This window comes from Aequorivita xiaoshiensis, assembly GCF_022008395.1.
GTDB lineage: Bacteria > Bacteroidota > Bacteroidia > Flavobacteriales > Flavobacteriaceae > Aequorivita > Aequorivita xiaoshiensis.
In genome coordinates this window covers 519,042-634,384 of record NZ_JAIRBB010000001.1, presented here as the reverse complement: position 1 = coordinate 634,384, position 115,343 = coordinate 519,042, and the positions used below count along the sequence as shown (strand labels likewise).

The following is a 115,343-nucleotide window of genomic DNA, read 5'->3' as shown; positions in this document are numbered from 1 at the left end:
AGTTATAAAAAAAATTGAATTTAAACTGTAGGCTTTAACAACTCATTCAAAATCACTTCTCGAGTGGCGTTTTTCAATTCTTTACGATCGGTCATTTCTAAGCTATCAGTTTCGAATAGATCGTGAACTCTTACGCGCATTTTTCCAGGCCCTCCCTTAAAAAAAGAGTATGGAAAACGTTTCTTATTATCATGAAACGTCATAGGCGCTACTGGTATTTTATGTTCAATAGACAATCTAAAAGCCCCATCTTTAAATTCATCTAAAATAATAGACAAGTCGTCTGGCACACCACCTTCAGGGAAAATACATACACTTAACCCTTCATTTAGTCTTTTTTCTGCTCTGCGAAAAGCTTCCACCCTACTTTTGGTATTACCGCGATCAACCAAAATACAAGTGCGTTTATAAATATATCCGAACAGAGGAATTTTCGCCAACTCCTTTTTGCCAACAAATACAAACGGATTTTTAGTAGTATAAAACATTAGCATTATATCCGTCATTGAGGTATGGTTTGCAACAAACATATAGCTTCTGCCTTTTTGATATTTTACATCCCTTTTTATAACCGGATAACACCCTATTCCATAAATAATTATTATTGACCAAACACGTGCCACTTTGAAAAAGAATGGATACCAAGAGCTTTTTAAAATACTTATTAGAAGAAAAGGAAAAAGTAAAATTGTAGCAAATGCTATTATTATATAAAACCAAATACGATAGAATGTCGCAAATATCTGTTCAAATAATTTCATCGGGGTCAAAAGTACATATTTGAAGTATGCAAATTATTGAAAAAAGGTACCTTTGCTAAAATTTTTTATAACAATGTCTAGAATACTTACAGGAATCCAAAGCACAGGTACACCTCACTTAGGAAATTTATTGGGCGCTTTAATTCCCGCCATAGAAATGGCGAATGATCCAAAAAACGAATCGTTCTTGTTTATTGCAGATATGCATTCGTTAACGCAAATTAAAAATGCCGAAACGCTTCGCGCAAACACCTACAGTACGGCGGCAACTTGGCTTGCTTTAGGTCTTGATGTAAATCGTGTAATATTTTATAGACAAAGCGATGTTCCACAAACAACAGAGCTCACTTGGTATTTAAACTGCTTTTTTCCTTTTCAACGTCTTACTTTAGCACATTCATTTAAAGATAAAGCAGACCGTCTTGAAGATGTAAACGCTGGCCTTTTCACTTACCCGATGCTAATGGCGGCAGATATCTTATTATACGATGCTGAAATAGTACCCGTTGGGAAAGATCAAATGCAACACATTGAAATAACTCGCGATGTAGCCTCTCGTTTCCACACACAAATGGGTGAAACATTCGTAATGCCTAAAGGACAAGTGCGAGAAGAGACTATGTATGTTCCAGGTACCGATGGCTCAAAAATGAGTAAATCGAAAAATAACTATATCAATATCTTTTTAGCCGACAAAAAGCTGCGAAAACAGGTAATGGCTATAGAAACCGATAGCACTCCTTTAGAAAAACCTAAAAACCCAGACACTTGTAACATTTACAATATTTATAAATTACTAGCTTCTCCTGAAGAAATTGCACAAATGCGTAAAAATTACGAAGGCGGAAACTACGGGTATGGACATGCAAAACAAGCGCTATTTGAATTAATTATCGAGAAGTTCTCTGAAGAACGTAAACGCTACAACTACTTTATGGAAAATCTTGATGAAGTTGATGCAGCACTTGCAGCGGGTGCAGAAAAAGCACGTAAAGTTGCCGATGGAGTTTTGAAAAGAGTAAGAGAGAAAATTGGCTACTAAACTAACTGAAATAATTTTCCTGGCAAAGGACGTACTACGCCCTTTATTTCCATATTCATAAGAATGCTAGCTGTTTTATATGCGGGTATATTACATTCCAAAGCGATAACATCTAGCATTTCTTTTTCTTTATCTTTTAAAAATCGAAAAATAACCTTTTCCTCATCATCTAGTTCTACAAAAAGCTGAGTTTGTTTAGGTTTTTTATTTTCTTGAATTTCCCAGCCTAATAGGTAAATTATATCTGCAGCGCTTGTTACTAAATGAGCTTTTTGTGTCTTAATTAAATTATTACAACCCTTACTTTGCTTGTCTGTTGCTCTTCCTGGAATTGCAAAAACTTCACGATTATATGATTGTGCTATATCTGCAGTAACCAGGCTTCCTCCTTTTTCAGCAGATTCTATTACAACCGTCGCTTCGGAAAGGCCAGCAATTATCCTATTTCTCTTTAAGAAGTTGTTCCTATCAAATGCATCACTACTCCAAAACTCAGTTATAAAGCCACCGTTGTCTTCAATTTTCGAAGCATAACGTTTATGATCTTTAGGGTACATTTGATTCAAACCGTGAGCGAGACATGCTATATTTTGCAAATTATTATCTATTGCGGCTTTATGGGCACAAATATCAACCCCATAAGCTAAACCAGAAACAATAACAGGGTTTAGTGGAGCGAGGTCTTCAATTAACTGTTGGCAGATAGAGTTGCCATAACTAGTGATTTTTCGAGTACCTACTATACTTATTATACGTTTTCCAACTAAATCGATATTACCCTTGTGAAAAAATAATATTGGGCCGTCTATGCAGTGTTTCAGTTTCTCGGGATAAGTTTTGTCTAGAAAATAACTATACTCAATATTATTAGCCTCAATAAACTGAAGTTCGTCATCAGCTTCTTCTAATTGTTTATTCAAGTTTATTTCCCTTAATCTCGACAATCCTATACCATCAATTTTGGCGAGATTAGATTTCTTTTCTTTAAAAATTGCTTCCGCAGAGCCTATTTTTCGCAATAACTTTTTTGCAGAAATATCCCCCAAATTTGGAATTCGCTGTAAAGCAAGAGTATAACGAAGTTCATTTTTTGAAAGCATAATGGTAATTTTAAAAACCTCATAGACTCTTAAAAATACAATATTTTTTCACTTTAAGCTTATCTATCTAACTATCTGCAAGTTATTAAGGATGAATTCTAACAAAAAAAGCATTTAATAATCACCTTGTAAAAGATGTTGATAATTTTTTAACTGATAACTTGAACCTCATCATAAAATAACTAACTTTGTTTCAATGCAACTAATTACCTACATAAACGATTTATTATACCGCTACGAATGCGTTATAATCCCAGGTTTTGGCGCTTTTTTAACTCGTCAAAAATCTGCTTATATCGATAGTAATACTAACAAATTTCATCCGCCTTCTAAAATTGTTTCGTTTAACAGACAATTACAAGCTAATGATGGTTTACTTGCTAATTATGTAGCTTCGGTTGACAAGTGCAGTTATGAAACAGCACTTCAAAAAATAAGAAACTTTACTGCTGAAGTTTCTAGAGATTTGTTGGAAGGAAAAGAAGTTTCTTTCAAAAACATTGGTGAATTTTCATTGAATGAAGAAAAATCAATTCAGTTTGAGCCTGTTGAACATCAAAACTTTAGCACCTCGTCCTTTGGACTTTCTACATTTGTTTCGGAAGAAATAAATCGTGAGATCTATAAAGAGGAATCTAAATCTGAAAAAGAAATAGAGCCTAAAGTTCTAAATACCGAGCGAAAACCTTCAAAACCATATCTTAAATATGCTGCAATTGCAGTAATTGCTCTTTCTGCAGTTGGTTTAGGTAGCATGAAGATTTATGAATCTCAAGTTCAGCAGTTTAATTACGCTGAACGCCAAAAAGCAAATTCACTTATTGAAAATCAAATCCAGGAAGCAACTTTTGTAATTTCAAATCCACTTCCAGTTTTAAGTCTAAATCTTCCAAAGCATACCGGAAACTATCATATTGTAGCTGGGGCTTACAGACTTGAGGAAAATGCAGATAAAAAAATGGACGAATTACGCGAAAAAGGGTACTCTCCTTTTAAAATGCAAGCCTCTAAATACGGACTTCATCAAGTTTTATATGCAAGTTTTGAAAGTCGTTCGGAAGCTTCAAAAAAGCTCTATCAAATTCAAGCCAACGAGAATGCAGATGCTTGGATGTTAGTGCAGGAGATTAAATAACATTACAATATTCCTGTAAAACTTACCCATATTTCTCTTTTTTCTATTCTTTTACTTTGAACTTAGATATCTTTGCCAAAAAACTATCTAATGCAACCAAAAAAAGCCAAAGAATCACTTACTATTTATACAGATATGGTTTTGCCTAGTGAAACTAATCCAATTGGAAATATGTTTGGAGGAGAGCTTCTAGCTCGAATGGACAGAGCCGCTAGTATTGCCGCGCGTAGACACAGTAGAAGAATTGTCGTAACTGCTTCAGTAAATCACGTAGCTTTCAACAAAATGATTCCTTTAGGAAGTGTAGTTACCGTTGAAGCTAAAGTTTCTAGAGCTTTCAAAAGTTCGATGGAAGTTTATATGGATGTTTTTATTGAAGATCGTGAAAGTGGTGAAAAGAGTCTTTCAAATGAAGCCATTTATACCTTTGTGGCTGTAGATGAAATGGGGCATCCTGTAAGAGTTCCTGAATTAATTCCAGAAACCGAATTAGAAAAAGAGCGTTTTGCCGCTGCTTTACGCCGCAAGCAACTAAGTTTAGTCTTAGCTGGAAAAATGAAGCCTAAAGATGCTATAGAGCTTAAATCTATTTTTCAATAAACTTACACTTAGAAGGTTAAGTTTCGATTTTTTTAAAACATATTAATTGTTAAAGTAGAATATTTCTGCGAAATCTTGATTGCCTTTAAAGGTTAATAAATATATTTGGAATCTTTTAGTAGAAATCCTTATGAAATTATTATTAACTTAATTGCAATTATGAAAAAAACTACGCTTCCCCGGTTAAAACTTTTTTTGTTTTTTGCCTTAGTATTTGTCTTTTCGACTTCCTTTGGACAAAACAATTACAACATCAATTTTCAGGGCGAAAATTATGAGATGCCCGAAAATATCTCAAGCTTTAAATGGAGCCAACTTCCTGTATCAGCTAAAATGGCTGAAGGCTATGTAGGTTGGGTTCAATTTTATGAAACTCCAAAGCAATCTGTTCAAGATGCTTTTAAGCAAAACAATTTAGAATTAATTGAATACATTCCTCACAATACATACTTATTCTATTTCCCAAAAAATACTTCTGTAGATTTTTTAAGAAATAACGGAGTACGTTCAATTGTAGCTGTTAATGGAAATGCAAAACTTTCTAAGGAATTACAAAACCCTCCTTATGAGTATTGGGCTATGGATGGAGATAACATTTTAGTGACATTAGAGTTTCACAAAAATATTTCAGCAGATCAAGTTATTCAAGAGTTAGCTCAAAGACAAATTGCAGTAAAGCAACAATACAAAGGCGCTAACAATATAGAACTTTCTATTCCAAACAACTGCTTAGAAGACCTTGCAAATCTTTCATTTGTAAAATGGATTGAATTAATTCCAGCTCCCTCTGTTCCAGATGATACTCGTGGTAGAAGTCTTCACCGTTCAAGTAATTTAGATACTCAAACTACGGCAGGTAGAAACTACACAGGTGAGGGAATTGGCGTATTATGTCGTGATGATGGTATCGTAGGACCCCATATCGATTTTCAAGGAAGAATAGACAACTCACAAGCTAGTGGTACAGGACAAAACCACGGTGATGGTGTTTCAGGAATTATGTCTGGAGCAGGAAACTTAAATCCTTCGTACAGAGGTATGGCTGCTGGTTCAACACTTCACGTAGTAAACTACATCCCAAGCTTTTTGGATGGACCAACAGTTTCACTTATCAATAGCGGTGATGTAGTTATTACAAACTCTTCATATAGTAATGGTTGTAATGATGGTTATACTACAATTACACGAACTGTTGATACTCAAACAAAAGATTTCCCTAACCTTCTTCACGTATTCTCTGCAGGAAATTCCAATGGAAACAACTGTGGTTATGGAGCCGGCAACCAATGGGGAAATATTACTGGGGGTCACAAACAAGGTAAAAACGTAATCGCTACTGCAAACGTTTATTTTGACGGTTCATTGGTATCATCGAGTAGTAGAGGACCTGCACATGATGGTAGAATTAAGCCAGACATTGCTGCAAATGGTCAACATCAAATGTCTACAGATGAAAACAACACTTACCGTAGTTTCGGTGGAACTTCAGGAGCTGCTCCAGGTATTGCTGGTGTTTCGGCTCAATTATACGAAGCCTATGCGGGGTTAAATGGCGGAGATCTTCCTCAATCTGCACTTATTAAAGCGGCTTTATTAAACACAGCTAACGATGCTGGAAACGTTGGACCTGATTACAAATTTGGTTTCGGTATAGTAAACGGACTTCGTGCTGCAAAGCTTATCGAAGATGAACGTTACCTTTCTAGCACTATCTCACAAGGTGATACAAACAACCACTCAATAAATGTTCCTGCAGGTACTAAGCAAGTACGTTTTATGGTTTATTGGAGTGATGCTCCTGCATCTCCAGGTGCTAATCCAGCGTTGGTAAACGATTTAGATTTAGTGGTAAAAGATCCAAATAACACAGATTACCTACCTTATATTCTAGATCCAACTCCAAACCCAACAACATTAAACTTACCGGCTACAAATGGTGTAGATCGCCTTAATAACGTGGAGCAAGTTGTAATAAACAACCCAACATCAGGAAATTACAACATAAATGTAACAGGTTTTAATGTACCTGTTGGTCCACAGGAGTATTTTGTGGTATATGAAGTTATTTCTGAAAACATCACGGTAACTTATCCTAATGGAGGTGAAAGTGTAGTTCCGGGTGAAGCTGAATCTATTCACTGGGATGCTGTAGCTGTAAACACTACCTCAAGTTTTGAACTTGAGTACTCAATTGACAATGGAAGCAGCTGGAATAACATCGCAACTGTTCCTAGCTCGACTACTAACTACGAATGGAATGTACCAAACTCAGTGTCTGGTAAAGCATTAATTCGTGTAAGTAATGGGTCGTCGCAAGATGTAAGTGATGATACTTTTGACATTGCTCCTTTAGTAACAGGATATCTAGTTAGTCAAGTTTGCCCATCTACAGCAACCTTCACCTGGAATCCAGTTACCGATGCAGAATCTTATGATTTTTATATCTTAGGTGAAAAATATATGGAGGTTGTTGGTACTACTAATACTAACTCTATCACTATTCCTATTACAGACCCTGAGGCAACACTTTGGTATGCAGTTTTAGCAAAAAATGATACAGAAGATTGGGAAGGACGTAGAAGTGTTGCTAGAAAGCACGATGGTGGACTTCTTAACTGTACGTTAGCTAATGATGTTGCTGTTGAAGTAAATAACACTCCAAGTGATTTTAATCAGATTTGCAATCCAGGACCTGTTACTGTTTCGGCTAAGTTGACAAATACGGGTATAGATTCACAAACTAATTTTGATGTTAGTTATCAATTAGACAGTGGAAGTCTTATTACTGAAACATTTACAGAAACCCTTCCTTCTGGTCAAACTGTGATTTTTGATTTTGCAGAGCAAATTGAAATAACTACTAGTGGAACCTACACATTAACTGTTTCGATAGATTTACCGGGTGATGAAAATCCAAATAATGATGAGGATGCACTTACATTCTATTCAGAAATGGAAGCAGCTCAGTTAGATTACGAAGAGCCGTTTGATGTAAACGGAATGCCACCTGAGGGGTGGACTATCTTTAATCCAGACAATAGTATTACCTGGACACCTAGAAGTGTTACTGGAAGTACTGGTGAATCTACTTTAACCGCTTATGTTGACAACAATAGTTATAACGGCAACGGACAAGAAGATATATTACAAACTCTATTTATCGATTTAACAACAGCTAATGATGCTCACTTAAGTTTTGACATTGCCAAAGCACAATACTCATCAAGTTTCTCTGACGCATTTAGAGTAGATATATCTACAGATTGTGGAGCTACTTTTAATCAAATCTATTACAAACAAGGTCTAGATCTTTCAACTATACCTGGATATTTTACTGGATCTTGGGTTCCTAGTTCAGCAAATCAATGGCGTACAGAAACAATTGATCTTTCAGCTTATTTAGGTGAAAATGTTCAATTTAGATTTGTAAATATTACTGGTTACGGAAATAGCACTTATATAGATAATATAAATGTTAATGGTTCATTAGGTGTTAACAAAGAAATTTTCAGTAATGTATCAATGTATCCTAACCCAGCTTCAAGTGAAGTAGTTATCAATTTGAACACCACAGTTCAAAACAATGTTTCTATTGAACTGTACAACAGCTTAGGGCAAAAACTACAGACTATTACTGAAAATGAAATGAGTGGCAAGTCAAGAGGAACACTTAATGTTTCTAATTATGCTACTGGTATTTACTTTGTGAAAATAAAGTCTGGAAAAACTAGTGCTACTAAAAAGTTGATAGTGCAGTAAAAATTTCCAAAAAGTAAAATTTTAAAAACCAAAAAGAGGCTGTCTAACAAGACAGTCTCTTTTTTTGTGAATCAACTTTACTAAATCATAATGTTAATTCATAATAATCAGACGGTTAAGACTTCTACAGAATACATTATATTGTTATAACCATTTTCGATTACTAATTAGCAAGAGAGAGTACAACTGCCTAAAAATCCCAATATGCTAGATGGCCTATAATACATCGTTTGGTTTTACAACGATTTCAATTAAATGTTAATTATAAGAGAAGCTCTGGGGACAAGAGACAAGGAAAAAAGTTGTAGGAATTCATCAATTAGAAACTCTTAATCTAAACAATAACCAATCTACAAATTCTTGGGTAATCAACTAAAAACGAACTAAGAATGTAGTTATATATTCAGAAAATGAATATATAAGGTTTGTATTATAAACTTCAGCAAAGACCTCCTTTTAGGAGGAAGGTCTTAATTGCTAATATAAATTTTCTACATTCTATAAATCCAATCTGCTGGATTAATTTTCGTCTTGTTCTTATAGATATAGAACTTTAATAGCGTGCGCCCTTCTGTAGCGCTTTTTGCTACAGTACCGATATTTTGTTTGGTAGATACCTTATCGCCTTTTTTCACGGAAACTGTAGCCAAATTGCTGTAGACAGATAGATAATCTCCGTGTTGAATTATAACCACCTTATTTGCACCTTTTATCATTTGGATAGACAACACTTGTCCTTCAAAAATAGAACGCACAGCAGAATTATCACTTGTAGCAATTTCAACCCCACTATTATTGGTTGTAACATTCGGGAATTGTGGATGTCTATGCGTACCAAAACTTTTAGTTACCATCCCTTTTTCTACTGGCCAAGGTAGTTTTCCTTTGTTTTTTGTAAAACTCGCTGCCAGAGCCTTGTCCTCCGCAGTTAATGAAAACTCTTCCGACTTAGCTGGTTTTGTTATTTTATTCTTTGTTGAAGTAGCATCCGTGGTTCCTTTTGCCTTAGCTTCTGCAGCCGCTTTTTCTCTTGCAATTCTATTAGCCTCTTCAATTGCAGCTCTAATTATAGCTTCAATTTGACGGTCTATTGCATCGGCTTCTTTTTGCTTATTGCGTATTTGCGAAACAAATTTGCCCTCATCCTTCTTTAAGGCAGCCATTAGAGCTTGTTGGTTCTTTCTTTCTTCTGTAAGCTTTCGTTTTGCCTTTTCATTTTCAGCAATCAGCTTTTGTTTCTGCTTTTTCTGATCGATTAAATTTGTATTTAGCTGTTGTAATTCCTCAGTTTTTGCTTTTATTCCTTCACCTTGTTTTTTTCTAAACGCCGTATATTGCTTCATATACTGAACGCGTTTATAGGCTTGCAAAAAGTTTTCAGATGATAGCAGAAACATTATTCTACTCTGCTGGTTTTTGCTTTTATACGATTTTTGAATCATGGCAGCATAATCAGCTTTCATCACTTTCAATTCTTCTCGAAGCGCACTTATTTTATTAATATTTTCATTAATATTTCGAGTAAGCAAGTTTGCTTGCTGGTTTGTAACTCGAATTAAATTTTCTGAAGCTGCAATACGTTGATTTAAATCTTCTACCTGTGAAAGCACAGATTTTTCTTCTTTTCTAGTTTTAAAAAGAAGAGAGTTTATTTGCTTAATCTCCTTAAGTATAGCTTGCCGCTTTTCCTCTAGTTCCTTTTGTTTGTCACTTTGTGCAAAGGAAGATGTAACTGTTAGGAAACAGAAAAATAATAAAATATATGTCGAGAATTGCTTCATTTAATTAAGTTGAATTTCTTCGTAACCATCTGGAATATTAAATGGAAAACCTATGTTCACATTCAAATCGATTTTTCTAAACGTAATTTCAATCAGTGTACTCGATTCGTGTTCAGAAGTATTAATCATTATATTTTTTGGAAAATATTGTTCTTCCACTTTTTGATAGTCTCCATAACGAATAGCTAATATGCGGTTGTCATCTGGTTGCGATAATGTTTCTGAAGCTATTTTAAAATTATCAGGATTTATAAAAAGCGAATGTATGAAATTCTTAGGCTGTTGCTTTGGTTGAATTTTGAATTTATTCTGAAACACCTCAGATGTGTAATCTCCAGGGTTTAAAGTAAATATTGATTGCCCTAAAAGTAGATTTTGTGCCTGCTGAAAGTTGATTGGTGTACCTAGCCATTCACCCAACAGTGCAAAATCACCTTCAAAATAAGTTTTTCCAATTGTTTCATAATAGCTAACGCTTGTTGGAGTAATCAACACTTTTGCAATTGTAATTCCTAAGATGGAAGCTTTCACCCAAATGTTTTTATCTTTTTCCATACGCAAGCTAACGGTTATGCTTTGCGACTTCCTTTCGTCCTCATACTGCAACTGCATACGACCTGCCAAGGTTTTAAATTCGGGAGCAGCCATTTTATGGGAAGAAATAACTTCCTTAGCAGAAGCATATTTTACGGAAGTTACAGACTTAGTTCCTCCACAAGAGGTTAGTACAAGTAAAAAGATTAAATAATATGGTTTCAGCTTCATAAAATTAATTAGACATTTTGAGATTCGCAGCTTTATCTGAATAGGTTTTTGCTTTTTTTGCATCGCCTTTTTGCGAATAAGCTAAGCTAAGTTGATTGTAAAAATCACGCTCCATTTTGAGATCTTCCATTAAAAAGTCCAATCCCATCTCTAAACTGTCAATGGCGTTATCGCTCAGGTTTAAACCATTGTTTGCAACCCCATTAAGCAAATACAAAAGCGGTTGCGCCGGAAAAATCTCCAAGCCTTCCGAGCTCAATTTGGCTGCAGCTTCATATTTTTGAAAATCGATTTGCAGCAAGATGGTATTTTTTAAAAGATTAAAATTGTCTGGATTGTTAACAATCCCTTTTTCATAAGCTTTTAGGGCATCTTCTTTTCTGTTTTTTGCAGCGTAATAGTCTCCTATCTTTTCATAAACACGTCCATTTTCAACAGAAAACTGTTCTACTACTCTTGTCAATTCTGCTTCGTAATCTGGATTGGAATTTACAAACTGAATAAAATCTGCGAGAACTTTATATTTAGTTTCTTTATCTATGTCTTCAGAAGCAAACACAGTTTTCATTGAGTTTAGTGCCTCAGTAGCGTTTCCTTCATCTAAGTAAAACTTATAAAGCGCTAAATGCACTATCTCAGATTTTGGATTATTCTTCAATAAATTTTTAGCTGTTTCGAAGGCTTTTTCAGTATTTCCTTGCTCGCTATAGAGGTAAATAAGGTTAAGGTATTCTCTTTCACTTTTAGGATTTTTGTCAATCTTGCCTTCAAGGTTTTCAATTGCACCTTCGGTATTTCCGGTAGCTCGGTAAATCTGCGCTCTTAACGCATTGCGAATATCCGATTCACCCCAAGTTTCATCTAAATCGTCTAACTGCTTTAAAGCTTCGTCATACTTTTTTGTAAGCGTGTATAGATTCGCAAGATCTTCTTTATAATCCTCATCAAATTTCACTAGTTTTTTTACAAGAGGAATTGATTTTTCATACTCCTTTTGTTGATAGTACAAATCGTAAAACTGTTCGAGAACATCCAGCCTATCTCCTTGCGATTTAAGCACTTTATTGAAGTTTATTTCAGCAAGGTCATACTCTTTCAAAAAGACGTGGTTTTTACCCATCTCAAAATACACCACTGCTTTATTTTCTTCAGAATTAGCAGCTTTTTCAGCCTTTTTTAATGCAGAAAGTGCTAACTCGTAGTTTTCTATCGCCTTCTGTTTAAGACCTTCGAAAAAATTTTCCTGAAATGCATCACTTACATTCCCCAATTCATCCATCGGATTTTCAACAGAATCATTATTGTCTTTGGGTGGCGATGGATTTATTTTTTGAGCATAACTATGCTGCGGAACAATAATTCCGAAGAGAAAAATGATAGTATATAATAAACGATGTTTCAAGTTTTATGTCTGGTCAAGCGCAGGCGAGACCTCAATTGTAAATTTAAGTATTAAAGTCCCCTCGATTCCGTTCGAGGGGACATTTGTATGCTATTTCAATTCAGAATAATCTCCAATACTCACATTGGTAAATTTACCATCAAATGTAGCGTAGTTACCAATCATTGCATTGTCAAGATTAGCGTTTCTAATCTTAGAATTTGTCTGAATTATAGTATTTTTCACTGTGCTATCCTCAACTACCGTTCCTTTACCAATAGACACAAACGGACCTACAGTACTATTTTTTAAAACCACCCCTTCCCCAATAAAGCAAGGCTCGATTATATTAGAATTTTCAGTAGTAATATTTTGTGAAATTAATTGCTGATTTGCAGCTGCAAGAAAACCTAACATTCTTTGATTGGTTTCTACTGTTACTTCTTTATTACCACAGTCCATCCACTCATCTACGGTTCCGGTTTTGAATATTTTTCCCGACGACATCATTCGTTTAATTCCGTCATTAATTTGATATTCACCTCCGTTTATAATGTTGTTATCTAATACAAACTGCAACTCATTTTTAAGTAGGGCCACGTCCTTAAAGTAATAGATTCCAATCACAGCTTGGTCGCCTACGAATTCTTTTGGTTTTTCAACCAACTCAACAATTTCGTTTTTCTCATTCAAGTTAACCACTCCGTATGCTTCTGGATTTTCTACTCTTTTAGTCCAAATTACAGCATCTGCATCTTTATCTAGGTCGAAATCTGCGCGAATTAGAGTATCTGCATAAGCGATTACCGCTGGACCATTTAATGAGTCTTTAGCACACATAATTGCATGACCAGTTCCTTTAGGATCTAGCTGCCTGTAAATAGTTGGCTTTGCTCCTAAACCTTTTGCAAGTGTTTCAAGTTCGGCAATAACATCATCACCAAAAAACGCAGGATCACCAAGGATAAATGCAATTTCGTCTATTTTTTCATTTAAAACTCCAGCGATATCTTCAACCAAACGGTGTACAATTGGTTTTCCGGCTACGGGAATTAATGGTTTTGGAACTGTTAAAGTGTGTGGGCGAAGGCGGCTTCCGCGACCTGCCATTGGTACAATAATTTTCATATATCTTCCTCTGAAAACACAGAGTTTTTTTATTTTATATTCTTATAATTCAAACGATTAAAAAAATATTTAATTAAACTTTAATTTACATTTTTATTTTCGACACTTCTGTTACTCAGAAATTGCTACTTACTACCAGTGCTTCCAAATCCTCCGGATCCGCGTGAAGTATCTGAAAGTTCTTCTACTTCTTCCCACTCGGCGCGTTCGTGCTTTGCAATTACTAATTGTGCAATACGTTCAGAGTTTTCAATTGTAAAATCTTCGTTTGAAAGATTCACTAAAATCACTCCAATTTCACCACGGTAATCGGCATCTATTGTACCAGGTGAATTTAATACTGTAATTCCTTTTTTGGCTGCTAGGCCACTTCTAGGACGAACTTGAGCTTCAAAACCAACAGGTAATTCAATGAATAACCCTGTTTTAACGATTGCTCTTTCTAATGGCTTTAAAATTAATGGCTCATCAACACAAGCACGTAAATCCATTCCGGCAGAAGCTAATGTTTCATAAGACGGTAATGGATGGTTAGATTTGTTTATAATTTTTACTCTCAAAGCTTTTCTTTTTAATTGTTTACAGATTCGTCTCTATCAATAACAAAATCTACAGCGTAAACCGATTTAGGAATTGCAAACATCTTTAAGTCTGTAGAAGTAAATGATTGATTTTCTCCTTGTTTCAATTTATATTTAACTAGTAATTTGTTCTTTTTAAGCTCTGTTGCTGTAATAAGAATTTCCTTCTTAACATCACTAGGTTTAGCTATTAAAGCAACCACTTTATTTTCGTCAAAATCAATTGGTGAAATTACATTATTCATAGTTTTTGCTACTCCAAAAAATTGCTCAAAACGCACTTTATCACTAATAACCACCGTTTTTACGGGTGAATTAAATTCTATTTCATTTTTAGGAAAATAATTTTCTAATAACTCAACAGAAAAACCTGACTTTTCATTTTCAATTACTTTTTGGTTTTCCTTATTTCCGTCATTACATGACAATAACACGAACATACAGATAATAGAAAATAATATTTTCATTTTTAACTTTACTTTTTTATAATTTTTAAAAATTCATTTTTTTCAAAATAAAATAAAATAGCGATAAACAGTAATAATAACGCAGATCCTATCCAAATATTTCGGTCGAAGAGGTAAAAGGAAATTGCTGAAAAGCCTATTGCTAAAACCAAATAGCCAACTATCTTTTTCACTTCGTAAGGAACATTGTAATACTTACGTCCGTAAAGGTACGAAAGCACCATCATACTTCCATAAGCGGCAAGAGTTGCAAAAGCTGAACCTATATACCCGATGTAGGGAATTAAAACAAAGTTTAGCACTAGCGTAACTGCAGCTGCAAAAACCGAAATATAAGCCCCGTATTTGGTGCGGTCTGTAACCTTATACCACACAGAAAGGTTGTGATAAATTCCAAGAAAAAGATTTGCCAATAAAATAATGGGAACAATTTTAATCGCCTCCCAATATTGGCTGTTTGGAATTAAAATATGTTTGAAAAGATCTATATATACTATTACTCCAAGTAAGATTAAGCAACCACACAGGGTAAAATATTTTGTGATTGTGGCATAGGTGTTTTTGGCATTTGCATGCCCCGAGTGATTAAAGAAAAACGGTTCTATTCCCAAACGGAAAGCCATTACAAAGAGCGTCATAAACATTCCTAACTTATAACAAGCCGAATAAAGACCAACCTCAACTTCAGCTACATTTTTAGGTAATAAATACTTTAATAGTATTCTATCGAAGGCTTCATTAATACTAAAAGCGATTCCAGCGATAAGAACAGGAATTGCATATTTCATCATTTGTTTCCAAATAGTTTTACTGAAGCCAAAACCAATTTTAACATATAGAGGAAGCAACACCAATAGAGTTACTCCACTTGCAATTAAGTTTGCAAGAAAAACATAAGCCACTTTATTCTCTGGAAACCATAGCGAACTCCAATATGTGCTGTTTTCCGCTAGTTTAGGAAGCATTAACAAGAAAAACAGATTGAAAGCTAAGTTTATAACTACATTAAAGATTTTTACTACGGCATAGTGCAAAGGCCTTTCATTTACTCTAAACCAAACAAATGGTAATACTACCAGAGCATCCAAAGCTAAAATTAACAGTCCGTAAGTAACGTATTCAGGATTAAAATCAGCAATAACAGCAATTTGATTTCTAAAAAGCATGGTTATTCCCAAGAATATAAAAGTAGAAACTGTGAGTGATGTTAAAGTCGTGGACTGTACAATATTTTGATTGCTAGAATCTTTGGTTACAAACCTGAAAAAAGCAGTTTCCATTCCGTAGCTCAACAAGACATTTCCCAAAATAAGGTATGCCATTAAAGTTGAGTAAATTCCGTATTCTTCAGGTAGCATTACCGAAGTGTATAATGGCACTAATATCACAGCCATTACCCTTGGTAAAACCGTGGCTAAACCATAGATAAATGTTTGCTTAAATAGTTTTTTAAAAACGCTCAAAAAAGTTCGGCTTTAATTCATACAAGGTTTATTTAGTTCCTTATATAAGAAGGCAAAAGTATTGAAAATTATGGTTTTGTAAGTAGAAAGTGGGACTACTTATCTAAAGGAAAATCTTAGAAATTTCTTCAGTGATTTTAGTGGGTCTAAAAGTTTCAGCATCTAAGAAACACCACAAGGTTTGTGCTTCAACGATAACTTTATCATCTTTAGGTCTCACTATCTTATAATGCCTTTCGCTTTTCACACCTTCGTAAGATTCAATCCAGGTATGTACCTCTAACTCTTCCCCTAAAAATGAAGGAGCTTTGTACGAAATAAAATGATTAAGCACCACCCACACGTATTTTTTACGTTGTTCTTTTGAGGTTTTAGAAATCCAATGAGCTTCTGCTGCTTCTAAACACCATTGTAGGTAAATCACATTGTTAACATGATTTAGCCCATCTATCGCCGAAGCGGGCACCGTGAAACGTTGTATAAATATATCCGATTTCAAAATCCTAATATTAATTTAGCAATTAAGAAATAAGTAAGAATCCCAAAAACATCGTTGCTAGTAGTAATAAACGGTCCCGTTGCTACAGCAGGATCGATTCCTCTTTTATCTAATATAATTGGAATAAACGTACCGATTAATGCAGCTAAAAGAATTACGGTAACCAAAGCTACACCTATACTAATAGACTCTAAATAACTGGTTGAAAAGATAAAGTGGCTAATAAAAAGCACAATTAGTGCAATGGCAAGACCGTTTACTAGTGCCAATCCAGATTCTCTAAGCAACCTAGCGAAAATATTGCCTTTTATGGTATCATTTGCTAAACCTTGAACAACTATCGCACTAGATTGCACCCCTACATTTCCAGCTGTTGCTTGAATAAGCGGCACAAAAATTAAAATTCTTGGAAAGCTCTCTAATATTTCTTGAAATCCTGAAATTATACTTGCCGCACCTAAACCACCGAACATTCCAATTAAAAGCCAAGGTAATCGCGCTCGCGTTTGTTTAATAATACCATCGTCGGCTTCAACGTCGTGACTAATACCCGCAGCCAACTGGTAATCTTTCTCAGCCTCTTCTTTTATATAATCTACAATATCATCAATGGTAATTCTTCCAACAAGAATTCCATCCTCATCTACTACGGGAATTGCTTCCAAATCGTATTTCTGCATAATACGAGCAACTTCATCGGCTTCGGTGTTCACTCTTACATAATCCACCTTTGGGATATAAACCTCGCTTATATGTGCTCTTCCTGGCGCAGTAAGTAAATCTTTTAAAGAAAGTCTACCTTTTAGTCTTCCTTCCTTATCAGTAACATAAATAGAGTGAACACGAGTAACGTTTTCGGCTTGACGGCGCATTTCGCGAACACATCCTGCTACTGTCCACGTTTCTTTAACACTTACTAACTCCTTTGCCATTAACCCCCCGGCTGTATCTTCATCGTAACGCAGAAGGTCCACAATATCTGCAGCGTGTTCTTCGTCTTCGATATTCCGAATTACTTGCTTTTGTATATCGTCATCGAGTTCTGCGATAATATCGGCAGCATCATCGGTGTCCATTTCTTCAAGCTCATCTGCAATCTCTGAAGGCGAAAGATTGTCTAATATTCGCTCTCTAAAATCTTCATCAAGTTCAATTAAGATTTCACTAGTTACATCACTATCTAATAACTTTACGATATAAGTGGCTTCGTCGGTGTCTAACTCGTGAAGAAGCTCTGCTATATCAGCAAAGTGAAATTCATTTAATAATGCTTTTAGCTGCTCGCCATCGTTATTGGCAATTAGCTGTTCAACCTGCTCAATAAATTCATTAGTCAGTTGAAATTGCATCATTCTCCAGTTTTTTTGTAAGAGTTATAAATTGTGAAACAGAAAGTTGTTCTGGACGCTGGCCAAAGATAGTGTCTTCTTTTAGTTTATCAGAAATATTAAAAGATTTTAAACTATTTCGAAGCGTTTTTCTACGTTGTTGGAAAGCAGTTTTTACTACTTTATAAAGCATTTTTTCATCACATGGAAGGGAATAATCTGCTTTCCGTTTTAAGCGCAGTACACCACTATCTACCTTTGGAGGCGGATTAAACACTGTGGGCGGCACTGTAAAAAGGTATTCAGCATCATAAAATGCTTGCGTTAAAACCGAAAGTATTCCATATGCCTTACTTCCTTCTTTTTCGCAGATACGTTGTGCAACTTCCTTTTGAAACATTCCTGTAAATTCTGGAATTTGCTCTTTCCATTCCAACATTTTAAATACAATTTGTGTTGAAATGTTATACGGAAAGTTACCTGTTATGCTAAATTGTTCATCATTGAATAGCTCTGAAAGATCGTATTTCAAAAAATCTGCTTCAATAATTTTGAGATTTTTGTTTTTGTAATTTTCTTTTAAATAAACAATAGATTCGGCGTCGAGGTCCATAGCTATAATCTCAGCGTCTTTATTTACTAAGTATTTGGTGAGAACTCCCATTCCAGGACCAATTTCCAGAATGTTTTTGTAACCTTTAAGCGTAAGTGTATCGCCGATTTTTTCGGCAATGGCTTCGTCTTTTAAAAAGTGTTGGCCCAGGTGTTTTTTGGCGGGTACTGCTCCGGTTGTATTAGCTTCTTTTTGGATTTTCGATTTTTTCTTCATTCATAACCTTTAAAAGGATGTTTAACTGTAAAAAACTAAAAAGGTTTTCTTCACAAACACAACAAAATTAATTTTTTCTAAAAAGCTCATTATGCGCTTCCCCTATAACCTCAAGTTCGGTGCGGAATGAAACAACTTTTCCTTCAAAAGGTAAGCTTTTACCGCGAAGTTCTTCGGCATTTTCAGTAAAATATTTCTCAAGTGTTTCTTTACTGTCTGTAGTGTATTGAACCGAATAGGTTTTCCCTCCCATTTCTTCTTCAACAACAACTCGAGTCATAAGTGCTTTGCTAAATTTTCCAGTGGCTAGCATTGCTGGAATGTAATCAGACAGCATCCACTGCAACCAAATGTCGTGGATAATTTCTTCTACATTCATGGTAACGTTATATATATACATATTTAAATATTATAAGAGTTTAAATCCCTCTACCTTCTTAAAAAGCATTGAGATATTGATTGATATTAATTTATCGCATCACCGCGCAAAGTTCTATATTTTTTTCTAGCTTCAATAAAATAAATGCTATCGGCATAATTAAAAATTATTGCTTCGTAATGCTCTTTTGCCTTTACAGGTAGTTCTAATTTCTCTTCATAAATTTTTGCTAAGTGAAAATGAGCGTCATCGGCTAGAATATCATCGCTATAAAATTCTATTATTTTTGAGTAGTTGCTTTCTGCTCTAGAATACTCCCCTATCTTTTCAAAGATTTTACCTTGTTTAAATAGCGCTTCATCTTCAATTTTTTCACCTTTATGGTTGCTTAAAATATCGTCTAAAACTGAAATAGCTTCCGAGTTTTTTTTTTGAAAAGCCAATAGATCTGCACGAGCATATTTTTTTAGAGCAGTTTGAGTAGAGTCTTCCATAGTATTATCGCTTATCAATAAGCTAAGCTCCATAGCGTCATTAGCTATTAGTTGTGATGTCGATTTTTTTAAAACATCCAACTGCACTTGAGCCCAATCAAAATCACCTTTAAAATAACTGGTGCGCGCCACTTTAAATCTTGCTTCTTGTGCAAGAACATCGCTCTGAACTTTTTTCTGAATTTGAGAATAGTAAATCAAAGCTTCGTTGAACTTTTCGTCGAACACTAAAATATCTGCAAGTTCCATTTTTACTCTCGCTTCTTGGTAAGCAGATAGCGGCTCTTTAGCTAATGCTTTTAAGTTTTTAATTGCCTGTTCTTTTTTGTTATTCTGAAAAGCTAAAAAATTGTTGTAATCTATTTGCAATAAATACGTTTCTCGTCCTCTTCCAAACTCTTCTAACAAACTTTCAAACTTTTTCTCTATATCGGCATATCCTTTTGGAGTGGCAGTTTTGACTTCCATTTGCATTAAAATCTGATTGCCTTGTAATCTACTTTGAGGAGTAAAGGAGTTTTCGATTAAATAACTTACTATTTCTCTACCCGAAGTATAGTCTTCGTCTGCTATTGCAATATAGGCTAACTCTGTAATGCCACGTAATTCTACACCTAAACGTTTGTAGATTGCTTTTTCCTGAACGAAAGCTTTTTTATATTCTTTTTGTTGAATAAACAACCAGCTCAACAATTCGTTGTAAAGTACATCTGGGTTTTGTTGTGAGCGCTGTAGAAGAATTCTTCTAAGAATTTGGTTTGCTTCGTTGTTAGAATCTTCAGTTATATACTGACTAAAATAGCGTTGTGCTGACGACTTAAAGCTTAAATTTCTTTCAATAATCTTAATATAGCTGTCAAACATTTTTTCGAGCTGTCCTTGTTCCCCATAGATTCTCGCCAACTGCGAATGAAAATCCATTTTATCATTTAAGCTCATTCCCTTTTCATAGGTTGTAACAGCTTCATCTAATAGGCTATATTTTTGAAATGCCGCTCCCACATTATAAGCGAAGTTTGGATTTAAGTCTAATGTTTCAATGGCTTTATGGTAGTTTTCGACAGCTAATTCTGTTTTATTTTGAAGTGAATAATTATACCCTAATTCTACATAAAGCTGAGGATAGTTTCGACTTCCATTTAGCTTTTCATTTAATAGGGATTCAACTTTTGAGAAATTCTCGAGTTGTTGATTTGCTTCCACCATTCCTAAAAAGAAATCCATTCGGTAGGGGTTTTGCTCGCTTAGTTTTTCGTAGATGCGAAGTGCTTTTTCAAATTCGCCTTGTTCAAAGTAATTTTTTGCCAAAGCATCGCTCTGTGAAAAGCTCGCTGTAGTTACAACAAATAAAATTAAAATGAGAAGAAAATTACGCATGCGGTAAATATAATGAAATGACTTGAGAGCTATTGAGTTCTGAAATTTTTTATAAAAATCTTACTTCAATCAATATACTACAAAAAAAAGGCCGCGATATCACGGCCTTACATATTTAACATTAAACAATCTCCTCACTTTTGTCTAATATTCAATAATTATATAATCAAATTTATGGTAATCATTTTGAGAGGAATAACACTATTGTAACATTCGTGACAACATATGTTCCAAAACACAAAAAGGGCTGAAAATACTAATGTTTTCAGCCCTTTTTAATATTGTTTTAAGTTGTATTAACCTAAGTCGTCTATATCTAATTCATCAATAGCTTCCCAAGTTTCATCGAGATCCATATTAGTTCCAGTAGCATCTATATAGAAACGATTGCCTTCCATAAGCTGAATTTTACTTCTATTGTCTCTAGTTCTATATTCTTCAATAGCTTTAGTTCCTCTTTTAGTAGTAGTTCTTTTAAAGCCATTTTCATCTTCTTCTTCAAAATCTTGAGTCATTACCATTCTCATACCTGCTGTTGCAGCTGCACCCATTTGACCGGCTCCATCAATAATATTAAAGCTAAATTTTTTTGACTTATCTTCATTAGCATATGTAGCCTCAATAGATGCAATTCCCATCATCCCAGTTTGACCAGCTTTATAGCTAATACGCTTCATACCATCAACTTGGTCTGGAAGCCAACTCTTAAAATCTTCGTTGGTAAGTGGGGTGCTTTCTTGCAGTTCCTTAATATCGTCCTGCATTTTGGTCATTTCTTTCACAGCATTTGTAGTATTGGAAACCGATTCTTTCGTTTCCTTTACTTTTTTACTCACAGGATTGTCCTTGCACGCTATAAGTGTACCGAGTACAAAAAGTGCTACTATATATTTTTTCATAATTCTAAAATTTTAATTGTAGAAATAAGGATTTCAGAAGCTAAGTTAAACAAAGCCAATTAAATATAATTAAAATATACGAAAAATGGGGGAAACCCCTATAACTCAGAAGCCACTTTTTCTAATTCGGTATACCAATTTTCGCCAAATTTTCTAATAAGAGCATCTTTTGTAAACTTATAAACGGGTACTTGAAGTTCTTTCCCTAAAGTACATGCGTCATCACAAATTGGCCAACGGTGGTAATTTACTGCAGAAAACTCGCTGTACTCCTGAACGCGTATTGGGTATAAATGACAAGAAATAGGTTTTCGAAAATCTATTTCGCCAGCATTAAAAGCGTCTTCGATGCCGCAACTTGCAATACCTTTATCGGTAAAAGTTACATAAACACACTCCTTCCCATCTACTAGAGGAGTTTCCAGTTCGTCTAAATTGGATACTACGTGGGTGCCTTGCTTTTCTATGGAGTTAATTCCCTCAGGTCGAAGGAATGGTTTCACCTTAGGGTATATGTCTTTTAAAATTTGTACTTCTTCCTCATTTAGGGGTGCTCCCGCCTCCCCTTCAATACAGCAAGCACCTTTGCAAGCGTTGAGGTTACAGACAAAATCTTTCTTGATAATGTCTTCGGATACTATTGTTTTGCCTAGTTGAAACATTTTGCAAATATACTACTTCGATACAATTTTACACCTACCGGGATAAAATCAAACAGATGTCTCAACATTTAAGATTCACACGCTTATTTTTTTTCAGTATCACACATGTCAACAGTAGTTTAATAGAGTTTGGGAATTTCGGCAAATATAATTTTACTAACTTTACGGTTATCCTAATTTAATTATTACGCTCTAACATTCAACACCTTATAGCCTTTAAAAAACATTTTATTTTATTGATTATTTATTTTATTAGACCAAACATAAAACTTACTTTTGCCGCCTGAAAAATTTCGCTATGCTATTAAATTTTAAGGAGATACTAACAGCCACTATGGTACTTTTCGCTGTAATCGATATTATTGGAAGCATTCCAATTATTATTGGCTTACGTGATAAAGCAGGTCATATTAATTCTGCAAAAGCATCAATAATTGCAGCGGTTGTAATGATTCTATTCCTTTTTCTCGGGGAGAGTATTCTAAATCTTATTGGCGTAAATGTTAATGAATTTGCTGTTGCTGGTGCATTAATTCTCTTTTTTATTGCTCTAGAAATGATATTAGGGGTAACGCTATTTAAAGAAGGAGATACAAACCCTGATATGGCTTCAATATTTCCTTTAGCTTTTCCTTTATTAGCAGGACCTGGAAGTTTAACTACACTTCTTTCATTACGTGCGGAATATGAAATTCAAAATATTATAGTAGCTATAGTAGTAAACATAGTAATTATCTATACCGTGCTAAAAACTTCAGGAAAACTGCAACGCTTTTTGGGAAAAAACGGAATTGCTGTGATTCAAAAGGTTTTTGGTGTAATTTTGCTAGCAATTGCAATAAAACTTTTTACTTCAAACATTCAATTGTTATTCAATTAAGATTTAATTGGTATTATTGAAAAACTGAATTCAATAAAATATTACTATGAAAGTATTTATCTACATCTTGATGGCTTTATCATTCGCCTTGATAATTTTTAATGCTACAAAATTAGAGTTCGACAACCTCCTTGTTGGAGATAGCTCAGTTGCGGTATTCGGCATATTAGCTGGAATGTGCTCGTTTATCCTACTTGGTATATTACTAATATCTAAGAAGATAGCTTCTAAGGTAAAAAGATAATCTTACTCTTCTTTACTTGAAGAATTAGTTGCTGCTTCCAACTCCAATACTTTAAGCAGCATAGGATCTGCTTCATTGAGAATAAGCTCAAATTCATTAGGACCATACAACTGTTGCGCAATATTTGCTTTTAGTAATCGTTTTAACTCTTCGGTATAATTAGACAAATCTATCTGCGCTTCGTTAAGTCGAGCGTATTCAATAAATTCAGTAGATAAACTATCATCAGCCTGATAATTATTTCTGAATTCTTCAAAGTTCATTCTTTCAAATTGAGCTCTGTTCTTTTCGAGATATTCAAAAATAAAATAGCTCATAAATCCGCTTTTAGAAACGTATTGTAGGGTTTCATTTTCAACACTTGTATCTTTAGGAACAAACACATCTGGTATTATTCCCCCTCCACCATAGACAACCTTTCCTTTGGGAGTCGTATATTTTAAAGAATCGGCAACTTTAATACTGTCTAAATGGATCAACTCACCATTTCGGTAGCGTTTTTCATAATCGCTATAGTAATTATCATTCCCATTGCCATAAGGACGTTGTATGGAGCGGCCAGTTGGAGTGTAATAGCGTGCAATTGTTAATCGTACAGCACTTCCATCGCCTAACGACATTTCGCGTTGTACCAAGCCTTTTCCAAACGACCTTCTCCCCACAATAATACCTTTATCATTATCTTGGAGTGCACCAGCTACAATTTCACTTGCCGAAGCTGAGTTTTCATTAATTAAAACATAAATTTTTGCATGATGAAACTCGCCACGACGGGAAGCGTAGGTTTTATTTATATCACCACTTTTATTTTTTGTGATAAGAATAAGTTTGTTATTTTCCAAGAACTCGTCTACAACTCTTTCTGCCGTAGAAATATACCCACCAGGGTTATCACGAAGGTCTAAAACCAATTTAGACACACCGTCTCGTTTTAATTTTTTTAAAGCCCCTTCAAACTCTTTGTAGGTAGTTTCAGAAAAACGGTTGAGTTTTATGTAACCTAAATCCTCTGTTATTTTATACGAAGCATCAACACTAATAAGCGGCACTTTATTTCTTCGTACAGTTATATCAAGTGTTTTCTTTTCGCTTGGACGATAAACATCTAACGTGACTTTGCTATTTATTTCTCCTTTTAAATAACTAGAGATACTGTCGCGATTAATTAATTCGCCAAAGAGTTTTTTACCATCGGCAAACAGAATACGATCACCACCTTTGATACCCGCTTTTTCGGCCGGCCCTCCTGTAATTGATCTTATAACAGCTATAGTGTCTTTATAAATATAAAAACTAACACCAATCCCTGTAAAGGCTCCACGCATATCATCGGCAGTGTGTGCATAGCTTTTCTTCGGAATATAAACCGAGTGAGGGTCAAGGTTTTCAAGAATTCCATTTACAGTAACATCAACAATACTGTCTGTATTTACATTATCTACATATTCGTAATCGATGTAGTCTATAAGCCTGTTAAGTTTATCTTTTTTTGAACTAGTTGCGAATATTTTTTCAGTTTTGTCTCCAAAATTGAATTTTGAACCAATAAATACACCTATAGCAAGTGCCAATCCAACCCACAGTGGTAAGTATTTTTTGTGTTTACTAAAATTTGTGGGATTATTTTTTGTCATTATTCTGTTTCCAAATCTGAAATATGTTGAATGCTAATTCCAGCCTTCTCTAAAAAAGCTATACCAGCATTATCTTTATACTCATTTAAATATACTACTCTCGTTATACCTGCTTGGTGAACTAATTTACTACATTCCTTACATGGCGACATAGTAATATACAGTGTTGCGCCTTCACACGACTGTGTACTTGAAGCTACTTTTAAAATTGCATTAGCTTCGGCGTGTAATACATACCACTTTGTTAAGCCTTCATCATCTTCACAACAATTTTCAAAACCTGTTGGAGTACCATTGTAGCCATCGCTAATAATCATCTTATCCTTAACAATAAGCGCACCAACTTGTTTACGCTTACAATAAGATAACTTACTCCACTCTCTTGCCATCCTTAAATAGGCAATATCGTATTTACGTTGTTTACTGTCTTTCATACGTTTAAATAGATAGCGAAATTAGTAGGAAGTTACACTACTACCAAAAAAATTAATGTTAAGTTGTTGCAAAAAGAAGCGTAGAGCGAGAAGGATATCAATTAAGACGCATTCCCATTAAATAGGAGTCTACTTTACACTTGAATTTGAATACGTAAAGATTTTCTTTTACTGTATCCTGTATCTTTATAATCTAACGTCCCGTCTATTAAAAAATCCAATTATCAACCAGCATCGGGATTACCATTCCTATTACAATTGAAGATAAAACCAAAATCCAATCTCGTTTGTTGAAGCGAAGGATACTTTGAAAAATAAACGCGAAAATCAACAAAACTATTACAACTATTATTTGAGCCGCCTCAATACCTAAAGCAAATTGTAATAATGGAAGTAGTTTTCCTTCACTTTCTAATGCAGTAAAGAATGTTGCGAAACCCAATCCGTGTATTAATCCGAAAAACAAGGTAAGCACATAAAAAACAGTCATTTTATCGTTTTTCTTATGCTTTTTGGCAGTAATCAAATTATAAACAGCCGCCATCAAAATAGTTATCGGTATTAAAAATTCAATAACACTACTTGAAACACTTATCACGTTATAATTTACTAATACTAACGATAGCGTGTGGCCTATGGTGAATAGAGTAACTAGAATTAGCAGCCTTTTCCAAGATGAAAATGTATAAGCGGCACTAAGCACAACTAAAAATAAAACGTGGTCGTACGCTCTCCAATCTAAAACATGGTTTAGACCTAGATTAAAATAAAGCCAAAAATCTGACATTGGGGATAATGATTATGGTATTACGCCAAATATAGATATAATGTAGAAGAATTCGCTTATATTTTCAACTCAAATATTTAGATATATTTACTAATTCTAGGTGTTTAACAATTGATTTGATAAATTATTTAAAAAAAAGACCTTTATTTTTCATTTATATCATTCTACACAATACACTTAAATTTTGATACTACTAATTACTATATTAACATTTTTCCTATTGAAAGTATTTTTTATTCATTAAAAAGGTAATAAAGCACATGGTATCGCTTATCATTACAGCTTTTTAAAAGTATTTGAGTTTGTCATTTTTATAATAGATTTGCGGAAAACCCTATAATTAAAATGATGAAAAAATTACAAATCTTTTTAGTATTATTTTTGGCATTCACAACCTTCGCCAAAGCACAAACTTACCCTACAACATCTTGGAGCGACCTTGCTGATACAAGTTGGTACGATTCTGCTCAAGATGAATTTACACTTGCTACTGCAGAAGAATTAGCTGGTTTAGCTCAATTGGTTGCAGACGGAAACTCTTTTGAAAATAAGACAATTATAATTGGTGCAGACATCGATTTGGATGGGAACTTATGGACTCCAATTGGTGTTGAATTTGAAATTCCTTTTTCTGCAACTGTAGAAGGAAACAACCACATTATAAGCAATTTGTGGGTTAATATGCCAGAAGTGGAAATGGCAGGACTTTTTGGACATACTCAAAGTGCTTCTTTTTCAAATATTCATATTGACACTGCAAATGTAATTGGCGATGATAATACAGGGACTTTAGTAGCGAACCTTTTCGACAATGGATCAATAACTAATTGTAGCGCTATTAATGTAAACGTAACTGGTAAATATACAACTGGTGGATTGGTAGGTGGATTTTTAACGAACTCTACTATTACTAAAAGTCACGCAATTGGTAATGTTACAGGTACGCTTCAAGTAGGTGGTCTTGCTGGAACAGGTTTTGACACTTCTGCTGTAATTGAATGCTACTCTGAAGGTACGGTAACAGCAGATCTTCTATCAGGTGGATTAGTTGGTTCTTATCCTTTTGGATTTTCAGGAACTAGCACAATAGATAACAGTTATTCAAGATCTAATGTGGTTGCTAACGTAGAACGCGCAGGTGGTCTAATTGGTGGTGGAGACAATTTTTTAATAGTTAAAAATTCATATTCTACTGGAACAGTAACTGCGCCTGATTATGCAGGTGGATCAATTGGATTATTTGGTCAAATAGAAGTTGAAAACTTGTATTTCGACACAGAGTCTTCTGGAATGACAGAGGGCGTTGGTGGAATACAAGGTCCTCCTGTTACTCCAGACATTACTGCACTTACTACAGCCGAAATGAAGTCTGCTGAAACAGTAGATTTATTAAACGCAGGTTCTCCTGAAGCACCTTGGGCTATCGATTCAAGCGTTAATGAAGGCTACCCTGTTCTAAATTTTGTTTTAGGTGTTCAAAACAATAATCTTGATGCAACTGCAGTAAGCGTTTATCCTACTGTTTTTGACACTGAATTTACAGTTTCTTCTACTCTAGAGTTGGATTCATACCAAATTTATAATATATCTGGAGCTTTGATTTCTAGTGGAAAATTAAACGGAAAATCAACAAAAGTTTTAGCAAGTAATCTTTCAACAGGAAACTATATCGTAGTAATTCGTTCTACTGAAGGAATGGTAACTAAAAGAATAATCAAAAAATAGATTGAATTTTTAGCAATTCTTTATTAACATAATTAAAATCCTCAGGCACGTTCTGAGGATTTTTTTATTCTAATAGTTAGAATAATAGTTTACATAAAAAAATTGTTTAAGTGTTTTTGCCCACCTATTAATCCCTACCACTGTTTAATTATAAGAGCACATCTAGTCACAATATATAATTGGCTATTAACAAAATTCTGATTATCAATAGCCCAACGTTCTATTATGCCTTAAGTATTTTTAAAAGCATAAATTCAGTTACCGTGATACAGTTGTTTTAATATGAATACAGGTGAAAAACTCTAGCGTAAAATCTGTAAAATTTTTAAGCAGAAATCAATCTGTATAGATTAATTTAGCCAAAAAATAACTTTTGAAATGAGTACATCACCTAATTCCATTCAAGATCAAATAAAAGACGCTCGAGAAGAAGGAAAACAAGCTTTAAAATTTAAAAGAAAACCAGCTTGGTTAAAAGTGAAATTTCCTTCTGGAGAAAATTTCACCAAAGTTCGAGGTGTTGTAAACGACAATAAACTACATACCATTTGTCAAAGTGGAGGTTGTCCGAATATTGGAGAATGCTGGAACGCGGGTACAGCGAGTTTTATGATTCTTGGAAACACCTGTACACGAGCATGTAAATTTTGCAATGTTAACACTGGTCGTCCCGATGCTGTAGATATTGGAGAACCCAAACGCGTGGCAGAAGCCATTTTAAAAATGAAAATAAAACACGCTGTAATTACTTCAGTTGATAGGGATGAATTAGCAGATTGCGGATCAACAGCTTGGGCAAATACTATTCGTGTTGTTAAAAAAATGAACCCCAATCTAACCTTGGAAACTTTGATTCCGGATTTTAAAGGTGTTGAGGAAAATATTCAAAGAATTGTAGATGAAGCACCTACTGTGGTGTCTCATAATCAAGAAACCGTTCGACGGTTATCTCCGAGTGTTCGTCCTCAATCCAAATACGACCGAAGCCTTTTTGTACTTAAATATCTGAAAGAAAATGGAATGCGTACCAAAACTGGAATTATGCTGGGCTTGGGTGAAGAATTTGATGAAATTTTAGAAACTATGCACGATCTTAGATCAGTGGGATGTGATATTATTACTATTGGTCAATACTTAAGACCATCACAAAAACACTTACCTGTTCAACGATTTGTTACGCCTCAAGAGTTTCTTCAGCTTCGAGATGAAGGATATAAAATGGGGTTTGATTATGTGGAAAGCGGACCGATGATTCGATCTTCTTACCATAGTGAAAAGCAAACAATTCCTGGTTACGGGATTAATACCTGGAAAGCGGCTCAGGCCAAAAAAGCTTAATATTTTTAAATTCTTCAATGTCGTTTAACAAATAAGGCTATGAATCAAGTTAAATTAAAAAATCTGGGGACGATTCCATATAAGGATGCGTGGGATCTTCAGGAAGAATTATTAAAAAACGCGATTTCGAAGAAGAAAGACCCAAATAAGTCTGAAGAAGTTGAAAACACTTTACTGATTTGTAGGCATCCACATGTTTATACCCTTGGGAAAAGCGGGCATGCAGAGAATCTATTATTCCGAAAAGAAGAACTCGAAAAAAACGGAATTGAATTTTATAACACAAATCGCGGGGGCGATATTACCTATCATGGGCCAGGACAACTTGTAGCCTATCCAATATTGGATTTAGAAAAATTTGGAAGCAGTATTCATCTCTATCTTAGAAATCTAGAAGAGGTTGTTATTCAAACGCTTCAGGAATACGGAATTCAAGGGGAAAGACTTAAGGGTTACACAGGAGTTTGGATAGAACCTGAAACGTATCGAGCGCGTAAAATTTGTGCAATCGGCGTTCGATGTAGTCGATGGGTGAGCATTCACGGACTCGCTTTAAATGTTAACACCGATTTATCTTATTTTAAAAACATCGTACCCTGTGGCATTACCGACAAGGGTGTAACTTCAATAAGTATTGAATTAAACAGAGAAATAGACGAAGACCAACTGAATGAAGTTTTTATTCAGAATTTTAAAGAGGTTTTTAATGTTGGAATAACAAAGGCTCAAAAACTATCAACGGCTATAAAATAAATTTATATAAGCCACTACTATATTAAAAATCAATTTATTGTTTTTTTAAAAAAACTGTTTGCAAAATTATTGAGGCTCTCTTAATATTGATTTTTAAAGCATGAAAATTTTAGCAACAGAAAGTTTTATTTTCCAACTAACGTAAATAGTATTGTATTCTAGGCATCCGAACGCTGTTGAAAACCTACATTCTATTCAAAAACAACCGAAATAAAAAAAGCTCCAACATTGCTGTTGGAGCTTTTACAGTACTCGAGGCGGGAATCGAACCCGCACGTCTTGCGACATTGGATTTTGAATCCAACGCGTCTACCAATTCCGCCACTCGAGCAATTGGGGATGCAAAAATAAGTAAATAATTGTAAAATATTCATTATTTATTCTGCGTATTTAAAATAAATTTTCTGTCTTAATTTACTTGTCTTCAATACAAAATTCACAGCAAGCTTATATTTCTCATTTTAGATAAATTTTAGTTCTTCTCAGCACATTATTTTGAGTGAATCTGAATTGATTTTTTTTGTTTCGATAAAGGGCAAATTATCAAAGTGACTATCGATTAATTTTTACCTTTGCATCAAAACCAATAATCTGCCTTATGCCAAATATTGCTCCAACCCCGAAAATTTTTGCCTGTAAACAAAGTGAAGAACTTGGAAAAAAAATCGCCGATGCTTTTGGTATCCCACTAGGAAATGTAATTACCTCTCATTATTCAGATGGTGAATTCCAACCTTCTTTCGAGGAATCTGTCCGTGGAAGCCGAGTGTTCTTGATTGGATCAACCTTTCCAAATAGCGACCATTTAATGGAGCTATTATTAATGATAGATGCTGCTAAACGCGCTTCTGCTAGACATATTACTGCCGTTTTACCTTATTTTGGGTGGGCACGACAAGATAGAAAAGACAAACCTCGTGTTCCTATTGCTGCAAAACTTGTAGCTAAAATGCTCGAAACTGCTGGTGCAACTCGAATTATCACAATGGACTTGCACGCAGATCAAATTCAAGGATTTTTTGAAAAACCTGTAGATCACCTTTTTGCTTCAACTATTTTCCTACCGTATTTAAGAAGTTTAGAGTTAGATAATCTTACAATTGCATCTCCAGATATGGGAGGCTCAAAAAGAGCTTATGCATATTCTAAGTTTTTAGAAAGCGATGTAGTTATTTGCTACAAACAACGCGAAAAAGCCAATGTAATTTCTTACATGGAATTAATTGGGGATGTAAAAGGAAAGAATGTAGTGCTTGTTGACGATATGGTAGATACTGCTGGAACCCTAACTGCAGCTGCAGACCTTATGATGGAACGCGGTGCGCTAAGCGTTAGAGCTGTATGTACTCACCCACTACTTTCTGGAAACGCATACGAACGAATTGAAAAATCTCAAATGTTAGAACTAATCGTTTCAGATTCAATTCCTACAAAACCTCATAGCAAAATACGCGTGATTAGCTGTGCAAATCTCTTTGCAGATGTTATGTTAAGCGTTAATGCTAATAAATCAATTAGCAGTAAATTTTTAATGTAACATCATTTTAATTTCGAAGTTTTATAAGCTAAGATTTCGGCTTATAAAACTTTATAAAATTGAAAATAGAGGTTCAACATTGAGAATAACCCTCTAGCCATCAAGGATTTTACCTTAATTTCCATTAGTTTAGGACACTACTTCAAAAAATCCTAATTCCTAAATCGGAAATCCAAAATAAACTATATCTTTGCACTCCCTAAAAAACAGCTTTTTAGGGAGTTTTTATTAATAAACAAATTTCAAAAGAAATGAAATCTATTACAATTAAAGGATCAAAAAGAGAAAGCGTGGGCAAAAAGGCAACTAAAGCCCTACGTAATGCTGGAATGGTTCCTTGCGTAGTTTACGGAGGGGAAGAACCAATTAGTTTTTCAGCAGAAGAAATTGCATTTAAAAACTTGGTTTACACTCCAGACGTACACACAGTTGTAATCGACCTAGGAGGAGAAACAGTTAAAGCTATCCTTCAGGATATCCAATTTCACCCTGTGACAGACCGTATTCTGCACATCGATTTTTACCAAATTTTCGATGATAAAGAAGTTACTATGGAAATTCCAGTTCGTACAACAGGAAACTCTCGTGGTGTTCGTAGTGGTGGTACTTTACGTATTGTTACTCGTAAATTAAGAGTAAAAGCTTTACCAGAAAATCTTCCAGATTTTATTGAAGCAGACATTACTGATATGCGTATCGGTAACAAAATGTACACTAAATCTCTTAAAACAGATAATTACAAAATCATGCACCCAGATAATACAGTTATCTGTCAAGTTAGAACTTCTCGTACTGCAATTGCAGATGATGGTGATGATGATGAAACTGCTGAAGGTGCTGAAGGAGAAGAAGTTCCTGCTACAGAAACAGATGATGTTGCTGCAGTAAAAGGATAATTTCTTTTTAAAGTTATAACTAAAGCATCCTGTTAAATCAGGGTGCTTTTTTTATTTTTACCAAAGATTTTTAAAAAAGATGCTTTCTATTATTAAAAAGTTCTTTTCAAGTAGAGAACACAATACTATTTCAGAAGAAACAGATCCTATGAAAAAATTCCTTATTGTAGGCCTAGGAAATATTGGTCCAAAATATGCAAATACTCGTCATAATATCGGGTTTAAATTACTCGATTTTTATGCAGAGAAAAACTCCCTTACTTGGGAAACAGCAAAATTGGGAGATATTACTTCACACAAATTAAAGGGACGAACATTTATTTTTCTGAAACCTAGCACTTTTATGAATCTTAGTGGAAAAGCTGTAAATTACTGGCTTCATCATGAAAAGATTCCCTTAGAAAATATGCTGGTAATTACCGACGACCTAAATTTAGCTTTCGGTACAATTCGAATTAAAACGAAAGGTAGTGATGGTGGGCATAATGGATTGAAAGACATACAAAACACCCTACAAACAACCAATTACAACCGTTTCCGATTTGGAATTAGCGATGCATTCTCGAAAGGAAAACAAATAGACTACGTCTTAGGAGAATGGGATGAAGAAGAAAAAAAATCACTACCGGAACGATTAGAAATAGGTTGTAAAGCAATTGAGTCTTTTGCACTTGCTGGAATGAATATAACTATGAATACCTTTAACGGAAAATAATTTTGAAGAAATACACCTCTGCTTCAACTTTTAAGAGCGACCGCCATAGTGTGGTAACAATAGGCACCTTTGATGGTGTTCATATCGGGCATTCGGCTATTCTAAAACGATTGGTGGAAACTGGCAAAAAAGAAGATTTAGACTCGGTGGTTCTTACATTTTTCCCGCATCCTCGAATGGTACTTCAACAACATTCAGAAATAAGCTTGTTAAATACAATTGAAGAACGCGCTCAATTACTCGAAAAAACAGGTCTTGAACATTTGGTAATCCATCAATTTACCCATGCGTTTTCACGGTTAACTGCCTTAGAATATGTTAGAGATATTTTGGTTAACGGACTGAAAGCCAAAAAAATAATCATAGGCTACGATCATCGTTTCGGAAGAAATAGAACAGCAAATATTGAAAACCTAAAGGAATTTGGATTAACTTACGGATTTGAAGTTGAAGAGATCTCTGCAAAAGAATTAGATGATGTAACCATCAGCTCTACAAAAATAAGAAATGCTTTAAATGCGGGAGATATTGAAACTGCCAACAGCTATTTAGGATATAATTATTTGCTTACTGGTGATATTGAAAAAGGTAAAGCCTTAGGTCGAACTATAAACTACCCTACAGCCAACCTAAAATTAAAAGAAAAATATAAGCTCATTCCCAAAAATGGAGTTTATGTAGTAGCGTCTATAATTGAAGGCAAAAAAATATATGGAATAACCAGTATTGGCACAAATCCTACGGTTGGCGGAAAAAAAAGAACGATAGAAACACATTTCTTAAACTTCAACAAAGACTTATACGGGGAAGAAATTACTATCGAATTTTTAAAACACATTCGAGACGAAGAAACTTTCGATTCAATTGAAGAATTAAGGCAAGAGATAGAAAAAGATGAAAAAAAAGCAATTCAATTTTTAAACCAACGTGAATAAACTTCTGTTCAAACAAATAGACAACATAAGTCTTGTTCTATTTAGAGCAGTGTTTGGCTTTTTAATTACCGTTGAGGCTTTCGGAGCTATTGCTACAGGTTGGGTTCGTCGTACTTTGGTAGAACCTCCATTTACTTTCAATTTTATAGGTTTTGATTTTCTGCAATACCTGCAAGGAGATTTTATGTACTTCTACTTCGTGGTAATGGGTATTTTCGGCATTGGGGTAATGCTTGGGTACAAATACCGCGTGAGTATGTTAGCTTATGCTATAATGTGGACTGCAGTTTATTTGATGCAAAAGTCTAACTACAATAATCACTACTATTTAATGATGTTGTTGTGTTGGATTATGGCCTTTCTGCCAGCGAACCGATGGTTTTCATTAGATGCAGAAAGAAACCTTTCCCAAAAGTCTCCTTCAATGCCTCGTTGGGTATTATTAGTGTTAATTCTTCAAGTTTGGATAGTTTACACTTTCGCTTCCGTTGCAAAACTTTATCCCGATTGGCTTGACGCTTCATTGGCATCTCTTTTAATGAATAGTAAAAGTGATTATTGGCTCATTGGCGACTTTTTACAGCAAGACTGGGTGCATTGGGCAATTACGTACACAGGTATATTATTCGATTTGCTTATCGTTCCGTTAATGCTATGGAAACGCACACGGTTATTAGGGTTTGCAATATCTGTGTTTTTTCATCTATTTAATTCAATCGTATTTCAGATTGGAATTTTCCCTTATATGTCGATTTCCTTTGCTTTGTTTTTCTTCTCTAAAGAAACACTTCATAGAATATTTCTTCCGAATAAAAAATTATACCCTGCCAACGAGGTGATTATTCCTAAAAACAAACATCTAATTGTTGGTGCATTCTCTGTTTATTTCCTTTTCCAACTTGGGCTACCATTGCGTCATTGGTTTTTTAAAGACGATGTGCTTTGGACAGAAGAAGGGCACCGGTTAAGTTGGAGAATGATGTTACGCTCAAAAGGTGGAATGTTGAAGGTATATGTGAAAGACAAAGAAAATGGAAAAAGAGAGCTTTATGACCATCAAAGCCTTTTAGGGCTTAAGCAACAGGCTTCAGTTGCCACAAAACCTGATATCATGTGGCAGTTAGCGCAAAAAATTAAGCAGGTTGAAGCCGAAAAGGGAAGGGACGTAGCGGTTTATCTAGATGCTAAAGTGCGGGTGAATTATGGTCCATTTCACCAATTTACAGACCCAAGTATCGACATTGCAGCTGAAAAATGGCAGCCATTTAAGCATAGTGAATGGATTTTACCTTCTCCCGAAGGATTTACTAAACGTAAAACTCCTTAGGTTATTTACTTATTGAAATCTAACCTTAGCAAGTGAAGCTTTTAATTCCATTCTAAATCACAGTTAAATCTTCATTTTTATAAATAAAGACCACAAAGCATTTGAAAACCTTTTGAGTCTGTTGTAACTTAGCCAATTCAAAATATATTAAAGAATATGCTACAAGTAACCGACATTCGCGAAAACAAAGAAAAGTATATCCAAGCACTTGCTAAACGTGGCATTGATGCAACTTCAACATTAGAAGAGGTATTGACCTATGATGAAGAGCGCCGTGCTACACAAGCGCAGTTAGATGATGTTTTGGCACAGAGCAACTCCTATTCTAAAGAGATTGGAAAACTTTTTCAAAGCGGAGAAGTTCAAAAAGCAAATGAGTTAAAAGCAAAAACAGTTGCTTTAAAAGAATCGTCTAAGCAATTGAATGAGAAAATGCTTATTGCTGCCGAAAAGTTGCAAGAGTTATTATTTACACTTCCAAATATTCCAAACGATTTGGTTCCCGCTGGAACTGATGAAAATGACAACGAAGAAATTTTTAAAGAAGGTGAGGTTCCAACTCTTCATGAAGGTGCCTTACCCCATTGGGAGTTGGCAAAAAAATACGATTTAATAGACTTCGAACTTGGCGTGAAAGTAACCGGAGCAGGCTTCCCTGTGTATAAAGGAAAAGGCGCTCGTTTACAACGTGCTCTTATTACTTACTTCCTTGATAAGAACACTAAAGCTGGTTACACCGAATACCAAGTACCACTTTTAGTAAATGAGGCATCTGGGTACGGAACTGGGCAATTACCAGACAAAGAAGGGCAAATGTATCATGTAGGGGTTGATGATCTTTATTTAATTCCTACATCCGAAGTTCCGATTACAAATCTCTTTAGAGGAGATTTATTAAACAATTCAGATTTACCAATTACTTGTACAAGCTACACCCCTTGTTTCCGAAGAGAAGCTGGAAGTTATGGTGCTCACGTTCGCGGACTAAATCGCCTACACCAATTTGACAAGGTAGAGCTTGTACGCGTTGAACATCCAGATAATTCTTATAAGGCTTTAGATGGTATGGTAGAACACGTGCAAGATATTCTTCGCGAACTAAAATTACCGTATAGAATCCTTAGATTATGTGGTGGTGACTTAGGTTTCACTTCTGCCCTTACCTATGATTTTGAAGTGTTTTCAACGGCACAAGATAGATGGTTGGAGATCTCTTCAGTATCAAACTTTGAAACATTCCAAGCAAATAGATTAAAGCTTCGATTTAAAGATTCTGATGGTAAAAACAAACTTGTACACACATTAAATGGAAGCTCTTTAGCCCTTCCTCGCGTACTGGCAGGTATTCTTGAAAACTACCAAACAGCAGATGGAATTAGAATTCCAGAAGTTTTAGTTCCTTATTGTGGGTTTGACATGATTGACTAAAAAGACTTCAACAATCTAATTTATAAGTGTAGCTGCGATAGGTGAATGTATCGCAGCTACATTTGTTTTATAGTGAAAGATTTTAATTTTTTGTAGCTTTAAAGAAGGATTAGAGATAAACCTCCGGATTATGATAAAGCGCATTAATTTAGAAAACATCCTGTTTTTGGATATTGAAACCGTACCTCAGCATCAATATTATGATGAGCTTGATGATACTACAAAATTACTGTGGGATCTTAAAAGCAAATATCAACGAAAAGATGAAATTTCAGCCGAAGAATTTTATGATCGAGCAGGCATTTGGGCTGAATTTGGTAAAATAGTCTGTATTTCAGTTGGATATTTTGTGCTTAAAGGTGACACTAGAAATTTTCGAGTTACCAGTTTTCATGGAGATGAATTAAAGATTTTAAAAGACTTTAAAAACCTTCTAAACACACATTTTAACAAACCTAATCATCTACTTTGTGCTCATAATGGAAAAGAATTCGACTTCCCGTATATTGCTAGACGAATGATAATTAACGGAATTGAAATTCCATATAAACTTGACCTTTTTGGGAAAAAGCCCTGGGAAGTTCCTCACCTAGATACGCTAGAACTATGGAAGTTTGGGGATTATAAAACTTTTACTTCACTAAAATTAATGACGCACGTATTGGGAATACCTTCACCCAAAGACGACATCGACGGCAGCCAAGTGGGTAGTGTATATTATGAAGAAAAAGACATTGACAGAATAATCGTTTACTGTGAAAAAGATACTATTGCAGTTGCTCAAATTTTTTTAAAACTCAGAAATGAAGAGATTTTAACTAAGGATGAAATACTCTCCGTATAGCTTTAAAAATTGATCTGTAATCTACTACGAGTGATTCTATGTAATTTTTTGTAGTTTTAGCGGTCATAAATTAAACAAGAAGAGAAGTATGTTATTTTCAAAAATTAAATCAAAATCATTTCTAACCTTATTCGCTGCTTCAGCATTATTATTTGTTTCTTGTAATGATAAAGAAACTAAGACTGAGAGTACAACACAAACTCCACAAGAAGTTACACTTGAACAAAAGAAGCAAGCCCTACAGAATGTAGCTCCCAAGCAAACTCAGGGATCAACAAATACAGGCGGGAATTTAGCTGTTAATCCACCTCACGGACAACCAGGGCATGATTGTACAATTCCTGTTGGCGCACCTTTAAACGGCACTGGATCTAGTACAATAAAAGCTAAGCCAATGAACACAAACTCTACAAGCCCTATTCAGGCATCTGGTGAAGGGAAAATAAACCCTCCTCACGGACAACCAGGCCATAGATGTGATATACAAGTGGGAGCACCACTATAAGTATTAAAATACATAATAAATAGAGGCCCGATTCAAGTTTGAACCGGGCCTCTTTGTTAATGAAAAAAATACTTACTCCTTGACAAATCGTTTCATCATTTTTGAGTTTTCGGTGTTTATTTCTAACATATAAACTCCGTTTTGTAAGGAAGAAACATCTAAGTTTTCAGTAAATGCTCCCTTACCTACTACTTGCCCCATAACATTATAGATTACATAATCTTTACCTACTGCGTCTAATAATGCAATGTTTAGATAGTGTTTAACTGGGTTTGGATATAGCGCTATATTAGAGGAAACAGAGTCACCACCATTAAACCCTTGCGGTGCTACACCATTTGCTCCAATTACCACAGTATAATCTTCCACCTCACCATAACTAAATGTTTCACAAGCAGTTTGTGAGCTATTGTATTTCATAGAAACACGCATTCTTGTTGGTCCTGCAAGCGCTGTAGACGGCACATTAAAAGTTCCGCTTAAGGTTCCGCTACTTCTAGATGAACCGCTTACCGCAAGTTCATTAGAATCGAAAGTTCCATTCTGGTTGTAATCAATCCAAATTTTCCAATATTCAGTATAACCTCTACTAGAGAACCCTGCACTTATTTGAATTGTATTTGAGCCATAGGGCACATTTGCAGACATATTCGTGTTGTCTTTGTAACCACCATCATTTCCTGACGGATTGTTTAAATTATTCAGTTTCACAAGGTCAATCCACTCATAATTAGAGTTGTTTCCTTTAGAATTACAATATTCTACAGTACCATTAGCAAGCGTTGTTACATTTACAGTATTGCTATAACCAGAGTTATTTCCAGCAGCATCGAATGAACGTACTTTAAATGAATAAGCCGTATCTGGTGATAATCCAGTAATATTTGCTGAAGTTCCAGTTACCGTACCCAAACTTGAGCTACCTTGAAAAACTTCATATCCTGTAACACCCACATTATCCGTAGATGCACTCCAAGAAAGTGAAAGTGTAGTTTGCGCTACATTTGAAGCTGCTAAACTTGTAGGTGCTGTTGGAGCTTGTGTATCTGGGCCAGCTGAACCTAAATTAATGGTATAATCCTCAACTTCACCGTAGCTAAATGTTTCACAAGATGTTGGTATCCCGTTGTATTTCATAGAAACACGCATTCTAGTTTCGCCTCCTACAGTTCCAGAAGGCACTGTAAATGTTCCGCTATTAGGTGTATTTTTTGATGCTGCCTTAGACCAAACAAGTTCTCCTGCATCGTTAAAATCCTTATCTCCATTATAGTCAATCCACACAGCATACCCTTCGTTATATGTAGTTCCCGTCCAAGTTGGTGTAACAGTAATAGTGTAGGTTGCCCCTTCTTGTAAGTTTGTAGAGATGCTTGTAAAATCTGAATACTTTTGAGCTCCAGAGGCATTGTCAATAGTGTTTAATTGAACTCTACTGATATACTCATCATTTACATTATTTCCTTGGGACGCACAGTAGTCGCTACCACCTCCGCCGCCACCGCCGTAAGCTGCACCAACTCCAACTGCATACCACGCATTTGTAGTTGCAATTTCTTCTGCACTTCCAGCGCCATAAAGATCTTTCGCCGCTTGAATTGCTCCGCTTCTTGCGTCGCTATATTGCGAGTTAGAATTTAGATAAACAGTAAGGTTTCTATATGCAATTGCTGCTGCCTTATCCATTCCAATTCCTGTAACATTATAGCTGTCTCCTTTATCATTAGTTCCGCTTTTACCTACGCTCAACACATAAAACCAAAAGTTCTGTACTCCAGAATTTATATGAACTCCTCCATTATCACTTGATGCTGTATGCCAATAGGTTCCTTGATAGGTATCAGGATCATTAAAAGCATTTGGATTACTCATAGAGCGCAAGGCTCCACCGCTTCCACCTGCTCCTATATCGTCTCCCATCAACCAATCGTTTGTTCCCGAAGCATATTTTTCAATAGATTCTCCAAAAATATCTGAAAACGATTCATTTAAAGCTCCAGATTGGTAGCTATAAACAAGGTTCGCTGAATATTCTGTAACACCGTGAGTTATTTCGTGACCGCAAATATCTAATGACACTAATGGACCATAGTTGGTTCCATCTCCATCTCCGTACGTCATTCGGCTACCATCCCAAAAAGCGTTTACATAATTACTAGAATAGCTTACATAAGATTTTATAACTGCACCTGCATTGTTATAAGAGTTTCTTCCATGCTTTTGATTGAAATAATTCCAAGTGCTTTCGGCACCCCAATGAGCTTGCACACCAGTAGCATTTCCAGTAAAGTTTGTAGAATTACTCGTTACATCTGAAGCATTGTTATAATTGGTGCCATTATTTAAATCAAAAGTTTGAATACCTCCACCACTAGCTGTTTGACGCAAACGATAAGGTCCAGATGCGTTATCCGCAGTAAAAGATACATTGCCGTTGTAAAGACTAGTTCCCGTTGCAGGTACGTTTGCATGGTGAATTCGCTTATTTTCCATTATAAACTGACCTGTATTTGCATCTATATAAACATCTGCTCTGTATAGAGGAGCCGTTGCGTAAATGTCGAATTTATAAGCTAAGCGATTTGCATTGTTAATATTCTCAAGAGCTGGTAAAATCACCAATTCTCCTGTAGGTTTCGAATAATTAGATAAAGCCGCTTCTGTTGGATTTTGCCACAAATAGGAACTAGCACCCACATGACTCATTGCTCTAGTTAAAGCTTGATTACTGCTAATTGATGGGCTGGTGTTTAAGTCATCTTCTATAGGGAAATAAGCAGAACTTAATGTTTGAATCTTACCATTTTTACTACTTAATGTAACTGTTGCAAATTCAACTTTTATACCCTTGTGGTATTGTTGCATTTTTTTATGAGTAAAACCTAAATGATCTTGCTCTTGTCTTAATGTAGTAAAGGAAGTTTGTGGGGAGGGATTTAAAACATCCTTAAAAACTGTAGTCGAATTTTGTAGGGAATACGAGTGAGAAGCATCGAATACTACTAATCCTTGTTGTTGATTATTGCTTTTCTTTATATCATCTTTTTCTTGCGCGGAAACATGTCCAGGTAAGAAAAGTAATGATAAGGACATTGAAAAAACAATTTTGTAAATGTTTTTCATGATTACTTTGATTTAGTGAATAATTCAGTTAATGTTTGATTTATCTATACAAAATAAAACTAAAATTCACTCAAATAAAAGATATAAAACAAATTTTTTAACAATTAAAATGTGATTTTATCAGCAAAAATACATCAGCTCAATAAAATCAGTATTTTCCAAAGGAAGTAGAAAAAAACTTTAACATTATTAGCAATGTTTGAATCAGTTAGTTTTAAATATCACAATATAAAAGACATATTGATAATTTAAATTAAAAAATATTTACACTTCTATAAATTAAACTCAATGCTCTAAATATTCTTTATACTTATTAATCGGACTGGTTTCACGGTTTATAAATGCGTGGTAGCTACTACTTATAAATAGTATTATCCCTACTAATAACGATACATAAACAACAATTTTGTTTTCATCCCAATTTGCAACAGCTACAGCTACTAAGGCCCAAGTTCCAACCAAAGCAAACTCACGCATATTTCTTTTCCAGGTAACTATTAAATTTATTATTCCCGCAATAACGATCATTATAACTGTCCAAGTAACTTCACTTATTCCCCATCCACCCCAGTTTAAAGATTTTAAATAAGCAGCTACATTTACGATACTGGCAATTGTAACCCATCCGCTATAAAATACAAATGGCCACCAAACAAATGCGATTACAGAAATTGGAGCATCCCAAAGTTCCATGCGGTTATTCACTACAATTTTCAAAATTGAAAAGAGAAGTATAAAAATTGCAATTACTGAATAACTTATATATCCGTAAATCCATAAGGTAATCCACAAACAATTGGCGAGACACGATACTACAAACCACCAACCTGTATCTAATATAAATTGATCATCTCTCACTTTAGTAAAAAGACTTCTACCCTGGTAAACCACAAAGCCCAACAACATTAAATAAATAATCCCCCAAATTGAAAACGCATAGCTTGCAGGCGTTAACAGGGAATTAATATTATTTGATATCTCTCCTACTGTAGTTCCATTCATTTTTCCAGTATTGGCAAAATAGTTAATAAAAATGGTTGCTAAAAAAGCAATGATATTGGCTATTTGTAAAGTTTTTTTCATAATTATTTGATTTACCGTGAAACACAAATTACTTCTCCTTCTACAATTACAAACACCTCATCCTTACGAGTAGGTGTTAATATATATTTCCCTGTGAAGTTCCCGAATGCCGGCAAAATTAGCTGGTTTTCAGTTTTATAAAAACATGGGAGTTTTACAAATTGTCTCCCCATCCCTTTCATTCTTATCCCAGGATGTACGTGACCACAAAAATTAAAACCTTTATTAATTTCGGAGGGATGATGGGTTAAATGGAACCCGTCCAGTACTAATTCATCCATAACTTCTACTCCCAAATCCTTGTATAAATATTGGGGAATAACATCGTGATTCCCTGATACTAAAATCACTTTTGCATTGCAATATTCTACCCATTTTTCAAATTCTCTCCACTCCTTATTCAATGTACTATGAAACAAATCGCCTAGAAAACAAACTGTATTTGGCTCAAAATGATTTACAACCTCTGTGAGTGTCTCAAAGTTTTTATAAGCAGCACTTGCCGGAATAGCCGCACCATATTTTCTAAAGTGAAGCACCTTCCCCAAATGTACATCTGCGATAAGCAACATTTTATTAGCTACCCAATAAATAGAACCACTTGGATGTAGTTGAAAAATATTATTATTTATTTTGACAGTTTGAATCATTTCTCTAGTTGCAAAGTCATTCTTTTAATTCTATCAGCCAGTTTTTCTGAAGATAGCTTTTCTCGGAGTCTATCGGTAATTATCGGAAAGCTGAATGGAGTCGCTTTTTCGCATTGTTTCCAAACAATTTCTTGAGAGTTGATACGCTCTAATGCTTTGCGCAATCGACCTTCTTCCAGTTGATGCTCAAAGGTTTCACGATAAGCCTGAAGATATAACAAATTGTCCGGTTCATAATCTCTAAACACATCAAATAACAACTGACTATTGCTTTGTAGATGTTTAGTTTTAATCGCTTTATTTGGATAACCTTGAAAGACCATTCCACTTATAACCGCAATATCACGAAACTTTCGGCGAGCCAACTCCGTGGAATTTAAACTTTTATAGAGATCGTCGTAGAGATATTCATCTGTAAAAAGATTATTATCTATTATATTCTGAATATCTAAAAACTGGTCGCTCAACAGTTCAAACCCATAATCATTGTACGCCAATGAAAAGGTAATGGGAGACAACAAGCTTATTCGATACGCCAATAAACTACTCATTGCTTCATGAACAAATCGCCCTTCAAAGGGATAAAAGAGCGAATGGTAACCTTCACGTGTTTTAAACGTTTCTATCAAAAATTCATTTTCACCTGGGACTATACTTTCACGTTCTTGTCTTTCAAAAATATGATTTAAGGCCTTTAATTCAGGTATGCTTGGTTTACGATTTGCTTCAGGCAAACGAGCGCTCTGCATTTCTTCTCGAAGAATTTTACTCATCTGTGAGGAAAGTGGTAGACGGCCACCCATAAAACTCACAATATTATTAGTGCGTTTATTACTTCTACGTACTTGCGCCTGCATTTGCCTAATACGAACTAATTCTAAAGTCCTTCCTGCAAAAACGAAGGTGTCCCCAGGTTTCATTTTACTTAAAAACCACTCCTCTATTGTTCCGATAAACCCTCCCGAAACGTATTTTACCAGCATCATGGAATCACTTACAATAGTACCAATGCTTAGTCGATGCATCATTGCTATTCTACGACTCTCTACTTTAAAGAGCCCTTCGGGAGTGACTTCCACTTTTTTGTATTCGTCGTAGGCTTGTAAACTTTGAGTTCCTACTGTTATAAAATTAAGACACCAATTCCATTGCTCCTCTGTAATTCCTTGAAAACAAAACGTTTTTGTTATTTCTGAGTAAATATCTTTTGGAAAAAATCCATCACTTACGGCCAGGGTAACTAAATACTGAATCAAAACGTCAAAACTTAGTAAATATGGAGTCCTGTCTTCCACAATTTCATCTTTAACCGCTTTTTTCAGCGCCGATGCTTCTAAAAGTTCAAGTGCGTGAGTAGGTAGAAAATATATTACCGAAGGTTCTCCTGGTCGGTGGTTACTTCTACCCGCACGTTGAAGAAATTTAGCAACCCCTTTAGGGCCACCAATTTGAATAACGGTTTCCACTGGTGCAAAATCTACTCCCAAGTCTAAGCTAGAAGTAGCAACTACCGCTAGTAGCGATTCATTGCGTATCGCTTGTTCTACCCAAAGACGGGTATCTTTTCCTATACTACCGTGATGCATGGCAATTTCCCCAGCAAATTCTGGATGATTTTCTAATAATTTCTGAAACCAAATTTCACATTGTCTACGGGTGTTTGTAAAAATTATCGTGGTTTTACTGCTTTTAATGATAGGAATAATTTCTTCTAATAGGTGTAAACCCAAATGTCCACTCCAAGGAAAAGTTTCCATTTTTTTAGGAATTATAGAACGGACCTGAATCTTAGATTTTTCTTTTGCTTTAATCAATACTGAGTTCTTTCTGAAATCAGAATCCATTCCTAACAATACATCTTGTGCCTCTTCTAAATTTCCAATAGTTGCCGAAATCCCCCAAATTCTTAAGTTTGGTGATACTGTTTTCAACCTCGAAAGTGCGAGCTCCATTTGCACTCCACGCTTACTACCTAGTAGTTCGTGCCATTCGTCCACCACCACAGCAGTGAGCGTTTTAAACATTTTTTCGTACCCTTTTGAAGCCAATAGGAGCATTAAACTCTCAGGAGTAGTAATTAATAAATCTGGCATCTGGCGTTTTTGCCTTGCACGTTCGCTTTGAGAAGTGTCGCCAGTTCTAATTCCAACGGTCATACCGGTTCCTAGGTCATCAGCAAATTGTTGTGCTGATTGTTGAATTTCTACTGAAAGCGCGCGTAATGGTGTAATCCAAATAGCTTTAATTCCTTTGGTGTGTTTTGTTTTATAATCTGGGTTTTCTTTTAAATACTGAAGCACTATAGGAACCCATAAGGCATAGGTTTTTCCGCTTCCGGTGGGAGCGTTTAACAACCCGTGTTTCCCATCCAAAAATGCCTTCCAGGTTTGTTTTTGAAATGGGAAGGGGGTCCAGGATTTGGATTGGAACCATGAGGTTGTTAATGATATGAGTTGCTTGTTATTCAAATTATTTAGTTTGTTAGTAATTAGGATTCAACCACCCGTTGCGCAAAGCTGACACTCCTATTTGAAAATGAGGGAGATCTTACTTTGTTTAAAGTATAGCTTTGATGGATTATTTTGGAATTAAAGCTTTTAAATCATCTAGCGTATTAGCTTCTTCTATGGGTTTATCTTTTCGCCATCTTAAAATCCTTGGAAAACGTGTTGCAACTCCGCTTTTATGGCGGCTACTTTCTGCTATTCCTTCAAACGCAATTTCAAAAACGTGATGAGGAGTTACACTTCTTACTGGGCCAAAACGCTCCAAGGTATTTCGTTTAATCCACGCGTCCACTTGTCTAAATTCTGCATCTGTTAACCCTGAGTAGGCTTTAGCAAAAGTCACTAACTCACCTTCATGCCAAAGTCCGAATGTGTAATCGGTATACAAATTAGCTCTGCGCCCATGTCCACGCATGGCATAGGTTAAAACCGCATCAATAGTAAAAGGATCTATTTTCCACTTCCACCAATCTCCTTTTTTTCTCCCGACTAAATACGGGGAATCTTTTCTTTTCAACATTAGACCTTCGCTGCGCTTCTCTAATGATAACTCTCGTTCTGCCGCAGCTTCTTCCCAAGTATTAAAACTCATAGTTTCACTTAAATATACTCCAATTTCTAAGCTATTTATTCCTTGAATAAGCCTATCTAGAATTTTTCTTCGTTCTATAAAAGGCAGCTGCCGTATATCTTCTCCATTCCATTCCAATAAATCATAAGCATTCAAAATAACTGGGGTTTTCTCTAAAAGCGCTTTGGATAAATTTTTCCGTCCAATTCTTGTTTGTAGCGCATTAAAATTTCCAATTTCGCCATTTCCAAAAGGTAGAATTTCACCATCAATTACAGTTCCATTGGGAATTACAGAGAGAAATTTTTGAAATTCAGGATATTTATCGGTTACTAATTCCTCTCCTCTGGACCAAACAAAAACCTCGTTATTTCTTATGATTACCTGACTTCTAATGCCATCCCATTTATGTTCAAAACTCCAATCGGTAATTGAGCCTAAATCTTCTTGAAAATTATCTTCAACCGCGTAAGCCAAATAGAAAGGGTAAGGTTTGCTAAGGTAATCCTCTTCGTTGTGTTCTAAAATTAACTTTTTGAAAGTAGTTTTCTGTGGCGTCCAATCTCCCATTAGCTTATAAGCGAGAATATCTTCGTCAATTTCTGTAGCTTTTGAAAGTGCCCTTGTCATCAACTTTTGGCTCACACCTATCCTAAAACTTCCCGTAATGATTTTATTAAAAACGAAACGTTCAAAATAATTTAATGCAAGCCAATTTTCGTGTAAGTAATTCTTCTTTTCCTCCTCAGGAAGCGTTCGAAGCTCTATAATTTCAAGTATAAATTGCGATAGGGACTTTGTTGTTTCTTCTGAATATTCTTTACTTGGTAAAATGAGAGCGATTGTTTCGGCAAGATCGCCAACTATATGATAACTTTCTTCAAAAAGCCATAGAGGTATTCCACTAATTTCGGTAGCCCATATTCGCAATAATGAAGTATTTACAGGTCGCTTTGGCCGTCGATGCGATAATATTGCGATAGTCCACAATTTATCTTCATCATTCGCCATTTGAAAGTAAGCCGTAAGCGCCGCCACCTTTTCGGTAGTTTTATTGGTGCTGTCTAGTTTTTTTATGAGTTTGGCGAAATCTTTCATTTTTCGTCTTCATTAATTTTAGTTTGTTGGGGATCACTAAGTCCAGGCGAAATGTCATTCTCTTCTTTATTTGAGGTTTCGCTACCTTCCTCTTCGTATTGCGTTTTTTCGGTACGTGCATCTAACCCCATTTCTTCACGTAGATAACGAGAGAAAATTTCGGTATAACCATGGGTGGCAATTACTTTTTCGGCACCTGTTTCTTTAACTGTAGTAAGCAGTCCATCCCAATCTGCATGGTCACTTAACACAAATCCTCTATCTATTGCCCTTCGTCTTCTCGCGCCCCTAAAAGTCATCCACCCACTAGCACTAGCAGTAACAAAAGGCACCATTTTTCTAATCCAAGTGCCCCCGTGTGCGCTTGGCGGAGCTAAAACTATATTTCCTAACAGTTCATCCTTTTTGGTATCTCGGGTAACTCGAGTTGTTTGGTGAAATTCATAATTTTCTCGTAAAACTTGAGTCATATTTTCTATGGCTCCGTGAGTGTAGATTTTTCCTATATTAGGGTCTAGATGCTTAAGTAATCGCTGCGCTTTTCCCAATGAATACCCAAAGAGAACAGAAGTTTTTCTTTCAGCCCTATTTGCCGCCCACCAATTATTGATATCCGAAAAAACTTCCTCTTGAGGGGTCCATTTAAAGGCGGGAATTCCAAATGTACACTCGGTAATAAATGTATTGCACTTTACGAGTTCGAAAGGCTCTGCTATACCGTCATTTTCAGTTTTAAAATCTCCAGTAAACACCCATACTTCTCCTTTGTACTCTACTCTTACTTGTGACGATGCTACAATATGCCCCGCAGGATGAAGCGAAAATTTAACGCCATTTATTGTAAAAGATTCGTTCCATTCTTTGCCTGAAACTACAATTTCACCTAAACGGTGTTTAATAATTGGTACGTTATTTTTATGAGTGATATATTTTTTGTGTCCCCACCGACTATGATCGGCATGTCCATGGGTAATTATACACTTATCCACAGGTTTCCATGCATCTATATACACATCGGCTTGTTGACAGTATATGCCCTTTTCATTAAAAACTAACAACGGTTGGTCCACTTTCTTTTTTTTATCTGTTTAAAATTAAAGAAAGTCTTACCCTATGGGAAGTAAATTAAGAAAAGTTTATATCAAATCAAGTATATAATGAAAAAGTCAAAAAATAGATTGCTTTATTTTTAGCGTAAATTTCATCAACAAGTTTTATCTTTGTGAGATATTTAAAACTAAATTATGTCATTTACAGATTTATTCGAGAGCGGGGAGCATTCCCGAAATTTAGGTCATTTTGCTTCAATAGTTAATATGGCTGCGGTTGATGGTGAAATCAACATTGAGGAAGAGAAAATGCTTAAGCGATTGGCGCGTAAATTAGATATTGTAGAATCTGAATATGCCGAAATCATAAAGAATCCTTTAAAATATCCTATAAACCCTCCTAACTCGGCTGAAAGACGTTTAGAGCGCATGCACGATTTGTTTCAAATTATTTTTGCAGACAATGTAATTGACGATCACGAACGTTTCTTAATTGAAAAATATGCTATCGGTCTTGGGTACACTACAGAACTTGCAAGAGATTTGATTAAAAGATCCATTGCAATTTACTCTGGAGGATTAAGTCTTGAGGATTACAGATACCTATTAAATAGAGAAGACTAAATATCTATTTTAAGATATAATAAAGCCCGAAACTATTGTTTCGGGCTTTTTATTTTAATTAGAGTCTTTCATAAACTCTTCTGCTTTTTCAACCATATCGGTGTTTCCACAAATAAATGGAACGCGTTGATGTAAACTCTTTGGCTCTATTTCTAATATACGTCGAAAACCATCACTAGCTTTACCACCAGCTTGTTCGGCAATCATAGCAATTGGATTACACTCATATAATAACCTGAGTTTTCCTTTCGGGTCCTTTGAGGTGCTTGGATAAATATAGATACCTCCTTTAATCATATTTCTATGAATATCTGACACTAAAGATCCTATATAACGAGAGGTATACGGGCGATCTTCTTCTTCCTTTTGACAATATTTTATATAGTCTTTAATTCCCTGTGGAAAGTGTACGTAATTACCTTCATTTACAGAATATATATGTCCCTCTTTCGGAAACTTCATATTTGGGTGAGATAAGTAATATGTTCCGATGGCTGGGTTTAAAGTAAAACCATTTACACCGTGACCTGTTGTATATACAATCATAGTAGAAGTTCCGTAAACGATATATCCAGCGGCAACTTGATTGATTCCCGGTTGAAGAAAGTCTTCAATAGTTACAGGAGTTCCCGTAGGAGTTACTCTTCTAAAAATTGAGAAGATAGTTCCAACCGAAACGTTTACATCAATATTTGAAGAACCATCTAAGGGATCCATCAAAACAACGTATTTATTGTCGTTTTTTTCGTTTCTGCCTTTAATTGTAATAAAGTCGTCTTCTTCTTCGCTTGCAATCCCGCAAACTATTTCGCGATTTGTAAGTGTGTTTATAAAAACTTCGTTTGCATAAACATCTAATTTCTGCTGGTCTTCACCTTGTATATTATGATTTCCTGCAGTACCTAATATGTCTACTAATCCGGCCTTATTAACTTTGTGGTTTACCACTTTTGCCGCCAAACGGATTGAATTTATGAGTCGTGAAAGCTCACCTGAGGAATACTTGAATTCTTCTTGATTTTCAATTATAAATTCACCAAGAGATTGATTTATTTTTGCCATTGTGATGTAGGGGTTCCTGAATTTCACGCAAATATCGGGATTTTTAAGAAATTGAACCGATATTTGCAAGAAGAAACTTAGCTCGATATTGAAAACGAGTAAAATAACGTGAATGGAGGTTAGAAAAGCGAATAAAATGGATATGCCACAGGTTCTAGATCTTATAAAAGAACTTGCGGTTTTTGAAAATGAACCTGATGCTGTTGAAATTTCGGTTGAAGTTTTAGAGTCTAATGGTTTTGGCAAAAATCCACTGTTTACTTGTTTTGTTGCCGAAATTGAAAATGTAGTGGTTGGGGCAGCGTTAATTTATTACCGTTTTTCCACTTGGAAAGGACGCACGCTTCACCTAGAAGATTTAATTGTAAAGGAAGAACATCGCGGCAAAGGTATTGGGGAAGCTCTTTATACTGAAGTTATGAAATTTGCCTACAATCATGGATTAAAAAGGGTTGCATGGGATGTGCTGGATTGGAATACTGGAGCAATTCGATTTTACGAACGCAGTGGTGCAAATATTATGAAAGAATGGCGCGTAGTACATATGGATGAAAAAGGACTAAAAGCCTTTATTGAAAAATAATATTTTTAGTATTCATTTGTGTTAAAGAGATTGATATAAAAAATTTATGAGAATATTCAAGTTTGGAGGAGCATCTGTAAAAGACGCAGATAGTGTAAAAAATGTTGCTGAAATACTTAAAGCTACAGAAGACAAGAATATAGTAGTTGTGGTTTCAGCAATGGGAAAAACTACCAATTTACTTGAAAATGTAATAGCTGAATATCTAAAAAATAACACTGCTACATGTAACGAATTTGTTACTACATTTAAAGAATATCACCTAGAGATAGTTAATGAATTATTTGAGAATACTAACCACCTTATATATCAAAAAACAGCTAAGTTATTTGATAAGATGGTTTCTTTTTTAAAAGTAAACAAGTCTAAAAATCACGCTTTCGTTTATGATCAAGTAGTAGGATACGGAGAATTAGTTTCAAGCACTATAGTTTCTGAATATCTTACAGAATTTGGATTAAAAAACGAATTATTGGATGTTCGCAAATGCATAATTACTGACGACAACCATCGAGATGCCAGTGTAGATTGGAAAATAACGCAGCAGAAAATTTCAGAAAAAGTAAATACCTCGGGACTTAGTGTAACTCAAGGTTTTTTAGGTTCAGAAAACACAAACAACTTCACCACTACTCTAGGTCGAGAAGGGAGTGATTACACTGCTGCAATTTTTGCCTATTGCTTAAATGCAGAAAGTGTTACTATTTGGAAGGATGTTCCAGGAGTTTTAAATGCAGACCCGCGATATTTTACAAAAACATTACTCTTAAATCGCATTAGTTATCGTGAAGCTATAGAGCTCGCATTTTATGGGGCATCGGTAATACACCCCAAAACCTTACAGCCACTACAGCGCAAGGAAATTCCACTTTTTGTAAAGTCCTTTCTCAATCCTACAGCTTCGGGAACTTGTGTTGGTAAGGGAGACCGAATAGATCCAGAAACATCTTGCTTTATACTAAAGAAGGATTTAGTGCTAATTTCCTTATCATCGTTAGATTTTTCATTTATGATGGAAGACAACATTGGCGATGTGTTTAAATGGCTTTATACCTATAAAATGAAAGTAGAGCTAATTCAAAATTCTGCTATAAGTTTTTCGGTTTGTGTGAACGATAAATTCGGAAATTTAGAAAGGCTATTGGCAAAATTGCGAGAAAAATTCCGTGTAAAATGGAATGAGAACGTCACACTATACACAATTAGGCATTTTAACCCAACTGAGGTTAAGGCACTTGCTGAAAATAAAAATGTACTTTTAAAACAAGAAAGCAAAGAAACGGTGCAATTAGTTATTAAGGAGTAGTATCAATCGGTTTCGCTATATTTGTTGGATATAAACAGCTAAAATATTTCATGGGATTAGTCAACGCAAAGGAAGTTGCTAAAGCAATAAACGTAGATAAATTCGGCTTTCTAGGCACATTTATGGGCTGGTCTTTAATGAAGATTTTAAACATCACTACGCTGAATAAAATTTACGATAGAAACAAGCATCTTCAAGATCTTGAATTTGTAAATGCACTGCTCGAAGAATTTGAAATAAAATTCGAAATTCCCGAAGAAGATCTTCGTAGAATTCCCAAAACAGGGGCTTTTATAACCATTTCAAACCATCCATTAGGTGGAATCGACGGGATTCTTCTGTTAAAATTACTGTTAGAACACCGCCCTGATTTTAAAATTATTGCCAACTTTCTTTTGCATAGAATCGAGCCTCTAAAGCCCTATGTAATGCCTGTAAATCCTTTTGAAGATAGAAAGGATGTAAAATCTAGTGTTGCAGGCTTTAAGGCAGCTATTACACATCTACGAGAAGGTAATCCGCTAGGAATTTTTCCTGCCGGAGAAGTTTCCACCTATAGAGAAGAGAAACTTTTGGTTGATAAGCCTTGGGAAGAAGCCGCGATGAAATTGGTTAAAAAAGCCGAGGTGCCGGTTGTCCCAATCTATTTTCACGCAAAAAACAGCAAGTTGTTCTACCGTATGGCTAAGATTAGTGACACCTTACGTACAGCCAAACTCCCATCAGAACTTCTTACCCAAAGGGAGCGATTAATAAAAGTTCGAATTGGAAATCCAATTTCAGTTAACGACCAAAAAGAACACAAATCATTATCAGATTTTACCGAGTTTCTTAGGAAGAAAACCTATATGCTTTCTAATCCTTTTGAAAAGAAAAAGTTGTTGGACAGCATCCCAAAAACATTAAAATTCCCAAAACCACCTAAAAAAATTGCTGGACCAATTCCGCTGCAAGCAATAGAAGCCGAAATTGAAAAACTTCGTAAGGCAGATAAACGTCTTTTAGTAAGTAAAAATTATGAGGTGTTCTTAGCGCAGGCAGATTCTATTCCTTATATCTTACAGGAAATTGGGCGGTTGCGCGAAATTACCTTTCGCGAAGTAGGTGAAGGAACAAATAATAGCACTGACCTCGATAAGTTTGACAGCTATTATCACCATATGTTTTTATGGGATAATGACGCTCGTAAAATGGCTGGAGCCTATAGAATGGGACTAGGTTCAGAAATATTTGCACGCTTTGGAATTGACGGATTCTACCTACAAGATCTCTTCCGTTTTGAGCCGGAATTATATGAAATGATGAGCAAATCCATTGAAATGGGCCGTGCTTTTGTTATTAAGGAATACCAATTGCGGCCAATGCCATTGTTTTTACTTTGGAAGGGAATTGTTCATACCACCCTGCGCTATCCAGAACACAGTTACTTGATTGGAGGGGTAAGTATTAGCAATAAGTTTTCAGAGTTTTCAAAAGGCTTGATGATAGAGTTTATGAAATCGAACTATTACGATCCGTATGTTGCGCAATACATCAAACCGAAGAAGGAATATAAAGTAAAATTGAAGGATGCCGATAAAGACTTCATTTTTGATGAAAGTGCGGCAGACCTCAATAAATTTGATAAAATAATTGACGAGGTAGAACCTGGGAGTTTGCGTTTGCCAGTTCTTATTAAAAAATATATTAAGCAAAACGCCAAGGTTGTTGCCTTTAACGTAGATCCTTTGTTTAACAATGCTGTAGATGGTCTAATGTACATTCGTATTGCAGATTTGCCCGAAAGTACTGTAAAACCTGTAATGGAGGAATTTCAAGAGGAGTTGGAAAGAAAATATTCAGGAAAAAATGATCATAACCTAGATCCTGAAACTTCTAAAGAAGAAAAAGCAACCGACTAATTTATTTACAAGAAAGCCTTGTCAACAGGTTCCCAATGCTCAATTTTATTTCCTTCAGGATCTAAAATCCAACCAAATTTACCGTACTCGAATTCTTGCATTTCACCTACAATAGTAACCCCTTCTGCTTTTAATACTTTTAAAAGTTCTTCTAAATTTTCCACGCGATAATTGAACATAAAGTCTTTTTCGCTTGGAGAAAAATATTCGGTATCGGCTTTAAATGGGCTCCATTGGGTAGAGCATTTGTTGCCCTTTTCATCTTTCCACCAAAAGGTACACCCGTAATTATCTGTGTTTAATCCCAAGTGGTTTTTGTACCATTCCTTCGTTTTATCTGGGTCTTTTGACTTAAAAAATACTCCTCCAATTCCTGTTACTCTATTCTTCATCTCAAATTTTTAAAAGTTCTAATAATTTTTTCAGCAATTACCGTAGCGAGTTTCTCCTTGCTTTCCACCGTCCAACCCGCAATATGCGGACTTAAAATTACATTGTCCATTTCAAAAAGCTCTTTCAATGAATCGGGTAGATTATCTGAATCAAAAAGTGTTTCAAAAGAGAGTTTTTCGAATTCTAAAACATCCAGTCCTGCTCCTAAAACTTTTCCCGATTTTAATGCTGAAACTAAATCTGCAGTAACTACACTTTTTCCGCGTGCGGTGTTTATGAGCCAAAAGGGTTTTGAGAAGGCATTTATAAACTCAGCATCAATCATTTTATTAGTTAAAGGGGTCCATGGCGTGTGAAGGCTCAATACGTTTGCTTTTTGTTGAAGTTCTTTTAAAGAAACTTGTTTTGCCTTATCATCCCCTACATTTTCTTTTATATCATAACAAAGTACTTCGCAATCAAAACCGCTTAGTTTTTTGGAAAACGCTTTCCCCATATTGCCATAACCAATGATACCAACAGTTTTTCCGTCTAGTTCTATTCCGCGATTGGCTTCTCGATTCCAAAGACCGTTTTTAACCTCCTTATCGGCCTTGTTTAAGTTATTGAATAGCGAAAGAAGCATCCCGAGTGAATGTTCGCCTACAGCGTTTCTATTGCCTTCTGGGGCGGCAATTAGCTTTACGCCGAGCTTTTCTGCGTAATCGATGTCGATACTCTCAAGTCCAGCGCCAACTCGAGCTATAAATTTCAGGTTTTTGGCAGCATCGAGAAACTGCTTGTCAATGTTGAAACGGCTGCGGATTACAATACCATCATATTCTGAAATAATTTCCTCTGTATCAGCTTTAGAAATTGTATAGTTTTCTTCGTTCGTAAATCCGGCATCCTTCAACATTTTTAAGAGTAAAAGGTGATTGTTATCTAAGTGAAGGATTTTCATATTAGGAAGATATTATAATTTGAAGAAGATTTCTTTTCAGGTTGTTTCAATATTGAATACAAATGGGGCGTGTCTAGATAAGACGTAAAACTCACTTCTTAGCAGGAAATTGCTTTCTATTCATGTTGATTTGGATTTGCTTGTGGATACGGAATCATATCTCTTTCCGAAATATTTCCGATTTTATAATAATTCTTTTTTCCACCATACCAATATTCAACTACCGCCTCGTTATCTTTCAACTGAAATGGAAATTCTTCTGAAATAGTGTTTTTAGCTTCTTTCATTGGGTCGGCATCCATAATTACGTTGCGTTTAGTGTTATTGTTGAGATACCCTACAAACTTATTAGGCGCGTTTATGTTTCCTTTGGCTTCTAGGATAGCATTTCTGAAGTAGATACTTTGAATCAATACATCGGTATCTTTTTCACTAAAAGTAAGGTGGATATTTACTCCCGAACCGCCTTCTTCTACTCCAGCTACCCAATTTTGGTAGAAGGCTTCAATTACTCTAAAAGGAGGGTCCTGAACAAGTTTTTTGCTGTTCGTATTCTTCATTCCTCCGCAGCTAGAAAGGCTAAAGAGCATGATTGGAAGAGTCAGTATTATAGTTATTTGCTTTATCATATTGGAAAATTACGAATTTTATTGAACAAAAAACCTACCAACATAATATTACATAGATGGGTTTAGGAAAAAATTAATATTTATGGAATAAAAAAGCCTTCCGATTACGAAAGGCTTTAAAATAATTTATAATAACAAAGTTAGCTGAGTTTCCCGAATTAATACGGGATAAACCGAGGCTCGGTAACTGAACGGAGCCAAACTTATCCTGCCAATGCCTCTGCACCCCCAACAATCTCGAGGATCTCATTGGTAATAGCGGCTTGACGTGCTTTGTTGTATTTAAGTTTTAAATCGTCGCGAAGCTCGGTTGCGTTGTCGGTTGCTTTGTGCATCGCAGTCATACGCGCACCGTGCTCACTAGCAACACTATCACGAAGTGCTTTAAACAACTGAGTTTTTAAGCTTTTCGGAATTAAAGACTCAACAATTTCTTCTTTTGAAGGTTCAAAAATGTAAGCTGTTTCAGTTGTGCTTACTGCTTCACCTTCAATTGCTTTTGGAGGTAAAATAGGTAAGAATTGCTCAGTCATTACTAACTGTGTAGCCGCATTTTTGAAATGATTATAAACCACTACAATTTTATCGTACTTGCCTTCAGAGAATAAATCCATTAGGTTTTGAGCAATTTCTGAAGAGTTTTCGAAGGTTAAGTCATCAAAAATATTGTTGTTGTTTTCGATTACCGTTCCGAATTTTTTCAGAATGTCATTCCCTTTTTTTCCAATAGTCATAAAATCTACTTGCTTTCCAGCATAAGTTTCAGCTACCAAGTTTTTAGCTTGTTTTATGATATTTGAGTTAAAAGCTCCCGCCAAACCACGATTACTGGTAATGGCAACCACCAAAACTTTATTTACCTCGCGTTGGTCTGAATATTTGCTTCCGCTGTCTTCTCCAAGCGTTGCACTTAAATTTTGTAAAAGTTCAGTAAGTTTTTCAGAATAAGGACGCATTGCTGTAATTGCATCCTGAGCCTTCTTCAATTTTGCAGCCGATACCATTTTCATGGCACTGGTAATCTGCATCGTTGAACTAACGGATGATATTCTGTTACGTATTTCTTTTAAATTCGCCATTTCTCTAGTTATGAGTTATGAGTTATGAGTGCAGAGTCTAAGAGTTTTTAATTATCGAAACCAAAATTCGAATTAACTCTTCACACTTGTTCTTCATATCTATAGGTACTTCTCTACCAGTTGCCTCTAAAATCTCTAACCAAAACATTGTTTCGTCAGCCTCTTTGAGAGCTATACCAAATTTATTTTTAAAATCTTTTGTACTTACACCTCGTTGAGCTTCTCTAGTATTTGCGCCAATACTTGTTCCACTCCTAAGTAATTAGGATGCCAATTCAAAATCCTTATTAGCTTTTTAAAACGTCACAGTATTCTACTATATCGCAAGCGAATTCAAAGGTTTTAATTCTAATTGGACTATCATCTAACCCCATTTTTCAAGTTCAGAGTTTAGAATTATGAGTTTAGAGTACTTTCATAACTCTTAACTCATAACTCATAACTTCTATTTTTTATATTTCGCAGACACGTCGTTAGCAACAGACACCATTACGTCGATTGCTTCGTCTGTAAGCTTACCAGCTTTTAATGTATCAAGAGTATCTCTGTGCTTCAGGTTAAGCATTTCTAGATAATCTCTTTCAAATTCTTTTACCTTTTCTACTGGTACGTTACGCATCAAGTTTTTAGAACCTGCATAGATAATTGCAATTTGATCTTCTACAGTGTAAGGATCGTTTTCAGATTGCTTTAATATCTCTACGTTACGTTTACCTTTTTCAATTACATTTAAAGTTGCAGCATCTAAGTCTGAACCGAATTTTGCGAAAGCTTCCAATTCACGGAAAGCTGCTTGATCCAGTTTTAAGGTACCTGCTACTTTTTTCATCGATTTAATCTGAGCGTTACCTCCTACACGAGATACTGAAATACCTACGTTAATAGCTGGACGAACCCCAGAGTTAAACAAATCACCATCAAGGAAAATCTGTCCATCTGTAATCGAAATAACGTTTGTTGGGATATAAGCAGAAACATCACCTGCTTGTGTTTCAATAATTGGAAGTGCCGTTAAAGAACCACCACCTTTTACGATTCCTTTTAATGAATCTGGAAGATCGTTCATTTCTTTTGCAATATCGTCATCAGCAATAACTTTTGCTGCACGCTCAAGTAATCTTGAGTGCAAGAAGAAAACGTCTCCAGGGTAAGCCTCACGTCCCGGTGGACGACGAAGAAGAAGCGACACCTCACGGTATGCTACTGCTTGTTTAGATAAATCATCAAATACAATCAATGCTGGACGACCAGTATCGCGGAAGTACTCACCAATTGCCGCACCTGCGAAAGGAGCATACACCTGCATTGGAGCAGGATCTGATGCGTTTGCCGCAACAATAGTTGTATAAGCCATTGCACCTTTTTCTTCTAGTACGTTTGCAATGTTTGCAACAGTAGAAGCTTTTTGTCCAACAGCAACATATATACAGTATACAGGCTCACCTGCATCGTAAAATTCTTTTTGATTCAAAATAGTATCAATACATACTGTAGATTTACCAGTTTGACGGTCACCAATTACAAGCTCACGTTGACCACGACCTACAGGAATCATTGCGTCAATAGACTTAATACCTGTTTGAAGTGGCTCAGTTACCGGCTGGCGGTAGATAACTCCTGGTGCTTTACGCTCCAAAGGCATTTCATAAGTTTCACCAGTGATAGGACCTTTACCATCAATAGGCTGACCCAATGTATTTACTACACGACCAACGATACCTTCACCTACATTAAGCGATGCGATACGTTGAGTACGTTTTACTGTTGAACCCTCTTTTACTTCTTTTGAAGGACCTAAAAGTACGATACCTACGTTGTCCTCTTCAAGGTTCAATACAATACCTTCAAGACCACTTTCAAAAGCCACCAATTCACCATACTCGGCGTTTGAAAGTCCGTATGCGCGAACAATACCGTCACCTACGGTTAAAACAGTTCCTACTTCATCCAGGGAAGCAGTTGCTTCGTAACCTGTAAGTTGTTGCTTTAAAATTGCTGATACTTCAGCTGGTTTTACTTCTGCCATTTTTATCTAGGTTTTAGGTGGTAGTTTTCAGGAATTTGGCCTTAAAAACCTGCACCAGTAAATTTTAATTATATTGATTTTGAAAATTCTCTTTTTAAATTTCCTAATTGGTTTGAGATACTCGCGTTGTACTGAATATCCCCTACCTTAAGGATAAACCCACCTATTATTGTAGGATCAACCTCATTCTTAAGTGTTACTTTATCACTACCTGTTAACTCCTTTACCTTAGCCATTACATTAGCTTCAAGTTCAGAGGTAAGTGGCACGGCGGTTATAACAGTTGCGGCTTTTACACCTTGATGGTCGTTATAAATATCGATGTAGCTTTTTGCCACTGCTCTTAATAATGGTGCACGTTTATTATCCACCAATACATTAATTAGAATGTGTGTAGCTTCTGATTGACCACTGAATATTTTTAGCAAAGCTTCCTTTTTATCGTTGGCTTTTATAACAGGACTTTGAAGTACTGTTTGCAATTCGCGACTGCCTTCAATGGTTTTATACACAGATTGCATATCGCCAAAAACAACAGCCTCGGTGTTGTTCTGGTTTGCCTTCTGCAAAATTGCTTTCGCGTATCGTATAGCTGCTCTGCTCATTGAATATTAGTTTAATTTTGCGTCACTTAACATTTCATTTACAAGCTTCATTTGCTTGCCATTGTCTGAAAGTTCGCTTTTTACTACTTTTTCAGCAATTTCTAAAGATAGTGTTGCTACGGTTGCTTTCATTTCAGCAATTGCAGCTTTTTTCTCACTCTCAATAGCTCCTTGAGCTTGAGTAATCATTTTATCTGCTTCTTCTTTAGCCTCCTCTTTAGCATCTGAGATCATTTTTGTTTTAATCTCACGAGCTTCTTTTAGCATAGCTTCACGCTCTGTACGCGCCTCCTGCAACAATCTTTCATTGTCCGCCTGAAGGTTTGCCATTTCAAGTTTTGCTTTTTCAGCAGCATCTAATGCCCCTTGAATCCCTTCTTCTCTTTCATTCAATGAATTTAAAATGGGTTTCCAAGCAAATTTTACCATTAGTAAAATAAGCACTATTAATAAGACTGTCTGCATCACAAACAGTCCTGGAGAAAAATCGTTTAATAATGTTTCCATAATATTATTACCCCGGGGTAAAGATTTTTGTTATTAATTTTTTCTTTTAAAATTCACTTCCTGCAACCAACCGTTACAGGAAAGTGAACTTTGGTTTTTTGGGATTACTTTCCTAAGAAAAGTGCACCGAATGCTAAACCTTCTAAAAGTGCAGCAATAATAATCATCGCTGTTTGAATTTTGTTGGCAGCTTCTGGCTGACGTGCAATAGCTTCCATTGCGCTTCCACCAATCTTACCTAAACCAAAACCAGCACCAAATACGATAATACCAGCACCTACTAAATTTGGAATCATTGTTTCCATAAAAAAATGTATATAAATTAATTAAACAAAAAAATACGCTACTATACTACTATATAAAATTCTCTCTAATATCTTCTGCATCTGGAACTTCATTTCCATGTGCATCGTGCTCATGTTCGTGATCGTGTTCCGCAACAGCCATACCGATAAACAACGCCGAAAGCATCGTAAAAATATAGGCCTGTAAGAACGCTACTAAGAGCTCGATAACAGAGATGAATAACGACAAAACAAAAGATAGTGCTGTTGAACCAACTGGAGTTAAATCTGCTTTTAAGTTTATCATAATCGCGATTAAACTCATAAGGATAATATGTCCCGCCGAAATGTTAGCAAACAAACGCACTAAAAGTGAGAATGGTTTAATAATTAATGTTCCAACCAATTCGATTACCGCTAAAATTGGACGAATTAAAATTGGCACACCTGGCATCCAAAAAATATGACCCCAGAAATCTTTATTACCACTAAATACGTAAATGATTAACGTTAGCACAGCTAGCGCTGCAGTTACTGCAATCTGCCCTGTAACGTTAAACCCTAGAGGTGTTAACCCTAATAAATTCAAAATCCAAATAAAAAAGAAAACAGTTAAAAGGTATCCAGTGAATTTTCTGTATTTCGTTTCGCCGATGTTTGGTCTAGCAATTTCGTCTCTTACATAAATTACCAGCGGTTCTAGTACACGACCAAATCCTTTAGGAATACTTCTCTTTTTATATTGTCTAGCCAATGATGAAAACCACCATAACATTAACAACCCTACCACCAAAATACCAAATACACTTTTTGTAATCGATAAGTCTAAAGGTTTTGAAGCATTAACAGGATGATGCGCTTCGTCAAACACAAGCTCAGTTGCACCTTCCTCCAACTCGTAAATTTTACTGTGGTAGTTTACAAAACGGCTTCCATTTTTCTCTACAATCACCTCGCCTTCAGTGTCGTGGTGAAATTCTGAAGACATAAATGTAGTGAAGCCATCGTTTCCATAAACGATAACCGGAAGTGGAAATCCAACATGCACGCGTTCACCTGCATCATTAGTAAAAGATACTAAATGAAAACCATGTGAGTCTTTTAAGTGATGAAGAATATATTCTTCGATTTCACTTGGAGTACTTACTCTTCCGTCGTCTTGTTGCGCTTGTTCATTGCTCTGATTAGCAAAAACATTGATAGTCAACAAACAAGTAAGTAGTAATCCGAAAAATTTAATTGAATAAATTGATATTTTCATTGCTTCTCTTGAAAAAATAATGCCTGTCTAATTCGGCGGCAAAAGTAGGGAATTTCTATTTAAAATACCCACAACAAATGCAAATTTATATTTTAGTTGTTTCTATTCAGAATTTTAACAATTATTAGAACCTCTAAAAATAGAAACAGAAATACTGGAATTAACAGCGAAAGACTGTCTGTTTTTGACAATACTAACGATGAAAAAAGAATATCTTTAAAGAATAAACTAAATAATCCAACTTTAACGGCCATTGCTGCTAAATAAAAAAAGCCTAACTGGTCTTTTAATTGCTGCATTTTCTGCGAAATAAATTCAAAGTTAATACAAAGAATAAGCGTTGCTATGCCTTGAAAAAGGTATATATGCCATAAGTTAAACGGATGTTCTATATTTAATTGTTCAAGAATGAAGTTATGAATAGCATAACCAGCAATTAAAACCAACCCACATAATAAGGTGTAATGAAGTATTTTTTTCTGAAGCATTTATTTGTTTAATTTATTTACACCTCTAATGACACTAAAAATCGACAAAAATATTGCTGCGATAGTGAGGGTTGGTTCCAAAAAATTTAATTCGAAAGTGCTGGCTAGCCACCTACCTAATAGGTTTCCAAGGAATATTGTAAGTCCCATTTGAATTCCAATACCCGAAAGAGCAATCCATCGATTATTATTTTTATTATCGGCAGACATTTTTATACATTATATTTAGTCTGATTTTGTGAGTGTAGAGGTTTCCTTAACCTTTTGTTTCTTATTAAAAAGTCGAGGTTGCGAATCTCCAGGTAACTTTGGAGCGTTTAGTCCAGCTTTAGGCTTACCGTCTTGCATAATACAAGACGCATTTAATACTGCTCCGGGTTCAACAGATAGCTTTCCTACAACAATTTCACCCTCTACTAAAGCCGTAGATCGCAGCGTTAGCGTTCCGGTAACTTGAAGACTTCCTTCAAATTTTCCTTCTAAATCGGCATTTTCACAACTTAACGTTCCTTTAATTTCTCCAGTTTTCCCTAAAACAACTTTTGAGGGGGTATTCACATTCCCTTCTATGGAACCATCAATTCTAAAAAAACCTGAAGAAGATATATCTCCTTTAAGAGTTGTACCTTCACTTATTCTGTTTTGAGCCGTGCTTGGTTCAACATTATTTTTCTTGGCTTTTTTTTCTGGAAACATGGATTTAGATTTTAATATTATTATGCTATAGAATTTCAGGTTCTAATTACCTATTGTGCGGATGCTTCTTGATTTAAATAATCATCCAAGTTTTTATGAATTTGAACGATTTTATAATTATCGCTAGAAATTTCAAAATACGGGTGCTTCACCTTGTACTCTTTATTTTCTTCTAATAATTCGGCAAATCCTTTCGCACCACCTTTAGTGTTTAATCCGTGAACGATTACAAATTTACTTTTCGGATTGTAGTAGTCAATAGAAGTAGTCATATTAATATAACGGTGATTTTCTATCGCTTTATCTAACTTTTCTTTTAATTTTTCGGCAGCTTCGCCCTCAGTATTTTCAAACTTATAAACTAGCTTCCAAGATTTAGCATCTTCATCTTTTCCGAAGTTTTTAAATTCTAATTGCGGTAGCACATTGCTATAGATTTGCTGAGCTTGTTTCCCTTCTGCTGTACTTGGATAGTTAAGCGCAATAAAGTTTAAAGCTTTTTTATACACTTCAAAACCCTGTTGACGTCCGAGCGCGGTAGCTTTAAGCAATTCAAATTTTGGCACAATGTCATTACCATTATATACCATCATATACTCATCGCATTTTTCAATTACCTCAGCGTATTTTGCAGCTTCAAATTCTTTATACAATTGTTTGTACTTAAATTCTGGGCTAGATTCGTCTGTTGGTAATTGCGAATTTGGATTGCGTAATATTTCCGCATAACGCGTATCAGCATGATTTGTAAGAATATCATTCTTATACTTTTCAGCAGCTGAAGCGTTATCTAGCTCTTCATAAATTTTAACCAAGTTATATTTAGAAGGAACCACTAACCTATGTTCAGGATTGTTGGTAAGCAATGTCTCTAATCTATTTGCTGCAAGATTGTACTCCTTGAATTTCTCTTTATAAATAAGCCCTAATTGGTAGTAAGCAAAGTTTCTATCTTTTGCTAAACTATCGATTACCTTTTCATCGGTCGGGATTAAAGCAATATAAGTTTCTGGCTTAAACTTTTCGTTTTCAGAAATTGGAATAACCTCAGCTTCAATGTCTTCATCAGAAATTAACGAAGAATTCTTACTAGAAAGTCTCCAGTTATCTTCAAGCTTTCTGTCACCCCAAATTTTTCTAAACTCTCCTTTTCCGTATGCTATAGTTGAAGTGTTGTAGAAATAGAAAGTGCTACCTTTATTTGGACCGGCGGCTGTATTTTCTTTTTTATAAAATTCGTTATTGGCAATTCTCTGTTCTGTTTTTACAGCTTCAATTGAATCTAGTCGAGCTTGTTCTTTTAAAGCAGTAGTATACGAAACGAAAAACGCTTCTTGTTCTGCTGGGCTCATTTTCACTAGCCTCAAAACACTGTCGTTTACCGAAGCGATGTCTTCATACTTAATTACATCGTCAAGATTTTCACGCTTTTTTGTAATTCTACGCCATTGACGACTATTTTGTTCAAGGAAAGTTAGGGTACTATCGTAATACGCTCCTGCTTTTTTGTACTCGGCATCATCAAAATTAATTTCAGCTAAAGTTTGATAGTTTACTGCCTGTAGTACTCTATCCTGATTAAACGCCTGTATCGATTTGTTGTAATACGCAACAGCTCTTTCGATACTATCGCTATTGCGGTAATAATCTCCAAACTGATTGTAAATCTTGTCTAAAAACGGACGGTTTTCACGGTTTTCTGCTAGGTCGTTTAACAGTGTTAAGAATGCAGTACGGTCTCCACTTGCGTAATCAAAATTCTTTCCTTTTTCAAGATAAGCGTTAATCATATAAACGCGAGAAGTTTTACGATTCATTGCAATCACCTCATCGAAAGCCATATTTGCGCTATCTTTTTCTTGCAAACGGTTGTAAAGCTGACCTTTTATAAAAGTGTATCTTCCTTTTAGCTCGTTATCCTGAACGTTATCTACAGCCATCTTCATATACTCTAGCGCTGGCTCTAATGAATCAAGATTGATAAATGCTTGCGCCATCATTGCGGCACCATCTGCTAATTCTTCTTCATTAAGATCGTCATCTCGGAACATTCTTTTTAGGTTCTCGATTGCGTACTCTTCGTTATTTAAACGAATATTTGTTTTTGCCTTCCAAACTTTAGCAATATTTATGCTATTACTAGTAGGGTAACGGTCTAAAATAAAGTTGAAAGCATCTAGTGCAGGAACAAAACGTCCGTCGTAGTAACGTGCTTTTCCTAAAAGAATATAAGCCTCATCTATCTGTGGGTTATGCTCACGGCCATCGATATACATCGAGTGTTTTTGGATTGCCTTGGCAGCTTTTTCTTCTGCTCTATTAAAGTCGCCACTGTTATTTTTCCCTGGCGCTTTAATTTCAGCTTCCTTAATTTCGATACGTTCTACAGGCAAGATCTCCCAAAAGTTATCGCGATAACCTGCTGCAAGTCTGTTCTTACCATCGGTAAAGGCTAAATTTCCATTGTACAAGGTGTTGAACTCAGCAGTTACCGCGTGAACATTACGGTTTATAAAAGTATTCTTTTTACGTGAACAAGCCGCAAAAAATATTACAGCTAGAGTGAATAATGTAATTTTATAAGTGCCCTTCAAAATGATTTCAGTTTTTATGGTATTCTAACTTAAAAGGTTCTTTTTTAGTATGTAGAATCGCTAAAGAGCGGTAAAAATACGTTTCTTTTTATTATCTGCTTAATGAAACTCTGAAAAAATACATCACTTTAAAGTGGTTGAAACTTTATTTAACTGATATCATTTGTACTTTTGCAAAAAAAATTACGATTATGAGCGAATTTCATACGCTTACCGTTTCTGAGGTAAAAAAAGAAACTCCAAATTCAGTTTCAATTAGTTTTCAAATTCCAGATAATTTGAAAGGTACATTTTCTTTTAAAGCTGGACAATATATTACAATAAAATACCTAGCCGATGACAAAGAGATACGCCGCGCTTATTCTATATGTTCTTCCCCGAAAAGTGGGACGCTAAAGGTTGGGGTTAAAAAAGTTGAAAACGGATTATTTTCACAATATGCGAATTCAGTTTTAAAAGCTGGCGACACTTTGCAAGTAATGCCACCAACAGGTAAATTTACTTTGGAGCCAAATATTAAAAACTATGTTGCATTTGCAGCTGGAAGTGGGATAACCCCAGTGTTATCGCTTATAAAATCTACTATGGAAGAAATGCCTCAAAGCACATTCTTACTAATTTATGGCAATAAAACCGTAGAAGAAACAATGTTTTACGATGAAATAGTAGCGCTTAAAGACCAATATCCAGATAGATTTTATGTCGAATTTGTTTTCAGCAGAAAAGAAGAAGAAGGTGCTAGATTTGGTAGAATAGATCGATCTATCACAAATTATTTCTTAAAAAATAAATATGGGGAAGATATACACGAAGCCTATTATTTGTGTGGTCCTGAAGAAATGATTGACGAGGTTTCGGCTACATTGAAACACAACGGAGTAAATTCAAAACAAATCCACCACGAACTGTTTTCAACTGCAGAAAAAGGACTTTTAGTTGAAGCACACGACGGTGATACTAGCGTGGTAGTTATGCTTGATGATGAGGAAGAAACCTTTGTTATGCCACAAACGAAATCTATTCTTGAAGCGGCATTAGACGAAGGCTTAGATCCCCCATATTCTTGTCAAGGAGGAATTTGCAGTACCTGTATCGCTCGCTTAAGAGAAGGAAAAGCCGAAATGCGCAAAAATCAAATCCTTACCGATTCTGAAATTGCAGAAGGTTTAATCTTAACTTGCCAAGCACATCCTACAACAGCTAAGATTGTTGTAGATTATGATGATGTTTAAAGCTTGAAATCCCAAATTTTGAAATCCCAAATTCCAAAAAAAAAGCGAGAAGATAGGGCTAAAGACTTTATTTTTTAAAATCAAAAGATCACTGAAACTTAAATCTTCATCAAGTTTTAACCAATGGATTCCAAAAGGGGAGAGTTCGTAGTTGTTTTTCTCTACCTCGCTTGCATTTTTCTACTTTGAAAACCAGGATAATAGATGGCTTAGCTTCTGCCCATCGAGGGTTTCGATACATATTTTTGAGTCTGTAAACCAAAGTCTTTTAATTTCTATATTATTTTCTAAAGTGTTCATTATTAAAAGAAAAATCTAAGACCGAAAACGATAAATGAGGTCGGCATACCTATTTGCATTAGTGCAAGTTAGTGAATTTATCCAAAAATATCTTTGAAGAAATAAAAGACCCCAAAGGTTTTAAAAACCTTTGGGATCTTTTCATTGATGTAATTAAAGTTATTCCAGCACCTCAAATTCAATCCTGCTGTCTGCGTTGGCTCCGGCAATGTTTGTATCAAAATTATAAGTGTTGCAGCCTTCGCCAATTATATCGATTAGATAAGAAGAATGAAAGTTATACGTTCCTGTACGATTTAAGGTGATATTTACTTCAAACTCATATTTATCACCTATTTCGCTATATGGCATGTTGTACCAATTAGATGCACCTTCCCTTTTTGAGCCTTTTATATAATTTATAGAATTATCGTCAAATAATGCCGTCGCACCTCCTATAAGCCATGCAGTATCAACACCCGTAACCTCTAAAAGATTGACGTTTGGTTCTGCGAAATAAGGAGATATGTTTGCGATACTTCCTTTAAGGGTAACCACATCCCCCTTATGGTATGTGTCCTGTAGCGGTTCCAAGATAAATATGTCCGAAACTCTGGCGAAGGTGCCCATATCGTCACAAAACTCTCTTGGCGGGTCACAAGATAAAACGCCAAAAAAGAGTATGGCTATTGCCAAATAATGAATTTTAATACCCATAGCTCGTGAATAATTCATTGATTTTAACAGCAGTGGCAGCACTTCCAGAACCCGTCCCTATTAAACTGTTTTTCAAAGCGGCAGCAGAGTTAATGCTGCCCGTAAGCTTGTTGAAAATTGGCTGTAGACTCGTGCCAGTACTTATGGAGTATTTGTGTGTGGCCGTAACCTGCTTGCCCTGAAATGGTGAATTTGGCAAATAATTATTGTAATATGCAAAAGCGGAATCCATTGTTGCAACCGAATAAGCATTGGTCCTTTGGCCGCCAAGAACAATTTGTTTTTGTTCAAACCATTCTTCATTTTCAGTACCTCTTTGGGCCGCTGAGGAAACGCTCTCCATCAGTGTTAAGGTTTCATTTTTGAATTCCTCTCTTTCGCAACTGCTAAAGAAGAGAGAGAGAGAATAAGTGTAGGTGTTAAAAATCTCTTTTTCATGGGTCAAAAAATATATTTCGTTTAAGCAGGCAAATCAAGCACAAAAAAAGACACAAATATTTTTTTAATTGTTAAATTTTAATAACCTCATTTTTTCCAAGAATTGAATTGTAATAAAGTGTGACAAAATTCCCTGCCTGAAAGCCTCAACTACTGTCAAAAAATCATTGCACAGTGAAGAAATACACAAGCCGAAGTAAAGGAACCATTCGTGGAATTTAAATAAAATAAGCTATTCCAGTACCTCAACAATTTTAATGACAACAGTTTGCGGTGCAATAGTCTTTATTGCATCTTCATACCCTTTCGGAAATTTATTTCCGTAAATAGAAGTTGGAATTAAAGGAAATTTTTTTCGGTCGGCAAGTAATTGGTTGCTTTCTGGCTGGCCAAAAGGTACAAAACCAGCATACGGATGTGTAACGCCCCAAAGCGTAATTACTGAAATGCCATACATTGCCGCCAAATGACCATTACCACTGTCCATAGAAAGCATTAAGTCTAAATTTGAAATTAGAGCTAACTCTTCTTCAAAGCTTAATTTTCCAGCTACGTTGGTTACATTTGCGAAAGGATTTTCAAGTTTTTTAAGTTGCTCAATTTCCTTCTTTCCTCCGCCAAAAAGAAAGATACGGTATTTATTGGTTTCATCTAGCTCTTGAATAACTTCAGTCATTAAGCTTAAAGGATACATTTTTCCGTCGTGAGCCGCGAAAGGTGCAATGCCAATCAGTTTTTTTTGCTCTACACCAATTAAGCCGTTGAGCTTAGGGGTTAGTTGCTTTTTAGGTGGCGCTACAAACTGACTTAAATCTAACGGAAAGCCAAGTTTTTCAAAAACATCGGCATAACGTTGATGCGTTGTTTTTAATTGCGAAATACTTTTCCCTTTAGCGTTAACCAATGCTTTTTTCTCTGCTCTGCCCTTATCAATCTTAACCGATTTAATCCATTTAAAAATCAGATACTTAGTGATTATTTTAGAGCGTATAACATTGTGTAAATCTGCCACAACCTCAACCCCATTGGCTTTTGCTTTTTTAGCAAGCTTAATTAATCCCAAGTTTTTATGTTCGCCGTAAACATCTGCCTCAAGAAAATCTAAATTTGGTATCCCATCAAAAAAAGGTTTAAAATGCGGTCGTGATGCTACTGTAAGCTTTATGTCGGGATAGGTTTGACTGAAAACCCGAAGGACAGGCACCGTCATAGCCACATCGCCCATTGCAGATAGGCGAATTACTAATATATGTTTTGGGTTTTTAGCCATGGGAATAAAGAAACCCTAACAAGTTATTAAAACCTATTAGGGCTGATTGTTAAATTATTTCTTTCCTCGAAGAACTGGATTTAGTTCATCGTCGTTGTACATTTTCATTTGTTTGTACACTTTCATATACTTTCTACCATTAGCAATATCGTCTAGCAATTGGTTAATTGCAGTGCTTAAATCCACACGCTGCTCCAACAGCACATTCAATTTTGCTTTACAAGCCATTTGATGTTCTTGTGATGCATCTTCACGCTCAGCTTCTTCATTCATATGGTAAACTTTCAATGCTAAAATTGAAAGACGATCGACACCCCAAGCAGGACTTTCGGTGTTAATAGTAGCATCGTCGTTTACCTTTACGTCCTTATATTTTTCTAGAAAATAGCTGTCGATATATTCAACCATATCGGTTCTATCCTGATTAGAAGCATCTATCTGACGCTTTAATTTAAGCGCAGCAACAGGATCAATATTTGGATCACGGATGATATCTTCATAGTGCCATTGAACGGTGTCTATCCAGCATTTGCGATATAATAGATGTTCCAGTAACTGACTTTCTTTATCGTAAGGATTACTGAAAGGTTGATCTACAGTATTTACTTCGTGGTATTTATTTATAACTTCTGCGAAGATTTGATTGGCTTTGTCTGAAAACATATTTTTTTATTTATCTAAGGTTTTCCAACCTTGTAGGTTTAATATTGGTGCTTTATTTGTTATTCCCTAAAAGGCTTGATAATCCTTGAAGGAATAGGTGGTAAAAACCGCTGCCAGCAAAAGATATACTATCATCTTCTATGCTCAGACACCGAGTATATTGGGCGTAGCCGAGATTTATACCATCACAGGTTTTTACCTAAAATACAAATGTATCAAATTTTGCCTTAGGATTTAGAAAATGAGCCTTAGCATCCTATCATGCTTTTAGGTATAAATTAATTTAACATCCAGTCGTTGTTGTATAGCTAGCCATCATAAAAACATAAATACGAAGGGTAATAAAACAACCATCCAAAGCAGGGTTTCCTTAAATCTATATTCGATAACATCTTCTTTCACAAAACCTTTTGCGCCAAAGTTTTCGATATAATTGGCTGCTATTATAGCGAGTGGAGCCATAATAAATAAAACTTCAGCTCCTGTTTTTTCTGGACCTAAAAGTGCTACCCCAATACTCACCAAACTCACGTAAAACAGTAACAGATAATTCGGTTTACTTTTAGAAGGTATGCTCGCAATTTTAACTATTCTAGAAATCCCTGCCCATATATAGAAAGCTAATAATACCGTTACTGGTACTAGTATAGATGCCGAATTGTAATTTGAAAAGTCTAAGCTTATATCATCCCTCCAGCTAAAAAACCAAGCAAATGAATCGTTTATTAGCAATTGATAGGTAGTATTCAAAACTACGACAGCAAAAAAGCCAACAAAAGGTATCAGCATTTGCTTATAATTAATGTTTGGCTTCTGGATAAGACCTATATACAAAGGAACCATAAACAAAAGGCTCCAAAAATAATACAAAGATGCTACGGTAATCCAAAAACTTGAGTCTAGAATTTTCTTTTCAGAATTAGTATCACTTCGAAGACTCATAATCCTGCGTAATGCTAATAAGTTAAACAAATTAGCAAGGAGTATTTCGTGATTAAGAAAAACAACAGGAAGCATCACCATAAAGCACGAGAAAAATAAAATCGCAAAAGTGTTGGTTTTTGTGAGGTGATTTTTTCGGATGATAAAATCAAACAATAACATGCTAAACACACTTAATGCTATAAATAAGAAATGCCGAAATAGCGAAGTAGAGCTTAAGTCTATCTTCGATTCAGAAAATAAACCCAATAAATATCCAAATACAATAAACACAGAGAGTATTAAATAGTTTATAGGATTAGATTTCCCGAAAAAGCTTGTTAACATAGGGTTTTTTTATATTTTTGCTTTCTAAAAGTTTAAAGATATGGCCTTGAAAGATATTTGGGAAGGAATTGCTTCCTTTTTTGAAACCGTTTTATTGAATCCACTAGATGGTATGCGCGACTTTGAATTACAAACTTGGTGGGGCGCTAATATTATGTCTTGGATATTTCTTGCAATTGGTTCGGTAGCTTTTGTATACTGGCTAATTCAATTGAAAAAATACGACGAAAACACTGACGACACACATACTTACGAAGAAACAGTATAATTGAGGTTTATTTTTAATCCAATATTTTTAGAGATATTGGATTAAAGATCAAACCCAATATCTCTACGATAATTCATCCTATCGAAACTTAGTTTAGCTATGTTTTGATAGGATTTTTTTAGCGCTTTTCTGAAGTCATTATCCATGGAAGTAATTGCTATTACACGTCCTCCATTAGTAAGTACTTTTCCTGCATCAGATTTAGTTCCAGCGTGAAATACGATTGAGTCTTCTATATTTTCCAATCCTGAAATTTCCTTTCCTTTATCGTAAGCCTCAGGATATCCACCCGAAACAAGCATCACAGTCGTAGCCGCTCTTTTATCTATTTCAATATCTATAGTATCAAGCTTTTGACGATATGTAGCTTCCAATATATCTATAAGATCTGTTTTAATTCGCGGAAGAACAACTTCAGTTTCAGGGTCTCCCATTCTAACGTTGTATTCTATTACATACGGTTCGTTATTTACCTTAATTAACCCGATAAAAACAAAGCCTTTATAGTCTATGTTTTCTTCGCTTAGACCATTAACCGTTGGTTTTACAATGCGATCTTCTATCTTGTTCATCAATTCCTCATCTACAAATGGCACTGGAGAGATTGCTCCCATTCCACCAGTATTTAAGCCTGTATCCCCTTCGCCTATACGTTTGTAATCTTTAGCAGTAGGCAAAACTTTATAATTTTTGCCATCTGTTAATACAAAAACGCTTAGTTCAATTCCATCTAAAAACTCTTCAATAACAACTTTAGAGCTAGCTTCACCAAACTTACTATGGGTAAGCATATTTTCAAGCTCTTGCTTTGCTTCGTCTAAATCGTTAAGAATTAAAACACCTTTTCCTGCTGCCAATCCATCGGCTTTTAAAACATAAGGAGGGTTTAATTGTTCTAAAAATATTTTTCCAGCCTCTAGGGATTCTACAGTAAAGCTCTCGTAAGCTGCCGTAGGGATGTTATGCTGCATCATAAACTCTTTTGCGCGCTGTTTACTTCCTTCCAACAAAGCGCCGCGCTTAGAAGGCCCTATAAGCATAACGTCCTTCAATTCTGAAGTTTCAGCAAAGTAATCGGCTATTCCTTGTACTAACGGATCTTCTGGACCCACCACAACCATTTCAATATTGTTTTCAACAACACAATTTTTTATGGCTTCAAAATCGTTTACATTTATTGCTAAATTTGTTGCAATTGACTCTGTACCTGCATTTCCAGGTGCAACAAATAGATTTGAACAACGAGAGCTTTGTGCTATTTTATAAGCAAATGTATGTTCGCGACCGCCAGAACCAAGGATTAGAATATTCATAGATATATTTTTTATACCTACAAGGTTTTCAAAACCTTGCAGTAAGTTTTAATTTTAGTTGATTTAGTTATTTTAAAACTCTTTTTGGTTTAAATTGTACCTAAATCCAGCTGTCAAAAATAATTGTTTGTACCTTGAACCACTAATTTATTTAAAACGAATTTTGAGTTTTCATAATTTGTTTTTGATTTAAACTGAAAGTAATCATTTGAGACTTTTTGATATTTCACTTTTTCTTAAACGTTTTCCTATAAAGAAAGCCAAGGAGGAATTGGTTCAAACTTCTAAAATAGAAGAAGCAAACTACGAGCGTTTTTTGAACAACAAAAAAACTGAAATCGTAAAGCATCACTTATTGCACAATAATTTTTATCGAGATTTGGTGAATGGAGATTTTAAAAATTGGGAATCACTTCCAATTATGAAAAAAACTGATTTTCAAATTCCTTTACAACAGAGGCTTTCCAAAGGTTTTTCAGAAAAAAACATTTATACAAACAAAACTTCAGGTTCGAGTGGTAATCCGATGCGCTTTGCAAAAGACAAATATAGCCACGCTATTACATGGGCTTACCACATGGAACGGTTTGGATGGTACGGAATAGACTTCAACACGTCGCTGCAAGCACGGTATTACGGAATTCCCTTAGATACCATTGAAAATAAAACGGTTCAACTAAAAGACTTTCTAGCCAAGCGCCATCGATTTTCAGTTCTTGACCTTTCTGAAAAAGCTTTAGATAAAATGCTAGAAGTATATACGCAGAAACCTTTTGATTATATAAATGGTTACACTAGTAGCATTGTTCTATTTGCAAAATATTTAAAGGCTCAAAACATAATATTAAAAGATGTTTGCCCAACTTTAAAAGTCTGTATTGTTACGTCTGAAATGCTTTTTGAGGCCGATAAAACATTACTTCAAACTCAGTTAGGCATTCCCGTTGTTAATGAATACGGCTGTTCAGAAGTGGGCGTAATAGCTTTCACCAATATAGATGATGAGTGGGAAGTAGATTCCAAAACACTTTTTATGGAGATTTTGGATAACAATAACAACCCCGTACCTTTAGGTGAAGAGGGAAAAATTGTTATCACTTCATTACATAATAAAGCGCATCCTTTTATAAGATATGAAATTGGCGACTATGGAGCATTAAGTGAGAAAAGCACTCCGAAAAAGCCCATTTTAAAAAAGTTGTTGGGGAGAACTAATGATTTTGCGATACTTCCAAGTGGGAAAAAAGCAGCTGGCATGACTTTTTACGTAATCACCAAGAAGATTATGGAAGAAAGTGGAAACATAAAAGAATTTAAAGTGACCCAATTAAAGAAAGATACTTTTGAAATAAATTATGTGAGCGATGATACTTTAACCCCCAAAAAAATTCAGATAATAACAAAAACCCTTGAGCAGTATTTAGAAAAAGGATTGAGTTTTCATTTTAATAGAAGAGAGCAATTAGATAGAACGGCAAGTGGAAAACTGAAGCAATTCGTTTCTATGGTTAACCAATAATTATTCGGTAGTGTGCAAAAAGAAATTCTCTTAATAACAAACTATTTTCCACCCGAAAAAGGAGCTGCGGCAAACCGCATGCATAGCATTGCAGAGAACTTAGGAAAAGCAGGATATAAGGTTAAAGTAATTTGTCCTTTACCTAACTATCCCAGCGGAGAAATTTTTGAAGGTTATCGCGGGAAATTGTCAATATCAGAAAAAACCACCTTCGGGGAAGTTTCACGTTTGTGGACTTGGCCAAGTAATTCTACGAATAAGTTTATTCGGTTGCTTTCAATGCTTTCATTTTCATTGAGCCTAGCGGTGTTTTTTATTTTTAGAAAAACTCCAAAAACAATTTTTATTCAATATTCTCCAGTATTTATTGGGTTTACAGCAGTTTGTTTGGGGAAAATATTTTCAAAAAAGATCATTCTAAACGTATCAGACCTCTGGCCATTGGCAGGTTTGGAAATGGGTATTTTAAACAAGGGGTTTTATTATACGATACTTTTAAAAATGGAGCGTTATTGTTACAAAAAATCCGACTTAATTGTAGGTCAGTCTGAAGAAATCCTCCACCATATTTCAAAACTGGAAGATAAAAAGCCACTTTTTCTATATCGAAATATTCCAAATTTTAAAGTGCCGAAAATCAATGATCGAGCTAGTTCTAAGGAGGTGAAAATTGTATATGCCGGTTTGTTAGGCGTGGCTCAAGGAATTTTTGAAATCTGTGAAAAAATCACTTTTCCACAAAATGTAAGTTTTCATATCTATGGAGCAGGACCCGATGCAGAAAGGCTGAAATCGTTACAATCTAAAAACGTTTACTTCTATGGGGAAGTCGATAGAGCGGTGCTACATACAGAGCTAAAAAAATACGACCTAGCCTTTGTTCCGTTGGTAAATAGAATATATGGGTCTGTACCTTCAAAAATATTTGAATATACACGCTTAGGACTTCCTATACTTTATTTTGCAGGAGGTGAAGGAGGAAAAATTATAGCAAAAGAATCTTTGGGATGGGTAATTCCTGTGAATAACACAAAGAAACTTCAGGAGTTTATCAATACTGTTTCAGAAAACGAATTATATACATATCCAAAAGAAAAAGTTCAGAATATTGCAGTTTCAGTATTTAATTTTGAAAAACAATTCAAGGCATTTATAAGTGCTATTGAAACTGTTTAATATGCTTTTTCTTCTCCTTTTAGGGCATTGTAAACTGTTTGAAATACAATTTTTATATCCAAGAATAAGCTCCAATTTTCAAGGTAAAAAATATCGTATTTCACACGATTTACAATATCACTTTCAGTCTCTACCTCTCCTCTAAATCCGCTTACCTGTGCTAAGCCTGTAATTCCTGGTTTAATAAAATGGCGAACCATAAATTTGTCAATACGCTCTGCATACATATGTGTATGGCTCACCATATGCGGTCTTGGCCCCACAACAGACATTTCACCTTTTAAAACATTGATAAACTGTGGCAGTTCATCCACACTCGTTTTTCTAATTATTCGCCCTACTCGCGTAACTCTCTCATCCCCTTTTTTAATTTGGTGTAAATCGGCCATGGGGTTTGGTTTCATCGAGCGGAACTTATAACAGTAAAATTCTTTGTAATCCAAACCGTTTCTTTTCTGTTTAAAAAACACCGGCCCCTTCGACTCCAGTTTTATAAACAAGCCTAAAAGTGGTGTAAGCCACGAAAGAATTCCTACAATTACCAAAATTGAGAGTACTATATCAAAACCTCGTTTTATAAACTTATTAAACGGTTCATCCATCGGGATTTTTCGCATAGAAAGTATTGGAAGCACTCCGTAATACGTAAAGTCAAGTTTTTTAGTATAAATCTCCTTATTATCGGGAAGAAACTTTAAGATTTTAAGGTTGTTATCTACAAAATCTATTAGCTTTATTAAATCCTTATTCCCTATTTCTGCAACCGAAGAATACACCTCGTCGATATTTTCTTTAAGAATGTAATCCATACATTCTTCTATAGAAGTTTTATTGGGTCCTTTTAAATCAAATGTTTTAACTAGTTGATACCCGTATACTGGATTTTCGTTAAAAAACTTTCTCAGCTGATCTGTTTTTTGGTTAAGACCGATAATCACCACCTTTCGAACGTTTCCGCCTAAATAAAGTCGGTATTTTTTTAGAAGAAAATATATTCCAAACTTCACTGTTGATATGCTTAGCATTACAACAACTATATATTTGAAAATAAGCGATGCTGAAACTTCTATATCATTATAAAACCCAAAGAAGGAAAATACGATTAACGCCAAAATTATCCCTTGCTTACCTAGCAAAGACATAATTTTTGACATATGAGTAAAACGATAGATCTCATAAAATCCTGATCGTAGCGAAAGTAAAATCCAAGCGAAGGTTAGGTAAATAATAAAATTAAATAGCGGAATGCTATTATTGAAAAACTCGAAAGCCAAAAAATAGAGTAACACAAGATCTAGTCCGTATGAAATAGGCCTTATAAATCCAGAATATCGTCCGCTTTTAAACATACTTACCCTCTATTGTGTTTTGAAAAATCTTTGTGTTCGCTTTTAAAGAGTTCCTCTGGTGATAAATTTTTAAAATATTCAAATGTTATTCGCATACCTTCTGCCCGTGAGACTTTTGGTTCCCACGCTAGCACTTCTTTCGCTTTAGAAATATTTGGCTCACGCTGTAAAGGATCGTCTTGAGGCAAAGGTTTAAACACAATCTTTTGACTTGTGTTCGTCAGTTTTATAATTTCTTTTGCGAAATCAAGAATTGTAATTTCTTCAGGATTCCCAATGTTTACAGGAAACGCATAATCGCTAAGCAGGAGGCGGTATAAGCCTTCAACTTGATCGTCTACATAACAAAACGAACGTGTTTGTAATCCATCCCCAAATACGGTTAGGTCTTCTCCACGCAGCGCTTGACCTATAAAAGCAGGAATAACACGACCGTCGTTCAATCGCATTCTTGGGCCATATGTATTAAAAATTCTAGCAATTCGCGTTTCTAAACCATGGAATCGGTGATACGCCATAGTTAATGATTCCTGAAATCTTTTTGCTTCGTCATAAACTCCGCGAGGACCAATGGTATTTACATTGCCATAATATTCTTCCGATTGTGGATGAACCAATGGGTCGCCATAAACTTCAGAAGTCGATGCTATTAATATTCTAGCTTTTTTCTCTTTTGCTAATCCCAAAAGGTTATGAGTCCCTAACGAACCAACTTTTAAAGTTTGGATCGGGATTTTTAAGTAGTCTATCGGACTAGCAGGAGAGGCGAAATGAAGAATATAATCTACTTTTCCAGGTACGTGCACAAACTTTGTAACATCGTGATGGTAAAACTCGAAGTCTTCAAGTTTAAAGAGATGTTCCAGGTTTTTTAGATCACCAGTAATAAGATTATCCATGGCGATAACGTGGAAGTCTTCGTCAATAAATTTATCACATAGATGTGAGCCTAAAAATCCGGCAGCACCTGTTATAAGCACGCGCTTTTTCATCTGAATAATTTATTTGAGAAAAAGTAATGCTTCGATTTCACGCTGCATAGGGATAGATTGTCCCATCTTACATTTTCCATTATTTTATAATTCAATATTAGGCACATCATAAGTTCACTGCTTTTCTACCAATTGAAACATAAGTAAACCCTTCTGCTTCCATATCGCTTACATTATAAAGGTTTCTTCCGTCGAAAATTACAGGATTATTCAGTGCATTTTTTAATCTAGAATAATCAGGAGTACGGAAAATACTCCATTCTGTACAAATTAAAAGTGCATCTGCCCCTTCGAGTGCTTCGTACATCGATTCTGAATAATGTAATTTATCTCCAAAGCGTTTTTTGATGTTAGGCATTGCTTCCGGATCAAACACCTGAAGTTTCGCATTTAATTCCAACAAGCCATTCATCATATCGATAGATGGTGCTTCGCGAATATCGTCTGTTTCTGGTTTAAAAGCTAAGCCCCATACTGCAATGGTCTTTCCCTTTAAATCGTTGTTAAAGAACTTCTCGATTTTTGGGAGCAAAATTATTTTTTGATCTGAATTGATTTCTAAAACTGAATTCAGAATTTTAAAGTTGTAATTTTCATCTGATCCAGCCTTTTTTAGCGCTTTTACATCCTTAGGAAAACAAGATCCACCGTATCCTATTCCAGGGAATAAAAATCGCTTTCCAATACGGCTGTCGGTACCCATTCCAGCACGAACTTTATCTACATCTGCACCTACTTTTTCGCAATAATTTGCGATTTCATTCATAAAGGTAATCTTAGTAGCTAAAAAAGCATTAGACGCATATTTTGTAAGCTCTGCAGATTTTTCGTCCATAACAATTATTGGATTGCCTGAGCGCACAAAAGGGCTGTAAAGTCGTTTCATTAAGGCGGTAGCTCTTTCACTGCTAGAACCTATAATAATACGTTCTGGTTTCATAAAATCGTCAACAGCAAAACCTTCTCGTAAAAACTCAGGGTTAGACACTACATCAAACTCACAAGGAGCATGTTTTGCGATTATAGCGTGTACTTTTTCAGCAGTTCCTACTGGTACAGTACTCTTATCTACAATTACTTTATAATCGGTGATTTTTTTTCCTATTTGTTCGACTACATTTAATACATACGACAAATCTGCAGCTCCATCTTCATTTTCAGGTGTTGGTAATGCTAGAAAAACAATTTCGGCGTGAGCTAACCCTTCATCTAGTGAAGTTGTAAACTTTAATCGATTTGCTTTAATGTTTCTTTCAAAAAGAAGTTCTAGGTGGGGTTCATAAATAGGCACTTCACCATTGCGCATTCTTTCTACCTTAGCCTCGTCGATATCTACACAGATAACTTCATTACCTGTTTCGGCAAGACAAGTTCCTGTTACTAAACCAACATATCCTGTTCCTATTACTGAAATTCTCATATTTATTCCTTCCGTTGTTATTTACCCTAAACGCTTTTAATTTAAAAAAGTGCTTAAGGATATTGAAAACGGTATTTTTTTAGATTTATTAATTTGCAAAAATACTATTTGCAAATCTTTTTATTCGATTTTTGCTTTGTTGTTTTTAAGGTGATTAGCACTTGATGTTAAAGCTATAATAATATACCCTAGATAATAGGCTCCAATCTGCCTGTGAAATACATTTTCGACCATACAATACACTACCAAAATTGTAAGCATTGCCGTGGGAAAGAATTGTTTTCTAAAGCTTAAAAAGCTAAAGCATATAAAGGCTAAAAACAATAACAACGCAATAAAGCCCGCACTTAAATAAAAGTCCAAAAACTGATTATGTGTATTGTAACGTTTTGTAGTAAAGCGTTTGCGTTTTTCGGGATTTAAAATTTGTGAATCATAGCAAGCCACAAGCTTTTCTTTAGTATTATAAAACCCTATTCCGTTAAACGGAACCTCATCTTCATTTATAATTTGTTGAGCACAACCCCAAACTACCGCTCTAAGCTCGTAGGTAAGGGAGTTTTCAATAAATGCCGGCGGATTATTTTTACTTTCTTTAATACTAGTTTCGAAATCGGTGTCACTCTTTATTATAAAAAACAGCACTACTACTGCTGCCATAGCACCGAGTGCAATAGCAACTTTCCAAATTTTACGCTGCCCATAAAACTGCCTTACCAACAATAATAGAAACAAGGTCACCATTGCTATTTTGGAAGCCATTAATACGATGAAAATTGCATTAATCAATATGTTGGCTAAATAGTAATTATTGTTAGGGTGATATTTCTTTTTAATTGCTTGAAAAGAGATTAATATACTGAATGTACTTAGCATGCCTAAATACAACCTGTCTATCAACAGCGACTCTACTACTTGAGGAGATTCCCCTAAGGAGAAGCTTCCCGTGGCATCAGTAATTAAAACAAAGTTATATACTGAAAAGATGATAGCCGCCAAAGCCGAAAAAATGATGGCGCTGTTAATTTTTCCAGCCCATCCAGAAGACGGATTCATATCGGACACGGGAATATATAGTACCGCCAACCCTAAGGCAACCATTACTTTATTAATCACAGTAATGTCTTCCTCAAATCGACCTGCAAAGTACGAGTTGATTAGCAGATAGACTATTAATCCAAAAAACGCAAGAATAGGAAGTGATTTAAGCTTCTTAAAATCATCTTTCTTAACTACAAATGGAAAAGCAATAACTAAAACTGCTACTAAAATGTTTGGAAGTACCCTTATATAATTATCAAAAGGGATAATGAGGTATAGCAGCAAAAAGGCAAATGGGTATATGGCAGAAAGCAGAATCCTCATTGTGTATTTTGTGTTTTTTATTAATGTCTAACAATGACGTACATTGTACGACTAAAATTATAACAACCTGCTCGTTAAATTACTATAGTTTTTTATAAAATTAAAGTGTTACGCATAAATCATAATTTCAAGAGCATGCTGTCAAACTTTTTATTAATTCGCTAAAAGTGTACGATAATTGAAACAAATATTTCTTTAAGGTATTTTAATGAGACACTGTATATTTTTAAAAAATTTAGGGGAAGATAGGAAAGTCTTGGGAGATATTAGGTATTAGACGATAGAAATGAGATTTTAGATTTGAGATGTATAATGAATGACAAAAAATTACCTTGAAAATCGTTCTTTCAGCACCAAAAGGATAAATTTTGAGTTTCCTACCAAGTAGCGTTTCCACATACGTTTTGGTTCCTGTAAAAAACGGTAAAACCACTCGAGTCCTGCGTTTTGCATCCAAATAGGAGCTCTTTTCGTTTTCCCTGCAAACACGTCGAAACTACCGCCTACGCCCATCTTGAAATTTACAGATTTTAAAATTTCTTTGTTCTCGATTAAAAATTGTTCCTGTATAGGAGATGTTATAGCTACAAACAACAGATTAGCGCCACTGTCTGCAATCTGTTTAGCAATGGAAGGAGTCTCATTATGTTTAAAATATCCATTTCTATAGCCTGCAAGAATGTTCTCGCTATATTTTGAAACAAACTTGTTTACTACTTCTTTAACCACTTCTTCCCGTGCACCAAAAAAGAAAACTTTATGTCCGTTTTTATGGGCTTGTTCTATAAGTTTCTCAACTAGATCCACACCTGCCACACGTTCTTTTAGTGGCTTATTTAGTAATTGAGAAGCCCAAATTACTGCTTGTCCATCTGCCTGAATAATATCGCTTTGATCTACATAGCTTTTAAGTTGAGCGTCTTCACGAATTTGAATGATTTTTCCCGCATTAATATCAGTCAAAGTAATATCGCCTTGGTTTTCAATTGCGTTATTTACAAGGTCGATAGTTTCTTGCATGGATAAATTATCAATGCTTAAACCACATATAGCTACTTTTTGATGGGTGTTTTGTATCACTTTGAGGCGGATTATTCTATTTATAATTACAAAAGAGAGTTATATAATTTTTCGTACATAAGCGCATTCTTTTGCCAACTCTTTTCCTGTTGTACAAACATAAGAGCATTTTCTAAAACCTGAGATTTTTCATCATCTGAAAGCTGTAAAATTCTTTTAATAATATTTTTTAGGCTCTCTTTATTTTCTGATTTAAAAATAAATCCATTCTTATTTGGTGAGATTAATGCAAGTATCCCTCCTACATCACTTCCTATGAATAGCTTTTTATATGCCATAGCCTCTAAAGGTTTTAGGGGAGTGACAGATTGTGTTACGTCATTATTTAAACGTGGATTAACAACAACATCAATTCCGGAGAACGCTTGGGGAATATCATTTGGGCTAACTTTTCCCAAATATTTAATTGTATCAATATCTGGGCGACTGTTAATTACATCTATTATTGCTTCTCTGCTAATCCCATCCCCATAAATCAACAGTTTATTTTTTATTCCTAAATCGTTTAATTCCTGAAAACATTCTACTAAAAATTCGATGCCTTCATAGGCTGTTAATGTTCCTATATACCCAAAAACTAACTCTTTACGATTCTCTGATTGAGCGTTTTTACTAGTAAGTTCCTCTATATGCGCTAAGTTTACAGCATTGTTAACTACATAGCTATTCTTGAATTTATTTCCTTTCGACTCAAAGTAAGTTCTTAAATCATCGTTTAAAAATACAGCTGCATCTACTTGTTTAAGGGTAAATGTTTCCAGAGAAACTAGAAAATTTTCAACAAGAAGATCTAATTTGGTTTTTTTAGTTGTTTTATTCTGAAACATCCAAAGGGACCTAAATTCATAAACCACAGGAATTTTTTTTAATTTCCCGATGAGAATTGCTGGAATACCACAATAGAACATAGCGTGTGCATGGAGCACATCAGGTTTTTCTCTTTTTACACAATTGAAGAGTTTATAGGAAAATGAAACTATCGAAAATAACTTTTTAAGCTGAACTAAAACCCCCTTTTTATTGTCTGTTATTACAGTTTCTTTTCTCGAAGTGGTGCGGATATATCGAATTCCATTAATTATATCTTCTTTACCTCCATCAACACTCCCTTGAAAGTCTGAAGTGATAGCAACAACATCTAATCCTATGTTTTTTTGAGACATAAGTGTGTCTCTACTTCTAATACTGGATCCTGATACCTGTGGTAGCGATTGGTAAAGAATATGTAATACCTTCATATAATTATTATTGATCCAAAATATTTAATGAAATTCAAAGTTGTATTTTTGGCAAACCAATCCCTACAAGAAACAGGGCAAATATAACATTTGAGAAAAGACTATGAAAAGATTTATTCTTTCAAAACAAGAGCTTATAACCTTCATTTTAGTATTAATAGTCTGTATTACTTTACCTGTAAAAAACAACATCAATTCGCTATCGATGATACTTTTAGGAGCTTTTGCTGCTATTGTTCTCATTTTTAAGAAACAGATTGACTTTAAGATACTTCGAAAGTTTATTCCTTTGATTTTATTTTATATAGTATGCCTTATCAGTGTTTTTTACTCAGAAAACCAAGATTTAGCACTAAAAATGATAGGAAGATTGGTCCCCTTTCTTACTTTACCTATAATTTTTTCTATTCTACCTCCATTGAAAAAAGAAAGATATCCTAGCCTTATGAAGTTCTTTATAGGGTCTATGGTAATTGTGTGTGTGTTTTCTCATACTCTTGTACTAATTAAGTTGTTTAATAACAACGATAGCCTTTATAACATATTTAATAGCCATTATTCTTATTTAAGTTTGTCTGAAGATACCATAGGCATGCACTCCACCTATTACGCCTATTTAATCATTCTTGCGGTGATGTTTGTGGTTCACTTTCTTTTTAGTGAAAGAAGATGGAAGTACCGTATTCTTTACTTTTTGTTGCTAGGGTATTTCACCTTTTTTGTTTTTCATCTTTCTGCCAGATTACCAATAGCCGTTTTATTTCTATTTTATAATATCGCTTTAGTATATTACTTTGTAAAACAGAAAAAAGTATTAAAAGGAGTATTATTTCTGTTGCTTTTATACATCATCACAAGTCTTGTTATTTACAATGTTAGGATAACTAGGTATCGATTTCAACAGCTTGTAGGATTTACATATTCAGATGGCACTCATTATGATGATGGAAAAGATAAAATTTTTCAATGGAAAGCAGGGGCTTCAGCAAACAAAAATGTGGTGTTTGGAAATGGCATAGGCGATGCCAACCAGAGTATTTTTAATTCATATAATAATAGCGGGCTCCATACCTATGCAGAAAGAAAATACAACGCCCACAACCAATACATACAAACTTTTGTAGGGATGGGAGTAATAGGGCTAATAACACTACTATTTATCTTCTATTATTACCTTCGATTATTTTATCAACAGAAACACTTAATTGGGTTTACTTTCCTCCTTCTAACTACTATTTTGTATTTAACCGAATCTTACTTGGAACGACACAATGGTATTGTAACATTAGTATTTATCATTTGTTTGTTTGTTGTTCAAAATAGCAACACTTTAAAAGAATTGGATAGAGATTAACGAAAAGTCCCTGTTTTGAAACGTCTTTAAATTATGTGTTTATTGAATAATTGTTACAAAATTAGAAAGTTAGCGTGTGCTAGTGTCTTAAAAGCTTTATAGTTGTACCTGAAATTTTCAGAAAATACATTCCTGTTGAAAAAGAAGAAAGGTCTACTCGGTTTTCAGCTCCAAGAAAATTTCCGCTGAGTAAAGTTCTTCCATTTATATCGTTTACGGTAAACGGACTATTAATAAATTTTTGGTTTTTTAGATTAAAAACACCATTGGATGGGTTTGGAAAAACGGTAATTGGGCTTATATTTTCTTCAGCGATACCAAGAGGATTGTTTTGATGGCGACCAATATATGCATCTCCATTGTTGTTTACTAGGGGTATACTTGTTCTTGCAGTGGTAATAATTTTTCCGTCGTCTTGTAGAATGAAAGAGTAGCTGGAGTTGGGTTGCAAACCAATAGTATTCTCTTCTAAAGAAAATGAGGAATCTATATATCCGTTTTCGTAAATCCTGGAGACCATAAAAGAGAAAGCTTCAGGAACACATATATTTTGATTCCAACCTATAAGAATTCTGTTATTTTCTTGAAATGTTACTTGAAATGGATTAGAATGATCCCACGCTTCGGGTGTATTGGCACTCCCTGAATCCCCAAAGGTTGTGTCTATTGGTCCTGAAGGTAAAAAACGCTTAATAAATGGGTAAACCCCTAATTGACAACTTCCTATACTTCCTGCAACTATAATTTTTCCATTTTCGTCAATATCAAAAACGGCAACAATAGAACCAGCAGTAGATGATGCTATTTCATAAAAATATGTCCCATTGTTTCCAAATGAACTGTCAAGCGAGCCATCTGCTAAAAATTTAATAAAAATTAGTTGCGCCGCTGAAGCTAACTTCCGATCACCGAGAATTAGTATGCTACCGTCATTTTGAATTTTGAACCTTCTACTAACAGAAGGGTTTTCTTGAATAAATGGAATTTCTGCTTCAGCGACACCGTTAGTGCCAAACGAAGTATCTATAGTTCCGTTTGGCAAGTATTTTTGAAGCGTTAGTGAACTAGTTGTTCCGTTGCTTTGAAATCCTCCTTCTATAACAAAACTATTGTCATCAAATATCTGAATCCGAGCATTTTGTCCAGAGATAAATGGGGCTAATGTGCCATTGTCTGCAAAGCTTGTATCCAATTCACCAGAGTTTGTGTAGCGTTTTACCAGATAAGTATTGTTATATTGGCCAGCAACTATAATATTATTATTTTGAATATAAGGAGTTGAAGCGCCGTAAGTTGAATTTGTAATAACCTTTCCATCGTCGCCAAAAGATGGATCTAAATTACCATCAGATAGATATCTTAATAGATACATGGTATAATCATCAGCTCCATCCCAATTATAAGCAGTCACAAGAAGCTTGCTATCTGTTTGTTGAATAACACCCAAGGCTCCGCTCTGAATGCCACCTAAATCAGTTAAAACAATACCATCATCTCCAAAAGAGGTGTCGTAAGCTCCGTCCTGGGCGAAGAGAATCCCAACATTCAATAATAATGATAAAAATATGAGAGTGATTTTGTTCATAATCTTGATTTAATAGTTATGTTCAAATTACATTTTTTGTTAAGAAACATTCCTATACTATTGCTTTAAAAGCTTAACTGTAGTACCTGAAATTTTCAGAAAATACATTCCTGTTGAAAAATATGAAAGGTCTATTTGGTTTTCAACATCTTGAAAACTACCATTTAGTAACACCCGTCCATTTATATCGCTTACATTATACTGTCTATTGATGGGTTCTTGGCTCTTTAAGTTGAAAATACCATTCGAGGGGTTAGGAAAAACCGAAATTGTAGTTATATTATTTTCAAGAATATTTAAAGGATCATTTTGATGACGGCCAATGTACGCATCTCCAAAATTGGTGACTTGAGGAACCCAGGTTGTACCAGTAGTGACTATTTTTCCATCATGTTGTAAAATGAAGGAAGAGCTAAAATTAGGTTGTAAGCCAACATTATTCTCTTCTAAAGAAAAAGAAGAATCTATGTGTCCATTTTCGAAAATCCGGGTAATTAAAAAATGGACGAGTGGAGGATAACAACCATTTTTGTTTAATCCTATTAGAATACTATTATTTTCTTGTATTACTATTTTAAATGGTCTGGAAAAATCCCATTCAAGAGGGATAATAGTTTCCCAAAACGTTGGGTCTACAGAACCATCAGGTAAATAACGCTTTATGAATGGGTGGGTTCCATATTGACATCCTCCAATACTTCCAGCTACTACAATCTTCCCGTTTTCGGCAATATCATAATATGCACTAATAGATCCTAAATATTCGTTCTCTATAGTATCAAAAGATTTTCCACCACTTCCAAATGAGTTGTCAAGGGAACCATCTGCTAAAAACTTTATAAACATTAATTGCCCGGGTTGTTGATGAGGATATCGCCATCCCAACACCAAAATACTTCCGTCAGAATTAATTTTAAATTTACTACTACCGTGAGCGTTTTCATTATGATCTATTGGGCCCGCATTTGGAAGTATAGCTTCAGCTATTCCATCGACACCAAAAGCCGTATCTATAGCTCCATCTGGCAAATATTTATGAAGTGAAACAGCGCAAGTAGAATCAGTCGATCTAAATATTCCTTGCATAATAAAACTATCATCATCAAGTATTTTAAAATTTGTACCTAAAACACCAGGGTATAATGTGCCGTTAGCTGCAAAACTAGCATCCAATTCACCAGAAGTAGTGTAGCGCTTAATTGTATAGACATCGTTGAATTGACCACCCACAATGATTTTATTATCATTTTGAAAGGAAGCAGTATATTCAATAGTCAAATTAAAATAACCAAGTGTTTCGCCAATCTCTGTTTTTCCGTTATCTCCAAAAGATTGGTCTAAACTACCATCAGGTAAATATCTTAACAAATAAAGTGTGTTATTCCTCGGAGAACCTTCTTCTGCTTTATAAGCAATTACAAGGAGTTTATTATCAGCTTGTTGAACAACATGCAAAGCACCGCTAATTGTCTCCCCCCAATCTGTTAAAACAATACCGTCATCACCAAAACTGGAATCGTAAGCGCCGTCTTGGGCGAAAAGTATCCCAACATTCAATAATAATGATAAAAATATTAGAGTTATTTTATTCAAAGCTATTTATTAATCAATTACAATAAAAAAATGTAATTGACCAAATTGATTTTAATTATTCTATATACTTAAAGATACGAATAATTTGTCAATCTCTTATTTAATTGACTACATCAATGGTGCAAGAAAATTAAACAAATCGAAGATTTCTAATAATAACGGTTTCTGCAAATAAATTTTATTCCCTAATTGTCTAAATGGTTTCTTCTTTCTTTAAGGAAGAAATAAACACATAAAACAAAACAATAGCATAAGCTACTAAATATTCTGGTTTAAAAAACCCTCTGTGATAAATATGAAAAAACTGAGTAATTGTCAAAGCGTATAAAAGTTTATACATATCACTCCCCAACGATTTTTTATATAGGAAATAGATTATGAAACTGGTAAAGAATAAAATCGGAATCAACCAATCCCTATAATCTATATACAAAGCTCCAATTACTCCAGGAGTAATACCGCCCTCATAATTAGTTTGGTATAATCTTTTAGACAACACAATTCCTGGTGACGGTTGCTCTCCAGGTAAGATTGTCATCAATTCAGAAAAAAACATTGGATAGTCAAAAAATGTATTTGATACATTTTCCTTGATTATTTTTTCAGTAATACCCACTGTTTCTCTTAATGAAAAATATACTGGCATAATTAACATGTTATACCAATTATCATTTCCAAAATAACGTATTGCTAATTCAGATGGAGACAAAAAGGTTGTTGACACTAACCTTCTTGTGTAATATACTATTTGAAACAGAATCAGGCCTATAAAACACGTTAGATAAACCCAATGTTTATTATTTCTCCACGCTTTACTATTCCTTAAGTAATATTTATCTCCAACATTTATATTTTTTAATAGATAAAGAACCAATACACTAATTATAATCATAATAACAGTCCCTCGACTACCTATAAAAAAAGCAGGAAAAAGGGGGAGTATTATAAAAAGTAAAATATTCTTCTTCGTGAATTGACTGCGCTCGAAAAACAATGTAAAAAGAGGAATATAAAGTGTAGATTTTATTAAGTACGACATCATCGGACTCATAAAAAACCTCAATTCCTGATGAACCAAAACATTACCGACCGTTACAAAAACATATGCTACCAGTAAATAAACAATTATAGTCTGGATGATTACGACATTGACAAAGAAAGGTGTAATAGCGATTTTTTTATATTTCACTTCGTTCTTTCTAAAAACGCTTTTACTAATTGTAAAGAGGAGAGGTAAAATCAATGCAAAATTGGCATATGTATAAATTTGTAAAGTATAAAAGCTGATGGTTCCCCTATAGGTAGATATATTAAAGAATGGAATGAAATAGTATAAGAATAAATAAAATCCAAAAATTTTTGTGTTTATAGATTGCCTTGTAATAGCAACAAATAATAATAATAGTGAAAAGGTAAGATGTGTAAATTCGTACGATTTTAAATATAGAGCAATGCCAGTCAATAATATTAAAACAAATACAATACTATCCTTAAACGATTTTGGAATCATAATTCAACTCTTTTAAAGGCGTCCTCTCTTAATACACTTAAAATAACTAATAAATACAGTACAATAGGGGCATTATTTAAAAAATTACCTGAGATTAAAGCTGTAAGCATCAGGATCCCCATTTGAACTTTTCCAAAACGCTTCATTTTATTAAAGTTCATTATATTTTTAAAATAAAAGAATAAATAAAGAAGCATTCCAATTATTCCGAAAAACAGAAAAACATCAAAAATTTCAAACTCTACGCGATATATTTCGAAATCGGTTCCTCCAAATAAAAAATTGTAGAAATTCCATTTTTCTGATATAACTGGAAAAAAATTATTTCTAAAATTAACATCCCTCAATGAGGTCAATGAAGATATAAGGCCGCGTTCTTCATAAACAACAAGTAGCGGTTTAAAATTGACAAATATAAATTCTGTAATCTTATCTTTTAATAAAATCAACAACACTATGAGCCCAAAGAAAAACATATAAAAGCTTTTTTTAGCATATAGCCTTTTTAATAAAGTGAAATGAAATAACGTCAAAAGAAAGAAGAAGATTAATGCTTTAGTTCCTGTTAAGAAACATACTATACTTACCAAAATTAATTCAATTAAATTTTTTCTTTTATTGATGTACTTATGTAAAAAATAGGTAAGTGCAAAAGCATTGAAGTAGGTAATCATACTCGGTGTCATGAATGCGCCACTAGAACCAAAACGATTATAATAGGTTTTAAAAATAGGCAAGTCAAAAACAATAGTAGCGATTACAATAATACTGTTAAGTATTACTATTTTTTCATATACATAATAAAACTTTGGTGAAAAAGAATGCTTATTATTTACTAAAAATAGCATTACAAAAAACACAAAAATATAACGCCCAAAGTAAATGCAATTTTCTAAAAAATTTGGGCCTAACGTAAAGTTATTAAAGCTTAATTGTCCTATAAAAAAAACACCTGAAATCCCTATTAAGAACAATACAATGTTTTTATGTGCTTTAATATTTTTTAATAAATCAAAGGCAACATACGCTATAAATAAACCTTTAACCACAAGGCTAAAGTTGTAGAAACTCATTCTTGTATCGTATGCAATTGTAGTACTGAGCTCTGATAAAAAAAACAGTATTAACACAATTATGGGCAAGTTTTCCCCTTTGCCAAACAACTTTGTTATCGAATTGAGATCTTTACGCATACTTCAAATAAATAAATGCGCCTCTAGCCGCAAAGATTATTATTAACCCTAAAACAACAAGGTTTACTGTAACTCCTATTAAAAAAAGGGTAGGCAGTAAAATAGCTAGCAAAACAAAAGTGAAAATATTTATTAGATAAATATCCTGATACTTCGCCTTAGCTCCCATTAAAGCTGAAAAGAGACCGTAAACTAATTTAATAATCCCCAATGCAGATAATAGAATAACTAAGATAAGATTGGTTTTAATATCTATTGTTAAAAATGTTCCGCCATCTATTTTAACTAGTAAAATTACAGCTGCAACAATTAGGGCTCCACCAACAAATATTTTCAGTAGTTTACTGTGTAATAATTTTTTATTTACTCCTTCTTTAAAATATACGAGTTCTTTAAAACCTACGTAATATTGTAGTAAGGTTAAGGGGAATAGAAAGATTGTAGAATAATAAAAATAATTTCCAAAGACTTCTTCTCCCAACTCATTGGCAATTAAAATCCGCTCCCCATAGGAAAGGGCAGTCAATAAAGCCATATTAATTGAAAAGGAGAAAAAATAATTTAAAAGAGAACTAGTTCTTTCTTGTGAAATACTGATGTTTTGATAAATATTCCAAAATGCTAATATTCCAAAAACAAAAAGTATAGCGGTGGCAACTAAAACAATATAATCTACTTTGAATGCTATAAAAAAATATAACAAAACAAAAGTTAGTAGAAACACCACTTTGTAACCATTGTGAAACAGTTGCGATTTTAAAAAGTTTTTATTTAACCTCAACGTATTATAGGCTAGTATCATTGAGTTTATTGATAGTCCAGATATGGTTAAGAATATAAAGTGAAGGGATTCATATCTTAAACTGAAATAATACGAAATGACTATAGGAGCAACTACGCCAGAAACTAAAATAGATATAAAAATATCCTTAGATATTACTGTTTTTCCTGCTTCAATTTTGGACAATCGCAACATAATTTGATCAAAGCCTACTAGCCCAAATGAAACTATTATTGATAAATAAGTTATATAAAGTGAGTACGTATTAAAGGATTCTGGGATGAATTTTTTTATAAATAAAATCAATACAAAGTTACTCAACGCACCCAATACCACTACAAGTAGAGAAACGTTGTTGAATATTAGTGGTTTTATTCTACCTATCAGATTCAAATTTCAAAACCTTTAATGTTCGTAGTGTATTTTATCATCAAAAAGAATGTATTTAACCTACCTATGTGTTATTGCTCACAAAGTTTTAGTACTGGAGCAAGTTGTAAACTTATGTCGTTACTATAACAAGACTTTAGCGAGAAATTAATCTCCCATTAATCTTAAAAATTTAAAATTGAAAGCAGTTAAATTGTACACTGCTTTTTGATCACACTTTTATTATTAAAACTAAAAAGAGATTACAAAAATTATATAGTCAAGTAATACAACGGTCTAATCAGACTATAGCTGTTTACATATACTCTACTCTTGTTCCGCGTATTGTCTTAAGTATTTAAAAGCATAAATTATAAAAGCTCCTAGAGAAAACAAGAAAATAAATATTATAGGATATTTGATTTTATTTGAAAAGTGGTGTATTTCTTTATTGTAATCCATACTTACCAATCGAACAACATTTTTGTAATCAACCCTTTTCTTTTCGGCTTCTAAAACCTTATTTAGCATTTCTTCCTTTCTATCGAATAAAGCAAATAGACTACTATTTTCATTTATAACAACACCTGAAGAATTTACATTTTGGTTACTGTTAACAACACTGGACAAGATAGAATCGATTTGTAAATTCATTTTATTATATTCCTTAACTTGAAAAATAGCATTTTCCTGATATAATCCACTATACTCATCGTATAACTCGTTGCTATTCCAATATTTTAAAACCTTTTCAATTACATTTTTCGAATTAACTTCTCCCCTTGTAACGATATTTAATTTGTGATATTTGAAATACTTACTATTTGAAATATCCTCAAAGAATTTATCTAAGTCCTGATTTTGAAATAAAATTCTAAAAACATCTATTTGTTCACGTGACTTCGTCATCGTATTATAAACATCAGAAATTGGTTCTATTTCAATTTTCTTAATTGCTTCAAAATCTTCTGCAAGAACTTGTTTTAAGAAAACAGTATCTCGCGTTTTAATCTTGTTATTAAAGTATTCTATATTGTTATATAAATAATCAACACTTTCAAAGTTTGGAATAATAATTCCTTGGTTATCATATTCATTTTTAGCATTACTATCTAAGTAGAACCCATAAGCCACCCCTAATAGAATTAAAGCTAGTACAACTATCCAAAACTTTAAATAAAAATCTAAAACTTTAAAAACGAGTTTAATTAAATTCTTTGAGGTCTCTTTAAGTTTCTTAAACAGATATCCTAAGTCAATTTCCTCTACTGATTGTTGCTGCGCCATAAAATATAATATTATGAATTATTTTGTTTTTATTTATTTAAAACTGATGCAAGGCTATCACATAAGTTTTTAGATGATATTAAATATTAAACTAAACATTTCTTACAATGTTTCTTGAATTGTAAAATTAGGGTAAGATTTGAATTTAACAAGAAATCTTTTTTTATCATTACAACTAAACTCCGCTTAACTATTACTTGAGAAACACTGTTAGTTTCTAATCCCGCAAAAGTCTAAAACCTGCATATCTATCTCTCCATTTAAATTTTTAAACTCGTTATGAGCTACTAAGAATACCATAATATCACATTTCTTCTTAGCATCAGATAAAGATGTCAATTCGTATACACTATGCTCTCTTAAATTTGGTTCAACAAATAATACATTAAACCCGTCTGTACTAAGTTGATCTGCCACATGCAATGCTGGCGATTCTCTTAAATCGTCAATATTGGGTTTAAAAGCAAGGCCCATGCAGGCTATTACTGCATCTCTTCCGTTATCAATTTTAAACTGAAGTGCAGCATTTTTCACTTTCTCTATCGCCCACTCGGTTTTGTAATTATTAATCTCACGTGCTGCGCGTATCATTTTTGCTTCTTCAGGAAATTCTGAAACAATAAACCATGGATCTACTGCTATACAGTGCCCTCCAACCCCAGTTCCTGGTTGAAGAATATTTACTCGAGGATGTTTATTGGCTAATCGGATTAATTCCCAAACATTGATGTTTGCTTTATCACAAATCATTGATAACTCGTTTGCAAATGCTATCTGAACATCACGAGATGAGTTTTCAACCAGTTTACACATCTCTGCAGTTTGTGAGTTGGTTTTATGTAATTCTCCTTTTACAAAGTGTTTATAGAAACTAACCGCTTTGTCGGTAGAAGCTTCATCAATTCCCCCTATCGCACGATCATTTTGCTCAAGTTCATAAATTACATTCCCTGGCAATACGCGTTCTGGACAATAAGCAATGTAGATTTGATTTTTTAAGTCAGGACGTTCCTCGTAAATTATTTCTCGAATTTTATGAGTAGTTCCTACCGGGCTTGTAGATTCTAAAATAACCAAAGCTCCCTTTGTAAGGGTAGGTATTAAATTCTTTACGGCACTTTCAACATAACCGAGATCAGGCACGTGATTACCCTTAAATGGGGTAGGTACTGCAATTAAATAAACATCTGCTGTTACAGGCGCTGTAGATGCCTTTAATAAGCCGTTCTTAACTACATGATGCACTAGTCCGTCTAATTCAGGCTCAACAATATGGATTTTACCTTCATTTATTGTATCAACTACACTCTGACTTACATCAACTCCAGTTACATTTATTCCTCTACTAGCTATTAAGGCTGCTGTTGGCAACCCTATATAACCAAGTCCCATCATTACTACTGTGGGTTTATTATCCATATTATTTCTTTTCAATAAAATTAACGATTCTTTCAGATGCCTTTCCATCTCCGTAAGGATTGTGCAACATACTCATCTCGTTATAGTATTTTGTATTATTTAATAGTTTATTCGATTCTTCAACAATTCTATCTGTATCGGTACCCAATAAAATTACCGTCCCTTCTTCAACCGCTTCGGGGCGTTCTGTTGTTGTTCTAGTAACCAATACTGGCTTACCAAGACTAGGTGCTTCTTCTTGAATACCACCACTATCTGTAATAATTAAATACGACTTTTCCATCAACCAAATAAAAGATGGATAGGCTAATGGCGCCACTAGATAAATATTAGTAATTCCAGATAGAAGTTCGTTTACAGGTCCCTTTACATTTGGATTAAGGTGAACTGGGTATATAATTTCTACATCGGGATTATTCTCTGCAATTGTTTTTAATGCAGAACATATTTTTATAAGACCATCTCCGTGATTTTCCCTTCTATGTCCTGTTACAAGAATTATCTTTTTCTGAAAGTCTAAAACTGTTTTTAAGTTCTCGATTTCTTCATCCTTAAAATCGGAATCATTTACCTTTTCGATTCCGTAAAGTAGGGCATCAATAACAGTATTCCCTGTTACTAAGATGTTTTCTTCCTTGATGTTCTCAGCTAATAGGTTGTTCTTTGAAAGCGCTGTTGGAGAAAAATGAAAATCTGCAATTTTTCCTGTTAACTGACGGTTAAACTCTTCTGGAAAAGGATACTGCCTATTGAATGTGCGAAGTCCAGCTTCTACGTGGCATATTTTTGCACCGCCATAAAACGCGGCAATCCCAACTGCCATAGACGTTGTTGTATCTCCATGAACGTAAACATAGTCCGGCTTTACCTCATCTAAAACAGGCTTCATATTTTCTATTATGGAGGCCGTTAAAGTATAAAGGTTCTGATTAGGACGCATTAAGTTTAAATCGTAATCAGGTTTAATTTCGAAGAATTCAAGTACCTGATCTAGCATTTCACGATGTTGAGCCGTAACGCAAACAGTTGTTTCAAAATTGTCGTTTTTCAAAAACTCCTTAACTAACGGAGCCATTTTTATAGCTTCTGGTCGTGTGCCAAAAACTATTAAATTTTTTTTCTTCATTTATTCTCTCTCAAAATTATTACTAATCATCAATTTTCTTGTTAGCGTTTGCAAGCTTTCCTTCCAATTTAGTTGTTTTAAATTCAAAATATTTTTTGCTTTTGTATTGTTTAACACACTATACACTGGCCTCGCGGCAAAAGTACTGTAATGGTTGGTTTTTGCAAGATTTGCTGCTTCTAATTTTTTGGTTTGCAGTAGTATTGCTTCTGCAAAACCATACCAAGTTGTTTCACCTCCATTGCTGTAATGATAAACGCCATACTCTGTAGAATCTTGTGCAATTATTTGCAATAAGGCTTCTGCTAAATTATTTGCATTGGTAGGCGTTCCCGTTTGCTCGGTGGTTATGGTGAGCGGGGTTCCTGCTTCAGCATATTTCAAAATAGTTTTAAAAAAATTATGGCCATATTGTGAATAAAGCCACGAAGTGCGAAGAATAAAGAATGCACTGCAAATTTCTTGTATATACCTTTCTCCTTTCAACTTTGAAGCGCCATAAACATTAATCGGGTTGCTAACATCATGTTCTGAATACGCTTTGCTTTTTTTACCATCAAAAACGTAATCTGTAGAAACATGCAATAAAACAACATTATGCTCTGTGCATAATGAAGCTAGATCTTTCACTGCTTCAGCATTAATTGCAAAGGCTTTTTCGGCGTCGCTTTCAGCTTTCTCTACATTGGTATATGCTGCTGTATTTATGCAATGAGTGAAATTATTTTCGCTAAAATATTTCCTCAGCAACTCTGAGTTTTCAATATCTAATTCACACTTAGAAACAAAGACAAATTCAAAGTCGGCAAATTCGGCTGCCGCATCTTGTATGCATTTTCCCAATTGTCCGTTTGCGCCTGTAACCAGTATTTTTTTCATGAAATAGCTTCCTTAAAACTAGGAAGTTCTTGATCTTTTGCTGAAACAATAAATTCTTCCTTTGGAAGATGCCAATCTAGCGCTAAGGTTGCGTCGTTATAGATTATTCCACCTTCCGAAGCTTTGTCGTAAAAATTATCGCATTTATAAGAAAAAATCGACTGCTCCGAAAGCGTTATAAACCCGTGTGCGAAACCTCGAGGGACGAAGAGTTGTAAGTTTTCAACATCGTCCAATATTATTGAAAATGACTTTCCAAAAGTTTCAGAGTATTTTCTGATGTCCACAACTATGTCTAATACTTTCCCCTTAGCCACCCGAACCAACTTAGCTTGAGCCATATCACCCCGTTGAAAATGAAGTCCGCGTAAAACACCTTTTGATGAAATAGATTGATTATCCTGAACAAAATCAATGTTTAATCCGGTTATTTTCTGAAATAATTTTTGGTTGTATGTTTCATAAAAGAATCCGCGTTCATCTTGAAAAACGCTAGGTTTCAATATAAAACAATCTTTTAAAGGGGTTTTTAGTAGTTCCAAAGCTTAATCTAGTTGAAGTAAATGTTTTCCATAGCCGCTTTTAAGTAAAGGTTTGGCTAAGGCTATTAACTGTTCTTTTGAAATATATCCCATTTCGTAGGCCGCTTCTTCTATTGCGCCGATTTTTAATCCTTGACGTTCTTCTATAACCTCAACAAATTGTGCGGCTTGCATTAATGAAGCAAATGTTCCTGTATCCAACCAAGCGGTACCCTTATCCAGAATACTTACGCTTAGTTTTCCTTGTTTTAAATATTCGTTATTAACATCGGTAATTTCTAATTCGCCGCGAGCACTAGGCTTTATATTTGCAGCGATTTCAACCACACTATTGTCGTAAAAATAAATTCCTGGTACAGCGTAATTCGATTTTGGGGTTTTTGGTTTTTCTTCTATGGAAAGGGCTTTTCCTGATTTGTCGAACTCCACTACACCATAACGCTCGGGATCTAAAACGTGATACGCATAGATTACGCCCCCATCGGGATCATTATTAGATTGTAAAAGTTCTTTTAATCCTGATCCGTAAAAAATATTATCACCAAGAATTAGCGCAACCTTGTCGTTTCCTATAAATTCTTTTCCTATGATAAAAGCTTCTGCCAGTCCATTTGGATTGGCTTGTTCGGCATATTGAAAGTTGCAGCCTAGTTTTTTACCGTCTCCTAACAATTGCTCAAAAAGCGGAAGGTCTTGTGGCGTAGAAATGATTAAAATATCTTTAATTCCCGCAAGCATTAAGGTTGATAACGGATAATAGATCATCGGTTTATCATAAACAGGCATTAGTTGCTTGCTTACCGCCAAGGTTATAGGGTGTAACCGCGTTCCTGAACCACCTGCTAAAATTATTCCTTTCATATATATTTCTTTATTAAAACAAATCGGAATGAAACCGTATAGTTTGTTCTAAAATATTTTTTAAAGTTTAAAATCGCTCTTCAAATTTAGTTAAGCGAAAAACATTAGACTTCTAATCCCCTTTTTTTAAGGATTTTATCCATTTATCGTAACTCTGCACCGCGTTGATATCCGCATCATTCTCAACGTCATAGTTAGATTCATTAGAGGCGTTGTTCAAATAATTTTCTAAATCCTTGTGTAATAAAACCTCAATATAATTATTTAAACTTCTTTTTTGAGATTTTGCTTTTTTCTTAGCAGCATCAAGTAATTCTTTATCCAATCTAAAGGCTGTTTGAATTCTCATACTTTTTTATTTTTCACTTAAACTTTCAAAACCACCAACTAACAAAGTGTTATACAAGTGTTATTAAAGTCTGTCCTGATTGTTTAAATACCAAGCAATTGTTTTTTTAATCCCTGTTTCAAAATTTTCATTTGCTTTCCAACCTAGCTCACTTTCAATTTTTGAAGCGTCAATTGCATACCTAAAATCGTGGCCTGGTCTATCCGTCACGAAAGTAATTTGTTTTTTAAATGAAATATTTCTAGGATGCATTTCATCTAGCAATTCACATATTACATTGGCTATATACAGGTTTTCACGTTCGTTGCGACCTCCTATATTGTAGGTTTCACCTAGTTTTCCATTTTTAAGCGCTAAATAAATCCCGCTGCAATGGTCTGTAACATACAACCAATCCCGCACGTTTTTACCATCTCCATAAATTGGAATTGGTTCTCCTGAAATTGCCTTGCGAATAATGGTTGGGATAAGTTTTTCTTTATGTTGATTCGGGCCGTAATTGTTAGAGCAATTTGTGGTTACTACTGGCATTCCATAAGTGTGAAAGTAGCTGCGAACTATAAAATCTGATGAAGCTTTAGACGCACTATATGGGCTATTCGGCGCATAAGGTGTTTTCTCGGTAAAAAGTCCCGATTCTCCCAGAGTACCATATACCTCATCTGTGGAAATGTGAAGGAAGCGTGCATTATCAAAGCCATCCTTAAATTCATTTGGGCCAGACATCCAAGTTTTGTAAGCACTTTGTAGCAAATTAAAAGTCCCTACAATATTTGTTTGAATAAAGGCTCCAGGACCAGAAATGGAATTGTCCACATGACTCTCTGCAGCAAAATGAACTACCTTATTAAACTGATGTTTTTCGAATAAATCTTGAACTAATTTGGCATCACAAATATCTCCTTCTATGAAGGTGATTTTATCTAAAACACTGTCCAAATTCTTCAAGTTGCCGGCATAAGTTAGCTTGTCCAACACGAAAATTTCGTCTTCTGAATTTTTTAGGACGTATTCTACATAATTAGAACCTATGAATCCTGCACCACCGGTAATCAGTACTTTATCGTTTATCAAAATTATTTTTTAGAAGTGTCTAATATTTGTTTTAACATTTTTTCGGTGATTAAATATGTCGGTTTTACCCCAGTTGTTCCCAAACCGCCAGAAGCTAAAGTACTTCCAGTTTCTAATGGATTATCTGAAGCATAATACGCATATCTAACCTGAACTTTTGAACTTATACTTCGTCTAATTTTTGCCGCAGCTTGAATAGCTTTTTGGTAATGGGCACCTTCCATTTCTAGACCAATAACATTCCAAGTTGAGTTGTGAAAAAATTTAAGTACATCTCTATTTTGAAGTGAAGTTCCCAAAACTGAAATCATCGTTCCTGTGTACACATTTACATCGTGATTTTTAAAATCGGACTTGTCTAGTCTGTTTTTAAAAGGATAATTATCTGCTGTTCCTTCGAAAACGTGCGCAGAAGGAATCATAATATCTCCTTTCCCACCTTCAAGAATTCCTGCTTTTCCCATAATAGAAACAGAAACTACATTTAATAAATGACGAATATTATTAGCGTCATCAAATGGTTTTAGCAACTCGTCCATGGTTTCATAAGCCTGCTCCCCGAAAGCGTAGTCCATGACAACAATTACAGGTTTCTTATTATCAACAACATCGGTTAATCCCTCAACATATGGGCTGTTCTTGATTTTTGCAGTATCTATAATCTGAACATCAATATTAGTACCACTTTGATCTTCAATAAAAATCATGCCTTCAGAAAGTGCTGTTTTGTTTACTTTCTCGCGCATTTTGGTATTAATAGGACTACTTAAGGCTTCGAAAACCTGTAGTGGCTTTTTCTTTGAAAACTCAGTAGGTAATGCTTTTTCGGCATATAGAGTGTTTACCACACTATGCATATTTGCACTTATTATGTGAACAGGGCGTTCTAAAAGCCCTTCCTTTTGCAGCACTTGCTTAATTTTATAAGCCCATTCTTCACCGTGTATATGATGCCCTAAGCGTTCACGCAATACCGGACTAAATGTTATAAGACGTTTGTTGTTTTCAGTAACCTCTTCCATCGCTAGTTTCCCCATAAAGTAAATTATATTGAAAAAGCGATTCTCGTTGCTTTCAGTAGCAAAATACGGGAAGATGTTTTTTACTTCTTCAAAAGTTCTTCCTAAGAAGTTTGCAGTATGGGTAAGTGTTACTTCTTTTTCTTCTTGTGTAAGTTTACCTTTTTTAAACACAGCTTGCTCTAGCTTCTTCCAATCGCGAATTACCTCACCAGAATGCTCAATAAGCACTTGTTCCATTATTTTGTGCGATTCAATAAAAAGGAAGGTTAAATGGGTTAGAATATCGTAAATCTCCGATCTACCTCGGGTGATTTCTATATTCATCTGTTCATCGTCTATGCGATAACAGTTTCTACGGCGTTTTAACGGAATTATAGGCTTAAAATGTGAGTCTTTGTAGCCTTCATTGCTAGTAAGGTTAATAAATCTACATTCTTCAATGCCTTCAGGCAAACGATCCATAATGTAGAGCAAACCTTGTAATTCGGTTTTTTCTTCTGTTAACGATCCATAAATTTCGGGACGCAGAGTTAACAAGGACTCTCGAAGCGATTCTCCCGATACGCCCATCGGTTTATAAAAACCTCTATTAAAGAGATGGCGCATTGTTATATACAGCCTCTCGATGGCTCCTGTGCTTTCTTGAGCACGCGTTCTAGTATGTGATTTTAATTTATTCATTTATAGCAAATATAAGACTAATTTTAAGGTTGAATTTTGAGCAATGCATCTGCAATTTTACGATCGTTTGAAAGGCGAGGCACTTTATTTTGACCGCCTAGTTTTCCCTCAGATTTCATATAGGCTTGGAAACTATCTTTTTTAAGGGATGATACTTTTAAAGGTTGAAGAATTTTACCTTCTATTAAATCGAAGTAATACGAATTTTGACGCTGCATTTCAGCATCTAAAAAGGCCATAACTTCACTAAGATTATTAGGTGTTTCAGAAAATTCTACCAACCATTCGTGATAGGGTAACGCCCCATCAGAGGGTGTAATTTGTGGGGCAACCGTAAATTCGGAAATAGAAAAATTGAACTTTGTAATTGCCCTGTTCATTGCTTCTTCTACCTCTTTTCCAATCACGTGTTCGCCAAAAGCAGAGATAAAGTGCTTAATTCTACCAGACACAATTACTCTGTATGGTTTTGTGGAAGTAAATTGTACGGTATCTCCTAAATTGTAACCCCAGAGTCCTGCATTTGTCGAAATTATCATTACATAGTTAACGCCCACTTCAACTTCACCAATGGTAAGCCTTTTAGGGTTTTCATCAAAGAAAGTTGAGGCTTTTATAAATTCGTAAAAAATACCTGAATTAAGAAGCAATAACATTCCCTTGTCGTTTTGACTATCTTGATACGCGAAAAAACCTTCACTCGCGGGAAATAGCTCTATACTATCAACTTTTCGTCCGATTAAAGTTTCAAATTTAGCTCGGTAGGGCTCAAAATTTACCCCTCCATAAATAAAGAGGTTGAAGTTTTTGAAGAGATCGCCAACTTTTTTCCCCGTATTGCTTTCAAGTTTTTCAAAATACATCTGAACCCAAGAAGGGATACCGCTAATTACAGTCATATTTTCATTCTTGGTTTCTTCAACAATAGCATCTACTTTTGTTTCCCAATCTTCTATACAGTTAGTTTCCCAACTTGGCAGACGATTTTTTTGAAGATAGGCCGGTACATAATGCGCAACAATTCCTGAAAGTCTTCCTAGTTTAATTCCATTTTTTTCCTGCATTTCTGGACTTCCCTGAAGGAAAATCATCTTCCCATCTACAAAATTGGCTTTTCCAGTTTCGTTTATATAGCACAGTATAGCATTTCGAGCCGCCTGAATATGAAATGGCATAGACTCTTTTGTAAGCGGTATGTATTTAGCACCAGAGGTTGTCCCTGATGTTTTTGCAAAATACAACGGTTTATTGGGCCAAAGCACATCTGCTTCGCCAGAAACGGTTCTATCTACATAAGATTTTAGTGCTTCATAATCTCGAACAGGAACCCGTGTGGCAAAATCCTGAAATGTTTTGATATTCTCAAAGTCGTGGTCTTTTCCAAAGGCTGTGCTTTTTGCCTGAGAAATCAAATTATAAAAAACTTTTTGCTGTGTTTTTACAGGGTTTGATGCCCATTTCTTTATTTGGAAAACAACAATCTTTGAAAATATTTTAGCAGAAAATGATTTTATAGACATAAGAAATTAATCAAAATCGATGAAACTTGTTGGATTAATTGGGAAACCGTCTCGCCACAATTCAAAATGTAAGTGGGGACCAGTGGTAAGTTCACCTGTACTACCTACAATGGCTATTACTTCACCCCCTTTTACAACCTCCCCTTGTCCTTTTGTTAGCAATCCATTATGCTTATAGACAGAAATTAAGTCGTTGCCGTGTTTTACGATAATTACATACCCGGTAGCAACAGTCCATTCAGCAAAAATAACCGTACCATCTGCTACCGCTTTTACTGGGGAATCTTTAACAGTAACGACATCTACAGCATAATGTTTTGATTTAGAATCATATGGTTCGGTAATTGTTCCCTTAACAGGTGCAAATAAAACATATTCTTGAACTTGTTGAGAGGCTAGAGGATTGTATTTGTCTTCTTTTTCAACCTGCTCCCTTAATAAAGAGTCTTTTTTAGAAATGCGCACCAATACAGAAGGATCTGTTTTTGCTACTTCAATAATTGAGTCTTTATTAAAATCCACCGTTTTAACGTCTCCTGTCAGCACTTTTTTTATTGATGCAAGATATTGATCATTTACACTAATAACTTGCTGTAGCGAGTCTGTTTGATATGCTAGCTTTGCAGCCTTCTTCTTTAAAGTGGTAGAAGAATAACCAGGAATATATTCACGTAAGGGGGTGAAGGCAATAATTACTGTTGTAGTTATTATTAAGAAAAGAGAAGAAAGTACAGTAAAGATAAATACGTTTAGTCTATTAAGCTTAAATGAAAAGCGCTCTTCAAAGGTTTCTTCATTCAGGATAACTAAACGGTATTTATGTAACAGTTTCTTCTTGAACTTCTTGGTTCTTTTTTCTTTTATAGACATATTTTTTATTTGTAATTGCCTTTAAATTCATTAAAGGAATGACGAATTTAATGTTCTTGTAACGCAAGGCTAATCCTTTCAATTATTTAAATCTCCAAATCATTTTTCATCCTACGTTTTATGGCTTTAAAGTCATATTTCCCACAAAGGAAATTTGAGAGTACAATCCATTTGCTTTCTACAAATATAAATTATTATAAGGACGTATAATCTTTAGTTAAGGGATATAAGGTTAAATTTAAATATTAGGAGGGTTTTATAATTTGGCAACTAAGAGTATAGAATCGCTATTTAAACTGAGTTATATTGAAGTTACTCACATATTTAGATTACAATAGAAATAAATTAGCGCTTTACTTTACACATATAAAGAAAATCTAAAGCAAGGATGCTAAAATTGGATTGAAAACGCTCTATCTAAACAATTCTTGTTACCTTTGCCAAACTAAAATCTATGAATTATGACTAGTTTATTTTTACCTTTTATCGCTATAGGGCCTTGGCAGATTGTATTGATTGTTGTGATTGTACTACTGCTTTTTGGAGGAAAGAAAATCCCAGAGCTTATGCGCGGTTTGGGTAGTGGTCTTAAAGAATTTAAAGACGCTTCCAAAGAAGACGAAACTCCAGAGAAAAAAATTGACGAGACCAAATAACTTTCGTTATTATATTTAATTAAAAGAGCCTTTCAGTTATAAATTGAAAGGCTCTTTTTGTATTTATGCTCTTCTAGCTGTCTTAATACAGCAAGGGTTTTAATATTTACTCAAACTTAGCCGAATTTAAAATAGATTCTAGCTCAAATTGTAGATCCCTCTTAGATGCTCGCGGCGCATAGGTAAAACCTTCTAATATTAAATAGCGATTATTTTTTTCATCTTTAACCGCATAATTAATAAATGGTCCGCCCATCCAAGCATCTTTCACCTCCCAAGTTCCCTTGGTCTCATAGGCAAATTTGCCGTCAATAGTCGTTTTAAACAAATATGGAGCGTAAGCATCTTCAGTAATGAAAGCGCTATCGTCTTCAACTGGTAATAATTTACTTCCTATAGAATCTCGAATGTTTATAATATCACCTACAGCTGTACTATCACTTTTAATCATATCCATCGGTACAGGATAGACTAATATATTGGTAGTTCCATCTTTTAAATCTTTGCGAAGCCAGAAAAACTCATCTGTTGCTTTTGCAATGCGATATGCCGTAGGAACCTTTAAACTAACCCCCATCAAACTCTTTAAAGTGTCTAATTTAAGTAAAGAAATTGAGGTTCTTCTTTGACGTTCTTTTATTTCAGACTTATAAAAAGATTCGATAATCTTATCGGCGTTTTTATTGATAAGCTCTATCAATTTTTCCTCTGAAGTAGCCTTTATTATAGCTCCGGTTTGCGGCTTGGCATATTCATTAGTAGCAAGTGTAACCTTATCCTCACGTCCTAAGGTAACATAAAGAAAAAGCCTGTTACTACGTGCAAAACCAGTAAATATTTCAGGCTGTAGTTGATTCATTGAAAACAATGGTTCATCTTGAGGTAGGCCATCTGCAGGAGCAGCAAAATGTTTGCGAATTGCCTCCCCTGTTGCACCATTCCACAAGTCGTTAGGAGTTATAACCTGAAGAGAATTTATATTCCCAACTGAATCAGGAACAAGGGATTTGTCTTTCTTTCCATTGTCGGAACAAGAGGTAAATACAAGTAAAAACGAAAGCAGTAATACGAATGTTGATCTCATTAAAAGGATATTTTAGGGAACTATCCTTTATAAATTTTAAGTTTAGTTCCGGGCTTTATATTATTACCACGAATATCGTTCCATTTTTTAAGGTTCTGTACTGAAACACCAGGAAATTTTTGAGAAATAGTCCATAATGAGTCGCCACTTCTCACTGTGTAAATTTTTTCGGCAGTGTTAGTTCTTTTTGCAGAAGTATTACTCGCTATGTCTCTAGGATTCTTTTTAGGATAAATAATTAAATTCTGACCTACTTTCAAGTTGTTGCTTCGCATCCCATTCCAATTCTTAATTTGGCTAACTCTAACACCATATCGTTGGGCAATTTTACCTAAGAAATCTCCTCTTCGTACGCGATACCGAACCTTTTTAGGTTGATCGTACATTTCTGGGGCCTTTTCTTCTACATTTTCCTGTTCTTTATTAAGATGTGCATAAATAGCATCTTCATTGTTTACAAACGTACCAACTGATGTTAATGGCAATCTAAGGGTATAGTTTTCTCCTTTAACTACAGGAATAATCCCCAATTTATACGCAGGATTTAAAAACTCTAATTCTTCTATATCTAGGTTTGTGAGTTTTGAAACTTGATCTAATGTAATTTGTTGCTTAACTCTTATTGTATCTGTAGCTACGTATGGTATCCTCGCTGCTTGCTTTTTAAATCCGTGTTCTTCGGCATATTCAAAGATGTACATTGTCGCTAAGAAAGCAGGCACATATCCCGCTGTTTCACGTGGAAGAAAGCTACGTAAATCCCAATAGTTTGTTTTTCCGCCAGAACGACGGATTGCTTTTGATACATTCCCAGGTCCTGAATTGTAAGCTGCAAGGGCCAAATCCCAATCGTTAAAACTGTTATTTAAGCTTTTTAGGTATTTACAAGCTGCCTCGGTAGAACGAATAGGGTCTGAACGCTCATCAACATATGAATTTACATCCAATCCAAACATCTTACCTGTAGGATACATAAACTGCCATAAGCCAGTTGCTCCAACCCTAGACTTAGCCGATGGATTAAGCGCAGATTCAACAATTGCTAAATATTTTAATTCTAATGGAAGATTGTGCTTGTCTAATTCCTGTTCAAACAGTGGGAAGTAGTACTCACTTAAACCCATTAATCGCTCAATTCCGCGACGTCTGTTTTTGAGGTATTGCTTAATTACACTTTCTAACGAAGGATTGTACTCAACATTAAAAGGTGTGCGAGCATCTAGTTCTTTTAAACGCTGTTTTAAAACTTCAGTAGGAAGTTCTTCGTATTCAACAGGCTCGTACTCTTGGTTTACAATGCTATTATAAATATCATCAAAAAGATCGGACTTGTAAAGCTCCTTAAGCCACAAACTATCCTTTTTTCTGGCCAATGCCATATCTTTCAGATTGTAAACAATACTATCTTTTACTCCTGTAGCAACAATTGTGGTTGGTAAATCACTAGAAATTTTAGTGACTTTAATAGAGTCAACAACTTTGATTTTTTTAGTATCAATACTTTCGCTCTGTTTCTTTCCTTGTTGTGCATAACTCATACTAAAGAATAGCATCAACATAAGTGGAAGGATTTTATTAACTTTCATTAGCTTGGTACAATAATAATTTCGGCAAATATGCCTGATTAATTTTTAGCAGAATTGTTTATCAATACTCAAGTATAGATAACGCAAAATATGCCATTTAATTATTTAAAAAATAACGTTTTTGCGAAATTATGCAATTTTAGGGTTTCGAGCCACTAAGCAATTGATATTTAACGTTTCTACATTAAAGCCTTAATACCTGGTAAACTTTTACCTTCAAGCATTTCTAACATTGCTCCACCTCCTGTAGAAACATAACTTACCTTATCACTTAAGTTAAATTTGTGAACTGCAGCAACAGAATCACCTCCTCCAACTAATGAAAATGCACCGTCTTGTGTAGCTTTAGCAATGTTATAGCCTAAGGATTTAGTTCCTTCTTCAAATTTTTCCATTTCAAAAACTCCTACAGGACCATTCCACAATATCGTTTTTGATTCTGAAATTACATTACCAAACAACTCATTGGTTTTAGGACCAACGTCTAATCCCATCCAGCCATCAGGAATATTGTTTACGTCTTCAATTTTAGTATTGGCAAATTCAGAAAAACTATCGGCAATTACAGCATCTACAGGTAAATGCACTCGTACCGATTTACTTTTTGCCATTTCTAAAATTTCAAGAGCAAGGTCTTGCTTGTCTTCTTCTACTAAAGAGCTTCCAATTTTTCCACCCTGTGCTTTTATAAAGGTAAAAGCCATACCTCCACCTATAATCAAATGGTCGATTTTATCTAATATGTTTTCAATAACCGTTATTTTGGAAGAAACCTTAGCGCCACCAATAACGGCTAAAACTGGTTTTACATTTGTTTCCAATACTTTTTTCACGTTTTTAACTTCGGAAGCAAGTAGTAGCCCAAAACATTTATTTTCAGGGAAAAAATCTGCAATTACGGCTGTTGAAGCATGAGCGCGATGTGCAGTTCCAAAGGCATCATTTACATATACATCGCCAAGCCTAGAAAGCTTTTCAGCAAACTCGCGATCGCCTTTAGTTTCCTCTTCATAATATCTAAGGTTTTCTAGCAAGATAATTTCGCCAGATTTACAGGTATTAACCGCTTCCTCAGCTTTTGGTCCTATACAATCATCAACAAATTGGGCCTGAACTCCTAGAATTTCAGACAAGGTTTTTACGATATGTTTTAGGGAAAACTCCTCTTCTCTATTTTTTGGTCTTCCTAAGTGAGACATTAAAATACAACTTCCACCATCTTCCAATATTTTTAAAATAGTAGGTTTTGATGCACGAATACGTGTGGTATCTGTAACATTGAAGTTTTCGTCGAGTGGTACGTTGTAGTCAACTCGAATTAATGCCTTTTTTCCTTTAAAATTAATATCGTTTACAGTTTTCATAAGCTGAATTTTGATTTGCAAATATACCTTTTTAGAAGATTTATACAGAACGAAACACTTTCATTTTCCTATTTGTATGAAATACCGCTAGCTAAAACTTCAAAATGAGAAAAAACCGTAAAATTGATTAGATTTGCGAATGGATTTTTCAGAAGTAGTAGGACAAAAGCACTTAAAGTCGCATCTTATAAAAACCATTGAAAATGGTCGCATTCCACACGCACAATTATTTGAAGGTGTAAACGGAAGCGGATTACTCCCTATGGCAATTGCTTACGCTGCAGAATTGCTGTGTATTAATTACGAAGAAGGAAGTCCAGAGTATATTGCTTGTAAAAGCAAAGTTTCCAAATTATCGCATCCAGATTTACATTTTGTATATCCAGTAAACACCAGTGATATTGCTAAAAAGAATGCAATTTCAGACAATTACTCAGACGAATGGCGAAAATTTGTATTAAACAACCCTTACGCCTCACTTTTTGAGTGGTTACAACACATTGGTATTGAAAAAAAACAAGGTAATATTAGTAAGTTCGAAGCAGAAAATATCGCGAAAAAACTCTCTTTAAAATCCTTTCAAGGTGGTTATAAAGTGATGATTATTTGGATGGCTGAAAATATGAATGTCGAATGCGCCAATAAAATTTTGAAACTAGTTGAAGAACCTTCAGATAACACTGTTCTTCTCCTACTAACCGAACAAGAGGAACAAATTATAACGACTATTAGATCTCGTTGTCAAAAGCTTTCCTTTCCCCTTCTTTCTGAAGCCGATATTTCTAAAGAATTAATTCTAACTCAAAATATTTCTGAATCTTTAGCACAAAATACTGCACGTAAAGCCCAAGGAGATTACAACAGAGCTTTACAGCTGCTAGATGAAACTGGGGAAGACGAGATTTTTGAAAAATGGTTTATCACTTGGGTTAGAACTGCATTTAGAGCTAAAGGAAACAAGGGTGCTATAAACACCTTATTATCTTGGAGTGATGAACTTGCTGGACAAGGACGTGAAACACAAAAGAAATTCTTAATGTATTGCAATGAAGTATTTAGACAAGCTCTTCTAAAAAATTACAAAGCCGAATCACTTTTATTTTTTGAAGCGAAAGACAAAACTTTTTCGCTTCCAAAATTTGCTCCCTTTGTTCATCAGAACAATATTTTTGAAATTAATTCTGCCCTTGAAGATGCTTCATATCATATTGAGCGAAATGGAAATGCAAAAATTATCTTCACCGACCTTTCTATAAAATTAACCCGTCTAATCCACCGCTCTGAGCATGTATAAATATCTTTTATTAAAAATTTAATTTTAATTGATATTTCTTATTAAAAAAGACTTTGTTAAGTTGCTTATAACGAAGAAACAAAAAAATTTAAAGGGATACACCGGAGGTGACTTAAAAACGTCTTAAATGCGCTTATTTTGCTTTTTTGAAGCAATAAATGTGCGAAGAGTATTCTTTGGATTGTTTAGCACTTAAATTTGACTTAAGACCTATCCAAAAAGCTTTTAATGAAAATTTATTTCCTGTTTTATATTTTTCCGAAAGTAGACTCACATAAAATGAATCGAATATCATCGGTTTAATTTTATCAAGCGTAAACTCATTAGCAAATAGTTTTTCAATTGAAGTTTTTGAAAAATGCCATAGGTGGCGAGGCACATCATAAGCAGCCCAATATTCTTTATAATAATTGGCGTCGTAACTTTTAAAATTTGGAACGGCAATTATTAAATTCCCATTAGGTTTTACCAACTTAGATAATTTCATAACTGTTTCCTCCAAATTAGGAATATGTTCCAAAACGTGCCATAGGGTAACGACATCAAATTGATTTCCGACAAATTTATCCAAATTAGATTCTAATTCGATTCCTTTTTCAAAAGCTAACTTAAGAGCATTTTTATTTGGTTCGACTCCGGCAACTTTCCAACCGTTATTTTTAGCTGCAATCAAAAAGTCTCCAGTTCCAGCTCCTACATCCAATAGTGAACCAACGCCATAATTTTCCTTGAAAATTAAATTTGTCTTATTTTTTAACGACCACTTTTTTACAGTTTGATATAGGAATGAAAACACTCCTCTTTTCTCATCGGTGTGAGAAATGTAATCTTCGCTTTCATAATATTTATAAAGATCTTCCTCCTTAGGTTGTGGTACAGTTTTTAAGAAGTCTAATTCTTCATTATATACCAAATTAAAGGTTTCTCCTGAGACCATATAATCCTTTACCGATAAGTGTATGTTAGAATTAGTTTCCAATCAAAAGCGAATTAAATATTGAATAAGAAATTATTGTTCCACGTGAAACAATATTGTTAACGTCCCATATATACTAACAAAACAGAAACATCGTTTGGAGAAACACCGCTAATTCTAGAAGCTTGTGAAACGGTAGCTGGTTTTATTTTGGTAAGTTTTTCTCTTGCTTCATAAGAAAGAGATTTCAATTTAGAATAATCAAAAGACTCAGGAATTTTTAATCCTTCCAAACGATTCAATTTATCGGCATTATTTTTTTCCTTAGCAATATACCCTGAATATTTAACTTGGATTTCTGCTTGTTGAATCATTTCAGAATCTAATTCATTTTCTCTAATAAACTCTTTCACCGAATCAATTTGCATCATATCCTCCATTGTTATTTCTGGACGAGAGAAAAACTTAAACATCTTATCACTTTGAGAAACTAAGGCAGATTTTTTTTCTTCGAAAATAGGATTTATTTCTTCTGGTGTGGAACTTGTCTCCTTAAAAAATTGAACAAAAGCTTTAGACTTTTCTCTTTTCTCTTCCATCTTTCTCATACGATTTTCGTCGGCTAAACCAATCTCAAAAGATTTAGGCGTTAAACGGAAATCAGCATTATCTTGTCTTAACAACGTTCTATATTCAGCACGTGAAGTAAACATTCTATATGGTTCTTCTGTACCTTTTGTAATTAAGTCGTCTATTAGAACCCCAATATAAGCTTCGTTACGTTGAAGAATAAAAGGATCTTTTTCCTTAATTTTTAAGTGAGCATTTATTCCAGCCATTAGGCCTTGAGAGGCGGCTTCTTCATATCCCGTTGTACCGTTTATCTGACCCGCAAAAAATAAACCAGAAACAATCTTGGTTTCTAGCGTGTGCTTTAATTGTGTTGGCGGGAAATAATCGTATTCAATAGCATAGCCTGGACGGAAAAATTTTACATTCTCAAATCCTTTAACCTGACGCAACGCTTTAAACTGAATATCCTCGGGTAAAGAAGTTGAAAAACCATTGATATAGTATTCAACAGTATTCCATCCTTCAGGCTCTACAAAAAGTTGATGTCTATCCTTATCAGCAAAACGATTAATTTTATCTTCTATTGATGGGCAATAACGTGGACCCGTACTTTGAATTGCTCCATTAAACATTGGAGACCTATCAAAACCTTCTCTTAAAATATTATGTACATCCAAACTTGTATGACTCATATGACAAGAGCGCTGTTTGGTTAAAGGTTTAGTTAAGTCGGTAAATGAAAATTTCTCTGGTACCTCATCGCCCGGTTGAGGAATCATTTGGGTAAAATCTAAAGATCGACCATCCACTCTAGGTGGTGTTCCTGTTTTCATTCTTCCTGCTTCAAAACCTAAATCAATTAAATCTTTAGTAATTCCTGTCGACGCTTTTTCACCGGCACGTCCTCCTCCAAATTGTTTTTCACCAATATGAATTAAACCATTTAAAAAAGTACCATTTGTAAGTACCACAGATCTGGCTTTAATCTCTAAACCAAGAGAAGTTTTAACTCCTTTTACAATTCCATTTTCAACTATAATACCAGAGATCATCTCTTGATAGAAATCTAGATTTGGTGTTTGTTCTAACATCAACCTCCAAGTTTCAGCAAAACGCATTCGGTCACTCTGAACTCTCGGACTCCACATTGCAGGTCCTTTAGATTTATTAAGCATCTTAAACTGTATTGCAGAATTGTCGGAAACAATCCCACTATAACCTCCAAGGGCATCTATTTCACGAACTATTTGACCTTTTGCAATTCCACCCATAGCAGGATTGCAACTCATTTGAGCAATGGTCTGTAAATTCATGGTAACTAAAAGAGTTTTAGAACCTAAATTAGCAGCTGCGGCCGCGGCTTCTGAACCTGCATGACCAGCACCAACTACTATAACATCATATTCACTTTCAAACATATATTCTTTCAATTGTTCCACGTGGAACATTTAGTTTTCTTATTAAAAAAGGGGTGCAAAATTACAATAATAATCTAACATTAAACAAGTTAGATTAAGAAACATCCATTTAGCCATTTAAAATAGACAAAGCTTCATTTTCCTTGCTACGCATTAAAGCTTCCTCTTCATCTGTTTTGTCTTTATAACCACAGAAATGAAGAATTCCGTGAATCATTACACGATGTAATTCCTCCTCAAAACTATTATTAAAATCTTGTGCGTTATCCTGAACTCGTTCAATAGAAATAAAAATTTCACCATTGATTTGATTTCCCATTCTGTAATCGAAACTGATTACATCGGTAAGAGTATCGTGATTTAAAAACTCTACATTTAATTTATGCAGAAATTCATCATCGCAAAATATATAATGAACCTCACCTACTTCGAAACCTTCTGAAGCAATAATTTTAGAAATCCACTCATTTAAAAGAGTTTCGTTTTCTAATGTAAAATCTGTTTCAAAATTAAATTCTATCATTCATTTTTACCCTTAAAATAGTCTTGAACCTTATTTTTGTAATCTTGGCGCAAAGGTAAGGCCTCCCGATTTAAAATTTCAGTTGTATTAAAGTATTTTTTTATCTCTTCTGGTGACAATTGAATGTTGTTTCTATAATCTTTAAAATTAGTTTCAGCCTCTCTTCTCGTTTCCTGCCCTTGTTCAAAATCGGCTTCATCCAATTTTAAAAGTTCATATTTAAGATTTAAGATTTCCTGAAGCGTATTTTGGTTAAAACCTTTATCGAGTAATTGTTGTTCGATCCCCTCCATTTTTTTTAGTAAAGCACCACCATTACCATTTAAACCTTCTTTGCTTAATCTATCTTGGAGTTGCTGCCTAAGTTCTTGTTGTTGCTTGTATATTTCAAAAAGTTCACCGTTCATTTCTTCACTATCCCCGCCACCTTCCTTATCTCCATCATTTTCACTACCAGAATTCCCATTTTTTCCGTCTTTACCATTTTCACCGTCGCCATCACCCTGACCATCACCTTCACCCTGACCCTGACCCTCGCCTTCACCTTGACCTTCCTGACCTTCTTGGCCTTCTTGGCCTTTATTCATGGCATTTTTCATTTTCTCACCTAAACTTTCTTGTCCTTCAATTATATCTGGAAGTTGAAATTCCTTCCCTGTACCTGAACCAGGACTTGGCATACCTTCACCAGACCCAGAACCCATAGCCATAGACATTTGCATTTGCATATTGCTCATTACTTCATTTAACAAAACAGCTAAATCATTGGATCCAGTCATTGTATATTGCTGATTACCAATACCTTGACGCAACTGGTTTTCTGCAAGACGCTCTAAAGATTTGTCTAAATTATACTGAATTTCAATCAAGGAAGTCGTTATTTGTGAACCAATCATAGGCTGTCTAAGTGATAAGGCAAATAAACTATCATCTATATGTTCAAAATTGGTTCTTAAGTCGTTTTGAACATTCAATTTGATGCCGTAGATAGGATTACCATATTCAATTTTTTTAAAATCTTCCATTAAATTCTCTTGTTCAAATGAAAACACAACAAGGTTATCTACTATCTGGCGAACCATTTTTAGGTCTTCTTCCATAGATTCCATCCCACCTGATTGCATTTGCATTTGCATCTGTTTACTCATTTCTTTCATCTTCTCACCAGCTTTCTTTTGACTTTTACCAGCTTCACTTGGTTTCTGATCTTCAAGTTTATCAGTTGCCTTTTGTTGCTCTTGTTCGACTTCTTGCTCCCCGGTTTTATCTTGAGGAATATCCATTGGGGCCTTTAAACCTTCATTTTCCTCTTGAAGCTCATTCATTTGCTTTTGATAATCTTCAAACTTTTTGTTGAGTTGTTCTTGTGCTTCTTTTGTGTTTTCACTTTCAGGTTTGTCGGCAAGTTTTTCTTGCTCTTCCCCCATTTTAAAAAGTTCTTCAGCAAGTTTTTCAGCCTTCTTTTCAACGTAATACCTCTTAGTTAACTCTACAAGTTGTTCTAAATTTTTCTCTTGATTTTTATTTTGCTTAGCTAACTTTTCTAGTTTATCTGTAAGCTCTTCTTTGTTTATTTTATCTTGAAGTTTTTCGAGCTCTTCTAATAATTTTTCATTTTCTTTTAAACGCTCTTCATTTTCCTCAAGACGTTTTTGTAATTCTTCTTTAAATGGATCGTTTTCTTTATTTTCAGGCTGGAAATTATCTAGCTCCTTTTTCATTTCTTCTGAAAAATTCTTCATCATTTCCTCCTGCTGCTTCTGACGCTTAATAAAGTTTTCAAGCTTTTTCTTGTCGTTATAATTAAGCTCGTTTTTTTCTTTTTGCATTTTCGACAGCTCATCAAGAGATTCCTTTTGTTCTTTTAAATCGTCCAATGATTTATCTAAACCTTTGATAGCGTCTTGTTGATTTTTAAACTGCTCATCTTCAAATTCACTCTTTGTCAATTTTCTGAAAGAGTAAACTGCAGATTTAGACGATTTGTAATTGTGAATTACATCGTTGTCAAAAACTTCAAAATAATATTCATAAGCTACGCCTTCGTCTAATTCTAAATTACCTGGAAATGAATACGTAAATTGGTCGAAATTTGTCTTGTTAATTGGTAATGCCTCTGTTTTAGCAAGTTTCTCCTCTCCTTCAGGGAAATACACCAACCGCAGTTTAGTAAGCCCATAATCGTCTGAAATTTGGCCAAGAAATAACACGCGTTGAATATCGACGCTATCTTGCTTAGACTGTACGCTAATTTCTGGATATTGATCTTTTACGACATTTAAAGTAAAAGCAAGATTTTCATAATCTTTTAATTTTTCATTAGATGTAGTAATAGTGTAATCTAATTTATTGTAAACTGTTTTATCAAAATGAAAACTTTCGTTTTTTGGAACGAAAGAATAACTGGTATCAGCAGTTTTTAAGGAAACAAATTCGGTGTTTTTTGTTATAAGATTCCATCTAACTCTTGTTCCCTCCGGAATTGTAGCGTTTCCAGTACTTTTCAAGATTTCATCGCGCTTTCCTGTATAAGTAGGATAGTCTAAAACCATTTCATAATTAAGCAAAGAAGGTGTTTTAACAACATCTAATACATATTGACGAGAAGTAACTTTATTGGCTTTTAAATTAAATGAAATATTCTCAACAGGTTGTTGGAAAGTGTATTCAAACGTCCCCGGCATTGTTTGCTGCATATAGTACGATTCACCATTGTAAGTAATGCTTGCATTTTCGGGAATTGCCGATCCTTCGGCTTTAACTTTTAACACAAAGGAACTGTTTTCTATAGCATTGAGGTTTTCATTTAATACGAAAAAAGAAAAAGGTGCTGGAGGTTCGAAAGCAGTGTC

The 115,343-nt window shown here is 34.8% G+C and carries 103 protein-coding genes and 1 tRNA gene (1 of these 104 only partly in view); 28 read left to right on the top strand and 76 right to left on the bottom strand.

Features of this window, described 5'->3' with window-relative positions; all coding sequences use genetic code 11:
• Positions 1-20: 20 nt before the first annotated feature.
• Entirely contained in the window at positions 21-761 is a 741-nt protein-coding gene (locus K8344_RS02890; RefSeq protein ID WP_237606787.1) for a lysophospholipid acyltransferase family protein, read from the bottom strand.
• Between the two features lie 73 nt (positions 762-834).
• Here K8344_RS02890 and trpS point away from each other — a divergent pair, with 73 nt between their 5' ends.
• Complete coding sequence (trpS, locus tag K8344_RS02885) at positions 835-1,803, top strand: tryptophan--tRNA ligase (protein WP_237606786.1); 969 nt, start codon at positions 835-837, stop codon at positions 1,801-1,803.
• On the opposite strand, the gene dprA is transcribed toward trpS, so the two are convergent.
• Positions 1,800-2,903 carry a DNA-processing protein DprA gene (gene dprA, locus K8344_RS02880; protein ID WP_237606785.1) on the bottom strand — a complete coding sequence of 368 codons (1,104 nt, stop codon included), beginning with the start codon at positions 2,901-2,903 and terminating at the stop codon, positions 1,800-1,802. The two genes, trpS and dprA, sit on opposite strands and share 4 nt — an antisense overlap.
• A 196-nt stretch (positions 2,904-3,099) precedes the next feature.
• Between dprA and K8344_RS02875 the strand changes: the two genes are divergently transcribed.
• From K8344_RS02875 to K8344_RS02865, 3 genes are all read left to right on the top strand, one after another.
• The gene (locus K8344_RS02875) at positions 3,100-4,038 is read left to right on the top strand and encodes an HU domain-containing protein (RefSeq protein WP_237606784.1); all 939 of its coding nucleotides are present in this window, start codon (positions 3,100-3,102) and stop codon (positions 4,036-4,038) included.
• A 90-nt stretch (positions 4,039-4,128) separates the two neighbouring features.
• Entirely contained in the window at positions 4,129-4,638 is a 510-nt protein-coding gene (locus tag K8344_RS02870) for an acyl-CoA thioesterase (RefSeq protein WP_237606783.1), read from the top strand.
• A 279-nt stretch (positions 4,639-4,917) separates the two neighbouring features.
• A complete protein-coding gene (locus K8344_RS02865; protein WP_237606782.1) occupies positions 4,918-8,397 on the top strand; it encodes a S8 family serine peptidase in 3,480 nt (1,159 codons plus the stop codon).
• Positions 8,398-8,888: 491 nt separating this feature from the next.
• Here the strand turns inward: K8344_RS02865 and K8344_RS02860 are convergent, their stop codons facing one another.
• The 14 genes from K8344_RS02860 to K8344_RS02795 all read right to left on the bottom strand — a co-directional run bounded on the left by K8344_RS02860 (position 8,889) and on the right by K8344_RS02795 (position 22,430).
• The gene (locus K8344_RS02860; protein ID WP_237606781.1) at positions 8,889-10,178 is read right to left on the bottom strand and encodes a murein hydrolase activator EnvC family protein; all 1,290 of its coding nucleotides are present in this window, start codon (positions 10,176-10,178) and stop codon (positions 8,889-8,891) included.
• Positions 10,179-10,943, bottom strand: a complete 765-nt coding sequence (gene lolB1 / locus K8344_RS02855; RefSeq protein ID WP_237606780.1) for a lipoprotein insertase outer membrane protein LolB1 — start codon at positions 10,941-10,943, stop codon at positions 10,179-10,181.
• A 4-nt stretch (positions 10,944-10,947) separates the two neighbouring features.
• Complete coding sequence (locus tag K8344_RS02850; RefSeq protein WP_237606779.1) at positions 10,948-12,345, bottom strand: tetratricopeptide repeat protein; 1,398 nt, start codon at positions 12,343-12,345, stop codon at positions 10,948-10,950.
• A gap of 90 nt (positions 12,346-12,435) precedes the next feature.
• The gene (locus K8344_RS02845; RefSeq protein WP_237606778.1) at positions 12,436-13,452 is read right to left on the bottom strand and encodes a sugar phosphate nucleotidyltransferase; all 1,017 of its coding nucleotides are present in this window, start codon (positions 13,450-13,452) and stop codon (positions 12,436-12,438) included.
• Positions 13,453-13,577: 125 nt separating this feature from the next.
• Entirely contained in the window at positions 13,578-14,012 is a 435-nt protein-coding gene (gene dut / locus K8344_RS02840; protein WP_237606777.1) for a dUTP diphosphatase, read from the bottom strand.
• Between the two features lie 11 nt (positions 14,013-14,023).
• Positions 14,024-14,500 carry a hypothetical protein gene (locus K8344_RS02835; RefSeq protein WP_237606776.1) on the bottom strand — a complete coding sequence of 159 codons (477 nt, stop codon included), beginning with the start codon at positions 14,498-14,500 and terminating at the stop codon, positions 14,024-14,026.
• Between the two features lie 8 nt (positions 14,501-14,508).
• Positions 14,509-15,963 carry a lipopolysaccharide biosynthesis protein gene (locus K8344_RS02830; protein WP_237606775.1) on the bottom strand — a complete coding sequence of 485 codons (1,455 nt, stop codon included), beginning with the start codon at positions 15,961-15,963 and terminating at the stop codon, positions 14,509-14,511.
• A 103-nt stretch (positions 15,964-16,066) separates the two neighbouring features.
• The gene (locus K8344_RS02825) at positions 16,067-16,462 is read right to left on the bottom strand and encodes an acyl-CoA thioesterase (protein ID WP_237606774.1); all 396 of its coding nucleotides are present in this window, start codon (positions 16,460-16,462) and stop codon (positions 16,067-16,069) included.
• On the bottom strand, positions 16,459-17,814 hold the full coding sequence (gene mgtE / locus K8344_RS02820; protein ID WP_237606773.1) for a magnesium transporter: 1,356 nt from the start codon (positions 17,812-17,814) through the stop codon (positions 16,459-16,461). The genes K8344_RS02825 and mgtE overlap by 4 nt, the downstream gene beginning before the upstream one ends.
• Positions 17,792-18,619, bottom strand: coding sequence for a 16S rRNA (adenine(1518)-N(6)/adenine(1519)-N(6))-dimethyltransferase RsmA (gene rsmA / locus K8344_RS02815; RefSeq protein ID WP_237606772.1), 828 nt, complete (start codon positions 18,617-18,619; stop codon positions 17,792-17,794). Before rsmA ends, mgtE begins: the two co-directional genes overlap by 23 nt.
• 67 nt (positions 18,620-18,686) lie before the next feature.
• Positions 18,687-19,019, bottom strand: coding sequence for a DUF4286 family protein (locus tag K8344_RS02810; RefSeq protein WP_237606771.1), 333 nt, complete (start codon positions 19,017-19,019; stop codon positions 18,687-18,689).
• Between the two features lie 65 nt (positions 19,020-19,084).
• Complete coding sequence (locus K8344_RS02805) at positions 19,085-20,869, bottom strand: tetratricopeptide repeat protein (RefSeq protein WP_237606770.1); 1,785 nt, start codon at positions 20,867-20,869, stop codon at positions 19,085-19,087.
• A gap of 296 nt (positions 20,870-21,165) precedes the next feature.
• A complete protein-coding gene (locus K8344_RS02800; protein WP_237606769.1) occupies positions 21,166-21,768 on the bottom strand; it encodes a hypothetical protein in 603 nt (200 codons plus the stop codon).
• Positions 21,769-21,866: 98 nt separating this feature from the next.
• A complete protein-coding gene (locus K8344_RS02795) occupies positions 21,867-22,430 on the bottom strand; it encodes a DUF3109 family protein (RefSeq protein WP_237606768.1) in 564 nt (187 codons plus the stop codon).
• Between the two features lie 298 nt (positions 22,431-22,728).
• Between K8344_RS02795 and K8344_RS02790 the strand changes: the two genes are divergently transcribed.
• Both K8344_RS02790 and K8344_RS02785 read left to right on the top strand, forming a co-directional pair.
• Positions 22,729-23,310, top strand: coding sequence for a MarC family protein (locus K8344_RS02790; RefSeq protein ID WP_237606767.1), 582 nt, complete (start codon positions 22,729-22,731; stop codon positions 23,308-23,310).
• Between the two features lie 46 nt (positions 23,311-23,356).
• Entirely contained in the window at positions 23,357-23,554 is a 198-nt protein-coding gene (locus K8344_RS02785) for a hypothetical protein (protein WP_237606766.1), read from the top strand.
• Between the two features lie 2 nt (positions 23,555-23,556).
• Here the strand turns inward: K8344_RS02785 and K8344_RS02780 are convergent, their stop codons facing one another.
• From K8344_RS02780 to K8344_RS02770, 3 genes are all read right to left on the bottom strand, one after another.
• The gene (locus tag K8344_RS02780; RefSeq protein ID WP_237606765.1) at positions 23,557-25,188 is read right to left on the bottom strand and encodes a S41 family peptidase; all 1,632 of its coding nucleotides are present in this window, start codon (positions 25,186-25,188) and stop codon (positions 23,557-23,559) included.
• Positions 25,188-25,622, bottom strand: a complete 435-nt coding sequence (locus K8344_RS02775; RefSeq protein ID WP_237606764.1) for a deoxycytidylate deaminase — start codon at positions 25,620-25,622, stop codon at positions 25,188-25,190. Before K8344_RS02775 ends, K8344_RS02780 begins: the two co-directional genes overlap by 1 nt.
• Before the next feature lie 208 nt (positions 25,623-25,830).
• Positions 25,831-26,409 (bottom strand): HupE/UreJ family protein, encoded by a 579-nt coding sequence (locus K8344_RS02770; RefSeq protein WP_237606763.1) that lies wholly within the window; start codon positions 26,407-26,409, stop codon positions 25,831-25,833.
• A gap of 348 nt (positions 26,410-26,757) precedes the next feature.
• Between K8344_RS02770 and K8344_RS02765 the strand changes: the two genes are divergently transcribed.
• From K8344_RS02765 to lipB, 3 genes are all read left to right on the top strand, one after another.
• Positions 26,758-28,134, top strand: a complete 1,377-nt coding sequence (locus K8344_RS02765; protein ID WP_237606762.1) for a T9SS type A sorting domain-containing protein — start codon at positions 26,758-26,760, stop codon at positions 28,132-28,134.
• 378 nt (positions 28,135-28,512) lie between these two features.
• Positions 28,513-29,472: a lipoyl synthase gene (gene lipA / locus K8344_RS02760; protein WP_237606761.1), complete on the top strand. Its 960-nt coding sequence runs from the start codon at positions 28,513-28,515 to the stop codon at positions 29,470-29,472.
• A gap of 39 nt (positions 29,473-29,511) precedes the next feature.
• On the top strand, positions 29,512-30,225 hold the full coding sequence (gene lipB, locus K8344_RS02755) for a lipoyl(octanoyl) transferase LipB (RefSeq protein WP_237606760.1): 714 nt from the start codon (positions 29,512-29,514) through the stop codon (positions 30,223-30,225).
• A gap of 249 nt (positions 30,226-30,474) precedes the next feature.
• Here the strand turns inward: lipB and K8344_RS02750 are convergent.
• Positions 30,475-30,556 (bottom strand) — tRNA-Leu (locus K8344_RS02750).
• Between the two features lie 267 nt (positions 30,557-30,823).
• Here K8344_RS02750 and K8344_RS02745 point away from each other — a divergent pair.
• From K8344_RS02745 to K8344_RS02710, 8 genes are all read left to right on the top strand, one after another.
• A complete protein-coding gene (locus K8344_RS02745) occupies positions 30,824-31,762 on the top strand; it encodes a ribose-phosphate pyrophosphokinase (RefSeq protein ID WP_237606759.1) in 939 nt (312 codons plus the stop codon).
• Between the two features lie 251 nt (positions 31,763-32,013).
• Positions 32,014-32,658, top strand: a complete 645-nt coding sequence (locus K8344_RS02740; RefSeq protein ID WP_237606758.1) for a 50S ribosomal protein L25/general stress protein Ctc — start codon at positions 32,014-32,016, stop codon at positions 32,656-32,658.
• Between the two features lie 79 nt (positions 32,659-32,737).
• Complete coding sequence (gene pth, locus K8344_RS02735; RefSeq protein ID WP_237606757.1) at positions 32,738-33,373, top strand: aminoacyl-tRNA hydrolase; 636 nt, start codon at positions 32,738-32,740, stop codon at positions 33,371-33,373.
• A gap of 2 nt (positions 33,374-33,375) precedes the next feature.
• Positions 33,376-34,308, top strand: coding sequence for a bifunctional riboflavin kinase/FAD synthetase (locus K8344_RS02730; protein ID WP_237606756.1), 933 nt, complete (start codon positions 33,376-33,378; stop codon positions 34,306-34,308).
• A complete protein-coding gene (locus K8344_RS02725; protein WP_237606755.1) occupies positions 34,301-35,635 on the top strand; it encodes an HTTM domain-containing protein in 1,335 nt (444 codons plus the stop codon). The genes K8344_RS02730 and K8344_RS02725 overlap by 8 nt, the downstream gene beginning before the upstream one ends.
• A 156-nt stretch (positions 35,636-35,791) precedes the next feature.
• The gene (gene serS / locus K8344_RS02720; protein WP_237606754.1) at positions 35,792-37,063 is read left to right on the top strand and encodes a serine--tRNA ligase; all 1,272 of its coding nucleotides are present in this window, start codon (positions 35,792-35,794) and stop codon (positions 37,061-37,063) included.
• Positions 37,064-37,193: 130 nt separating this feature from the next.
• Entirely contained in the window at positions 37,194-37,907 is a 714-nt protein-coding gene (locus K8344_RS02715; RefSeq protein ID WP_237606753.1) for a 3'-5' exonuclease, read from the top strand.
• An 88-nt stretch (positions 37,908-37,995) separates the two neighbouring features.
• A complete protein-coding gene (locus K8344_RS02710) occupies positions 37,996-38,412 on the top strand; it encodes a hypothetical protein (protein WP_237606752.1) in 417 nt (138 codons plus the stop codon).
• Between the two features lie 72 nt (positions 38,413-38,484).
• Here the strand turns inward: K8344_RS02710 and K8344_RS02705 are convergent, their stop codons facing one another.
• The 6 genes from K8344_RS02705 to K8344_RS02680 all read right to left on the bottom strand — a co-directional run bounded on the left by K8344_RS02705 (position 38,485) and on the right by K8344_RS02680 (position 48,514).
• Positions 38,485-41,535 (bottom strand): M4 family metallopeptidase, encoded by a 3,051-nt coding sequence (locus K8344_RS02705; RefSeq protein WP_237606751.1) that lies wholly within the window; start codon positions 41,533-41,535, stop codon positions 38,485-38,487.
• 285 nt (positions 41,536-41,820) lie between these two features.
• A complete protein-coding gene (locus K8344_RS02700; RefSeq protein ID WP_237606750.1) occupies positions 41,821-42,618 on the bottom strand; it encodes a tryptophan-rich sensory protein in 798 nt (265 codons plus the stop codon).
• A gap of 11 nt (positions 42,619-42,629) precedes the next feature.
• Positions 42,630-43,268, bottom strand: coding sequence for a ligase-associated DNA damage response endonuclease PdeM (pdeM, locus tag K8344_RS02695; RefSeq protein WP_237606749.1), 639 nt, complete (start codon positions 43,266-43,268; stop codon positions 42,630-42,632).
• Positions 43,265-45,736 carry a ligase-associated DNA damage response DEXH box helicase gene (locus K8344_RS02690; RefSeq protein ID WP_237606748.1) on the bottom strand — a complete coding sequence of 824 codons (2,472 nt, stop codon included), beginning with the start codon at positions 45,734-45,736 and terminating at the stop codon, positions 43,265-43,267. The genes pdeM and K8344_RS02690 overlap by 4 nt, the downstream gene beginning before the upstream one ends.
• Before the next feature lie 109 nt (positions 45,737-45,845).
• A complete protein-coding gene (locus K8344_RS02685; RefSeq protein WP_237606747.1) occupies positions 45,846-47,444 on the bottom strand; it encodes an ATP-dependent DNA ligase in 1,599 nt (532 codons plus the stop codon).
• Complete coding sequence (locus tag K8344_RS02680; RefSeq protein ID WP_237606746.1) at positions 47,441-48,514, bottom strand: ligase-associated DNA damage response exonuclease; 1,074 nt, start codon at positions 48,512-48,514, stop codon at positions 47,441-47,443. Before K8344_RS02680 ends, K8344_RS02685 begins: the two co-directional genes overlap by 4 nt.
• Positions 48,515-48,688: 174 nt before the next feature.
• Between K8344_RS02680 and K8344_RS02675 the strand changes: the two genes are divergently transcribed.
• Complete coding sequence (locus tag K8344_RS02675) at positions 48,689-49,117, top strand: tellurite resistance TerB family protein (protein ID WP_237606745.1); 429 nt, start codon at positions 48,689-48,691, stop codon at positions 49,115-49,117.
• A 54-nt stretch (positions 49,118-49,171) separates the two neighbouring features.
• On the opposite strand, the gene fbp is transcribed toward K8344_RS02675, so the two are convergent.
• Positions 49,172-50,179: a class 1 fructose-bisphosphatase gene (fbp, locus tag K8344_RS02670; RefSeq protein WP_237606744.1), complete on the bottom strand. Its 1,008-nt coding sequence runs from the start codon at positions 50,177-50,179 to the stop codon at positions 49,172-49,174.
• Positions 50,180-50,291: 112 nt separating this feature from the next.
• On the opposite strand from fbp, the gene K8344_RS02665 reads away from it, so the two are divergent.
• Genes K8344_RS02665 through K8344_RS02655 form a run of 3 tightly spaced genes read left to right on the top strand, consistent with a single transcriptional unit; the run spans position 50,292 to position 53,969 of the window.
• Positions 50,292-50,762 (top strand): GNAT family N-acetyltransferase, encoded by a 471-nt coding sequence (locus tag K8344_RS02665; protein WP_237606743.1) that lies wholly within the window; start codon positions 50,292-50,294, stop codon positions 50,760-50,762.
• 46 nt (positions 50,763-50,808) lie between these two features.
• A complete protein-coding gene (locus K8344_RS02660) occupies positions 50,809-52,068 on the top strand; it encodes an aspartate kinase (RefSeq protein ID WP_237606742.1) in 1,260 nt (419 codons plus the stop codon).
• 50 nt (positions 52,069-52,118) lie between these two features.
• Entirely contained in the window at positions 52,119-53,969 is a 1,851-nt protein-coding gene (locus tag K8344_RS02655; RefSeq protein ID WP_237606741.1) for a GNAT family N-acyltransferase, read from the top strand.
• A gap of 5 nt (positions 53,970-53,974) precedes the next feature.
• Here K8344_RS02655 and K8344_RS02650 read toward each other — a convergent pair whose 3' ends face one another.
• The 14 genes from K8344_RS02650 to porW all read right to left on the bottom strand — a co-directional run bounded on the left by K8344_RS02650 (position 53,975) and on the right by porW (position 65,474).
• Complete coding sequence (locus tag K8344_RS02650; RefSeq protein ID WP_237606740.1) at positions 53,975-54,361, bottom strand: VOC family protein; 387 nt, start codon at positions 54,359-54,361, stop codon at positions 53,975-53,977.
• Positions 54,358-55,305 carry a 2-hydroxyacid dehydrogenase gene (locus tag K8344_RS02645; RefSeq protein WP_237606739.1) on the bottom strand — a complete coding sequence of 316 codons (948 nt, stop codon included), beginning with the start codon at positions 55,303-55,305 and terminating at the stop codon, positions 54,358-54,360. Before K8344_RS02645 ends, K8344_RS02650 begins: the two co-directional genes overlap by 4 nt.
• Positions 55,306-55,421: 116 nt before the next feature.
• Complete coding sequence (locus tag K8344_RS02640) at positions 55,422-55,865, bottom strand: hypothetical protein (RefSeq protein ID WP_237606738.1); 444 nt, start codon at positions 55,863-55,865, stop codon at positions 55,422-55,424.
• A 272-nt stretch (positions 55,866-56,137) separates the two neighbouring features.
• The gene (atpG, locus tag K8344_RS02635; protein ID WP_237606737.1) at positions 56,138-57,013 is read right to left on the bottom strand and encodes an ATP synthase F1 subunit gamma; all 876 of its coding nucleotides are present in this window, start codon (positions 57,011-57,013) and stop codon (positions 56,138-56,140) included.
• Between the two features lie 37 nt (positions 57,014-57,050).
• Positions 57,051-57,254, bottom strand: a complete 204-nt coding sequence (locus tag K8344_RS14225; protein WP_338144585.1) for a four helix bundle protein — start codon at positions 57,252-57,254, stop codon at positions 57,051-57,053.
• A gap of 204 nt (positions 57,255-57,458) precedes the next feature.
• Positions 57,459-59,039: a F0F1 ATP synthase subunit alpha gene (atpA, locus tag K8344_RS02625; protein ID WP_237606736.1), complete on the bottom strand. Its 1,581-nt coding sequence runs from the start codon at positions 59,037-59,039 to the stop codon at positions 57,459-57,461.
• Positions 59,040-59,107: 68 nt separating this feature from the next.
• On the bottom strand, positions 59,108-59,644 hold the full coding sequence (gene atpH, locus K8344_RS02620; protein ID WP_237606735.1) for an ATP synthase F1 subunit delta: 537 nt from the start codon (positions 59,642-59,644) through the stop codon (positions 59,108-59,110).
• 6 nt (positions 59,645-59,650) lie between these two features.
• Positions 59,651-60,151 (bottom strand): F0F1 ATP synthase subunit B, encoded by a 501-nt coding sequence (locus K8344_RS02615; protein WP_237606734.1) that lies wholly within the window; start codon positions 60,149-60,151, stop codon positions 59,651-59,653.
• Between the two features lie 104 nt (positions 60,152-60,255).
• Positions 60,256-60,447, bottom strand: coding sequence for an ATP synthase F0 subunit C (atpE, locus tag K8344_RS02610; RefSeq protein ID WP_420908345.1), 192 nt, complete (start codon positions 60,445-60,447; stop codon positions 60,256-60,258).
• Positions 60,448-60,505: 58 nt separating this feature from the next.
• The gene (gene atpB, locus K8344_RS02605; protein ID WP_237606732.1) at positions 60,506-61,696 is read right to left on the bottom strand and encodes a F0F1 ATP synthase subunit A; all 1,191 of its coding nucleotides are present in this window, start codon (positions 61,694-61,696) and stop codon (positions 60,506-60,508) included.
• A gap of 92 nt (positions 61,697-61,788) precedes the next feature.
• On the bottom strand, positions 61,789-62,184 hold the full coding sequence (locus K8344_RS02600; protein ID WP_237606731.1) for a DUF6168 family protein: 396 nt from the start codon (positions 62,182-62,184) through the stop codon (positions 61,789-61,791).
• Positions 62,185-62,394 carry an AtpZ/AtpI family protein gene (locus tag K8344_RS02595; protein WP_262913368.1) on the bottom strand — a complete coding sequence of 70 codons (210 nt, stop codon included), beginning with the start codon at positions 62,392-62,394 and terminating at the stop codon, positions 62,185-62,187.
• Between the two features lie 15 nt (positions 62,395-62,409).
• The gene (locus tag K8344_RS02590) at positions 62,410-62,880 is read right to left on the bottom strand and encodes a bactofilin family protein (protein WP_237606730.1); all 471 of its coding nucleotides are present in this window, start codon (positions 62,878-62,880) and stop codon (positions 62,410-62,412) included.
• Between the two features lie 50 nt (positions 62,881-62,930).
• A complete protein-coding gene (gene porW / locus K8344_RS02585; RefSeq protein ID WP_237606729.1) occupies positions 62,931-65,474 on the bottom strand; it encodes a type IX secretion system periplasmic lipoprotein PorW/SprE in 2,544 nt (847 codons plus the stop codon).
• A gap of 191 nt (positions 65,475-65,665) precedes the next feature.
• On the opposite strand from porW, the gene K8344_RS02580 reads away from it, so the two are divergent.
• Positions 65,666-66,706, top strand: coding sequence for a ferredoxin--NADP reductase (locus K8344_RS02580; protein ID WP_237606728.1), 1,041 nt, complete (start codon positions 65,666-65,668; stop codon positions 66,704-66,706).
• Positions 66,707-67,165: 459 nt separating this feature from the next.
• Here K8344_RS02580 and K8344_RS02575 read toward each other — a convergent pair whose 3' ends face one another.
• The 5 genes from K8344_RS02575 to K8344_RS02555 all read right to left on the bottom strand — a co-directional run bounded on the left by K8344_RS02575 (position 67,166) and on the right by K8344_RS02555 (position 71,342).
• On the bottom strand, positions 67,166-67,720 hold the full coding sequence (locus K8344_RS02575; protein WP_237606727.1) for a hypothetical protein: 555 nt from the start codon (positions 67,718-67,720) through the stop codon (positions 67,166-67,168).
• Positions 67,692-68,045 carry a hypothetical protein gene (locus tag K8344_RS02570; RefSeq protein WP_237606726.1) on the bottom strand — a complete coding sequence of 118 codons (354 nt, stop codon included), beginning with the start codon at positions 68,043-68,045 and terminating at the stop codon, positions 67,692-67,694. Before K8344_RS02570 ends, K8344_RS02575 begins: the two co-directional genes overlap by 29 nt.
• A 327-nt stretch (positions 68,046-68,372) precedes the next feature.
• The gene (locus K8344_RS02565; protein ID WP_237606725.1) at positions 68,373-69,410 is read right to left on the bottom strand and encodes a glycosyltransferase family 9 protein; all 1,038 of its coding nucleotides are present in this window, start codon (positions 69,408-69,410) and stop codon (positions 68,373-68,375) included.
• A 54-nt stretch (positions 69,411-69,464) separates the two neighbouring features.
• Positions 69,465-70,073 (bottom strand): DUF4254 domain-containing protein, encoded by a 609-nt coding sequence (locus K8344_RS02560; RefSeq protein ID WP_237606724.1) that lies wholly within the window; start codon positions 70,071-70,073, stop codon positions 69,465-69,467.
• A gap of 315 nt (positions 70,074-70,388) precedes the next feature.
• A complete protein-coding gene (locus K8344_RS02555) occupies positions 70,389-71,342 on the bottom strand; it encodes a DUF6427 family protein (RefSeq protein WP_237606723.1) in 954 nt (317 codons plus the stop codon).
• Between the two features lie 40 nt (positions 71,343-71,382).
• Between K8344_RS02555 and K8344_RS02550 the strand changes: the two genes are divergently transcribed.
• Positions 71,383-71,610, top strand: coding sequence for a DUF6341 family protein (locus K8344_RS02550; RefSeq protein WP_338144579.1), 228 nt, complete (start codon positions 71,383-71,385; stop codon positions 71,608-71,610).
• 41 nt (positions 71,611-71,651) lie between these two features.
• Here K8344_RS02550 and purD read toward each other — a convergent pair whose 3' ends face one another.
• A complete protein-coding gene (gene purD / locus K8344_RS02545) occupies positions 71,652-72,923 on the bottom strand; it encodes a phosphoribosylamine--glycine ligase (protein WP_237606722.1) in 1,272 nt (423 codons plus the stop codon).
• A 208-nt stretch (positions 72,924-73,131) separates the two neighbouring features.
• Between purD and K8344_RS02540 the strand changes: the two genes are divergently transcribed.
• Positions 73,132-74,442, top strand: coding sequence for a phenylacetate--CoA ligase family protein (locus K8344_RS02540; protein WP_237606721.1), 1,311 nt, complete (start codon positions 73,132-73,134; stop codon positions 74,440-74,442).
• Between the two features lie 12 nt (positions 74,443-74,454).
• Entirely contained in the window at positions 74,455-75,618 is a 1,164-nt protein-coding gene (locus K8344_RS14220) for a glycosyltransferase family 4 protein (RefSeq protein ID WP_237606720.1), read from the top strand.
• Here K8344_RS14220 and K8344_RS02530 read toward each other — a convergent pair.
• From K8344_RS02530 to K8344_RS02505, 6 genes are all read right to left on the bottom strand, one after another.
• The gene (locus K8344_RS02530) at positions 75,615-76,967 is read right to left on the bottom strand and encodes an exopolysaccharide biosynthesis polyprenyl glycosylphosphotransferase (protein ID WP_237606719.1); all 1,353 of its coding nucleotides are present in this window, start codon (positions 76,965-76,967) and stop codon (positions 75,615-75,617) included. The two genes, K8344_RS14220 and K8344_RS02530, sit on opposite strands and share 4 nt — an antisense overlap.
• A gap of 2 nt (positions 76,968-76,969) precedes the next feature.
• Positions 76,970-77,959 carry a UDP-glucuronic acid decarboxylase family protein gene (locus K8344_RS02525; protein WP_237606718.1) on the bottom strand — a complete coding sequence of 330 codons (990 nt, stop codon included), beginning with the start codon at positions 77,957-77,959 and terminating at the stop codon, positions 76,970-76,972.
• 106 nt (positions 77,960-78,065) lie between these two features.
• Positions 78,066-79,379 carry a UDP-glucose dehydrogenase family protein gene (locus K8344_RS02520; RefSeq protein ID WP_237606717.1) on the bottom strand — a complete coding sequence of 438 codons (1,314 nt, stop codon included), beginning with the start codon at positions 79,377-79,379 and terminating at the stop codon, positions 78,066-78,068.
• 120 nt (positions 79,380-79,499) lie between these two features.
• On the bottom strand, positions 79,500-80,744 hold the full coding sequence (locus tag K8344_RS02515) for an O-antigen ligase family protein (RefSeq protein ID WP_237606716.1): 1,245 nt from the start codon (positions 80,742-80,744) through the stop codon (positions 79,500-79,502).
• Between the two features lie 327 nt (positions 80,745-81,071).
• Complete coding sequence (locus tag K8344_RS02510; RefSeq protein WP_237606715.1) at positions 81,072-81,824, bottom strand: WecB/TagA/CpsF family glycosyltransferase; 753 nt, start codon at positions 81,822-81,824, stop codon at positions 81,072-81,074.
• Positions 81,825-81,850: 26 nt separating this feature from the next.
• Entirely contained in the window at positions 81,851-83,062 is a 1,212-nt protein-coding gene (locus K8344_RS02505) for a glycosyltransferase family 4 protein (RefSeq protein ID WP_237606714.1), read from the bottom strand.
• A gap of 103 nt (positions 83,063-83,165) precedes the next feature.
• Here K8344_RS02505 and K8344_RS02500 point away from each other — a divergent pair, with 103 nt between their 5' ends.
• Positions 83,166-84,416: an O-antigen ligase family protein gene (locus tag K8344_RS02500; protein WP_237606713.1), complete on the top strand. Its 1,251-nt coding sequence runs from the start codon at positions 83,166-83,168 to the stop codon at positions 84,414-84,416.
• Between the two features lie 79 nt (positions 84,417-84,495).
• On the opposite strand, the gene K8344_RS02495 is transcribed toward K8344_RS02500, so the two are convergent.
• From K8344_RS02495 to K8344_RS02420, 16 genes are all read right to left on the bottom strand, one after another.
• Positions 84,496-86,001, bottom strand: coding sequence for a T9SS type A sorting domain-containing protein (locus K8344_RS02495; protein WP_237606712.1), 1,506 nt, complete (start codon positions 85,999-86,001; stop codon positions 84,496-84,498).
• A 57-nt stretch (positions 86,002-86,058) separates the two neighbouring features.
• Positions 86,059-87,594, bottom strand: coding sequence for a T9SS type A sorting domain-containing protein (locus K8344_RS02490; protein ID WP_237606711.1), 1,536 nt, complete (start codon positions 87,592-87,594; stop codon positions 86,059-86,061).
• Positions 87,595-87,787: 193 nt separating this feature from the next.
• Positions 87,788-88,318 (bottom strand): hypothetical protein, encoded by a 531-nt coding sequence (locus tag K8344_RS02485; protein ID WP_237606710.1) that lies wholly within the window; start codon positions 88,316-88,318, stop codon positions 87,788-87,790.
• Between the two features lie 782 nt (positions 88,319-89,100).
• Complete coding sequence (locus K8344_RS02480) at positions 89,101-90,297, bottom strand: hypothetical protein (RefSeq protein ID WP_237606709.1); 1,197 nt, start codon at positions 90,295-90,297, stop codon at positions 89,101-89,103.
• Positions 90,290-91,264 carry a hypothetical protein gene (locus K8344_RS02475; protein WP_237606708.1) on the bottom strand — a complete coding sequence of 325 codons (975 nt, stop codon included), beginning with the start codon at positions 91,262-91,264 and terminating at the stop codon, positions 90,290-90,292. Before K8344_RS02475 ends, K8344_RS02480 begins: the two co-directional genes overlap by 8 nt.
• Positions 91,265-91,774: 510 nt before the next feature.
• Positions 91,775-92,734, bottom strand: a complete 960-nt coding sequence (locus K8344_RS02470) for a hypothetical protein (RefSeq protein WP_237606707.1) — start codon at positions 92,732-92,734, stop codon at positions 91,775-91,777.
• Between the two features lie 210 nt (positions 92,735-92,944).
• Positions 92,945-94,153 (bottom strand): UDP-N-acetyl-D-mannosamine dehydrogenase, encoded by a 1,209-nt coding sequence (gene wecC, locus K8344_RS02465; RefSeq protein WP_237606706.1) that lies wholly within the window; start codon positions 94,151-94,153, stop codon positions 92,945-92,947.
• 1 nt (position 94,154) lies between these two features.
• Entirely contained in the window at positions 94,155-95,279 is a 1,125-nt protein-coding gene (gene wecB / locus K8344_RS02460; RefSeq protein WP_237606705.1) for a non-hydrolyzing UDP-N-acetylglucosamine 2-epimerase, read from the bottom strand.
• On the bottom strand, positions 95,280-96,158 hold the full coding sequence (gene rfbD, locus K8344_RS02455) for a dTDP-4-dehydrorhamnose reductase (RefSeq protein WP_237606704.1): 879 nt from the start codon (positions 96,156-96,158) through the stop codon (positions 95,280-95,282).
• A complete protein-coding gene (rfbC, locus tag K8344_RS02450) occupies positions 96,155-96,700 on the bottom strand; it encodes a dTDP-4-dehydrorhamnose 3,5-epimerase (RefSeq protein ID WP_237606703.1) in 546 nt (181 codons plus the stop codon). The genes rfbD and rfbC overlap by 4 nt, the downstream gene beginning before the upstream one ends.
• Before the next feature lie 3 nt (positions 96,701-96,703).
• Positions 96,704-97,561: a glucose-1-phosphate thymidylyltransferase RfbA gene (rfbA, locus tag K8344_RS02445; protein ID WP_237606702.1), complete on the bottom strand. Its 858-nt coding sequence runs from the start codon at positions 97,559-97,561 to the stop codon at positions 96,704-96,706.
• Between the two features lie 112 nt (positions 97,562-97,673).
• Entirely contained in the window at positions 97,674-97,910 is a 237-nt protein-coding gene (locus K8344_RS02440; RefSeq protein WP_237606701.1) for a hypothetical protein, read from the bottom strand.
• Positions 97,911-97,973: 63 nt separating this feature from the next.
• Positions 97,974-98,984 (bottom strand): dTDP-glucose 4,6-dehydratase, encoded by a 1,011-nt coding sequence (gene rfbB / locus K8344_RS02435; protein WP_237606700.1) that lies wholly within the window; start codon positions 98,982-98,984, stop codon positions 97,974-97,976.
• A gap of 2 nt (positions 98,985-98,986) precedes the next feature.
• A complete protein-coding gene (locus tag K8344_RS02430) occupies positions 98,987-100,687 on the bottom strand; it encodes a DUF6909 family protein (protein ID WP_237606699.1) in 1,701 nt (566 codons plus the stop codon).
• A 23-nt stretch (positions 100,688-100,710) separates the two neighbouring features.
• Complete coding sequence (locus K8344_RS02425) at positions 100,711-102,207, bottom strand: GH3 auxin-responsive promoter family protein (RefSeq protein ID WP_237606698.1); 1,497 nt, start codon at positions 102,205-102,207, stop codon at positions 100,711-100,713.
• A gap of 6 nt (positions 102,208-102,213) precedes the next feature.
• Positions 102,214-103,077: a M23 family metallopeptidase gene (locus K8344_RS02420; RefSeq protein WP_237606697.1), complete on the bottom strand. Its 864-nt coding sequence runs from the start codon at positions 103,075-103,077 to the stop codon at positions 102,214-102,216.
• A gap of 461 nt (positions 103,078-103,538) precedes the next feature.
• Here K8344_RS02420 and tatA point away from each other — a divergent pair, with 461 nt between their 5' ends.
• Complete coding sequence (tatA, locus tag K8344_RS02415; RefSeq protein ID WP_139854182.1) at positions 103,539-103,733, top strand: twin-arginine translocase TatA/TatE family subunit; 195 nt, start codon at positions 103,539-103,541, stop codon at positions 103,731-103,733.
• 106 nt (positions 103,734-103,839) lie between these two features.
• Here tatA and K8344_RS02410 read toward each other — a convergent pair whose 3' ends face one another.
• The 3 genes from K8344_RS02410 to K8344_RS02400 all read right to left on the bottom strand — a co-directional run bounded on the left by K8344_RS02410 (position 103,840) and on the right by K8344_RS02400 (position 107,767).
• Entirely contained in the window at positions 103,840-104,817 is a 978-nt protein-coding gene (locus K8344_RS02410; protein WP_237606696.1) for a DUF4837 family protein, read from the bottom strand.
• 20 nt (positions 104,818-104,837) lie between these two features.
• Positions 104,838-106,403 carry a LysM peptidoglycan-binding domain-containing protein gene (locus tag K8344_RS02405; RefSeq protein ID WP_237606695.1) on the bottom strand — a complete coding sequence of 522 codons (1,566 nt, stop codon included), beginning with the start codon at positions 106,401-106,403 and terminating at the stop codon, positions 104,838-104,840.
• A 179-nt stretch (positions 106,404-106,582) separates the two neighbouring features.
• Positions 106,583-107,767 (bottom strand): phosphoglycerate kinase, encoded by a 1,185-nt coding sequence (locus K8344_RS02400; RefSeq protein WP_237606694.1) that lies wholly within the window; start codon positions 107,765-107,767, stop codon positions 106,583-106,585.
• A gap of 139 nt (positions 107,768-107,906) precedes the next feature.
• Between K8344_RS02400 and K8344_RS02395 the strand changes: the two genes are divergently transcribed.
• Entirely contained in the window at positions 107,907-109,061 is a 1,155-nt protein-coding gene (locus K8344_RS02395; RefSeq protein WP_237606693.1) for a DNA polymerase III subunit, read from the top strand.
• Positions 109,062-109,194: 133 nt separating this feature from the next.
• Here the strand turns inward: K8344_RS02395 and K8344_RS02390 are convergent, their stop codons facing one another.
• The 4 genes from K8344_RS02390 to K8344_RS02375 form a co-directional block, all read right to left on the bottom strand.
• Positions 109,195-110,040 (bottom strand): class I SAM-dependent methyltransferase, encoded by an 846-nt coding sequence (locus tag K8344_RS02390; protein ID WP_420908343.1) that lies wholly within the window; start codon positions 110,038-110,040, stop codon positions 109,195-109,197.
• 56 nt (positions 110,041-110,096) lie between these two features.
• On the bottom strand, positions 110,097-111,968 hold the full coding sequence (mnmG, locus tag K8344_RS02385; protein WP_237606858.1) for a tRNA uridine-5-carboxymethylaminomethyl(34) synthesis enzyme MnmG: 1,872 nt from the start codon (positions 111,966-111,968) through the stop codon (positions 110,097-110,099).
• Between the two features lie 109 nt (positions 111,969-112,077).
• On the bottom strand, positions 112,078-112,491 hold the full coding sequence (gene ybeY / locus K8344_RS02380; protein ID WP_237606692.1) for an rRNA maturation RNase YbeY: 414 nt from the start codon (positions 112,489-112,491) through the stop codon (positions 112,078-112,080).
• On the bottom strand, positions 112,488-115,343 hold the 3' portion of the coding sequence (locus tag K8344_RS02375) for a DUF4175 family protein (RefSeq protein WP_237606691.1). 555 nt of this gene lie beyond the right edge of the window; 2,856 of the gene's 3,411 nt are visible here — the last part of the coding sequence; its start codon lies off the right edge, out of view; it ends in the stop codon at positions 112,488-112,490. The genes ybeY and K8344_RS02375 overlap by 4 nt, the downstream gene beginning before the upstream one ends.

Excerpts from the sequence above, each read along its gene's own strand:
- trpS (WP_237606786.1), top strand. The coding sequence starts at position 835 with ATGTCTAGAATACTTACAGGAATCCAAAGCACAGGTACACCTCACTTA.
- wecB (WP_237606705.1), bottom strand. The coding sequence starts at position 95,279 with ATGAAGAAAAAAAATTTAATAGTTTTTGGCACACGACCAGAAGCTATA.
- K8344_RS02805 (WP_237606770.1), bottom strand. The coding sequence starts at position 20,869 with ATGCGTAATTTTCTTCTCATTTTAATTTTATTTGTTGTAACTACAGCG.
- K8344_RS02650 (WP_237606740.1), bottom strand. The coding sequence starts at position 54,361 with ATGAAGAATAGAGTAACAGGAATTGGAGGAGTATTTTTTAAGTCAAAA.
- rsmA (WP_237606772.1), bottom strand. The coding sequence starts at position 18,619 with ATGAAGAAAAAATCGAAAATCCAAAAAGAAGCTAATACAACCGGAGCA.
- rfbD (WP_237606704.1), bottom strand. The coding sequence starts at position 96,158 with ATGAAAAAAATACTGGTTACAGGCGCAAACGGACAATTGGGAAAATGC.
- ybeY (WP_237606692.1), bottom strand. The coding sequence starts at position 112,491 with ATGATAGAATTTAATTTTGAAACAGATTTTACATTAGAAAACGAAACT.
- dprA (WP_237606785.1), bottom strand. The coding sequence starts at position 2,903 with ATGCTTTCAAAAAATGAACTTCGTTATACTCTTGCTTTACAGCGAATT.
- K8344_RS02500 (WP_237606713.1), top strand. The coding sequence starts at position 83,166 with ATGAAAAGATTTATTCTTTCAAAACAAGAGCTTATAACCTTCATTTTA.
- lipB (WP_237606760.1), top strand. The coding sequence starts at position 29,512 with ATGAATCAAGTTAAATTAAAAAATCTGGGGACGATTCCATATAAGGAT.
- K8344_RS02615 (WP_237606734.1), bottom strand. The coding sequence starts at position 60,151 with ATGGAAACATTATTAAACGATTTTTCTCCAGGACTGTTTGTGATGCAG.
- K8344_RS02550 (WP_338144579.1), top strand. The coding sequence starts at position 71,383 with ATGGCCTTGAAAGATATTTGGGAAGGAATTGCTTCCTTTTTTGAAACC.
- K8344_RS02860 (WP_237606781.1), bottom strand. The coding sequence starts at position 10,178 with ATGAAGCAATTCTCGACATATATTTTATTATTTTTCTGTTTCCTAACA.
- K8344_RS02565 (WP_237606725.1), bottom strand. The coding sequence starts at position 69,410 with ATGGCTAAAAACCCAAAACATATATTAGTAATTCGCCTATCTGCAATG.
- atpB (WP_237606732.1), bottom strand. The coding sequence starts at position 61,696 with ATGAAAATATCAATTTATTCAATTAAATTTTTCGGATTACTACTTACT.
- K8344_RS02655 (WP_237606741.1), top strand. The coding sequence starts at position 52,119 with ATGGGATTAGTCAACGCAAAGGAAGTTGCTAAAGCAATAAACGTAGAT.
- K8344_RS02875 (WP_237606784.1), top strand. The coding sequence starts at position 3,100 with ATGCAACTAATTACCTACATAAACGATTTATTATACCGCTACGAATGC.
- K8344_RS02800 (WP_237606769.1), bottom strand. The coding sequence starts at position 21,768 with ATGAAAAAATATATAGTAGCACTTTTTGTACTCGGTACACTTATAGCG.
- K8344_RS02395 (WP_237606693.1), top strand. The coding sequence starts at position 107,907 with ATGGATTTTTCAGAAGTAGTAGGACAAAAGCACTTAAAGTCGCATCTT.
- K8344_RS02685 (WP_237606747.1), bottom strand. The coding sequence starts at position 47,444 with ATGAAAGATTTCGCCAAACTCATAAAAAAACTAGACAGCACCAATAAA.
- K8344_RS02555 (WP_237606723.1), bottom strand. The coding sequence starts at position 71,342 with ATGTTAACAAGCTTTTTCGGGAAATCTAATCCTATAAACTATTTAATA.
- K8344_RS02890 (WP_237606787.1), bottom strand. The coding sequence starts at position 761 with ATGAAATTATTTGAACAGATATTTGCGACATTCTATCGTATTTGGTTT.
- K8344_RS02705 (WP_237606751.1), bottom strand. The coding sequence starts at position 41,535 with ATGAAAAACATTTACAAAATTGTTTTTTCAATGTCCTTATCATTACTT.
- K8344_RS02810 (WP_237606771.1), bottom strand. The coding sequence starts at position 19,019 with ATGTATATATATAACGTTACCATGAATGTAGAAGAAATTATCCACGAC.
- atpG (WP_237606737.1), bottom strand. The coding sequence starts at position 57,013 with ATGGCGAATTTAAAAGAAATACGTAACAGAATATCATCCGTTAGTTCA.
- K8344_RS02420 (WP_237606697.1), bottom strand. The coding sequence starts at position 103,077 with ATGTCTATAAAAGAAAAAAGAACCAAGAAGTTCAAGAAGAAACTGTTA.
- K8344_RS02575 (WP_237606727.1), bottom strand. The coding sequence starts at position 67,720 with ATGAATTATTCACGAGCTATGGGTATTAAAATTCATTATTTGGCAATA.
- K8344_RS02425 (WP_237606698.1), bottom strand. The coding sequence starts at position 102,207 with ATGTCTATAAAATCATTTTCTGCTAAAATATTTTCAAAGATTGTTGTT.
- K8344_RS02715 (WP_237606753.1), top strand. The coding sequence starts at position 37,194 with ATGATAAAGCGCATTAATTTAGAAAACATCCTGTTTTTGGATATTGAA.
- K8344_RS02835 (WP_237606776.1), bottom strand. The coding sequence starts at position 14,500 with ATGAAAATATTATTTTCTATTATCTGTATGTTCGTGTTATTGTCATGT.
- K8344_RS02675 (WP_237606745.1), top strand. The coding sequence starts at position 48,689 with ATGTCATTTACAGATTTATTCGAGAGCGGGGAGCATTCCCGAAATTTA.
- K8344_RS02845 (WP_237606778.1), bottom strand. The coding sequence starts at position 13,452 with ATGAAAATTATTGTACCAATGGCAGGTCGCGGAAGCCGCCTTCGCCCA.
- K8344_RS02790 (WP_237606767.1), top strand. The coding sequence starts at position 22,729 with ATGCTATTAAATTTTAAGGAGATACTAACAGCCACTATGGTACTTTTC.
- pdeM (WP_237606749.1), bottom strand. The coding sequence starts at position 43,268 with ATGATTCAAACTGTCAAAATAAATAATAATATTTTTCAACTACATCCA.
- K8344_RS02660 (WP_237606742.1), top strand. The coding sequence starts at position 50,809 with ATGAGAATATTCAAGTTTGGAGGAGCATCTGTAAAAGACGCAGATAGT.
- lipA (WP_237606761.1), top strand. The coding sequence starts at position 28,513 with ATGAGTACATCACCTAATTCCATTCAAGATCAAATAAAAGACGCTCGA.
- tatA (WP_139854182.1), top strand. The coding sequence starts at position 103,539 with ATGACTAGTTTATTTTTACCTTTTATCGCTATAGGGCCTTGGCAGATT.
- atpA (WP_237606736.1), bottom strand. The coding sequence starts at position 59,039 with ATGGCAGAAGTAAAACCAGCTGAAGTATCAGCAATTTTAAAGCAACAA.
- K8344_RS02865 (WP_237606782.1), top strand. The coding sequence starts at position 4,918 with ATGCCCGAAAATATCTCAAGCTTTAAATGGAGCCAACTTCCTGTATCA.
- mgtE (WP_237606773.1), bottom strand. The coding sequence starts at position 17,814 with ATGATGCAATTTCAACTGACTAATGAATTTATTGAGCAGGTTGAACAG.
- K8344_RS02410 (WP_237606696.1), bottom strand. The coding sequence starts at position 104,817 with ATGAGATCAACATTCGTATTACTGCTTTCGTTTTTACTTGTATTTACC.
- K8344_RS02520 (WP_237606717.1), bottom strand. The coding sequence starts at position 79,379 with ATGAGAATTTCAGTAATAGGAACAGGATATGTTGGTTTAGTAACAGGA.
- K8344_RS02780 (WP_237606765.1), bottom strand. The coding sequence starts at position 25,188 with ATGACAAAAAATAATCCCACAAATTTTAGTAAACACAAAAAATACTTA.
- K8344_RS02430 (WP_237606699.1), bottom strand. The coding sequence starts at position 100,687 with ATGAATAAATTAAAATCACATACTAGAACGCGTGCTCAAGAAAGCACA.
- K8344_RS02745 (WP_237606759.1), top strand. The coding sequence starts at position 30,824 with ATGCCAAATATTGCTCCAACCCCGAAAATTTTTGCCTGTAAACAAAGT.
- K8344_RS02640 (WP_237606738.1), bottom strand. The coding sequence starts at position 55,865 with ATGAAGAATACGAACAGCAAAAAACTTGTTCAGGACCCTCCTTTTAGA.
- K8344_RS02470 (WP_237606707.1), bottom strand. The coding sequence starts at position 92,734 with ATGGCGCAGCAACAATCAGTAGAGGAAATTGACTTAGGATATCTGTTT.
- K8344_RS02495 (WP_237606712.1), bottom strand. The coding sequence starts at position 86,001 with ATGAACAAAATCACTCTCATATTTTTATCATTATTATTGAATGTTGGG.
- mnmG (WP_237606858.1), bottom strand. The coding sequence starts at position 111,968 with ATGTTTGAAAGTGAATATGATGTTATAGTAGTTGGTGCTGGTCATGCA.
- K8344_RS02530 (WP_237606719.1), bottom strand. The coding sequence starts at position 76,967 with ATGTTTAAAAGCGGACGATATTCTGGATTTATAAGGCCTATTTCATAC.
- K8344_RS02600 (WP_237606731.1), bottom strand. The coding sequence starts at position 62,184 with ATGCTTCAGAAAAAAATACTTCATTACACCTTATTATGTGGGTTGGTT.
- K8344_RS02560 (WP_237606724.1), bottom strand. The coding sequence starts at position 70,073 with ATGTTTTCAGACAAAGCCAATCAAATCTTCGCAGAAGTTATAAATAAA.
- K8344_RS02700 (WP_237606750.1), bottom strand. The coding sequence starts at position 42,618 with ATGAAAAAAACTTTACAAATAGCCAATATCATTGCTTTTTTAGCAACC.
- K8344_RS02770 (WP_237606763.1), bottom strand. The coding sequence starts at position 26,409 with ATGTCAGATTTTTGGCTTTATTTTAATCTAGGTCTAAACCATGTTTTA.
- K8344_RS02870 (WP_237606783.1), top strand. The coding sequence starts at position 4,129 with ATGCAACCAAAAAAAGCCAAAGAATCACTTACTATTTATACAGATATG.
- K8344_RS02570 (WP_237606726.1), bottom strand. The coding sequence starts at position 68,045 with ATGGAGAGCGTTTCCTCAGCGGCCCAAAGAGGTACTGAAAATGAAGAA.
- K8344_RS02505 (WP_237606714.1), bottom strand. The coding sequence starts at position 83,062 with ATGAAGGTATTACATATTCTTTACCAATCGCTACCACAGGTATCAGGA.
- K8344_RS02525 (WP_237606718.1), bottom strand. The coding sequence starts at position 77,959 with ATGAAAAAGCGCGTGCTTATAACAGGTGCTGCCGGATTTTTAGGCTCA.
- K8344_RS02740 (WP_237606758.1), top strand. The coding sequence starts at position 32,014 with ATGAAATCTATTACAATTAAAGGATCAAAAAGAGAAAGCGTGGGCAAA.
- K8344_RS02440 (WP_237606701.1), bottom strand. The coding sequence starts at position 97,910 with ATGAGAATTCAAACAGCCTTTAGATTGGATAAAGAATTACTTGATGCT.
- serS (WP_237606754.1), top strand. The coding sequence starts at position 35,792 with ATGCTACAAGTAACCGACATTCGCGAAAACAAAGAAAAGTATATCCAA.
- fbp (WP_237606744.1), bottom strand. The coding sequence starts at position 50,179 with ATGGCAAAAATAAATCAATCTCTTGGTGAATTTATAATTGAAAATCAA.
- K8344_RS02515 (WP_237606716.1), bottom strand. The coding sequence starts at position 80,744 with ATGAGGATTCTGCTTTCTGCCATATACCCATTTGCCTTTTTGCTGCTA.
- K8344_RS02480 (WP_237606709.1), bottom strand. The coding sequence starts at position 90,297 with ATGCGTAAAGATCTCAATTCGATAACAAAGTTGTTTGGCAAAGGGGAA.
- rfbA (WP_237606702.1), bottom strand. The coding sequence starts at position 97,561 with ATGAAAGGAATAATTTTAGCAGGTGGTTCAGGAACGCGGTTACACCCT.
- K8344_RS02785 (WP_237606766.1), top strand. The coding sequence starts at position 23,357 with ATGAAAGTATTTATCTACATCTTGATGGCTTTATCATTCGCCTTGATA.
- K8344_RS02590 (WP_237606730.1), bottom strand. The coding sequence starts at position 62,880 with ATGTTTCCAGAAAAAAAAGCCAAGAAAAATAATGTTGAACCAAGCACG.
- lolB1 (WP_237606780.1), bottom strand. The coding sequence starts at position 10,943 with ATGAAGCTGAAACCATATTATTTAATCTTTTTACTTGTACTAACCTCT.
- K8344_RS02710 (WP_237606752.1), top strand. The coding sequence starts at position 37,996 with ATGTTATTTTCAAAAATTAAATCAAAATCATTTCTAACCTTATTCGCT.
- purD (WP_237606722.1), bottom strand. The coding sequence starts at position 72,923 with ATGAATATTCTAATCCTTGGTTCTGGCGGTCGCGAACATACATTTGCT.
- K8344_RS02595 (WP_262913368.1), bottom strand. The coding sequence starts at position 62,394 with ATGTCTGCCGATAATAAAAATAATAATCGATGGATTGCTCTTTCGGGT.
- K8344_RS02665 (WP_237606743.1), top strand. The coding sequence starts at position 50,292 with ATGGAGGTTAGAAAAGCGAATAAAATGGATATGCCACAGGTTCTAGAT.
- pth (WP_237606757.1), top strand. The coding sequence starts at position 32,738 with ATGCTTTCTATTATTAAAAAGTTCTTTTCAAGTAGAGAACACAATACT.
- K8344_RS02645 (WP_237606739.1), bottom strand. The coding sequence starts at position 55,305 with ATGAAAATCCTTCACTTAGATAACAATCACCTTTTACTCTTAAAAATG.
- atpE (WP_420908345.1), bottom strand. The coding sequence starts at position 60,447 with ATGATTCCAAATTTAGTAGGTGCTGGTATTATCGTATTTGGTGCTGGT.
- K8344_RS02405 (WP_237606695.1), bottom strand. The coding sequence starts at position 106,403 with ATGAAAGTTAATAAAATCCTTCCACTTATGTTGATGCTATTCTTTAGT.
- atpH (WP_237606735.1), bottom strand. The coding sequence starts at position 59,644 with ATGAGCAGAGCAGCTATACGATACGCGAAAGCAATTTTGCAGAAGGCA.
- K8344_RS02580 (WP_237606728.1), top strand. The coding sequence starts at position 65,666 with ATGAGCGAATTTCATACGCTTACCGTTTCTGAGGTAAAAAAAGAAACT.
- K8344_RS02795 (WP_237606768.1), bottom strand. The coding sequence starts at position 22,430 with ATGTTTCAACTAGGCAAAACAATAGTATCCGAAGACATTATCAAGAAA.
- K8344_RS02765 (WP_237606762.1), top strand. The coding sequence starts at position 26,758 with ATGAAAAAATTACAAATCTTTTTAGTATTATTTTTGGCATTCACAACC.
- K8344_RS02775 (WP_237606764.1), bottom strand. The coding sequence starts at position 25,622 with ATGAAAGACAGTAAACAACGTAAATACGATATTGCCTATTTAAGGATG.
- K8344_RS02400 (WP_237606694.1), bottom strand. The coding sequence starts at position 107,767 with ATGAAAACTGTAAACGATATTAATTTTAAAGGAAAAAAGGCATTAATT.
- wecC (WP_237606706.1), bottom strand. The coding sequence starts at position 94,153 with ATGGATAATAAACCCACAGTAGTAATGATGGGACTTGGTTATATAGGG.